Below are 115,343 nucleotides of genomic sequence, written 5' to 3'. Positions count from 1 at the left end.
TGGCCTCGGCTGCCAGCTCGGCCTCCTTGTGCACCAGGAAGCTGGCGTAGTCGCCGTTCCAGTCGATCAGCCCGCCACGGTCCAGCTCGAGGATCCGCGTGGCCAGGTTCTGCAGGAAGGAACGGTCGTGGGTGATGAACAACACCGCGCCGCCGAAACCTTTCAGGGCCTCTTCCAGCCAGGCGATGGCGCCGATGTCCAGGTGGTTGGTCGGTTCGTCCAGCAGCAGCAGGTCGGGCTCGGACACCAGCGCCTGGGCCAGCAGCACGCGCCGGCGCCAGCCGCCGGAGAGCTCGGCCAGGGTCTTGTCGGCCGGCAACTGCAGGCGGCTCAGGGTGCTTTCCACCACCTGCTGCAGGCGCCAGCCGTCACGGGCTTCGAGCTCATGCTGGACGTGCATGAGCTTTTCGAGATCCTCGTCACCGTGGATGTTCTGGCTCAGATGATGGAACTGCGCCAGCAACTCGCCGACGCCGTCAAGGCCAGCGGCTACCACATCGAATACGCTACGCTCGTCGGCCACCGGCAGCTCTTGCGGCAGCTCGCCAATCTTCAGGCCCGGGGCGCGCCAGATATCACCGTCATCGCCCTTCTGCTCGCCCTTGACCAGGCGCAGCATGCTCGACTTGCCCGTGCCGTTGCGGCCGATGATGCACACCCGCTCGCCACGGGCGATCTGCCAGGACACTTTGTCCAACAGCGGCATGGCGCCGAACGCGAGGGACACATCGCTGAATTTGAGCAGGGTCATGATCATCTCCAAAAACCGGGCGCGCATTCTACCTGACTTACCCCTTCAGGGCATCAAAAGCCCGTTGCCGCGACAGGGCGTCGGATAACAACTCGATACAAGCACAGCGCTTTCGCCGGCCACCGGCAAACGGCTAAGCTAAGCAGTAATACTCAACAGTGCTGGCTCCGCCGTCACTTTCCATGGTTCCACTGCCCGGACGTATCATGCGCAGCCGCCTGTTACAAATTGCTTCCTGCCTGTTGCTGACCACCCTCGCCGCGAGCGTCGCACAGGCCGCCGACATCACCCAGCAACGTCAATACTACGACGAGGCCAAGCGCGCCCTGGCCAAGGGCGACAAGGGCCCCTACCTGCGCTATGCGCAGGCGCTGCGCGATTACCCGCTCACGCCTTACCTCACCTACGACGAGCTGACTGCGCGCCTCAAGAGCGCCAGCAACGAAGAGATTGAGGGCTTCCTCAAGGCCCACGGCGACCTGCCCCAGGCCAACTGGATGAAACTGCGCTGGTTGCGCTGGCTGGCCGAGCGCGGTGAATGGAACACCTTCACCCGCTACTACGACCCCAAGCTCAACTTCACCGAACTGGATTGTCTCAACGGCCAGTATCAGCTCTCCCATGGCCTGCGCGCCGAAGGCTTCGCCAGCGCGGAAAAACTGTGGAACGTCGGCAAGTCCCAGCCCACAGCCTGCGACACCCTGTTCGCCATGTGGGCCGCCGAAGGTCAGTTGACCGAGGCCAAGCGCTGGCAGCGCGCCAAGCTTGCGGCACAGGCACGCAATTACGGCCTGGCCAACAACCTGGTAAAAACCCTCACAACGCTCGCCCCCCAGGGCAAACTCCTGCTGGACGTGGCGCAGAAACCTGAGCTACTCAACCAGCCTTCGCGCTTCACACCCGTCAACGAGGCGATGTCCGATGTGGTCAGCCTTGGCCTTCGCCGCCTGGCCCGACAGAACCCGGAGCAAGCCATGGCGCTGCTCGACGACTATGCCCAGCGCATGCACTTCTCCCGTGACGAGAAAGTCGCCATCGCCCGCGAGATTGGCCTGACCCTGGCCCGCCGCTACGACCCGCGCGCCCTGGACCTGATGACCCGCTACGACCCGGAACTGCGCGACAACACCGTCAGCGAATGGCGCCTGCGCCTGCTGCTGCGCCTTGGGCGCTGGGAAGAAGCCTACGAACTGACCAGGCGCCTGCCCCAGGACCTGGCCAGCAGCAACCGCTGGAAGTACTGGCAGGCGCGCAGCCTGGAGCTGGCCCAGCCCAACAATCCCCAGGTCCCGCTGCTGTACAAGAACGTCGCACGCGAGCGCGACTTCTACGGTTTCCTCGCCGCCGACCGGGCACAAACGCCCTATCAGCTGAACAACAAGCCGCTGGCACTGAGCCAGGCGGTGACCAACAAAGTCCGCAACACCCCTGGCATCCGTCGTGCACTGGAGTTCCACGCCCGTGGCCAGATCGTCGAAGGGCGCCGCGAGTGGTATCACGTCAGCCGCCACTTCAACCGTGACGAAATGGTCGCCCAAGCCCGGCTGGCCTACGACATGCGCTGGTACTTCCCAGCCATCCGCACCATCAGCCAGGCCCAGTACTGGGACGACCTGGACATTCGCTTCCCCATGGCCCACCGCGACACCCTGGTACGCGAGGCCAAGGTTCGCGGCCTGCATTCGAGCTGGGTGTTCGCCATCACCCGCCAGGAGAGCGCCTTCATGGAAGACGCCCGCTCCAGTGTCGGTGCCAGCGGCTTGATGCAGTTGATGCCGGGCACCGCCAAGGAAACCGCACGCAAGTTCAGCATCCCGCTGGCTTCGCCGGCGCAGGTGTTCAATCCGGACAAGAACATCCAGCTTGGCGCCGCCTACCTGAGCCAGGTACACAGCCAGTTCAACGGTAACCGCGTGCTCGCCTCGGCCGCCTATAACGCCGGTCCCGGGCGTGTACGCCAATGGCTCAAGGGCGCCAAGCACCTGAGCTTCGATGTGTGGGTCGAATCGATTCCGTTCGACGAGACGCGCCAATACGTGCAGAACGTGCTGTCGTATTCGGTCATCTACGGGCAGAAGCTCAATTCACCGCAGCCGCTGGTGGATTGGCATGAGCGGTATTTCGACGATATGTGATCGGAATGCCATCACCCCGCTCCCACGCTAACGTGGGAGCGGCGGTGCGCCGATGCGACTTGCCCCGCGATGGCGCTACTCGAGGACCTCAACCGCCATCCCCACCTTAAGCTCTCCCTCGCCATCCACCGCCAGGTTCTGGCCAAACAGCACATCGCCTTCCTTCTCGCGGAACGTCTTGAGCGTGGTCAACGGCTCACGGTCCGGGCTGCGTTCGCCTGTGGCAGGATCGAGGGTGGTGAGGATGCAGCGCACGCTCGGCTTGAGCACGCGGAAGGTCATGTCGCCAATACGGATGCGCTTCCAGCAGTCCTCGGCAAAGGCCTCGGCCCCCTCGACCACTAGGTTCGGGCGAAACCGCAGCATGTCCATGGGGCGCCCCACCCGACGGCTCAACTCATCCAGCGAGGCCTGGCCGATCAGCAGCAGTGGAAAACCATCGGGAAAGGCTGCCCGGTCACTGTTGAGGCCGTAGCCGCTGGGCAAGTAGCGGGCCCGCTGCTCGGGGCAGTACACCAGCCTTACCGCCTTGCCCAGAAGCTCGCTGAGCCAGGCCGCGGCGGCATCGCCAGCATCGGGCACGCGCAAGGTGTCGCGCCAGATGGTGATACCGCGCAGGGCCTCGTCGGCGGGCGGTACCGGCACCTCCAAGGGCGTCTGCCCCGGCGTCTGAAGCAGCAGTTGACCCTGCTCGCCGTAACTGGCGCCAACCTGCCCCAGCCGGGGCCAGGCGCGCTGGGTCAGGAAGCGGCCGTTTTCCTGCTCCACCACCAGCCAGCGCCGGTCACCGTCCAGGCCCAAGTTGCCGACAGCGGACGCCTGCAGGCACTGGGCCCGAGCCGATTTTACCGGGTACCGATACAATGCACTGAGAAACATCCCTGCCACCTTGCGCCAGTCGAAACACCAAGCTTATACCGGACCGGTGCCGTCGTTACACCGTGGCTTTGTCCAGGCTCAGGCGTTGACGCACCACATCCACCAGGCGATCGGGTTGGAACTTGGAAAGGAAGTTGTCGCAACCGACCTTCTTGACCATGGACTCGTTGAAGCTACCCGACAGCGATGTGTGCAGCACCACATAGAGACCCCGCAGGCGCGGATCGTTACGGATTTCGGTGGTCAGCCGGTAACCATCCATCTCGGGCATCTCGGCGTCGGTGAAGACCATCAGCAGCTTCTCGCAGACATCCTCCCCGGCATCGGCCCAGCCCTTGAGCAGGCGCAGCGCCTTCAGACCGTCGCTGGCCACGTGCAGCTTCACTCCCAGTTGCGAAAGGGTATCGCGCAATTGCGCCAAGGCCACGGTGGAGTCGTCCACCAGCAGCACCTCGCGACCGCGGGCGCGGGCCAGCACCGGATCTTCGAGTTTGTCGCGGGAGACCTTGGCGTTGTAGGGCACGATTTCGGCCAGCACTTTCTCCACATCGATGACCTCGACCAACTGCTCGTCGACCTTGGTGATTGCCGTGAGGTAGTGCTGGCGGCCAGCACTGGCCGGCGGCGGCATGATGGCTTCCCAGTTCATGTTGACGATACGATCCACACCCCCCACCAGGAACGCCTGCACCGAGCGGTTGTACTCGGTGACGATGATGGTACTGTTCGGCCCCGGCTGCAGCGGGCGCATGCCGATCGCCTGGGACAGGTCAATCACCGGCAGCGTCTGGCCGCGCAGGTTGACCACGCCACAGACGAAGGAATGGCGCTGCGGCATGAGGGTCAGCTTGGGCAGTTGCAGCACCTCCTGGACCTTGAACACGTTGATGGCGAACAACTGCCGGCCAGCCAGCCGGAACATGAGGATTTCCAGGCGGTTCTCACCCACCAGTTGCGTGCGTTGGTCTACCGTGTCGAGAATGCCAGCCATTGGAAGCCCCCAGGCGTGAGTCGGGAAAAAGTGAATGCATCCCCCTGTATCGGCGGACAAGGGCACAGCTTGACCCCTGATGGAAAAAGCCATGCGGGGTGATTGATATCACTTTACCATCATGCTTTACTGCTGCCACATCCTGCCACCTCCGTCGTTCGCAACGAACGATCAGCCTGAAACCTCATCAGGGAAACCCTTAGTGGCAATCGGGTGCAACCTGATGTTCGCAATATCCATTAGCCATTAATGTGACGCCATTCTCACTGCATGAACGGAGTCAGGCTTTTGCGAGCGATCATCTTGGTACGGCAATCCCCGAGGGTGGGGAGCCATGATGGATAGCACTCCACTGCACACCACCGCCGTGGCGGCCTTTCTGCAGGATGCACAGGTCCTGCTGGCCAGGTCCCAGGAATGCCTGCAGCACCTGGAGTTGATCAGCAACGATCCTGATGCCTGCCAGAGCCTCAACGCGGCACTCGACACCCTGGCCCGGCGCGCCGATACCCTTGACCTGCACGAGGTGGCTCACTATGCGTTCACCTTGCAACAGCTGCTCGCGCCCGCATGTGCCCAGCAGCATCTGAGCGGCGACAGCCTGCCAGTGCTCGCCGCTTGCCTGACCCTGCTCGACTGGCAATTGGAGCTGCTCGATCCGCAGACCGGCCAGCTGGACATGGACACCGAGGAACAACAACTGCTATTAAGCGAGCTGGCCACCGCCTTGGGGCAGCCGTCCACGCAGCTGTGCACGGATTGCCGACAGACCGGCGCGCCCTGCGCTCATCCCCATCTGGATCAGGACCTCAGTGCGCCCACCCGAGCGCACTAACCGAGCTTTCGAGCTACAACTAACTCGCCCTGAAATGAACTTGGCAAAGTGCGCACAAGTTTTTTCAAATGTTTTCATCAGCGTGAATCGTTAGTTACTCAATGTACGATGGAAACATAATTTAATAATGGCACTCTGCTAGCCAAGCCCTTGTCCGCCAGGTCCGCCACAGCCCGGAAAATACGAGGTTTCAAGCAGTTATCCCCCGCGACCAAATTCAACCAAAGTGATAACATGCGCGCATTCGAACATGCGCGCCCAGGTTATCGGTGATTGGATCCGCACCTGAACTTGGACGAAGGTGGGCGGTAATACCTCTTTCAGACGTGTGCAACGCCCCTAACCGCTATAACACAGTGGCTTCCGTACCTATGCCTCCACGCTTGAAGTTTCTCCAGCATTGCCGCCCCAGAGCTGCCCTGCTCCGCTGGACGACTGCCCTGCTGTGCGTTACTTCCCTGGGAGCGAACCTGGTGGCGTACCTGCGCACCCTCCCCCTGTCGGCCAGCCTGCTACTGCTCCAGTTACTGGCGATGATCGGCATAGGTTGGCACCTGCGCCACTGGGCGCGCTCGATCAGCCTGCGCCCCGCCGAGCTGGCCACACGCATGCTCAAGGTTCAGGAAAGCGAGCGCCAGAGACTGAGCCGCGAACTGCACGACGACATTGGCCAACTCTTGACCGCAGCCAAGCTCCAGGTTGACTGGTTGCAACGCCGGGTACCGCCCGAACTGCAAGAGCAGTGCACCGCCCTGCGCAGCACGCTGGACCTGACCTTGAGCAACGTGCGCGATGTTTCCACAATCCTCAACCCGCGCCAGTTGGCCAGCCTGGGGCTGGAGGCGAGCCTGCGCGCGCACCTGCTACGGACCCTTGAAAACACCGAGGTGCACTGGAGCCTTGAATGCCACCAACGCCTGGGCGGCATCAGCGAGGAAGTCACCATGGCGGCTTTTCGCATCACTCAGGAAGCGGTCACCAACATGCTCCGCCACGCACATGCTCGCAACCTGGTGGTCCGCCTGCAGCGCACCTCGGCAGGTCTGGCCCTGTCGATCCAAGATGACGGCGGCGGTTTCATACCAGCGCAGGCCCCCGCGCAGAGCGGCCTGCGCGGCATGGCTGGCATGCAGGAACGGGTGACAGCACTGCAGGGCAGTCTCACCATCACCAGCCAACCTGGCCAGGGCACCCGGATCGACGCACTTTTCCCATGGCCACCCCGCAACCAAGAACGCGCCAGGACTCCTGCTACCGATGACCTGTAATCTCTTGCTGGTGGACGACCACTCCCTGATTCGCGCTGGTGTCAGGGCATTGGTATCGGACATTCCCGGCTATACCGTGATCGGCGAAGCCGATGACGGCGGACAACTCCTTGAGCAGGTCTTGCGCCTGGCGCCGGACATTGTCCTGCTGGATATTTCCATGCGCTCGACCAGTGGCCTGGACGCGCTAACGCAGCTACGCGCAAACGGTTGCACCTGCAAAGTCCTGATCCTGTCGATGCACACCGACCCGGAACTGATCATGCGCGCACTGGAAAGCGGCGCCCATGGCTACCTGCTCAAGGACACCACAGCCACCGAACTGGAACAGGCGCTGACTGCCCTGCGCAACGACGAACGCTACCTCAGTCCGGCCATCGCCCACACCGTGATCAACCAGGCGCTGCTGCGCGCCCAGAACGGCCGCCAGCCGAGCAACGACGGCCACAACCTGACCGCGCGTCAGCTGGAGATCCTGCGCTTGATCGTGCGCGGCAAATCGACCCGGGAGATCGCAAGCGGTCTGGGCCTGTCGATAAAGACCGTGGAAACCCACCGTTCGCAGATCATGAAGCGCTTGCAGATCTACGACGTAGCAGGCCTGGTGCTGTTCGCAGTGCGCGAAAAAATCATCAGCCTGGATGACTGAGCAACGGTGAATCCTTGGGCAAGTGCACACGCAACGCCCCTGGCAGCGCTTCAAAACGCAAGCTTGCCGCTTGCAGGGGCTCACCGTCGAGGTTCATGTCCAGCCCTTGGGCGCCCTTGATCTCCACCCACGGCAAACGGGCGCGCACAAACAACCCCTCACCAGCCAGCAGCTCGCGCAGGGCTCCAGCCATTTCCTGCGGCGCCGGCAGGATACCGACGTCCAGCAGGCCATCATCCACACTGGCCTCGGGGCACAATACGTGCCCGCCACCGGCCTGGCGACCGTTGCCGATCCCCAGCGCCAGCAACTCCCCCTGCCACTGGAACCCAGGCCCCTGCAGCTCCACCGAGGCCGCCTGCAGCTCACTGAAACGCGACAGCCCGGTGAACAGGTAGGCCGCAGCACCCAGCACTTTCTTCAGGTCTTCGGAGGTATTGGCGGTGACCTGGGTGCCGAATCCACCGGTCGCCATGTTCAGGAAAAGCTGGTCGCCCACCCGCCCCAAGTCGATCGCACGCGCCGGCACCTCCAGTAGGTCCAGGGCCGCTTGCGGTTCAAGGGGGACTCCCGCCGCCTTGGCGAAGTCGTTGGCCGTACCCAACGGCAACAGCGCCAGGCTGGCCTGGGTGGCCGCCAGCCCCATGGCTTCGGCCACGTCGCGCAATGTGCCATCCCCGCCGCCGGCCACCACGTGAGCATAGCCCTCCGCCAGTGCTTCCCCGACCAGGCGCTGGGCATCACCGCCCTCCCAGGTCAGGCGCACATCCAACTCCCAGCCACGCTCCCGCAGCTGGCCCACCGCGGCCCGCACGTCCTCGTTGGTGGCCTGCTTGCCATGCAGGATCAGCAATGCCTTGCGCTCGCTCATGTTGCCCTCCCGGAAAAATGCACAGAAATGCCCTACTGCAATCTCGACCATGAACGCACACGGATTGCTGCATGCCCCGTCCAAAAACCGCCGTTTCCCGTAATTGCCATTGAAAGCCGCTCGCGACAGGCGCATCATTCGACAAATATTTGGCCTTCATGGAAGATGCCGCCCAAAAAAGTCATTTTATTGACTTTGCGCCGCCAGACGCCTGACAGGTCGTGATTTCCTTGCATTGCGCTGCCCCGCAGCGCCCCGATTCGAGGCTGTGACTATGAGCGTTCTGATCCCTTGCATCATCGCTGGCGGCGCCGGCACCCGATTGTGGCCGGTCTCGCGCGAAGCGATGCCCAAGCCGTTCATGCGTCTTCCCGACGGCATGAGCCTGCTGCAGAAGACCTTCAACCGCGCCAGCAACCTGCCTGGGGTCGAGCGCGTGCTCACGGTGACCAACCGTGAGGTGGTATTCCGCACCCAGGACGAATATCGCCAGGTTGGCACCCAACGCGTAGCCCACGATTTCATTCTCGAGCCAATGGGCCGTAACACCGCCCCCGCCATCGCTGCTGCAGCGCTGCACTGCGCCGAACAGTACGGCGAGGATTGCCTGCTGCTGGTAATGCCTGCCGACCACCTGATCCAGGACCAGGAGGCTTTCCAAGCCGCTGTGTGCCAGGCCATGGCGCTCGCCGGGCAAGGCTGGCTGGCCACCTTCGGCCTGTTGCCGACCCGCGCCGAAACCGGCTTCGGCTATATCGAACAAGGCCAGACGCTGGCAGCCGGCGCTTTTCGGGTCGCCCGCTTCGTTGAAAAGCCTGACGCCGAGACCGCCCAGGGCTACCTCGAAGGTGGCCGACACCTGTGGAATGCCGGCATGTTCTGCCTGCGCGTCGGCACCGTACTGCAGGAACTGCAGACGCATGCCCCCGAAGTCCTGCACAGCGTGACCCGCTGCCTGGAACACAGCCAGGTCAAGGAGGGACCGTCCGGCCTGCAAGTGGAACTCGATCCCGAATGCTTCGCCCTGACACCCGACATCTCCATCGACTACGCCCTGATGGAACAATCCGCCCAGGTGGCGGTGGTGCCATGTGACATCGGCTGGAGCGACATCGGCTGCTGGGAGGCGGTGCGTGAACTGCGCCCGACCGATGACCAGGGCAACCATTGCAACGGTGAAACCGTACTGCATGATGTCAGCAACTGCTACATCGACTCGCCACGACGCCTGGTCGGCGCGGTCGGCTTGGACAATCTGATCGTCATCGATACCCCCGACGCACTGCTGATCGCCGATGCCGCGCGCAGCCAGGAAGTCAAGGTGATTGCCCAGCAGCTCAAGCATCAGGGCCATGACGCCTACCGACTGCACCGCACCGTAACCCGCCCCTGGGGCCTGTACACCGTGCTCGAGGAGGGCCCGCGGTTCAAGATCAAGCGCATCATGGTGCGCCCGGGTGAATCGCTGTCACTGCAGATGCACCATCATCGCAGCGAGCACTGGATCGTCGTCAGCGGCATGGCCTGCGTGACCAATGGCGAGGAGGAGTTCTTGCTCGACACCAACGAATCCACCTTCATCAAGCCTGGGCGCAGCCACCGCCTGACCAACCCCGGTGTCATCGACCTGGTGATGATCGAGGTACAAAGCGGCGAATACCTGGGCGAAGACGACATCGTACGCTTTACTGATATCTATGGACGCGCCCCGGCGGCGGCAGCACCTGCCTGACTGCCAGAGGGCGCGTTTTTGCCATCCAGGGCCGGCAACCGGCCAACCGCGAGGATTCAGGCTCATGCGCATACTCTGGACCCTGCCCTACCTGCCCTGGCCCACCACCAGTGGCAGCAAGACCCGGCAGTACCACCTGCTGCGCACCCTGGCGCAGCATGGCCACCGGATCACCTTGCTGGTGCAGTCCAAGATCCCCTTGAGCGATAGCGCGCGTGAAGCCCTGGAACCCTTGGTGGAACGCCTGATCGTACTGCCCAGGCGAGCACTGAACAGCCCAATGAACCTGTTCGCCTCACCCATAATCGACTACCCCATGCGGGTCATCATCAATGGTTTGGCGCCTTGTCTGCGACACCAGTTCGAACAACTGCTGGACGAACCCTGGGATGTGATCCAGATCGAGCACAGCTACAGCTTCCAGCCGTTCGAGAGGGCCCTGCAGGCCAGGGGCCTGCCGTACATGCTCAGTGAGCATTACCTGGAGTCGGTGATGGGTGCCGCCTGCCATGACCGCCTGCCGTTGTGGTTGCGTCCGCTGAACGCCTTCGACCGCTGGCGCTATCGGCGCTGGGAACAACGGGTACTGCGCCAACCCAGCGAGGTGGTGGCGGTCAGCGCTCACGATGCCGAACTGATCGGCCAGATCAGCGGCCGCCCGGTAAATGTGGTGGTCAATGGCGTGGACTGCGACCACTACCAGGACGTATGTCCTACCCCACATAGCCAACGCCTGCTGTTTGTCGGCAACTTCGAGTACGGCGCCAACCTGGAAGCGATCGAGTGGGCGCTGGAAGAAATCCTGCCCCAGGTATGGATGAGCAACCCGGCGGTACGCCTGGCCATTGCCGGGCACGCATTGCCGGCCAGCTGGAAGCTGCACTGGAACGACCCACGCATCGAGTGGGTAGGTTACCGTCCCGACCTGCGTGAGCTGCAGCGCCGCTCGGCGCTGTTCTTCGCCCCCCTGCGCCATGCTGGAGGCTCCAAGGTGAAGATCCTTGAGGCCCTGGCTGCCGGGCTACCGGTCATCACCACCAGCAAGGGCGCCTCGGGTTTGGCCATGAACAACGGCGAGCACTACCTGGGTAGCGACGACAGCGGCCAACTGGCTCTGTTGATCACCCAACTGCTCAATCAGCCTTGGCGCATGGGCCAGCTAAGCGTCGCCGGGCGTCAGTTTGCCCGTCAACGTCATGACTGGAGCGTCGCCGCCCAGCAGTTGGAGAACGTGCACATGCGCCTGACCCAGTTGGCACCGGCAGGCGCAGGCGCCAACGGCGGTGTGCTAGCCAAGTAGCTCACTGAACGGGATGAACGTTACCGCATCGCCCTGCCTGGGCGTGCTGCCCTCCAGCACCTCCACCACCCCGTCGGCCCAGGCCGCGCTACGCAGCACACCAGAACTCTGGTTCTTGTAGATGCGTACAAGACCGTCCTCGATGCGCGCGCGCAGGTACTCGCGGCGGGATCCGGCCTTGGGCCAGTCGAAGCCCGCCGGCACGCTGAACCGCAAGGGCGCGACGTTGCCCACGCCCAGCCGGCGGAGCAGGTAGGGCCGCGCCAGCAGGCCGAAGGTCACCAACGTCGAGGCTGGGTTGCCCGGCAAGCCGATAACCGGCACCCCTTGGTAATGGCCGAAGGTCAGCGGCTTGCCTGGTTTGATCGCCAGCTTCCACAGCGCCAGCTCGCCCGCTTCGCGCAGGGCCAGGCCAAGAAAATCTGCCTCGCCCACCGACACACCGCCAGTGGAGAGGATCAGGTCGACGCTCCCCAACTCGGCCAGGGACTGACGGGTGCGCGCAAGATCATCGGGCAGGATCCCGGCGTCGACCACCTCGCAGCCGAGGCGTTGCAGCCAGCTGACCAGCAAGCGCCGGTTGCTGTTGTAGATCTGCCCAGGCCCCAGTGGCAAACCCGGCTCGACCAGTTCATCGCCGGTTGAAAGCACCGCGACCCGTGGTTGGCGGCGCACTTCAAGTGTACCGTAGCCCAGGGTCGCGGCCAGCCCGAGCTCGATCGGCCCCAACCGCGTGCCGGCGCTCATGACCTGTTCGCCGACACGGGTTTCCTGGCCCTTGGGGCGAACGTTCTGGGCCAGTGACAGGCTTTCGAGGAAGCGCACTCGCCCATCCGCGAGCACCTCGGTGTTTTCCTGCATCTCGACGCAATCGGCGCCTTCCGGTAGTGGCGCGCCGGTGAAGATTCGCGCGCAGGTGCCCGGCTCCAGCGGCTCCGGCGCATGCCCTGCGAAGATGCGCTGGGTCACCCGCAGCGGCTCGCCCTGCCAGTCGGCCAGGCGCAGGGCGTAGCCGTCCATGGCACTGTTGGGCCACGGCGGAAGGTCGAGGCCGGCCACCAGTTCATGGGCCAGGACCCGCCCTTCGGCTTCGGCCAGCGCGAGGTGTTCGGTCTCGGCGATGGGCGCCTTCTCGGCCAGCGCCAGCAGCCGCTCCAAGGCCTCTTCCACCGGCATCAACGGCCGGGCCACCTCAACCACGGCTGTCACAGGCCGCTGCCTGCTTCAGGTGCGGCACGAAGTTGCACGGCCGGTGACGGGCATCCAGCTGCTCGGCGAGGATGCCGTCCCAACCGGTGCGCACGGCATTGGTCGAGCCCGGCAGGCAGCAGACCAGGGTGCCGTTGGCAAGGCCTGCCAGGGCACGGGACTGCACGGTGGAGGTGCCGATGTCGGCCACCGAGATCTGCCGGAACAGCTCGCCAAAACCCTCGACCTGCTTGTCCAGCAGGCACGCCACGGCCTCCGGGGTGCTGTCGCGCCCGGTAAAGCCAGTGCCGCCGGTGATCAGCACCACCTGCACATTATCATCGGCGATCCAGGTCGCGACCTGGGCGCGGATCTTGTACAGATCGTCCTTGAGCAGCACGCGCTCGGCCAGGTGATGGCCAGCGGCGCCGAGGCGATCGACGAACAGCTGGCCGGAGGTGTCGGTATCGAAGGTACGGGTGTCGCTGACCGTCAGCACGGCGATATTCAGCGCTACGAAAGGGGTATCTGCCTTGGCTTTCATGGGAGTCCGTCGCGGGGGAACAGGGAATGTGCGCTGTTATATCACAGGCCACGGCGCCCAGACCGCGACGTTGTTCTTGGTCAATGCCGGTGCGATGGCGCTATGCTGCACTGTGCAAGGAACTTGCGTGGACGCCCTGCGTCTTAATGACATCTAGCACCATCGCACTGGAGAAACACGATGATCCAACGGACCCTTCCCGCCTTCCTGCTTGCCCTGGGCCTGGGCGCCCTCGCCGGCTGCGCCTCGCCAACCGTCATCACCCTGAACGACGGCCGCGAGATCCAGGCGGTGGACACCCCGTCGTATGACGACGACTCCGGCTTCTACGAATTCGAACAGCTCGACGGCAAGCGCACGCGCATCAACAAAGACCAGATCCGTACCGTCAAGGAGCTGTGATCCAGCCCTGCGTTTTTGGCGCAACTCCTTTTTGCAACAAGGGGTTGCGTTGAAAAAATCGATGCAGTAGGATTTCGGACATCGGAGTGTAGCGCAGCCAGGTAGCGCGTCTCGTTCGGGACGAGAAGGCCGCAGGTTCGAATCCTGTCTCTCCGACCAAAACCTGCAAAAAACCCGCCTTGCGCGGGTTTTTTGTTGCCTGCGAAAAGGCAAATCACCGGTGGGAGCAGGCCAGCCTACTCCCACGCTTGTGCGCTTACTCCGGCAACACCGGCACATGCAGCAGCTGCAAGCGCGCACTGCTCCATTCGCGGGTCTTGTTGGTCAACTCAAGGTCGTTGTTCAGCTTCTGGCCGTAGGTCGGCACGATTTCCTTGAGCTTGGCCTGCCACTCGGCGCTCTTGATCCGATCCTTGAAGGTCTTCTCCAGCACGGTCAGCATGATCGGCGCGGCGGTCGAGGCACCGGGGGACGCACCCAGCAGCGCGGCGATGCTGCCATCCTCGGCGGCCACCACTTCGGTACCGAACTGCAGCACGCCACCGTGCTCGGGATCCTTCTTGATCACCTGCACGCGCTGGCCGGCCTGGAGCAGTTGCCAGTCTTCGTTCTTGGCGTTGGGGAAGTATTCGCGCAGGGCCGCCATGCGGTCGTCGAAGCTGAGCATCAGCTGGCCCATCAGGTAGGTGCTCAGGTCGATGTTGTCGATGCCGGCATGCATCATCGGGCTGATGTTGTGGGTGGTCAGCGAACTGAACATGTCCAGCAACGAGCCGTACTTGAGGTACTTGGTGGAGAAGGTCGCGAACGGGCCGAACAACAGCACCTCCTTGCCATCGATCACCCGGGTGTCCAGATGCGGCACCGACATCGGCGGCGCGCCGACCGAGGCCTTGCCGTACAGCTTGGCCTTGTGGCGGGCGACCAGGTCGGCATTGTCGGTCATCAGGAACTGGCCACCGACCGGGAAGCCGGCATAGCTCTCGGCCTCCGGGATGCCGGACTTCTGCAACAGCTTGAGCGCGCCGCCACCGGCGCCGATGAAGACGAACTTGGCTTTGACCGCAGTCTCCTTGCCACCTTTGGCCAGGTCGGCCACCACCACGTTCCAGCTGCCGTCGTCGTTGCGCACGATATCGCGCACTTCATGGCTCAGGTGCAGTTGCACGTTCGAGTTGCGGGTCATGGCGGCGAACAGCTGGCGGGTGATCTCGCCGAAGTTCACGTCGGTACCGATGCCCATCCGGGTCGCGGCCACCTTCTGCCCGGGGTCACGGCCTTCCATCACCAGCGGCACCCACTGGCGGATCTGCTCGTGGTCCTCGGTGATCTCCATGCCGCGGAACAGTGAGCTGTGTTGCAAGGCCTCGACGCGCTTGTGCAGGAAGGCGACGTTCTCGTCACCCCAGACGAAGCTCATGTGCGCCACGTTGTTGATGAACGAACGCGGGTTGCTCAGCACGCCCTGCTCGACCTGGTAGGCCCAGAACTGCTTGGACACCTCGAACTGTTCGTTGACATTGACCGCCTTGCTGATGTCGATGCTGCCGTCCTTGCCGACGCTGGTGTAATTCAGCTCACAGAACGCCGAGTGGCCGGTACCGGCATTGTTCCAGGCATTGGAACTCTCTTCGGCGACCTGGTCCATGCGCTCGTAGACGTCGACTTTCCAATTCGGTTCCAGTTCGGTGAGGTAGGTGCCGAGGCTTGCACTCATGATGCCGCCGCCGATCAGCAGGACATCGACGGACTTTTGTGGCTCCGCGGGCTTGGAGCAGCCGATGACGCTCAGGCACAGGAGCGTCAGCAGGATTCTTTTCATTAGCTCAATCCAATTGAAGTGAAGGATTGGCAGTCGTTGCCCCCGGTGTGCACGCCCGGTTGTTGTTGTGGTTGGCAGGAGTTTCGCGAAATCGGGGCACGATCGCCTCGGGCCTTGGCCCGGGGCGCCGTAAAGCAGGGAGTGTGCCAGCCCGGGCGGGGCCACGGCTGACGCCGCCCACAGCGTCCTCGGCCAACCAATGGATGGCGACAATCCGCCACAGGTAACTGATGCGACATGCGAATATGGCGGATTTCCCCACCCTCAAAAGCATCGCGGTGCAAGTCGCATCGGCGCACCGCAATGGCGATTCAAGCGGTCAATCGAGAAGTCACTTCGCCCAACTGACCCGACAGTCCATGCAGGCGCTGTCCGGCCTGCTCGGTTTGCTGCACCGCCTCCTGGTTGGCGGTGGCGATGCGGGTGATCTCGACCAGGTTGCGCGAGATATCCTCGGCGACGCTGGTCTGCTCCTCGGCTGCGGTAGCGATCTGCCGGTTCATGTCGCGTATCGCTTCAACTGCCGTGGTGATGCGCTGCAGCATCTGCCCGGCGTGCTGCACCTGCTCGGCGCCCTCCTCGCTGCGCTGCCGGCCACTTTCGATAGCCTTTACCGCCTCCACCGCACCCGACTGCACCGCCTCGATGATCTGGTGGATCTCGGCGATCGATGCCGCGGTGCGCTGGGCCAGGCTGCGTACCTCGTCGGCTACTACCGCGAAACCCCGCCCGGCCTCGCCAGCACGGGCGGCCTCGATGGCGGCGTTAAGCGCCAGCAGGTTGGTCTGTTCGGCGATGCCGCGAATCACTTCAAGCACCTTGCCGATGCGCGTGCTGTCGTTTTCCAGGTGGCGAATCACCGCTGCGGTGCCGGCGATCTCGCGGTTGACCACGGCAATGGTGTCGATGGTGCGCTGCATGACCTGCTCGCCCGCCTGGGCACTGTGGTCGGCCTCGTCCGCCGCGCGGGCGGCATCGGCGGCATGGCGGGCCACTTCCTGGGCGGTGGCGGACATCTCGTGCATGGCCGTGGCGACCTGGTCGGTACGCTGGAACTGATCATGGGTGCCATGGGCCATGTCGCTGGCGATACGGCTGAGCTGGCCGCTGGCGCTCTCCAGCTCCTCGGCGTTGTCCTTGAGCCGACCGACGGTGTCGGCAAGAAAATCACGCAGGGTGTTGGCCGCCAGCGCCAGGCGCCCGAGTTCATCCTCGCGACGGCTGTCGACCCGGGCGGCGAAACGCCCCTGGCTGAGCTGGGCGACGTAGTCGATCAACTGGCGGATTGGCTCGACCAGGCTGCGGTTGACCAACCACAGGCTGAACAGCCCGACCAGCACGGCCGAGGCCAGCATCACCAGAACGCCCAACCACACCGTTCGCTCGGCGCTGGCGCTGATGGCGTCGGCACGCCCGTGGGCATCGGCGCGCAGTTGCTCCACCAGAGCACTCATCTGGTCGCTGGTGGCGCGGTCCACGCCCTTGACCGCCAGGTCGCCGGCCACCGGGTCGCCACCGGCAGCCAGGAATGCCTGGCGCCCTTGCTCGTAGGCCGAACCCAGCTGGCGGTGGCTGGCCTTGAGCTGCTCCAGGCGCGCCTTGAGCGCCGGATCGCTGCTGTCGATCAATTGCCCCAGCAATTGCTGCACCTGCTGCTCGCGGGCCTGGAACTGCTGCCAGTACTTGTCCAGCTCCGCCGGTTGGCGACCACGCAGCAGCACGTTCTTCCATTCCTGCACCTGGATCTTGAACTGCAGGTTGGCTTCGTCGATCAGCTGCGAGGCACGCAACGGTCCGTCCACCAGCTCGGCGTAGCCGCGCACACTGGAGGACAGGAACTGGAAGCACACCAGGGCGATCAACAGGATCGCCACCAGGCTGCCACCGAGCAGGGAGAGAATTTGGACTCTGAGGGATTTACGCAAGATTGCGATCTCGGAACAAGGAAGAGGGAAACGACGCACGCCGGCACCGCCGACAGAGGCCTCCTTGTCCTCGTTCGCTGCCCCATCAACGCCGCCATCGTGGGATGGCAACCAGGGCAAGCACCTGCGCAACAGCCGAGGCAGATAGTCTCAGGCAATTGCTACAGATTTGTTACAGAACAGCGACAGCAAGACACTCAGCCCGAGTTGAATTGCAGTGCTGCCAGGCGGGCGTAGAGTGGGCTTTGCTCGATCAGTTGTCGATGGGTCCCGACGGCCGCCAGTCGGCCTTTGTCGATCACCGCGATACGGTCGGCATGCTGCACCGTCGCCAGGCGGTGGGCGATGACCAGAGTGGTGCGCCCGGCCATCAGTTGTGGCAATGCCTGCTGGATCAGATACTCGCTTTGTGCGTCCAGCGCGCTGGTGGCTTCATCCAGCAGCAGAATCGGCGCATCCACCAGCAGCGCCCGGGCGATCGCCAGGCGCTGGCGCTGACCACCGGACAAGCCCACGCCACCCTCGCCCAAGGGTGTCTGGTAGCCCTGGGGCAGCTGGATGATGAATTCATGGGCATGGGCACCGCGCGCAGCCGCCTCGACCTCGGCCAGGCTGGCCTCGGGCCGACCGTAGCGGATATTGGCCTCGACCGTGCCGCGAAACAGCGCCGGCTGCTGGGCTACCAGGGCAAACTGGCGACGCAGGTCGACAGGTGCCAGCCCGGTGATCGGCTGGCCATCGAGCAAAATCGCGCCACCTTGCGGGTCGTAGAACCGCAGCAGCAGGTCGAACAGGGTCGACTTGCCAGCCCCCGACGGGCCGACCAGCGCCAAAGTCTCGCCGGGGCGGATATGCAGGCTGAGGCCGTCGACGGCCGCCACTGCGGGCCGTGACGGGTAGGCGAAGCGCACCTCGCGCAGTTCGATGTCGCCACTGGTACGCCCGTGCGCCAACCCCACCGGCTGTGACGGCGCCAGGATCGCCGTCTGCGCCGCCAGCAGCTCGGCGATGCGCTCGGCGGCACCGGCGGCCCGTTGCAATTCGCCGATCACCTCGCTCAGGGTGCCGAAGGCGCTGCCGACGATCAGGCTGTAGAACACGAACGCGGCGAGCTCGCCACCCGAGATGCGCCCAGCGATCACATCCGTGCCACCCACCCAGAGCATTACCCCCACTGCGCCAAGCACCAGCACGATCACCAGGGTAATCAGCCAGGCACGCTGAGCGATACGCCGCCGCGCCACGTCGAACGCCGCCTCCACGGTGTCACCGAACAGTGCCTGGTCACGCGCCTGGTGGTTGTAGGCCTGCACCGTCTTGATCTGGCCAAGGGTCTCGGCGACATAGCTGCCCACATCGGCCACCCGGTCCTGGCTCTGCCGCGACAGGCTGCGCACGCGCCGGCCGAACAGGAGGATCGGCGCCAGCACCAGGGGCAGGGCCAGCACCACGATGCTGGTCAGCTTGGGGTTAGTGACGAACAGCAGGATCACCCCGCCGACCACCATCAGCGCATTGCGCAGGAACAGCGACAGCGACGAGCCGATGACGGACTGCAGCAGAGTGGTGTCGGCAGTCAGCCGCGACTGGATCTCCGAACTACGGTTGTCCTCGAAGAACCCCGGATGCAGCCAGACCAGGTGGTCGAACACTGCCCGGCGGATATCGGCCACGCAGCGCTCGCCGATCCACGACACCAGGTAGAAACGGGCGAAGGTCCCCACCGCCAGCGCCACCACCAGCAGCATGAAGAGGCCGATGGTCTGGTTGAGCTGGTGCGCCGAGCCGGTCATGAAGCCCTGGTCGACCAGCAGACGGATGCCCTGCCCCATGGACAAGGTAATGGCGGCGGTGACCACCAGCGCCAGCAAGGCCAGCAGCGCCTGGCGGCGGTAGGGCCGGACGAACTGCCAGCCCAGGTGCAGGGCCCGGCGCTGGCGAGAAGAGATTGGATCAGGCATGGCAAGGCCATTCGGCTGGGGGATAGCACAAGACTACCACTCGTCGGCCTTCTGCAACCCTGGGATTGTGTCGCCGTCCCATCATCGAGCGGGGCAGTAGTGACTATGCCCAATCGTTCTAACCCGGTACTGGAGCTTTGCCGCGCTTTCTGTTGGACTGATTTGGCAAGACGCCTAACAAGCTGTCACAGACCAGTCACGGCGAAGCATTACCTTGAGCTTGAACCTGAAAGAGGAGACAGGACATGAGCTTGCAGCACACCAATACGGCCACTACCCAGACGCGCCCGCAACCTCAGGTTTGCGGCTCGATCATCGATGCCCAAGGCCGCGAAGTCCCGATCACAGAACAGATGATCCAGAAAGCCTGCAAAGACCTGGAAGACAGTCGGGTAGAGAAAGTCCGCAAGGACTGACCCCCCTTGAATTGCGTGCAAACCCGGCGCCTGCGCCGGGTTTTTCTTTGTGTGCCCCAGCCTCAACTGCGGGTAAGGACTTGGCCCACGACCGCCATCACACCAGAACCGCCCCCAACGCGCTGACCACCTGCGCCAGTTGCGGCGCCTCCCCCCGCAGCCGTACGGCCAATCCCTCGATTTCACGGCGCACCGGATAATGCTTGCGCAGCAGGTCGAACGCGGCGCGTTGCTCGGCCGAGTCGTCGCTGAGGCTGCGACGAAAATCCGCATCGTCGCGACGCGGGTCGTACACCGCGCGGCACAGGGTGGCCAATGTCCACCCCGGCTCCGCGCTGGCGTCGAACTCGATCAGCGCCAAGCCCGTCGCCGGCAACAGGTCGGCCAGTCGCACCTGCTCGGGCAAGCCCTGCCAGCGGCAGAACGCCTGGTAGATCTGCGCCGTGCCACGCTGCTTGCCATCCAGGCTGTAACCGGCGATATGCGGCGTGGCCAGGGTGCACAGATCGGCCAGCGCCAGGTCCACCTGCGGCTCGCCCTCCCACACGTCGAGCACCGCATGCACGTCCTCGCGATCCAGCAGCAGTTCGCGCAGGGCCGCGTTGTCCACTACCGGTCCACGGCTGGCGTTGATGAGCCAGGCGCCGGCACGCAGGCGCGCCAGGCCAGGCTGGTCGAGCAGGTGCCAGGTCGGGTGCTCGCCGCCGCGTTGCAGCGGCGTGTGCAGGCTGATCACATCGCATTGTTCGAGGATCGTCTCGAGATCGACAAAGTCGCCGCCCTCGCTGGCCTGGCGCACCGGGTCGCACACCAGCACCTTCCAACCGAGACCGCGCAGCACCCGCACCAGCCGCCCGCCGACCTCACCCGCGCCGACCACGCCGTAGACGCGCTTGCCCAGGTCGGCCCCCTCGAGCTCGGCCAGGGTCAGCAGGCTGCCCAGCACGTAGTCCACCACGCCACGGGCGTTGCAGCCCGGCGCGCTGCTCCAGTTAATACCGGCTTCGGCGAAATGTTCGAGGTCGAGGTGATCGGTGCCGATGGTGCAGGTGCCGACAAAGCGTACCCGACTGCCCTCGAGCAGTTGCCGATCGACGCGAGTCACCGAGCGTACCAGCAGCACGTCGGCGTCCTTGACGCAGGCGGCGTCGATGGCCCGGCCGGGATAACGGCGGATTTCACCGAAACCGGCAAAGAAGGCATCGAGCAGCGGGATATTCTCGTCGGCAACTATCAGCATGGCGCTCTCCTGTCAGGGGAGCGCAGTGTAGCGCGATCGCGGCGGGCTCAGTCGGCCTTCTTGCGGATCCAGTACAGGTAGGTTCCGGCGTCTTCTTCCTGGCCGAGCAGCTCGTGGCCGAGGAAGATGCAGAACTTGGGGATGTCGCGGCGGGTCGACGGGTCGGTGGCGATGACCTTGAGCACGCCGCCGGATACCAGCTCGCGCACATGCTTGTGCAGCATCATCACCGGCTCTGGGCAGTTCAGGCCGGTGGCGTCGAGGATCGCGTCGTGGGTGAAATCGGTCATGAAAGGCTCCGCAAAATGCTCGTCATTGTGGCGTATCGGCCGAGGGGCGCCAAGCCCACCCCCGCAAGAGCCGGGTACGGTGGGAGAGGGCTTGCCCCGCGATCGGCTCAGCGCGGCTTCAGGTCCAGCCGGCGCAGATGGCAAGTGACTTCCTCACGGTCGTGATACAGCTGCTTGCAGGCGATCGACACCTTCACCTTGCGCGCCTTGAACCCAGCCTCGATGCGATCCAGCAGCTTGCGAACCTCGGCATGGCGTTGCTTCATCGGCAGCTTCAGGTTGACCACCGCCTCGCGGCACAAGCCCTCGCCCAGCCAGGTCTCGATCAGCGAAGCGGTGCGCGCCGGCTTCTCGACGATATCGCAGACCATCCAGTCCACCGTCTGCTTCGGCTGCCAGGTAAAGCCGTCGGCCATCAGATGAGTGACCAGGCCGGTATCCATCAGGCTCTCGGCCATCGGCCCGTTGTCGATGGCGGTCACCAGCATGCCGCGCTTGACCAACTGGTAGGTCCAGCCGCCGGGCGAGGCGCCCAGGTCGACACCCGTCATGTCGTCGTTCAGGCGCGCGTCCCATTGCTCGCGCGGGATGAACTGGTGCCAGGCCTCCTCGAGCTTGAGGGTCGAGCGGCTCGGGGCCTCTCGGGGGAACTTCAGGCGTGGGATGCCCATCGGCCACAGCGCCGAGTTGTCGGCTTCGGCCAGGCCGAGGAAGACCCGGCGGCCGCTGATGAAAGTCAGCAGCAGACGCGGACGGCGGGCGTCATCGACCAGGCGGCCGGCCTTCTCCAGGGCCTTGCGCAGCGGCACCTCGAACTTGCGGCAGAAGGTCGACAGCTCCTTGCCCTCGTTGCTGTCGAGCACCTCCAGCCACAGGCTGCCGCACACCGGCAGCGCAGCCAGGTGCTCGAGCAGCACGCTGATACGGTCGGTCTCCGGCAGCTCGACGTACGTGCCGCGGGCCCACTGGCGCGGGAAGATCAGCTGCGAAAAGCGCAGCGCCTGCATCATGCGTTCGGCGCCACCGGGCTCGGTGCAGACGAACTCGGCGCAGGCACTCTGCGGCTTGCCCTTGGCATAGCCGGGCACGCCCAAATGGGCGGCGTGTTCGCTGATTTCGGCGCAGACCTCGCCCTCGAAGCCGGGCCGGCAATGCATGAACAGGGTATTCATTTCTCACTCCACATCACTGGCGCAGACGGCGCCAGGGCGGCGAATGATAAAGGAAGTCGGGAACCAGCGACACGCCCCATCGGTCCAGAAAAGGGTCGGGACCGGCAAACCGGTCTAACCTGACTGTTCAGCCAGGTCCGTGCCGTGCGGACTGGTCCAGAGCGGTGACACCGGCGAGCAACCCGCAGTCGCCGGGCACCGGAGCACAAGGAGTTGTAAATGCCCTCGCTCGATAGCCTGAAAACCCTCAAGACCCTCCAGGTGGCCGACCGCGCCTACCACTATTTCAGCTTGCCCGACGCCGCCCGCCAGCTCGGCGACCTGCAACGCCTGCCCATGTCGCTCAAGGTACTGCTGGAGAACCTGCTGCGCTGGGAAGACGGCAAGACCGTCACCGGCGACGACCTCAAGGCCCTGGCCGCCTGGCTGCAGGAGCGCCGCTCCGACCGCGAGATCCAGTACCGCCCGGCTCGGGTGCTGATGCAAGACTTCACCGGCGTGCCGGCGGTGGTCGACCTGGCCGCCATGCGTGCGGCCATGGCCAAGGCCGGCGGCGACCCGCAGCGGATCAATCCGTTGTCGCCGGTGGACCTGGTGATCGACCACTCGGTGATGGTCGACCGTTATGCCACCCCGGCCGCGTTCGCCCAGAACGTCGACATCGAGATGCAGCGCAACGGTGAGCGCTACGCCTTCCTGCGCTGGGGCCAGAACGCCTTCGACAACTTCCGTGTGGTGCCGCCGGGCACCGGCATCTGCCACCAGGTCAACCTTGAATACCTGGGCCGCACGGTATGGACCCGCGAAGAGGACGGCCACACCTATGCCTTCCCCGACACCCTGGTCGGCACCGATTCGCACACCACCATGATCAATGGCCTGGGCGTGCTCGGCTGGGGCGTGGGCGGAATCGAAGCCGAGGCGGCCATGCTTGGCCAACCGGTATCGATGCTGATCCCCGAAGTCATCGGGTTCAAGCTCACCGGCAAGCTGCGCGAGGGCATCACCGCCACCGACCTGGTGCTGACGGTGACACAGATGCTGCGCAAGAAGGGCGTGGTGGGCAAGTTCGTCGAGTTCTATGGCGACGGCCTGGCCGACCTGCCGCTGGCCGACCGCGCGACCATCGCCAACATGGCCCCCGAGTATGGGGCCACCTGTGGCTTCTTCCCGGTCGACCAGGTGACCCTGGACTATCTGCGCCTGTCCGGCCGCCCCGAGGAAACCGTGCAACTGGTCGAGGCTTACTGCAAGGCCCAGGGTCTGTGGCGCCTGCCCGGCCAGGAGCCGCTGTTCAGCGACACCCTGGCGTTGGACATGAACGAGGTTGAAGCCAGCCTGGCCGGGCCGAAGCGTCCGCAGGACCGCGTTGCCCTGGGCCAGGTACGCCAAGCCTTCGACCACTTCATCGAGTTGCAACCCAAGCCCCTGGCCAAGGAGGTCGGTCGTCTCGAAAGCGAAGGCGGCGGTGGCGTGGCGGTGGGCAATGCCGACCAGGCCGGCGAGATCGACTACACCCACGACAACCAGACCCACACCCTGCGCGACGGCGCGGTGGTGATCGCCGCCATCACCTCCTGCACCAACACCTCCAACCCCAGCGTGATGATGGCCGCCGGGCTGGTGGCGAAGAAAGCCGTGGAGAAAGGCCTGCAACGAAAACCCTGGGTGAAGAGTTCGCTCGCCCCCGGCTCCAAGGTGGTCACCGACTACTACAAGGCCGCAGGCCTGACACCCTACCTCGACCAGCTCGGTTTCGACCTGGTCGGCTATGGCTGCACCACCTGTATCGGCAACTCGGGCCCCCTGGACGAGGCCATCGAGCAAGCCATCGGCAGCGCCGACCTCACCGTCGCCTCGGTGCTGTCGGGCAACCGCAACTTCGAAGGCCGGGTACACCCGCTGGTCAAGACCAACTGGCTGGCTTCGCCGCCGCTGGTGGTGGCCTACGCCCTGGCCGGCAGCGTGCGCGTCGACCTCAGCCAGGACCCGCTCGGCACCGGCAAGGACGGCAAGCCCGTGTACCTGCGCGACATCTGGCCAAGCCAGCAGGAAATCGCCGAGGCGGTCAGCAATGTCGACACCCGCATGTTCCACAAGGAATACGCCGAGGTGTTCGCCGGCGATGCCCAATGGCAGGCGATCGAGGTGCCACAGGCCGCGACCTATGTCTGGCAGGACGACTCCACCTATATCCAGCACCCGCCCTTCTTCGACGACATCGGCGGCCCACTGCCGGAGATCGCTGATGTGCGCAACGCACGCATCCTCGCCTTGCTCGGTGATTCGGTGACCACCGACCACATTTCACCGGCCGGCAACATCAAGGCCGACAGCCCGGCCGGGCGCTACCTGCGCGACAAGGGCGTGGAACCTCGTGACTTCAACTCCTACGGTTCGCGTCGCGGCAACCATGAAGTAATGATGCGCGGTACCTTCGCCAACATCCGCATCCGCAACGAAATGCTCGGCGGCGAGGAAGGTGGCAACACCCTGTACGTGCCCAGCGGTGAAAAGCTGTCGATCTACGATGCCGCCATGCGTTACCAGAAGGATGGCACGCCGCTGGTGGTGATCGCCGGGCAGGAATACGGCACCGGTTCCAGCCGTGACTGGGCGGCCAAGGGCACCAACCTGCTGGGGGTCAAGGCGGTGCTGGCGGAAAGTTTCGAACGCATCCACCGCTCCAACCTGGTGGGCATGGGCGTGCTGCCGCTGCAGTTCAAGGCGGGGGACGATCGCAAGCGCCTGGGGCTGACCGGCAGCGAGCGCATCGATGTGCTTGGGCTGACCGATGCGCAGATCCGCCCGGGCATGAGCCTGCCGCTGCGCATTACCCGCGAGGATGGGCGCCAGGAACAGATCGAGGTGCTGTGCCGGATCGATACGCTCAATGAGGTGGAATACTTCAAATCGGGGGGGATCCTGCATTATGTGCTGCGGCAATTGATCGCAGGGTAGGAACTCACTGCTCGCGCCCGCGCCTTTGGTGCGGGCTGTCGTGGGAGCGGGGTTGCCCCGCTCCCATGCCTGCGCCTTCATATCGTTGTTCCTGCAAAGCATGGTGTCCTGAAGCCGCTTGGCTGAGTCCTACCCTCCATGGACCCACCGGCACAAGGAAACCCAATGCCCCGTCTCCACTGGATCGCCCTGCTCCTGCTCGGCCTCGGCTACACCCTCGCACTGACCCACGGCAGTATCGGCCTGATCGCCCTGCCCGCCTTGCTCGCCCTGTTCTGCAGCGGCCTGCTGGCGCGCCGCCAGGTCCGCTGGCAACAGACCCTCGGCCACCTGCTCTTCGTCGTTCTCGCCATCGCCTTGGCGCTGCACTGGCTGCCCGGCTTCCATGGCGCCCGCGTCATCGACAAGGCCGTCCTCAGCGAAGGCGCGGTGCCCTTCTCCATGTACCTGAACCTCGACAAGCCGCTGATCGGCCTATGGCTGCTGCTGGCCTGCCCCTGGCTGGTAATGCTGCGCGCTCGCGGCCTGGCCATGAGCCTGGCGCTGATCCTGCCCCTTACCCTGTTCGCCTGCCTGGGTGGCGCCTGGACCCTGGGCCTGGTGGCCTGGGCACCGAAGTGGCCTGACCAGGCCTGGCTGTGGCTGGCCAACAACCTGCTGCTGGTGAGCCTGACCGAGGAACTGCTGTTCCGTGGCTATATCCAGGGCGGCCTGCAACGTCTGTTCAAGCATGAGGGGTTGGCCCTGCTGCTCGCCGCACTGTTGTTCGGCCTCGCGCACCTGGCTGGCGGCTGGCAGTGGTTCTATCTGGCCACCCTGGCCGGGGTGGGATATGGTCTGGCCTATCGCCATGGAGGGTTGGCTGCGGCAGTCGCGTGCCATGCCTGCGTCAACCTGGCGCACTTCGCCCTGTTCAGCTACCCGATGCTGGCCCCGAGCTGAACAATCGGTCATGATCAGACTTATTCGTCATAATTTATAAAGAAAACTGCAATATTGAAGGCAATGGCTGCGATCAGGATGGTTGCGATAGCTCAACCACACCGATGGCTCCTTGCCGTAGATCAAGGCAGTCAAATATTCATTCAATAAAACCAGAGGCTTGCCGATACCCGTCGAAAGCCTTGCGGATTGAACAGCCAATGCGTAACAACCAGCCGATTACCCAGAGAGAACGGACTTTCCCTGCCCAGCAGCGGTTGATCTCCACCACCAACGCCAAAGGCGTGATCACTTACTGCAACGATGCCTTCATCGAGATCAGCGGGTTTTCCCGCGAAGAACTGATGGGCGCACCGCATAATCTGGTGCGCCACCCCGACGTCCCGGCCGCCGTGTTCGCCCATATGTGGCAGACCCTCAAGCAGGGCCTGCCGTGGATGGGCATCGTCAAGAACCGCTGCAAGTCGGGCGACCACTATTGGGTCAATGCCTACGTCACGCCAATCTTCGACAGCAACCAGGTGGTCGGCTACGAGTCGGTGCGGGTCAAGCCCACGGCCGAGCAGATCCGCCGCGCCGAGGCGCTGTACCAGCGCATCAACCAGGGCAAGTCGGCCATCCCGAAACGGGACAAATGGCTGCCGGTGCTGCAGGACTGGCTGCCGTTCATCCTGGTCAGCCAGATCGGTTTCCTGATCGGCAACTGGCTTGGCCACTCCTGGGGCTTTGCCCTGGCCGCCGGCTTGTCGGTGCCGCTCGGCCTGCTTGGGTTGAGCTGGCAGCAACGGGGCCTCAAGCGCTTGCTGCGCCTGGCCGAGCAGACCACTTCCGACCCCCTGATCGCGCAGATGTATACCGACAGCCGCGGCGTCCAGGCACGCCTGGAAATGGCCATGCTCAGCCAGGACGCACGCATGAAGACCTGCCTGACCCGGCTGCAGGACAGCGCCGAGCAGCTCAGCGACCAGGCCCGCCAGTCCGACACCCTCGCCCACCAGAGCTCCACGGGCCTGGAGCGTCAGCGCGTGGAGACCGAGCAGGTGGCTGCCGCCGTCAACCAGATGGCAGCCACCACCCAGGAAGTGGCCAACCATGTCCAGCGCACCGCAGACGCGACGCAGGAGGCCAATCGCCTGACTAGCCAGGGCCGCAATATCGCCGGCGAAACCCGTGATGCCATCGAGCGGCTGTCGGCTGCCGTGGGCGAAACCGGGCTGACCGTCACTCAACTGGCCAAGGACAGCGACGAGATTGGCGGCGTGGTCGATGTGATCAAGGGCATCGCCGACCAGACCAACCTGCTGGCGCTCAACGCCGCCATCGAAGCGGCGCGTGCCGGTGAGATGGGCCGCGGCTTCGCCGTGGTGGCCGATGAGGTCCGCCAGCTGGCCCAGCGCACCGCTGAATCCACCGGGCAGATCCACACACTGATCGCCAAGCTGCAACAGACTGCCAACAACGCGGTGCAGACCATGGAGACCGGCCATCGCCAGGCCCAGGAAGGTGTCGAGCGGGTCATGCAGGCCGACGAGGCATTGGTGGGCATCAGTGAGGCCGTGGCCAACATCACCGACATGGCGACCCAGATCGCCGCGGCCACCGAAGAGCAGAGCGCGGTGGCCGAGGAGATCAGCCGCAACATCAGCACCATCGCCGACCTCGCCGACCAGACCGCCGGCCAGGCCCAGCGCTCGGCGCTGCTCAGCGAAGAGCTGACCAGCACGGCGGGTACCCAGTACTCGCTGGTGGAGCGCTTCAACCGCTGATGGCAAAAGGCGCCGCTTAAGCGGCGCATCGCCGGCAAGCCGGCTCCCACACTGACCGCGAAGCCCTCAGGCCAAGCGCCATCTCTGTGGTAGCCGACTTGCCGGCGATGTTTTTACCAGTCGAGCTTCAGCCGGCTCTCGAAGTAACGCACCTCACCCGTCAACGGATCCTCGAAACGCAGGCTTTGGGCCAGCAGCTTGAGTGGTCGTGCGTAATCATCCTGCTCGTTGACCAGTTGCGGATAGAACGGATCGTTGCAGATCCCCGCGCCCAGCGCCGCCATATGAACGCGTAACTGGTGGGTCTTGCCGGTGACCGGTGACAGGCCATAGCGCCACAGATCGCCATTTTTCTCCAGCACACAGGCATGGGTTTCGCTGTTGTCGACTCCTTCCACCTCATGCATGCGGAAGAACGGCTCGCCATGCACCAGACGGCTGCGATGCACCAACGGGTAATCATGCTGCGGCATGGCCGCGGCAATGGCCTGGTAATGCTTGTCGATACGCCGCTCGGGGAACAGACGCTGATAGGCGCCACGGCTCTGCGGATTGGCAGAGAACAGCACCAGCCCGGCAGTGTGCCGGTCGATGCGATGCAGCGGCACCAGGTGCGGGTTGTCCAGGCGCCGGATCAGCCGACGCAGCAGGGTCTGCTCGACGTACTCGCCGGTAGGCGTCACAGGCAGGAAATGCGGCTTGTCTGCCACCACCAGGTGCTCATCCACATGCAGGATTTCTTCCTGCACCGGGATCACCTTTTCATTGGGTACTTCACGAAAATAGTGGAGGCGCATCCCCCTACGATAGCGGGTGTCCGCTGCAATGGGCTGGCCCTCGGCATTCAATACCCGCCCTCGGGCGAAGCGATCGAGCCACTGCTCACGCGCGATGCCCTTGAAATGATCGCACAGGCAGTCGAGCACGTTGGCCCAGGGCCCCGGAGGCAGGCATACGGTACTGGCTTGCTGGCGGGCGGGGTCAAAAGGCGTGGTCATCATCAGGCTCGGTCAAGCAGGGGCAGGCATTATCCCCTACCCGGCGTACCTCAACCAGCCTCGCACGCCGGCTCGCAACGCGCCTTTAGCCAGCGCAGCACCTGAACCGCGTCCCAGCGCCCCGGATCGTAGAGGGCGTAGCTCATTCCCTGGTAGCCCACCACATCCAGCGGGCGGTGAAAACCGGCGCGCTGGAACAGCGCCTCGATCTCGGCGAAACAGGTATTGAAATGGACCTTGCCGAACGGTGTGCGCTCGTCGGTGACGATGCCATCGAGGCGCAGTTCCAGCACCGCCTCGCACACACGCTCGGGGGCCATGTGGTTGATGCTGTACTTGAGTTGCTCGACATTGAGCATGGCTTCACCTTGGATACTGTATTTATATACAGCATACGTAGCCAGCCACCGCGCCGTCAATGCGCCGCCGCTCAACCAAGGAAGGCCACCACCTGCTCGGCATCGAACGGCCAGCCCAGCTCGGCGCCGGTGTCACAGCGGCGCAGTACCGGGATGACCAGGCCGTAGCGTTCGAACAGCACCTCGTCCTCGGCGATATCGACCAGCTCGACCAACAAGCCGTGCTCGACGAATGGCATCAGCATGGCTTCGGCCACTTCGCACAGATGGCACCCGAGGGTGCCGAACAATTGGGTTTCAGGCAGCATGCGTCTATCCGCAAAATCGCAGGAAGGGATGCTCATTCTAGGTCCGCCTGCGCCTGCGTGCACCTGACGTGCCTCAATCCTGGCTGGTGGCGCCGATTCGATGCACAGACAAGTCGGCGCCCTGGAACTCCTGCTCATGGCTCAGACGCAGGCCATGCAACGCCTTGATCAACCCGTACACGGCGAAGCCACCGGCCAGGGCGACCAGTACCCCCGCCAGACTGCCCAACAGCTGGCTGACCAGGCTGACACCACCCAGCCCACCCAGGGCCACCTGCCCGAACAAGCCGCAGGCGATGCCACCCCAAACGCCACACAGCCCGTGCAGCGGCCATACCCCCAGCACGTCGTCGATCTTCCAGCGATTCTGCGCGGCAGTGAAGCACCAGACGAACAACCCGCCGGCCACAAGGCCGGTCACCAGCGCCCCCAGAGGATGCATCAGGTCGGAACCTGCGCACACCGCCACCAGGCCGGCCAACGGGCCGTTGTGCAGGAACCCCGGGTCGTTGCGCCCGGCCAGCAAGGCCGACAGGGTGCCACCGACCATGGCCATCAGCGAGTTGATCGCCACCAACCCGCTCACCCCTTGCAGGGTCTGGGCGCTCATGACGTTGAAGCCGAACCAGCCGATGATCAGGATCCACGACCCCAGCGCCAGGAACGGTATGCTGGAGGGCGCGAACGCCACCAGCCGGCCGTCTCGGTAACGGCCGCGGCGCGCGCCCAGCAGCAGCACCGCGGCCAGCGCCAGCCAGCCCCCCATGGCGTGCACCACCACGGAGCCGGCGAAGTCGTGGAAGGGTGCCCCGAAGCGCATATGCAGCCAGGCCTGCAGGCCGAAGTTGCCGTTCCAAACGATGCCTTCGAAAAACGGATAAATGAACGCCACGATCAACGCCGTCGCGCACAGTTGTGGCGCAAAGCGCGCCCGCTCGGCGATACCACCGGAAATGATGGCCGGGATGGCCGCGGCGAAGGTCAGCAGGAAAAAGCATTTGACCAGGGCGTAGCCATGGTCATCGGCGAGAGCCGCGGCAGGCTGCAGAAAGCTCACCCCATAGGCAATCCAGTAGCCGATGAAAAAGTACACCAGCGCGGATATCGCGAAATCGCTGAGGATCTTCGACAGTGCGTTTACCTGATTCTTGTGCCGCACCGTGCCGACCTCGAGAAAGGCGAACCCCGCGTGCATTGCCAGGACCAGGATCGCGCCCATGAGGATGAACAAGGTGTTGGAGCCGTGGACCAGTGAGTCCATCGCGCTATGGGTATTTTCCATGTAGGGCAGACCTGCAAAAAGCACCAGGACAGTTCAAGAACCGGCATCCATGCACCGCATCGGTGCCAGGCCCCTGCCCTGTTTCGGTGAGTTGGCAGCTGCCTGCGTGGTTTTTTCTTGGGTTTGTCGTGGATTGGGTTAAGGTTTAACGGTGTCCGACTCATGGGCGCATGATTTCGGCGCAGCCTAAGGCAGACACGCACCGCTTTTTAGCAAGCGCTGTACCAACACATCCCGCTGAACCTTCCGCGTCATCGATCACTCGAAATAGCCACACACATCCACAGGGAGAGGCCCACTCATGGCCAGCAAATCGGCAAAGACTGCACAAGACATACTGATGGCTGACTTCCAGGCCCTGGTCCGCGACACCGAAAAACTGCTGGCCGACACGGCCAACCTGGCCGGCGACCAGGCCGATGAACTGCGCGAGCAGATCCACGATCGCCTGGTCCAGGCTCGCGAAACCCTGCAACTGACCCAGGACTCGGTGCGCGCCCGTGGCCAGGCGGCCCTGGGCAGCGCCGAGCAGTACGTGCAGGAGAACCCGTGGCAGGCTATCGGCATCGCCGCCGGCGTCGGCCTGCTGATCGGTCTGCTGGCCAAGCGCTGAGGAACCTTCATGGACAACGAAGCCATCGGCACGGGCGCCTCCGGCAGGCGCCTGGGCGCGGCCGTGCTGGGCTTGCTGCACAGCCATATCGAGCTGTTCGGAATCGAGTTGCAGGAGCAGAAGGCCCGTACCTTGAGTCTGCTGTTGTTCGCCGGCCTGGCGCTGGTGTTCGCCCTGCTGCTGCTTACCGCCCTGTCGGGCCTGGTGCTGGTGCTGCTGTGGGACAGCTATCGCCTGGCAGGCATCATCGGCCTGTGTGCCTTCTACGGGATCGCCGCGCTGTACTGCGGCCTGCGCTTGAAAGCTGCGGTGTTCGACGAGTCCTCGCCCTTCAACGCCACCCTCGAGGAGTTGGCCAAGGATCGGGAGCGCCTGCTGCCATGAGCCTGCCAGAACTCCCCAACACTCGTAACCCGCGAGAACTGCGCAAGGCGCTGTTGCGCCTGCGCATGGAAATGCATCGCCAGCAAATCCGTCAAGAATCCGGGCAGTTGCTTGAACCAGTGCGACGCCTGCGTGGCATGGGTGGCTCGTTCGGTGACGGCCTGGGAGTCAAGCATGGCTCGCTGTGGGGCATTGGCGCCGTGGTTGCCTTGGGCTTTCTGACCGGCAAGGGCGTGCGCAGCGGCAACCTGACGCGTCTGGTACGCCTGGGTGCCAGCCTGGCACCCTTGATTCGCCTGATGCTCAGCCGCCGCCGCTGAAGCCCGAGCGCGCCCAGCCCTTGCGCGGGCGCGCCGGACACAGGAAGCTATCCCGACTCTACGATGGGAGACCACGCCTTGGACTGGCAAACCCTGCTGACCCGCGAACGACTGGGCAAGGCCCTCTACAGCCCCGAGGAGCTCGGACGCAGTCCTTTCCACAAGGATCACGACCGCATCATCTTCTCCGGCGCCTTTCGCCGCCTGGGGCGCAAGACCCAGGTGCACCCGGTGTCCAGCAATGACCACATCCACACCCGCCTCACCCATTCCCTGGAAGTCAGTTGCGTCGGCCGCTCGCTCGGCATGCGTGTCGGCGAAACCCTGCGGGGCCAACTGCCAGACTGGTGCGAGCCCAGCGACCTGGGGATGATCGTGCAGTCGGCGTGCCTGGCCCACGACATCGGCAACCCGCCATTCGGTCATTCGGGGGAGGATGCCATTCGTCACTGGTTCCAGCAGGCCGCGGGGCGGGGCTGGCTGGACGACATGAGCGACGAGCAGCGCGGCGACTTTCTCAATTTCGAAGGCAACGCCCAGGGGTTTCGCGTCCTCACACAGCTCGAATACCACCAATTCGACGGCGGCATGCGCCTGACCTATGCGACCCTGGGCGCCTACCTCAAGTACCCTTGGACTGCGCGCCACGCCGACGCACTGGGCTACAAGAAACACAAGTTCGGCTGCTACCAGAGCGAACTGGGGCTGCTCGAGCAGATCGCCGGCAAGCTCGGTCTGCCTCAGCTCGAACACCAACGCTGGGCGCGCCATCCCTTGGTGTACCTGATGGAGGCCGCGGACGACATCTGCTATGCCTTGATCGACCTCGAGGACGGGCTGGAAATGGAGCTGCTGCAGTACGCCGAGGTCGAAGCGCTGCTGCTGGACCTGGTGGGTGACGACCTGCCGGAAACCTATCGCCTGCTGGGCCCGGGCGAGTCACGTCGGCGCAAACTGGCGATCCTGCGCGGCAAGGCCATCGAGCACCTGACCAATGCCGCCGCCCAGGCTTTCGTCGAACAACAGAAAGCTCTGCTTGCCGGGCGACTGGCCGGTGACCTGGTAGAACACATGCACGGCCCCGCGCAACGCTGCGTGCTCCAGGCCAAGGACATGGCACGCAAGAAGATCTTCCAGGACAAGCGCAAGACGCTGCACGAGATCGGCGCCTACACGACCTTGGAGATCCTGCTCAACACGTTCTGTGGCGCGGCTCTGGAGCAGCACGGTGGGCGCACGCCGTCGTTCAAGAGCCGGCGGGTGCTGGACCTGATCGGCAACAATGCCCCCGACCCTCAAGGTTCGCTGCATGACGCGTTCCTGCGCATGATCGACTTCATCGCCGGCATGACCGATAGCTACGCCAGTGAAATGGCCCAGGAAATGACCGGACGCTCCAGCCCGAAGTAACCTAGACGAGGCGGCAGACGAATGTTTGCCGCCCCACGTTTAATTTGTATGAAATTTCCTAAACCATTTTTTTATAAATAAACTTACCCACCCCACCCCGGGCGAAAGTTATCAACTCCTGATAAAAGCCCGCCAATATCTACAACTGTCGTAGCAAAGTTTCACGGGCGCTGTAAGTTAATTCCTATATCCCGCATTTGGCACTTACCTCCCTGCCCGCCGCCATGCAACTGAGCTAATGTGCCGGCTGCCTTCACCTGCAGCTGGAATGTTGAATATGCACTCAGTCTTTATTGTTGATGACCATCCCGTTATACGCTTGGCGATACGGATGTTGCTGGAGAACCAGGGATACCGGGTGGTCGGTGAATCGGACAATGGCGTTGACGCCATGCAGCTTATCCGTGAGACCCCACCAGACCTGGTCATACTGGACATCAGCATCCCCAAGCTCGATGGCTTGGAAATGCTGTCGCGCCTGCAGGCCATGGCCATTCCGTTGAAGGTTCTGGTGCTGACGGCGCAATCCCCGGCACTGTTCGCGGTGCGCTGCATGCATTCCGGCGCGGCCGGGTATGTGTGCAAACAGGAAGATCTCAGCGAGTTGCTCAGCGCCATCAAGGCCGTGCTGTCCGGCTACAACTACTTTCCCAGCCAGGCACTCAATCCACCGCCAACAGGCAGCAACCAGGAACTGGAACTGTTCCGCCAGGTCAACGACCGGGAGTTGATGGTCCTGCAACTTTTTGCCCAGGGCCGCAGCAACAAGGAAATTGCCAAGGGCATGTTCCTCAGCAACAAGACCGTCAGCACCTACAAAAAACGCCTCATGCACAAATTGCGCGCCAGCACATTGGTAGAGTTGATCGATGTCGCCAAGCGCAACGCACTGGTTTGAAATGATGACGTGGAGGTACATCGCTATCTTGTTGCTCTGCCTGGGCACACCGCTGCAGGGTGGCGGCGTGACCGTCGACCTGGGCCGCACCTACACCTTGCTCAGCCGCTCGGCGCCGACGTCGGTCCGGCCGCCCTTGACAGCGGCCCAGCGCGACTGGCTCGCACAGCGCAAGGAGCTGGTGCTGGGCACCTCGGCGCCTGATTATCCACCCTTTGATATCGCCACGGGTGGACGCGAATACCAAGGGCTGACCGCCGACTACGCCGGCTTGATCGGCAGCGCCCTTGGCCTGCCTGTACGCGTGCAGCGTTTCCCCAGCCGCCCGGCGGCCGTGGCGGCGCTAAAGAGCGGCCATATCGATCTGCTGGGCAGCGCCAACGGTTACGAAGCCGTTACCCAGGGCTTGGCGCTGTCGCGCCCCTATGCCATTGACCAACCCGTGCTGGTGACCCGCGAGGACGAGAGCCGTGCGCTAGACACCGGCCTGGCGGGCATGCGTCTGAGCATGCTGTATCACTACCTGCCGCCAGGGGAAATCCACGCCAATTACCCCAAGGCCGAGCTCCTGACCTTCGAGTCATCCACCCAGGCCCTGAACGCCGTGGCCTTCGAACAGGCCGACGTGTTCATTGGCGACACCATCTCGACTCACTACCTGATCAGCCAGGGCCACCTGCCGCATGTGCGCATGGCCAACTTCGGCAAGCACGAAGCCGTAGGCTTCAGCTTTGCCATGCGCGAGGGCGAGCCTGTCCTCAAGGCCCTGGTGGATGCCGCGCTTGACGCGCAGTCCAGCATTACCCGCAACGATATCTTCAAACGCTGGAGCGCCAGCAGCGGCAGTTTGCTGACCGACCGCAAGCTGCAGTTGTCGACACGCGAAGAGCTGTGGCTGAGCCAACACCCGATCATGCGCGTGGTGGTCAACGACACCGCGGCGCCATTGACGTTCTTCGACAGCAATGATCGCCTGCGCGGGATAGTCGCCGACCTGCTCGAGCTCATTCGCCTGCGCACCGGGCTTCGCTTCGAGATCCGCCGCGCCAGTGGCGACGGCGACATGATCGACCAGCTCGAATCCGGGCGTGCCGATATCATTGCCAGCTTGTCCACCGAGGCACGCCGGGGCAACCCTTTGCAGGTCAGCCGCCCCTATCTGGAGAGCGCCTATGTGCTGGTGACCCCTAGCGGCGCCGACCAACCCAACAGCCTCAAGCAGCTCAAAGGCAAGCGGGTCGCCGTTCCCCGCGACAGCACCGTGGCCGCCCTGCTTGCCGCTCGCCACCCGCGGATCCGCCAGGTTGCCACCGAAAGCACCTATTATTCCATGGTGCTGCTGGGCAGCGGCGCGGTGGACGCGGCAATCGCCACCCTGATCGACGCCAACCACATGCTCGCCACCAGCAACAACCTGGTCATCCGCAGCACGGTCGGCACGGAACCCGCTGCCTTTTCCATGGCCACCGCCCCCGACGCCAGCGAGCTGGGCTCGATCCTCGACAAGGCGTTGCTGAGCATCTCGCCGGAGGAACTGGGGGTGATCAACAGCCGCTGGCGCGACCACGGCCTGCGTGACGACGCCTACTGGCGCAGCTACCTCCGGGTGATCCTGCAGGTGGGCGGGGTGATCGCCGTACTCCTGGTCCTGGCGCTGATATGGAATGCCCGGCTGCGCCGTCAAATCAAGCAGCGTCAACGGGCCGAACGGGCGTTGAACGACCAGCTGGAATTCATGGGCGCCCTGCTCAACGGCACCCCCCACCCCATGTATGTGCGTGATCGCGAGGGCCGCCTGCAAAGCTGTAACGACAGTTATCTGCAAGCGGTCGGCGCCAGCCGCGAACAGGTGCTGGGCAAACGCCTGGAAGACGCCCCCTATGGCGATTGTGACTATACCCAGCAGGTGCAGGACGACTACCAGCGGGTAATGGCACAGGGAACCCCGTTGATTCTCGATCGCCCGTTGCACCTGAAAGACCGCGACCTGACGATCTATCACTGGATCCTGCCCTACCGCGACTCGCTGGGCGAAATGCAAGGAATCATCGGCGGTTGGATCGACATCAGCGAGCGCCGTAACCTGGTCCAGGACCTGCGCCTGGCCAAGCAGCAGGCCGATGACGCCAACCGGGCCAAGAGCACGTTCCTGGCCACCATCAGCCATGAGATCCGTACGCCGATGAATGCCCTCATCGGCATGCTGGAGCTGGCCCTCAAGCGCGCCGAGCAGGGTAAGCTGGATCGCCCCGCGCTAGAAGTCGCGCACCATTCGGCCAACGATCTGCTGGGTTTGATCGGCGACATCCTGGATATTGCCCGGATCGAATCCGGGCAGATGTCCCTGGCGCCCGAACCCGTCGACCTCGCGGCACTGGTCGAATCGGTCGGGCGGGTGTTCGACGGCCTGGCCAGACACAAGGGGCTGGTGCTGGATGTGGTGATTGCCCGCGAGGCCCGTTGCCATGCGCTGCTCGACCCGCTGCGCTTCAAGCAGGTCCTGTCGAACCTGGTCAGCAATGCGATCAAGTTCACCGAGCAGGGGCAGGTACGCATCACCGTCAAGCTGCGCACCGACGGCGAACCGACGTTGCCGGTGCTTGACCTGGAGGTCCGCGACAGCGGTATCGGGATTCACGAGCAGGACCTGCAGCGCCTGTTCTCCCCGTTCGTGCAGGCCAACCCCTACAGCGACGGCGCCCGGGCCGGCACCGGGCTGGGGCTGGTGATCAGCCGCGACCTGTGCGCGATGATGGGGGGCGAACTGACCCTGCAAAGCCTGCAAGGTGTCGGCACCCGCGTGCGCCTGGTGATGCCACTGCAGTGTGTCGAGCCGGTCGCGGACCTGCCGCGCCCCATGGCGCAAATCCTGCCACCGGACGAGCAACTGAACATTCTGGTAATCGACGACCACCCGGCAAACCTGCTGCTGATGGCCCAGCAGTTGAACTACCTGGGCCTGAAGCAGGAAAGCGCCGAAGAGGGCGGCGAAGGGCTGCGCAAATGGCGTGAAGGCTGTTTCGATGTGCTGATCGTGGACTGCAACATGCCACAGATGAATGGCTACGAACTGGCCCGGACCGTACGCACGGAGGAGCGCCTGCATGACCGACCGCGCTGCACCATTCTCGGTTATACCGCCAACGCCCAGCCCGAGGTACGCCAGCAGTGCCTCGACGCCGGCATGGATGATTGCCTGCTCAAACCCATCGGCCTGCAGGTGCTGGGGCAACGCCTGAGGGCCATCACGCCGCTTGCCCGGCAGTGCGTCTACCGCCATGGACCGGCCACAGGCTTTGACCTCAAAGGCCTTTCGACCATCGTCGGCGACAACCTCGCCGACCGCGACCGCATCCTGGAAACCCTGCTGCTGAGCCTGCGTCAGGACCTGAAGATCCTGATGACCATAGATCCTCAGCACAACGGCAACGAGCTGGCCCTGCAGGCACACAAGATCCTCAGCGCGGGACGGATGCTGAATGCGCGGGCGCTGATCGAGGCTTGCCAAGCGCTGGAGGTAACGGACGTACCCCTGGCCGAACTGCGAAGGCGTCGTCAGGTGTTGGCGCGGCATATGCGCCGCGTGGAGAACGCCCTGGCCAGGCAGCTACAGCACCTGGCCAAGGTGGGATGAGTGCGGTACAGGACGTACCGCCGACATCAATCAGGAAGCCGGGTTGATCGGCTTTTCCGGATACCAGGCATCCAGCAGCGGGCTGACTTCAATATTGGTCAGCTCGCTACGGCCCTTGAGCCAGGCTTCGACAGCGGCGCGCTGCTCTTCGCTGACCGAGCCACGCTTGACGGAGCAGACCAGGCCGAAGTCATCACCGCCAACATAGTCCAGGCCGTTGGCATCCATGGCATCAGCCAGGAAAGCATCGAGGAAGGCATCGATGGCTTCATCGGACAGGTCTTCCTTGAAGCCCAGGTTCAGTTCGAAACCCAGCTCCTGGAATTCATCCACGCACAGTTTCTTGCGCAGGCGACGGGAACGGTTGGTAGCCATGAAACAATCCTCTCAATTAATTACGCGCGGCACTTTAACAGTTTCCGGCGCACAACGGCGCTTTTCCGTCGAACGAGGCCCATACAGAGCACGCTTGGGGCATAATGCGCACTATATTCGTCCTGGGGCCATCATTTCATACAGCCCCATTGTCTTTTCCCCTCGCCTGCAGGGTTTGTCCATTTATGATCAAGACGCTCCGCCCACTGTTGTTCGCCGGCCTGTTGCTGCCCTTGTCGCTGTCAGTCCAGGCCGCCACCGTAAACACCAACCTGTCACCGAAGGTGCAACAGGCGCTCAAAACCAACAAGCTGCAGGACTCGGCCCTGTCGCTGGTCATGCTGCCGCTGGACGGACCAGGCGCGGCAACCGTTTTCAACGCCGACGTTTCGGTCAACCCGGCCTCGACCATGAAGCTGGTCACCACCTATGCCGCGCTAGAGCTGCTGGGCCCCACCTTTCAATGGAAAACCGAGTTCTACACCGACGGCACACTGAGCAACGGCGTGCTCAATGGCAACCTGTATCTCAAGGGCGGTGGCGACCCCAAGCTGAACATGGAAAAGCTCTGGTTGCTGATGCGCGACCTGCGCGCCAACGGTGTGCGTACCGTGACCGGCGACCTGATCCTGGATCGCAGCCACTTCGTGCAACCCAACCTGCCGCAGTTCAACGATGACGGCGGCGACGACAACAAACCGTTTCTGGTCAAGCCGGACTCGCTGCTGGTCAACCTGAAGGCTCTGCGTTTCGTGGCCCGTAACGACGGTGGCAAGGTCAACGTGTCGGTCGAACCACCGATCGCCAGCATCCGTATCGACAACCAGGTCAAGGCCGTGGCGGGCAAGCAGTGCAATGGTGAAGTGCGCTACAACCCGGTGGTGCAGCCCGATGGTGTCAGCGTCACGGTCAGTGGCCAGCTCGCCGATGGCTGCAACTCGCAGACCTACCTGGCGCTGCTGGATCACCCGACCTATGCCGCCGGTGCGGTGCGGGCCATCTGGAACGAGCTGGGCGGCAACATCCAGGGCCGCGACCGCATCGAGAACGTGCCCAAGAGCGCACGCCTGCTGGCTCGGGCCTTCTCGCCAGACCTCGTGGAAGTGATCCGCGACATCAACAAATACAGCAACAACACCATGGCCCAGCAGTTGTTCCTCAGCCTTGGCGCGCAGTTCCGCACCGACGCTGACGGCGACGACGCCCGCGCCGCTCAACGTGTGGTGCGTCAGTGGATGGCCAAGAAAGGCATCACCGCGCCGCACCTGGTGATGGAGAACGGCTCGGGCCTGTCCCGTGCCGAGCGGGTCAGCACCCGCGAGATGGCCGCGCTGCTGCAGGCGGCCTGGAAGAGCCCGTACGCGGCCGAGTTCATCAGTTCGATGCCGCTGGTGGGCATGGACGGCACCATGCGCAAGCGGCTCAAGCGCACCGCCATGACGGGCGAAGGGCATATCAAGACCGGGACCCTGAATACCGTGCGGGCAATTGCCGGGTTCAGCCGTGACAGTAACGGGCACACCTGGGCGGTGGCGGCCATTCTCAATGATCCCAAGCCTTGGGGGGCTTCGCAGGTGCTGGATCAGGTGTTGCTGGATCTTTATCGGCAGCCGAAGGTGGGGAATGGGACTGTTGGGGTGATGCCTTGATTTGAATGGGGTGGGCTTTCAGGCTTTCAGGGTGTGGGTTTTGAGGGCTGTAAACACATGCATTGGCGAGGGCGACGCACAGTCACCTTTTCGCCTTTACGGCGACCTTCTTTTGCGCGGGCAAAAGAAGGCAAAAACCGCTGGCTCCATTCATCCGGCCCCTACGCTTCGCTTCGGGGTCCCCTCACTCCGGGCTCGCTCCGGGAGGACGCGCCGACGGGCCATCCATGGCCTGATCGGCGCTTGACGGGCATCCATGCCCGTCACCTCCCTGCGCAAACCCTGCGTTCGGCCTCCTGAAGTCGCAATTGGCGGCGCCTGAACTATTGCGCGCTTAGAAGCAGAGCAAGAGCAAGACGAAAAAGCACAAATGCTTGTCTGGCAGCTGATCATTGACTGGCTGTCGCATCGGTGCGCCGATGCGACTTGCCGTGATCTCGTAGGCGGGGCTCAGCGTGCGGGGGCGAGCTTGCCCTTGTCGTCGGAGAAGACGATCTCCACTCGACGATTCTGCGCCCTGCCCCGCTCCGAGGCATTGGCTTCCACCGGGTACTGGTCACCATAGCCCTCGACCTGGATGCGCTTTTCATCCACGCCCAGGTCAACCAGCATGTCGGCGACCGACTGGGCACGATCACGGGACAGCTTCAGGTTCTCTTCCGCCGCGCCGGTGCTGTCGGTATAGCCCTCGATCCGCACCACTCGACGCGGATTGAGCTGAAGGAACTGCACCAGCTTGAGCACAGTGCGGCTGGCCGAGTTCTTGAGGTCGGCCTGGCCGGTGTCGAACAGCACGTCACCCAGGGTCATCACCAGGCCGCGGTCAGTCTGCTCGGACGCCAGCGCGACAATCTGCGCCTCGACGAACTTGCCTTGCTGCTGCACGCTCGCCAGCTTGGCCTCGCGCAGGGCCAGCTGCAGGCGCTGGCGCTCCAGGTCGAGCTTGGTCAGTCGCTCCTGATTCAGCGCCAGCTTGGCATGCTCACTGGCGATCTCGCTGTAACGTTGGCTGAGGTAGGCGTAATGGCGTACATCGCTGCCGGTGCCGACATAACCGGCCAGGCGCTCCGCGCGCCCCAGCGACTCGCCGGCCCGGATCACATCACGGGGCGCGCTGCGCAGCACGTCGGAATTGTCCTTGACCTTCTGGAACGCGGCGCTCGCGTCGTCCAGCGCCGACTCGCTGCGCTGGCTGGCGCAGCCCTGCAACCCCACCAGGGCCAGCAAGGCCAACGCGGCCATGGGCTTGAAGCGGCTCATGGCTGCACCTCCAGCTGCTTGCGCAGACGCTTGATACGCGATTGCAACACCTGCAACTGCTCCTCGCTTTTCTGGTTCAGCACCCGCGCCTCAGCCAGGCGGGCATCGAGCTCGGCCTGCTCGGCGCGCATGCGTGCGTCGCGATAGCTTTCACCGAGCATGTTGCTCTTGGCGCGGGCCAGTTTGTCTTCGGCCAACTTGAACTCCGGCACCTGCTCGGTGGCACCGACCGCCCTGGCCTGCTCGAGCGCCTGCTCAGACAAGCGCAGCTGTTCATTGGGTGCCGGATCATTGGCACAGCCGGCCAGGCCAAGCACGGCCAGGGCGAGCATCAAGGGTTGGATTCTCACACACGCTTCCTACTGTTTGGGGGCACCCTGCGACGCCTGCATCTGCGCCTTCCAACGCTCGACATTGCGCTGCAGCACAGCCTCGCTCGCCCCGGAGATCGGCAATTCTGTCAGTTTTTTCGCCAGTTGTCCGCGCAACCAGCTGTCGTTGCAGGCCGAGTTGTGCGACACCGTCAGGTACAACCCCGGCCGGTCCACCGGCAAGCCCCGGGCGATGAGGTCGTTACCCACGCCCAGGCTCTGGGCCATGGCCATGCCCGAGTAACGCCCGGCCAGCACATAGTCGACCTGGCCAAGCACCAGTTTCTGGAAAGCCTGCGTCAAGTTCTGCGCCGGTTCCAGCTTTAGCTGGGCCTTGGCGAACGCCTCGAAGGCCGGGGTCAGGCGGGCCTTCTCCGACAGGGCGCCCTGGTAGCGGGCGAGGTCGGCCGGGCCGTCAAATACCAGGGGCGCGTCATGACGGGTCCAGACCAGGTATTCATTGAGCTGCAAGGCCGGATGGATATAGTCCAGGCTGGTCAGCTGGATTACCTGCATCGGCGTGTCAAGCAACAGGTCCATGCGCCCGCTGCGCACTTCCTCCAGCGCGTGTTCGCGCTTGCCGGCGTGCAGCACCTCGACCTTCACCCCAAGCTCGGCGGCGACTTGGCGAAGCAGGTCGACGTTGGCGCCGATCAGGTGCTTGGGGTCCTGCGGATCCTGCCAGGAATACGGTGGCGCATCCGGGCTGCCGGTGGCCACCAGGCGCTCGCATTTACCCACCGCCAAGGCCTGAGTCGACAGCAACGCCAGCACACAGGCCAGCCCTCCCTTGCTCCAGCGAAACGCCATGCACCCTCTCCCGCCCCTGAAAAAAATCATGAAAAAACCCGGACCGCCAGGGGCGGTCCGGGTTCTTTATAAGTGAAGCAGTCGGATCAGACCAGCTTTTCCAGCTCTGGAACCGCTTCGAACAGGTCGGCGACCAGGCCGTAGTCGGCCACCTGGAAGATCGGTGCCTCTTCGTCCTTGTTGATCGCGACGATCACCTTGGAGTCCTTCATGCCGGCCAGGTGCTGGATCGCGCCGGAGATACCGACGGCGATGTACAGCTGTGGCGCAACGATCTTGCCGGTCTGGCCGACCTGCATGTCGTTCGGCACGAAGCCGGCGTCGACCGCGGCGCGCGAGGCGCCCACAGCGGCACCGAGCTTGTCGGCCAGGGCGTACAGGTGCTTGAAGTTGTCACCATTGCCCATGCCACGGCCGCCGGAGACGACGATCTTGGCAGCGGTCAGCTCTGGGCGGTCGGACTTGGCCAGCTCTTCGCCGACGAAGGCCGACTTGCCAGCGTCGTGGGCGGCGGCGACGGCTTCGACGGCAGCCGAACCACCTTCGGCGGCCACGGCGTCAAAGCCGGTGGTACGCACGGTGATGACCTTCACGGCAGCGCTCGACTGCACGGTGGCAATGGCGTTACCCGCGTAGATCGGGCGCTTGAAGGTATCGGCCGATTCCACCGAGATGATCTCGGAGATCTGGTCGACGTCCAGCAGCGCGGCGACGCGTGGCAGGATGTTCTTGCCGTTGGTGGTGGCCGGGGCCAACACATGGCTGTAACCCTTGGCCAGCTCGACTACCAGCGGCGCGACGTTTTCCGGCAGGGCATGGGCGTAGGCGGCGTTATCCGCGACCAGCACCTTGGCGACGCCTGCGATCTTGGCGGCGGACTCGGCGACGCCACCGACGTTCTGGCCTGCGACCAGTACGTGGATATCACCACCGATCTTGGCGGCGGCAGCGACAGTGTTCAGGGTGGCCGGAGCTACGGCACCGTTTTCGTGTTCAGCGACAACCAGGATAGTCATTTAGATTACCTTCGCTTCGTTCTTCAGCTTCTCGACCAGTTCGGCCACCGACTTGACCTTGATACCCGCGCTGCGGGCGGCAGGTGCTTCGACCTTGAGGGTCTTGTTGGTGGAGGCGAGGGAAACGCCCAGCGCGTCTGGAGTAACGGTCTCCAGCGGCTTCTTCTTGGCCTTCATGATGTTCGGCAGCGACGCGTAGCGCGGCTCGTTCAGACGCAGGTCGGTGGTGACGATGGCGGGCAGGTTCAGCGCAACGGTCTGCAGGCCGCCGTCGATTTCACGGGTGACATTGACCTTGTCGCCTGCAACCTCGACCTTGGAGGCGAAGGTGCCCTGGGCAAAGCCGGTCAGCGCCGCCAGCATCTGGCCGGTCTGATTGTTGTCGCTGTCGATCGCCTGCTTGCCGAGGATGACCAGCTGTGGCTGCTCTTTGTCGACAACGGCTTTCAAGGCCTTGGCCACAGCCAGGGAGTTAAGTTCGTCGGCAGTTTCGACCAGGATGGCGCGGTCAGCACCCAGGGCCAGGGCGGTACGCAGTTGCTCCTGGGCTGTGGCCGGGCCAACGGAAACGACGACGATCTCGCTCGCAACGCCCTTTTCTTTCAGGCGTACGGCTTCTTCCACAGCGATTTCGCAGAAGGGGTTCATGGACATCTTGACGTTTGCAAGGTCGACGCCGGAGTTGTCCGCCTTGACGCGAACCTTGACGTTGTAGTCGACCACTCGTTTGACAGCTACAAGAACCTTCATGGATTCCTCGTTACTCTCCGGTGAAAAGAATGTCGCCTGGGGGCTGCCCGGCGAATGCGCGTGGGTACAAGGGCACCTCTAAAAACGTGTCGACACCGGCAACGTTCAAGTGACCGATCAGTCCTGTTACGACCATTGCAGGGTAAAACCTGCGGGTCATTTCCTGTGGTGCCGTGTAGACTCCACTACAAAGACTGATTCGGCCCGTAAACCCTGCTCTACGCCCGGTCTTTAGGGGTGCACCTGCGCCCGACGGTCAGCCTACGGCGAACGCGAAAGCGCTCGTATCTTGACCGTAACACCCAATCCGGTCAATACGGCAAATTGGCCAGGCTCCAGCCGCCTACCTGTGATTTTACGGGCCTCCGACAAATTCAAACAAACGTTTGTATTGGACCCGCCAAGTGGTGTAGATATAATGCGCGGCCAAGACAAAACGGTGTAGTCCATCACCTGCGAAGCTACAGCACCTGAACGCCGCACGTGACCGTGAACACCCATAAAAGACAAGCAACGCGATGAGCCTTGAGTAGGAGAGAACCTGTGGAACGCGAATACATGGAATTCGACGTGGTCATCGTCGGCGCTGGCCCGGCGGGCCTGTCCGCCGCCTGCCGCCTGAAGCAGAAGGCCGCCGAAGCCGGTAGCGAGATTAGCGTCTGCGTGGTCGAGAAAGGCTCCGAAGTCGGCGCCCATATCCTCTCCGGCGCGGTGTTCGAACCACGTGCCCTGAACGAACTGTTCCCCGACTGGAAAGAACTGGGCGCGCCGCTGAACACCGAAGTCAAACGCGACGACATCTATGTACTCAAGGATGCCGGCAGCTCGACAAAAGTGCCTGACCTGTTCGTGCCCAAGACCATGCACAACCAGGGCAACTACATCATCTCGCTGGGCAACCTGTGCCGCTGGCTGGCCCAGCAGGCCGAGAACCTCGGCGTTGAGATCTACCCGGGCTTCGCCGCCCAGGAAGCGCTGTTCGACGAAAACGGCGTGGTCCGCGGCATCATTACCGGTGACCTCGGTGTCGACCGCGAAGGCAACCCGAAGGACGGCCTGTACACCCCGGGCATGGAGCTGCGCGCCAAGTACACCCTGTTCGCCGAAGGCTGCCGTGGCCACATCGGCAAACAACTGATCAAGCGCTTCGACCTGGACAACGAGTCCGACGTCCAGCACTACGGCATCGGCCTCAAGGAAATCTGGGAGATCGACCCGGCCAAGCACGAACAGGGCCTGGTGGTGCACACCGCCGGCTGGCCGCTGGACGTGATGGCCAAGGACAATACCGGTGGTTCTTTCCTCTATCACCTGGAGAACAACCAGGTGGTGGTCGGCCTGATCGTCGACCTTTCCTACGCCAACCCGTACCTGTCGCCGTTCGACGAATTCCAGCGCCTCAAGCACCACCCGGTGATCAGCCAGTACCTCGAAGGCGGCAAGCGCATCAGCTACGGCGCCCGCGCCATCTGCAAGGGCGGCTTCAACTCGCTGCCGAAGATGGTGTTCAACGGCGGCGCGCTGATCGGCTGCGACCTCGGCACCCTGAACTTCGCCAAGATCAAGGGCAGCCACACCGCGATGAAGTCCGGCATGCTCGCCGCCGAAGCGGTGGCCGACGCACTGATCGCCGGCAGCGAGGGCGGTGACCAGCTCAACAGCTACGTCAGCGCGTTCAAGGCCAGTTGGCTGCATGAAGAGCTGTTCGCCAGCCGCAACTTCGGCCCGGCCATGCACAAGTTCGGCCCGATCCTCGGCGCTGCGTTCAACTACGTCGACCAGAACTGGTTCGGCGGCAAGCTGCCGTTCACCCTGCACGACACCAAGCCGGATTACGCCTGCCTCAAGCTCGCGGCGGATTCGCAAAAGATCGACTATCCGAAACCCGACGGCAAGCTCAGCTTCGACAAGCTCAGCTCGGTATTCCTCTCCAGCACCAACCACGAAGAGGAACAACCCTGCCACCTGAAGCTGGCCGACCCGAGCATCCCGATCGCCAGCAACCTGCCGCTGTACGACGAACCGGCGCAGCGCTACTGCCCGGCGGGCGTTTATGAAGTGATCACCCAGGAAGACGGCAACAAGCGCTTCCAGATCAACGCGCAGAACTGCGTGCACTGCAAGACCTGCGACATCAAGGACCCGGCCCAGAACATCACCTGGGTCACCCCTGAAGGCGCCGGCGGGCCGACCTACCCGAACATGTAGGCCCTGTCCCGCATCAAAAAGCCCCCAAGCCGTTTGGCCCGGGGGCTTTTTCGTATCAGGCGGTACCGACTTCCTTAAAAAGCCCTTGGCGTCGGTCGAACAGTTTGACCAGCGCGGCGTTTAGTCTTGCGCTCTACAGCTCAGCACTCACTGGCTCAATTGTCACCACACATGAGCGGCACTGGCTCGGCATCGAATGTCAGTAGCTCGCGACGCCCAAAATAGAGCGCCGTCAGCAACCCGACCATGCCCATGAACAGGCAGAAACCGACACACACCCACGGGCTCCACGGCATCAGCGCGATCAGCGCCAGCGGTGTGGTGCTGGCCCACAGGGCATAGGCGATGTTGTAGGTGAAGGAGATACCCGACACGCGGATATCGGCCGGGAACAGCCCGACCATCACCGACGGCACCACCCCGACCACGCCACAACACAGACCGGCCAGGGCATAGGCCAGCCAAGTCATGCCCCACTCCCCCACCAGGCTGGCGTACAGCGCCCCGATGCCCAGCGGCAGCAGCAGGCTATAGATCATCAATGCCCGCCAAGCCCCCATACGGTCCACCAGCAGCCCAGCCAGCACACAGCCAATATTGAGGAAGACGATGCCCACGCTGCTCAGCGCGAACGTATGCCCGGCGCTCATGCCAAAGCGCTGTTGCATGACGGTCGGGGTGATCACCACCAGCACCACCACCGCCGAGGTCAACACGCAGGTCAGCAGCGCCGCCGGAATCAATGCCCGACGGTGACGGCTCAGCACGCTGCGCAGCGGAAATGACAGCGGCTGCTCACGCTGGTCGCGCAACGCCAGGAACACGGGCGTCTCACTCAACCAGCGGCGCAGCCAGACACCAATCACGCCGAACACCCCACCCAACAGGAAGGGATAGCGCCATGCATAGTCGAGAATTTCCTGGGGTGTGAACACTTGCGCCAGCAAGGTCGCAGTCAGGGCCCCGAGCAGGTAGCCGAAGGTCAGCCCCGCCTGGAGAAAGCCCAGCGCATAGCCACGACGCCCCGCTGGCGCATGCTCGGCAACGAAGGTCCAGGCACTGGGCACCTCGCCGCCCACCGCCGCCCCTTGCAGGATACGCAGCGCCAGCAGGATCAACGGCGCGGCGTAGCCGATGTCGGCGTAGGTCGGCATCACGCCGATCAGCAGGCACGGCAGTGCCATCATCAGGATGCTCAAGCTGAACACCCGCTTGCGGCCCAGGTGATCGGCGAAATGGGCCATCAGGATGCCACCCAGCGGCCTGGCCAGGTAACCGGTGACGAATATCCCGAAGCTCTGCAGCAGACGCAGCCATTCCGGCATCTCGGGCGGGAAAAACAGCTGGCTGAGGACCAGGGCAAAGAACACGAAAATGATGAAATCGTAGATCTCCAAAGCGCCACCCAACGCGGCCAGCCCCAGGGTCCGGTGGTCGCTACGGCTGAACCGTGGCGGGCGTGTGGTATCGAGCGCAGTCATGGCAGCTTCCGCAACGTGGCAAAAGGCCAAGAGAATAGCAAAAGCCTTGGGCCTGTGGCCGTCCGCGCTTCAGGAGTTGCGGCAGAACACCGTCTGCGCGAGGTTGGTGCGCCGCCGCGAGGCGTTCGAAACCCCTGCCAAACCCGGCGGCAGGGGCAACTGCCCAACCAGTACCGGCAAATCGATGATCGCCATGAAGGACTCCAGCGCCTCGCTGTCAGGCGCGTGTGGCAGGCTGATGCTGACCGCATGCCGGTCACTCGGCGGCACCGCCGGTACCTTCAGGTGAGGCGAGTGATACAGCAGCGCGTGCTGGATCTGCGAACTGACCCGGCAGAAGCGCGCCAGGTCGACCCCTGCATGGCTGGCCAACTCGATGTTGCCCACCAGAAGGTTGAAAGGCTCCAGGGCGCTGTGCACCAGGCGCTGCAGGTCTTCGAACGTCTCCACCGGAGCGATCCGGTAGTAACCCAGGCCGTTGAGCATCCTCTCCAGTTGCAGGCGCTGGCCGGGATGCTCGTCGGCAATGAGGATGCGCATGGATTTGTTAGGCATCGTCCGGACCTGGGCAGTTGGATGGTGACGGTGGCTCCATGACCATACTGCGCCGGCAACGGCAACGTCAGGCGGAGCGCCTGGACGGGGGTCTTTATTGATAGTTGTCGTGAACCCGGGAGAAATCAAGTCACCCGCTTACGGAATTTTCACATCCGCCTGCAGGCGCTCAGGACTCCCACTGGCGCATGCGCACGCGACAGTGCTTCATCGCGTTGACGATGTGCTTTTCCACCACGCTACGGGAAATATCCAGGCGCTCGGCGATCTGCTGGTGCGACAGGCCCTCAAGCTTGCGCAGCAGGAAACTGTCACGACAAGGCGCGCTCAGCTCGCCCAAGGCCTGCTGCATCAGCGCCAGGCGCTGGTCGAGCTGCATGCTGTGCGTCGGTGCCGGGCTGTGCCAGCGCTCGTCGCTGTCGAGTACCTCGAGTGGCTCGGCCTGACGTACCAGGTGCCGCCGATGATGATCGACCACCAGGTTCATTGCCGTGCGGTAAAGAAACGCACGCGGATGTTCGATCCGTTCGCCTTCCGTGCGCTCCAGCACTCGGATGTAGGCGTCATGGGCGACATCTTCGGCCGCCTGGCGATTGCCAAGCCGGGCGGACAGAAAACTCACCAACTCGCGATAGTAGTGTTCCACGACGGCACCTGTCGTCTCCGCTCAAGCGCTGACAGGCAGCGGCAGCAGGGCTGGATGATATCAGCGTGCGATCTTACAAATTATAATTATTCGCAGCAACACGCAGCCCCCAGCCCCGAGTTAAATCGTCATCAGTCACATTCGTTTAACTGGGATCCCCGAGCGCGTGCCGTGTTGCAGCACTCGGCCATTACCTCCGGCTGGAAGCCCGCATGACACGCACACCCAATACCCGCCGCCGAGTACTGATCGGCGCCCTGGGCCTGGCCAGCCTTTGCAGCCTGGTGGCCTGGCAGGTCCTGCCGCTGGGCGGCGCACCGGTCAGCACCGTGCCGGTGCTGCGCGCCGACATCGAAAGCAGCGTCACCGCGCTAGGCACCCTGCAACCACGACGCTACGTCGACGTCGGCGCCCAAGCCTCGGGGCAGATTCGCAAGCTGCATGTGGAGGCCGGTGACGAGGTGCGCCAAGGCCAGTTACTGGTGGAGATCGACCCGTCCACGCAACAGGCCAAGCTCGATGCCGCACGGTACTCGATCGACAACCTCAAGGCCCAGCTGGCCGAACAGCGTGCGCAGTACCAGCTAGCCCAGCAGCAATACCAGCGCCAGCAAGGCTTGGCCGCCGCCGGCGCCACCCGCCAGGAAGACCTGCAGACGGCGCAGGCGCAACTGAAGGTGACCCAGGCCCGCATCGACATGTACCTGGCGCAGATCCGCCAGGCCCAGGCCAGCCTGCGCAGCGACGAGGCCGAGCTGGGCTACACGCGCATCTACGCCCCCATGAGCGGCACGGTGGTGGCGGTGGATGCCCGCGAAGGCCAGACCCTCAATGCCCAGCAGCAGACCCCGCTGATCCTGCGGATCGCCAAGCTCTCGCCGATGACCGTCTGGGCCCAGGTGTCCGAAGCCGACATCGGCAAGGTCAAACCGGGCATGACCGCCTATTTCAACACCCTGGCCGGCGGCAAGCGCCGCTGGACCAGCACCGTGCGCCAGATCCTGCCGGTACCGCCCAAGCCGCTGGACCAGACCAGCCAGGGCGGTGGCAGCCCGGCCAGCGCCACCGCCGGCACCACCGGCAGCAAGGTGGTGCAATACACTGTGCTGCTGGACGTGGACAATCCCGACGGCGCCCTGATGGCGGAGATGACCACCCAGGTGTTCTTCGTCGCCGGGCAAGCCAGCCAGGTGCTCAGCGTGCCCCTGGCCGCACTGGACGACACTCCCGGCGACGGCGTGCGCCTGGCCCAGGTGCTGAACAGCAAGGGTCAGGTCGAGGCGCGCCAGGTGCGCACCGGTTTGAGCGACCGCCTGCGGGTGCAGGTGCTCGAAGGCCTGAACGAAGGCGAGCGCCTGGTCATCGGCCTGCCTGCCGCCAGTGGGGGTTGAGATGGCCACGCCCCTGATCGAGCTGTGCGACATCCGCAAGGTCTACGGCGGTGTCGATTCGCCCAGGGTCGAGGTGTTGCGCGGTATCAGCCTGAGCATCCACCCCGGCGAGTTCGTCGCCATCGTCGGCGCCTCGGGCTCCGGCAAGTCGACCTTGATGAACATCCTCGGCTGCCTCGACCGCCCCACCTCGGGCAACTACCGTTTCGCCGGCCGGGACGTCGCCGAACTGGACAGCGACGAGCTGGCCTGGCTGCGTCGCGAAGCGTTCGGCTTCGTGTTCCAGGGCTATCACCTGATCCCTTCGGGCTCGGCCCAGGAGAACGTCGAGATGCCGGCCATCTATGCCGGCACCCCGCCCGCCGAGCGCCATGCCCGCGCCCGTGCCCTGCTCGAGCGCCTGGGTCTGGCCAGCCGCACCGGCAATCGCCCGCACCAGTTGTCTGGCGGGCAGCAGCAACGGGTGTCGATCGCCCGGGCGCTGATGAACGGCGGGCACATCATCCTCGCCGACGAACCCACTGGGGCCCTCGACAGCCACAGCGGCGCCGAGGTGATGACCCTGCTAGACGAGCTGGCCAGCCAGGGCCATGTGATCATCCTCATTACCCACGACCGTGAAGTTGCGGCCCGTGCCCAGCGGATCATCGAAGTGCGCGACGGCGAAGTGGTCAGCGACTCCCCCAGCCAGCCGTCGGCCGACATTCCTCGGCAGCTGCAGGCCGACGACCTGCGCCAGCGCCTGGACCGCGGCGCCACCCAGCGCGGCGCCTGGAAAGGCGAACTGGTCGAGTCCCTGCAGGCCGCCTGGCGAGTAATGTGGATCAACCGCTTCCGCACCGCGCTGACCCTGCTCGGCATCATCATCGGGGTCGCCTCGGTGGTAGTCATGCTCGCGGTCGGCGAAGGCAGCAAGCGCCAGGTCATGGCACAGATGGCCGCATTCGGCTCGAACATCCTCTATCTCAACGGCAAGCACTCCTCCGAGGAACTGATGGGCATCGTCACCCTCGACGATGTCGACGCCATCGGCGAACTGCCCCAGGTCAAACGGGTCATGCCGGTGATCGGCGACAAGCTCATGGTGCGCCACGGCAACAAGGGCGAGCAGTTCTACGTTGGCGGCAACAACACCTGGTTCCCCGAGATCTTCAACTGGCCCGTGGTCGAGGGCAGCTTCTACAGCGAGGCCGACGAAGCCAACGGCGCCGCCGTGGCCGTGATCGGGCAGAAGGTGCGTGACAAGATGTTCGGCCCGGGCAGCAATCCGCTCGGGCAGTACCTGCTGATCGGCAACGTGCCGTTCCAGGTGATCGGCGTGCTCCAGGGCAAAGGCGCCAGCTCCGGCAGCGAGGACAGCGACGAACGCGTGGTGGTGCCCTACTCCGCCGCCTCCATCCGCCTGTTCGGCAGCCGCGACCCGGAATACGTCACCATCGCCGCCCAGGACTCCAGCCGGGTGAAGGAGACCGAGCAGGCGATCGAGCGCCTGATGCTGCAGCGCCACCAGGGCAAGAATGACTTCGTCCTGACCAACGACGCCGCACTGATCCAGGCCGAGGCCCGCACGCAGAACAGCCTGTCGCTGATGCTCGGCGCGATTGCCGCGATCTCCCTGCTGGTGGGTGGCATCGGCGTGATGAACATCATGCTCATGACCGTGCGCGAACGCACCCGCGAGATCGGCATCCGCATGGCCACCGGCGCGCGCCAGCGCGACATCCTGCGCCAGTTCCTCACCGAGGCGGTGATGCTGTCGATGGTCGGCGGCGTGACCGGCATCGTCCTGGCCCTGGCCATCGGCGCCAGCCTGTTGCTGGCCGACATCGCCGTGGCCTTCGCCCTGCCCGCCATCCTCGGCGCCTTTGCCTGCGCCGTGATCACCGGCGTGGTGTTCGGTTTCATGCCGGCCCGCAAGGCCGCCCGCCTCGACCCGGTCAAGGCCCTTACCAGCGAATAACCCATGACGATCCCCTGCCGTATCAGCTTGCTGGCCCTGAGCCTTGGCCTGGCCGCCTGCAGCACCCCACCGCCGCCTGCGGCGAACATCGACGCCCCAGCGGCCTGGCAAGGGCCGACCAGCCCCAACCAGGCGCTGCCGGACAACCAGTGGTGGCGCGCCTTTGCCAGCCTGGAACTGGACCGGCTGGTCGAGCGCGCGCGCTCGAACAGCCACGACCTGGCGGCGGCCGCGGCGCGGGTGCGCAAGGCCCAGGCCATCGCAGTGATCGCCGGCGCGCCATTACTGCCAGAAGTACAGCTCGGCCTGGATGGCAGCCGACAGCGCCTGTTGCGCGGTGAAGGCAACAGGCAGCTCGACGCCAGCAGCAGCGAGCGCACCAGCACCTCGTTCGGCACCCGCCTGAGCGCCAGCTACGAGATCGATTTCTGGGGCGGCCTGCGCGCCACCCGCGACAGCGCGCTGCGCGGCCTGGATGCCAGCCGTTTCGATCGCCAGACCATCGAGCTGACCCTGGTCAGCGCCGTGGCCGACAGCTACCTGCAAAGCCTGGCACTCGACGAGCAACTGCGCATCGCCCAGCTCAACCTGGACAATGCCCGCGACGTGCTGGGCCTGGTCGAAGCCCGCGAACGTTCAGGCTCGGCCACCCGCCTGGAACTGGCCCAGCAGCGCAGCCTGGTGGCGGCCCAGGAACGCCAGCTGCCGCTGCTCGAACAGCGTCGCCAGGACAACCGCATCGTCCTCGCCACCCTGCTGGGCGACCCGGTTCAGGCCCTGCCCGACAATCGCGAAATGATCAGCAACTTACAATGGCCCAGCATCGGCAGCGGCGTGCCCAGCGAACTGCTCGGCCGGCGGCCGGACATCGCCGCCGCCGAGGCGCGCCTGGCGGCGGCCAGCGCCAACATCCAGGTAGCACGGGCGGCCATGCTGCCTCGCCTGATACTCGGCGCGAACCTGGGCAGCGGTGCACGCACCCTGCCCAATGTCCTCGACAGCCCCTACTACACCCTGACGGCCGGCCTCGCCGCGCCGATCTTCAACAACGGCCGACTCAGTGCCGCGCGGGACCAGGCCAGCGCCGAACAGGAGGAATTGCTGGAGCTGTACCGCGGCAGCATCCTGGCAGGTTTCGCGGATGTGGAGAAAGCCTTGAACGCCGTCGCCGGTGTCGAACGCCAGCGCCGCTGGCAGGACCAGGAGGTGGAGCAGGCACGCGTCGCCTTCGAACTGGCCCAGCAACGTTACGCCGCCGGCGCCGAGACCCTGCTGACGGTGCTCGAAACCCAGCGCACGCTGTACCTGGCCCAGGACCAGCAGGCACAGCTGCGCCTTGAGCAGCTGCAGGGCAGCGTGGCGCTGTACAAGGCATTGGGTGGGGGCTGGCAGACGCCGGTCAAGCTGTAGGTTACGCGAGTCCCTGCAAGCGTGGGTTTGCCCCCGCTTGCAGGGACATGGGGTGCATCAGGGCACGATGTTCTTCAGTGACAGGTGGCGCGCGTACCAAGGGCGTTGCGGCACCTTGCGCAGCAGGCCATCGAGCTTTTCCTCGTTACCGAACGTAATACGCAGGGCCAGCTTCATGGTCTCCACATCCATCTCCACCGACTTACCCAGGCGCATGCCTGGCTGGGTGCTGCAGCCATGGGTGTCCGGGCCCAGCCACGGGTCGCCGGCTTCGACCCAGCGACCTGGGGCGAACCAGGGCACGCCATTGACCTCCAGCCGCCGTACCTGGCCGGGGTGGTAGCGTTCATGGGCACGGAACCAGTCGTCGATGCGGTCGTCGATCCAGCCATGGAAACCCCAGAACACCGGATTGACATGGGACGAGAACGGGTCGCCGAGAAAGTCGTTTTCGGGCTCGAACCAGCGCGCGGCAAAGTCGGCCTGGTCACGGGCGAAAGGCACCGGCGCGCCATTGTTCGGATCACGCGGCACCGACGCCCAGCACATGTGCAGCCAGTCGTGCAGGTTCATCTCCAGTTCCGAACCGAAGGCGCCCAGGGTCAGCTTCGACAGGTACAACGGGTCCTGGTACTGCGACTCCCACACCTGGAAGTTGCTGCAATAGGTTTCGCCGGCCTTGATCGCCCCGACCCACTGACCATAGGCCTCGTCACCCGGCGCCTGCCAGGTCGGCGGCACACAGTAGCCGTCATGGTTGTCGAAATAGCGGGCAAAGCCTGCGCGATCGAACTCGACGCTCGGCTGCGGCAGCGGGAAGCGCTGCCAGGAGGGCAAGTCTTGCAAGGTGCGTGCATACATCAGCATGTGCCGGTGCATGAACAGGAAATCGATACCCGAGCCATTGCGGTGCTTGCGCGGGCCCCGGGCATCGCGCTCATGGTCTCTGGGCCCCGGCTGCCAGCCCAGGCCACGCAGAGCGTCCTGCTTGTTCCGCGGCAGCTTGTGCCACTGGTCACGGGTGGCATGCCAGAGCTGATGGAACAAGCGGTGTTCGGCACCGACCACCCAGGCCAGCATCTCGGGGGTATACGGCAGGCGCTCACGGGCCTCGGGGAACAACCGCTTGACCGCGACGAAGCGGCTGTCGGGCACAGGCAGGGTCAGCGGCCGATCCAGACGCTGCACGCGCCCGCTCAGCGTGCCGCTGCCGGCATTGGCGAACTCGGCCCAGACTTCGTCAAGGCTGGCCACGCACTCGTAGCCCGGCCCACCGTGCTGATTGACCAGGCGCCAGCGCACCTGGGCGCTGCTGGCGCCGACCAGGTCGCCCAGCACGCGGTAGGTCGGCTCGCCAGCCCCACGCAAACGCTCGCCGGTATCGACGAAACCGCGCAGGCCGCGCCCCTTGGTGGCGACGTCGAGGAACATCTCGACACCTTGCTGGGGTAGCCCATCCAGGCCGCGCTCGGCACCCTCGAAGCGGATATCCCAGACGCCGCGCAGTTGGTCCGCCAGCACCTGGCCTGCGTAGTCGGCCAGCTCGACACTGGCCTCGCCTGGCGTGACGATGTCGTCCTCGGGGTCGTGGGTCAGTTGCTTGTGCGCGTAATAGGCCGCCGTGCCTGTGGCGCCCGCCACAGCCAGGCCGGCGATGAATCCTCGTCGGGAAATTGTCATTGCGCCTCAATCCGTCTTCGCGTGCCGCGACTGCTATCCAAGCTAGAACGTAGGTGGGCCAGGGAAATTTAGGCGCGGTACACACCGGCTAATTAACCGCGCATTGCGCTCGTCTGATGGGTATCTCCCGCTGACAGAGGCATGCCCATGACCTCCCCGCTTGCCCGCCTGGCACCTGCTGCCCAGGCAACGCCCTACCGGCTCTTCGACCTCGACCTCAAGGCCATCGAACCCCTGAGCCCCTCACTGACGCGCTTCGTCTTCACCGGCGAGGACGTCGCGCTGATGACCACCCTGGCCCCCGACCAGCGTGTGAAGTTGCTGTTTCCGACCCCTGCCGGCGCGCCATCCAACCTGCCCAAGCACGCGCAATGGCAGCAGGCGCGGCGCGAACTGCCGGCGCAAGACATGCCGCCCATGCGCACCTACACCATCCGCGCCCTGCGCCGCGAGGCGCTGGAGGTGGATGTGGACTTTGTCCTGCACGGCGTCAATGGCCCGGCATCGGCCTGGGCCACCCACGCCCGCGTCGGCGACCGCCTGCAGATGGTCGCCCCCAACCTGGCATATGCCGACGACCCCGGCGGCTATGAATGGAAACCGCCACGCAGCGCCCGGCGCATTCTGCTGATCGGCGACGAAACCGCCCTGCCGGCGATTGCCGGCATCCTCGAACAGCTGGTCACGACCGCGCCGGAGCTGGCAGTCGAAGCCTTCATCGAAGTCCCGTTGGAAGCCGACTGTCTCGACCTGCGCCAGAGCCCGGCCACCCGCCTGCACTGGCTGCCACGCGACCTGCTGCGCAGCGAGCACGGCCAAGGCATGCAGCACGCCGTGCGCGAGCTGGCCAGCCTGCCGGCGCTGCGTGGCGCGTCGACGGTCGAGCTGGAAGACGTGGATATCGACGAAAGCATCCTGTGGGAACAGGCCTGCGGCGAACACGGCGACTTCCATGCCTGGATCGCCGGGGAGTCGGGGACTGTCATGGATATCCGCCGCTACCTGATCAAGGAGCGCGGACTGCCGCGAGAAAGCCTGACGCTGATGGGCTACTGGCGCGCCGGGCGCGTGTTCGACTGAGCATGAGCAGGGGCGCCTTGCGCCCCATCGCAGGCTTGCCGGCGATGGGGCCCTGACCAGCAATAGACCAAGGGGCCGAACACAGCCCCCGAATATCAACCGGCCTTGACCGCCGCCGCTACGGCTTCGGCAAATCTGGCGGCCACTTCATCGATCTGCTCGGCACTGATGATCAACGGCGGCAGGAAGCGCACCACAGCACCATGGCGGCCGCCCAGCTCGAGGATCAGGCCGCGGCGCAGGCACTCGCGCTGCAGCTTCGGCGCCAGGCTGCGGCATGCCGGCGGATGCCCCTGCGCGTCGCGCTTGCCCGCCGGGTCCACCAGCTCCACGCCCAGCATCAAGCCACGGCCACGAATGTCGCCCAGCTGCGGATAGTCCTGCTGCAACCGTTGCAGATGCCCACGCAAGCGTTGGCCCATGGCCTCGGCATGCTCGCACAGGCGATGCTCTACCAGGTACTTCATCACCGCAGAGCCCGCCGCCATGGCCATCTGATTACCACGGAAAGTGCCGGCATGGGCGCCCGGCGACCACTGGTCAAGCCAGTCGCGATAGACCATCACCGCCAGTGGCAGGCTGCCGCCGATGGCCTTGGACAGGGTAACCACGTCAGGCACGATGCCGGCGTGCTCGAAGGCGAACATCTTGCCGGTGCGGGCGAAGCCGCTCTGGATCTCGTCGACGATCAGCGCCACCCCGGCCTGCTCGGTGATCCGACGCAGCCCGCGCAACCACTCGATATCGGCAGGGATCACACCGCCCTCGCCCTGCACCACCTCGACGATCACTGCAGCCGGCAGCGCCACCCCGGCTTCGGGGTCGTTCAGCAGGTTCTCCAGGTAGTGCAGGTTGGCGCGCACGCCCGCCTCGCCACCCAGGCCGAACGGGCAACGGTAGTCATAGGGGTAAGGCAGGAACTGCACGCCATTGTTCAGCAGCGCGCCAAGGGGCTTTTTCGGCCCAAGGCTGCCCATCAGGCTCAGGGCGCCCTGGGTCATGCCATGGTAGGCGCCCTGGAATGCCAGCACGGTGCTGCGCCCGGTCACGGTACGCACCAGCTTGAGCGCGGCCTCCACCGCATCGGTGCCGGTCGGGCCGCAGAACTGGATCTTGGCTTCACCGCGCAGGCCCTCGGGCAACAGGCCGAACAGGTCCTGGACGAACTGGTCCTTGACCGGCGTGGTCAGGTCCAGGGTATGCAGTGGCAGCTCGTCGGCCAGCACGCGCTGGATGGCATCGATCACCACCGGATGGTTGTGGCCCAGGGCCAGCGTGCCGGCACCGGCCAGGCAGTCGATGAACTGGCGGCCCTCGACGTCCTCGACGTACAGGCCACGGGCGCGCTTGAGCGCCAGCGGAATGCGCCGCGGATAGCTACGGGCGTTGGACTCCTGCTGTTGCTGGCGCAGCAGCAGCGGTGAGTCCTCGAATTCATACAGCGGGCGCGGCGCGGTGGCCGGCAGCACCTGGGCAAGGCTGGAAGCGGTCGACATCGGAAAATCCCTCGCAAGCAAGCGAATGTGCCCGCCACGCGCCCTGTAACCGGATGTGTGTCGGGTTCTTATCGCTTGAAAAACGCTTCAGCGAGGTGCGGATTTAGCGGTTGCCGTCGGATTTGTTGCGGATCAACCCCCTGAGCGTGCCGGCACCTGCAGGCGCACCCGCAAGCCATCGGCCTGGCTGTCGAAACGCAGGCTGCCGGCACAGCGCTGGACGATGGCCTGGACGATCGCCAGCCCCAGGCCGCAGCCGCCGCTCTGGCCGTTGCGCCAGAAACGCTCGGTCAAGTGTTCGAGATCGCCCTGCGCGATGCCCGGGCCATGGTCGCGGACGAGGAAGTCCACCTGGCCGTCCTGCGCCTGCACATCCAGCTCCACGGCGGCATCGCCGCCATGGCGCAAGGCGTTGTCCAACAGGTTGCGCAGTGCCGCCACCGCCAGCGGCGCCGGCATGCTCAGGTAGACCTTGGCCGCCTCCTCGGGCAGATGCAGGTGAATGCGCCGGTTGTCGCCGCCACCGGCATCCTCGATGGCCTGTTGGGCAACCTGGGCGGCACTGCACTGCACGCCGTCATCGAACGACAGGCTGCCCTCGACCCGCGCCAGCATCAGCAATTGCTCCAGCGTGCGGTGCATGCGGTCGGTACCCTGCTCGGCGTGTTCCAGGGCCTGTTCGCGCACCGCGCCGTCAGTCATGCGCGCCACCTGCAGGTGGGTCTTGATCGCGGTCAACGGGCTGCGCAGTTCGTGGGCGGCGTCGTCGGTCAGGCGGCGTTCACGCTCGAGGGTCTGGGCGATGCGCAGGAACAGCTGGTTCTGGGTGTCGAGCAACGGTTGCAGCTCGCTGGGCAAGCCGGCCACCTGCAGGGGTTCGACACTGTCTGCGCGGCGCCTGCGCAAGGCATCGCGCATCCGATTGAGCGGTTCCAGGCCTTTGCCAAGGCCGATCCACAACAACCCCAGGCTACCCAGCAGAGCCATCAGCACCGGTGCCGAGGCCGCCAGCAGGATCGACTGGTTCAGCGCCTCGCGCTCCTGGTGACGGTCGGCGGTGGTGATGCGCACATCGCCATGGTTATAGGTGAAGGTACGCCATGAGGCGCCATCGATGGTCTGGTCACGGAACCCGCTGCGCTCGTCGTCCATGGCGCCATCGTGCTTGTGATTGCTGGCGAGGATTTCGCCGCGCAACGAGCTGACCTGGCAAGCCATGCCATCCGGCACGCTGAACTGGTCGGCGGAGAAATGCGCATCCTGGCCCTTGGCGGTCAGCGGCTGCGGCAACTGGTCGATCAGCCCCGCGACCATGCGTGCCGAGGCCACCAGCCGCTGGTCGAGGGAGAACATCATCTGTTGGCGCAGGTCACGCAGCATCCACGCTGCCGCCAGCACCCAGATGACGATGAACACGCTGCCAAGGATCAGCGACAGGCGTACCCGCAGGCTCATGTTGCGGCCTCCTCCGGCGCCTGGGCCGGGCCCAGGCGGTAACCCAGGCCGCGCACGGTCTCGACGATGCTGTTGCCCAGCTTGCGCCGCAGGTGGTGGATATGCACGTTCAGCGCATTGCTCTCGACTTCGTCGCCGAAACCATAGACGCAGTCCTTGAGCTGCTCGCTGGAGAGCACGCGCCCCGGGTTCTGCAGCAACGCCTGGAGCAGCGCCTGTTCGCGCCGCGACAGGTCCAGTGGCCGCCCAGCCAGGCTCGCCTCGCAACTGCTGGGGTCGTAGCGCAGCGGACCATGCTCAATCACGTTCACCGCCCGCCCGGCCACCCGGCGCAGCAGGGTGTGCAAGCGGGCGGCCAGTTCGCGCAGGTCGAAGGGTTTGAGCAGGTAATCGTCGGCGCCGGCCTGCAGGCCATCGACCCGGTCGGTGACCGCGTCACGAGCGGTGAGCACCAGCACCGGCAGGATCTCGCCCTGCTGGCGCAGGCGGCGCAGCAGCTTAAGGCCGTCTTCGTCGGGCAGGCCCAGGTCGAGGATCATCACGTCGAACTTGGCGGTCTGCAGCATCTGCCGGGCCTGCGAGGCGCTGGCCACCCGGTCCACGGTCAGGCCTTGGGCCGAGAGGCCGGCGCAGATGCCGCTGGCAATCAGGTCGTCGTCCTCGCAGAGCAGAACGTGCATGGGGAGCTCCTGGGTGGGGAAGATGGCATTGCACAGGTTCATCATTAAGGGGGGATTATGAACCGGTTTGGCGACGTTCGTCGGGCTGATAGCATCGAGCGCTGTAACTCTCCCACCAATGGTCCTAGGACCAGCTTAACCTTCAGTTAATACCCCAAGGCCAGCATGGCCTCCTTCAAAGTTCTGCCAAGGCGTCGACATGCGTGTTCTCCTGCTTTTCCTGACATTCCTGCTCGCCGGCCCTCTACAGGCCAACCCGTTCGCGGTCAAACCGGACTTCCTGCCGGTGAACGAAGCCTTCGTGCTGACCCACGACCGCCTGGAAAACGGCCAGATGCGCCTGCATTTCCAGATCAAGGACGGCTACTACCTTTACCAGAAACGCCTGAAGTTCGACGGCCTGCCCCCCGAGCAGCACCCGCCCCTGCCCCAGGCCGAGAACCACCACGACGAGTTCTTCGGCGACAGCGCGGTCTACCGCACCGAACTCGAGCTGCTGCTGCCGGCCAACGCCAGCGGTGAACTGCGCCTGGGCTGGCAAGGCTGCGCGGACGCAGGGCTATGCTATCCGCCACAGACCACCCCGATCGCCCTTGGCGGGGCGGCTGCGGCAACGCCGGCTGCCGACCAGGCCAGCGACCAAGCCCTGGCCGGCACCCTGCAACACGACAGCCTGGCCTGGAGCCTGCTGGCCTTCTTCGGCCTGGGCCTGCTGCTGGCCTTCACCCCCTGCTCGCTGCCGATGCTGCCGATCCTCGCCGGGCTGGTCCTGGGCAATGGCGCCAGCGCTCGCCGTGGCTGGTGGCTGGCCGGCGTCTATGTGTTGAGCATGGCCCTGGTGTACGCCGCACTCGGCGTGATTGCCGCGCTGCTGGGCGCCAGCCTGCAGGCCTGGCTGCAACAACCCTGGCTGCTGGGTAGCCTGGCCGGGCTGTTCGTGCTGCTCGCCCTGCCGATGTTCGGTGCCTTCGAACTGCAACTGCCCGCCGCCCTGCGTGACCGCCTGGACCGCGCCGGCCAAGGCACCCGTGGCGGCAACCTGTACGGCGCGGCGTTACTGGGCGCCCTGTCGGGCTTGCTGCTGGGCCCCTGCATGACCGCGCCACTAGCCGGCGCGCTGCTGTTCATTGCCCAGAGCGGCGACGTGCTGCAAGGGGCACTGGTGCTGTTCGCCCTCGGCCTGGGCATGGGTGTCCCGCTGTTGCTGCTGGTCACCCTGGGCAATCGCTACCTGCCACGCCCGGGCGCCTGGATGAACCTGGTCAAGGGCTTGTTCGGCTTCGTGTTCCTGGCCATGGCCCTGTACACCGTGCGCGGCCTGCTGCCGGAAACGCTGGTACTGGCCCTGGCTGGCGCCTGGTTGATCGCCCTGGGCTGGGCCGCCTGGCCTGCCCTGCAGCGTTTGCCCGCCTTGCGTGCGATCCCCCTGCTGGGCGCGCTGTGGGGTGGCCTGCTGCTGGTGGGCGCCGCAGCCGGTGGCAACGATGTGTGGCAGCCTTTGCAGCCTTTTGCCGGCAAGAGCACGGCCACGGCCCCCGCCAGCGGCCACGACGCCTTTGTCACCGTCAGCGCACCGGCCGAGCTGCAACGTGAACTCGATGCCGCCAAAGCCCGTGGCCAATGGGTGCTGGTGGACTATTACGCCGACTGGTGCGTGTCATGCAAAGTCATGGAGAAGCAGGTGTTCGCCCGTGCCGATGTCCAGGCCAGCCTTGACGATGTGCACCTGCTGCGCCTGGATGTGACCGCCGACTCCCCAGCCAGCCGCGAGCTGCTGCAACGCTACCAGGTCCCGGGCCCGCCCAGCCTGATCTGGGTCGGCCCGGAGGGCGAGGAACGTCGCGCCCGCCGCATCACCGGTGAAATCGACGCCGCCGGGTTCCTCCAGCACTGGGCCCAGACCAGGAGCCAAGGCTGATGCTCACCATCACCCTCGGGCCGCTGACCATGGCCCTCAACCACCTGCTGCTGCTTGCCGCACTGGGCATCGCCAGCCTGGTCGGCTGGCGGGTCGCAAGGCGCGGCGGCGAAAACCCCGAGTCGGCGCTGTTCAACCTGTTCCTGCTGGGCTTGCTGTTCGCCCGCCTGGGTTTTGTCCTCGCCTACTGGCCGATGTACCGTGACGACCCGCTGCAGATCATCGATATCCGCGACGGCGGCTTCCTGCTCTGGGGCGGGCTGCTGGGCATCGTCCTCGGCACCTTGTGGCAAGGCTGGCGCCGCCCGGGCCTGCGCCGCCCGCTGGGCTGGGCGCTGTTCAGCGGCGCCCTGTTCTGGGGGTTGGCCAGCCTGGCCAGCCACCTCTACAGCAAAGGCACCGAGCTGCCCGACATGAGCCTGCGCGACAGCCGCGGCCAGGCGGTGGCCCTGCACGACTACCGCGGCCGCCCGCTGGTGATCAACATCTGGGCCACCTGGTGCCCACCCTGCCGCCGCGAGATGCCGGTGCTGCAACAGGCCGAGGACGACTATCCCCACGTGACCTTCCTGTTCGTCAACCAGGGGGAGACCCCCGAGAACGTTAGCACCTTCATGGCCACCACCGGCCTGACCCTCTCCAACGTGCTGTTCGACGGCACCGGCGAGCTGGCCCGCAAGGTCGGCTCCATGGCCCTGCCCACCACCCTGTTCTACAACGCCGAAGGGCGGCTGGTCGGCAGCCACCTGGGCGAACTGTCGCGCGCCAGCTTGCGCCACGCCCTGGAACCCTTCGAACGCGCCAACGCGCCCGCCCCACAAGGAAACTGACATGCGATTGAATGCGCTGCTGCCCCTGACCCTCGCCCTGCTCGCCGCCCCCTCGCTGCAAGCAGAGGAACTGCCCAAGGCGATCCAGCAACTGCAAGCCAAGGGCGCCGTGATCAAGGGCAGCTTCGACGCCCCCAATGGGCTGCGCGGCTATGCCGCCGAGTACCACAACAACGGCATCGCCCTGTACCTCACCCCCGACGGCAAGCACGTGCTGGTCGGCAGCCTGTTCGACGAGCAAGGCAAGGACCTCAGCGCCGAGCCACTGGAAAAACTGGTGTACGCACCGATGAGCAAGGCCGTGTGGGCGAAGATGGAAAAGACCGCCTGGATCCAGGACGGCAAGGTCGACGCGCCGCGTACCGTCTACCTGTTTAGCGACCCCAACTGCCCCTACTGCAACATGTTCTGGCAACAGGCCCGTCCTTGGGTCGAGTCAGGCAAGGTGCAGCTGCGCCACATCATGGTCGGCATCATCCGCGAGGACAGCCCGGGCAAGTCCGCCGCGCTGCTCGCCGCCAAGGACCCGGCCAAGGCCTTGCAGGAACACGAGAAGGCCGGCAAGGCCAGCACGCTCAAGGCACTGGACAAGGTGCCGGAGGCGGTACAGAAGAAGCTCGAGGCGAACCTGGCGCTGATGGAGGAACTGGGCCTGGCGGCAACCCCGGCGATCTTCTATCAGGACGAGCAGGGGCAGCTGCAGAGCCAACAAGGCGCCCCGCGGCCGGAGATGCTCGGGAAGATCCTCGGCAAACGCTGAAAACCATCGCGGGGCAAGCGGCACAGAGTCGATGCGACTTGCCCCGCGATGACCGTTACAACGCCTCCAGCTCCGCCATCAGGTCGCTCAACCTATCGACCTTGGCGTCATCCAGCGCGCTGTCCTGCAGCCCGCGCACATAGTCCGCCAGCTCTTGCACCGTACTGCACTCGAACATCGCCCGCAGCGGCACGTTCAACTGCAGGGCCTTCTGCACCCGCGATGCGATCTGCGTTGCCAGCAGCGAATGCCCGCCCAGCTCGAAGAAGTTGTCGCGCACACCCACCCGCTCGGCCTTGAGCACATCGGCCCAGATCCCGGCGAGGGTCTCTTCAAGCTCGTTGCGCGGCGCCAGGTAGGCCTGGCTGTGCTGGCCACCGATATCGATGGCCGGCAGCGCCTTGCGGTCAAGCTTGCCGTTGGCGTTGTGCGGCAGGCTGTCGAACCAGCCCCAGTGCAGCGGCACCATGTACTCCGGCAACTCGGCGCGCAGGCGCTGCTTGAGCTGGTCGAGCAGCGCGGCGTCGGCACTGACGCCCTGGTGCGCCACCAGGTAGCCAACCAGATGCTTGCCGTTGACGCCTTCCTGCACGCCCACCGCGGCATCGCGCAGCTCCGGCTGTTCGTGCAGGCGCGCCTCGATCTCGCCCAGCTCGATGCGGTAGCCACGGATCTTCACCTGATGGTCGATACGCCCGACGTACTCCAGCACGCCATCCGGACGGCGCCGCGCCAGGTCGCCGGTGCGGTACAGGCGCTCACCAGGCGCACCGTACGGGTGCGGGATGAACGCCTGCGCCGTGCGCAGCGGGTCGCCGACATAGCCACGGCCCACACCGGTACCAGCGACGCACAGCTCGCCCACTGCGCCCAGCGGCACCAGGGTCTGGTCCTCGCCGAGCAGGTACAGGCGGTTGTTGTCGGTCGGCGTGCCTATCGGCAGGTAGCTGCCCTGGGTCGAGGCGGCATCGACGCGGAAGAACGCCACGTCGTCCGAGCACTCCGCCGGGCCGTAGGCGTTGACCAGGCCGATGGCCGGGTAGCGTTGCAGCCACTGCGCGGCCAGCTCGGGCGGCATGGCCTCGCCGGTCGGCAGCATCCAGCGCAGGCCATCGAGCGCCTGGTGATCGTTGGCCAGCATGCCCTGGATCAGCGACGGCACACTCTCCAGCACGGTGATGCCGGTGGCCTGCACATGGCTCAGCAGGCCTTGCGGATCATGGGCGATGGCGTTCGGCACGATCTCCACGCGGGCCCCGAACAGCGGCGCGGCGAGGAACTGCCACACCGAGATGTCGAAGCTCTGCGAGGCGGTCTGGGCAATTACGTCCTGCTCGTCCAGGGCCAGGTACGGCACCTTGCTCAGCTGATTGTTGAGCATGCCGCGCTGCTCGACCATCACGCCCTTGGGCAGGCCGGTGGAGCCGGAGGTGTAGATCACGTAGGCAAGGTTGTCCGGAGCGCTGTGGATGCCAAGGTTGTGGCTGGCCACGTTGCTTGCCTGCACGTCTTCCCAGACCAGCAGCTTCGGCCGCGCCGCGCCTGCCACTTCATCGAGCAGCTGGCGCGCCTGCTCGGCGCAGGCCGCGCTGCACACCAGCACCGGCGTGCGGCTCAGCTCGACGATGCGTTGCAGGCGCGCCGCCGGCAGGCCCGGATCCAGCGGCAGGTAGCCGGCGCCGGCCTTGAAGCTGCCGACGATCATGCCCAGCAGCGCCAGGCCGCGCTCGGCCAGCAGCGCCACCGGTTGGTCGATGGCCACGCCAGCCGCAACCAAGGCATGACCCAGCCGGTTGGCCGCCACGTTCAGGCCCGCATAGTCGTAAGCGGCCGTCTCGCAACGGGCGACGGTGCGCTGCGGATGCGCGGCCACCCGTGCCTCGAACAGCTCGACGTAGCTCTGCTCCAGCGCATAGTCATGCTCGGTACGGTTGCAGTCCTCGAGCAGGAAACGTTGTTCGTCGGCCCCCAGCAGCGGCAGCTCGCCGACCTCGCCCTCGAAGCCCTCGACCAGCGCCAGCAGCAGGCGCTTGAATTCGGCGAGCAGGCGCTCGACGGTCGGGTAGTCGAAGTAGCGCTGGTCGAACGACAGGTGCAGGCCCAGGTCATCGCCCGGGTAGCACACCGCGGTCAGCGGGAAGTTGGTGTGGGTCCGGCCCGAGTCGGAGCTGGCGTCCAGATGCTGGGCGTGGTCGAGCACCGCAGTTTCCACCGGGGCGTTCTCGAACACGAACAGGCTGTCGAACAGCGGCTGGCCCTTGGGCAGTTCGCTGCATTCCTGGATCGCCACCAGCGGCAGGTACTCGTATTCACGCAACTGCATGTTGCGATCGAGCAAGCCCTGCAGCCACTGACGCACGCTGCTGCGCTCGCCCGGCTGCGGCAACTGCACGCGCAGGGCGATGCTGTTGATGAACAAGCCGACCGTGCGCTGCATCTGCGGCAGGCTCACCGGGCGCCCGGCCACGGTGACGCCGAACACCACGTCGCGATCGCCGCTGTAGCGCGCCAGGGTCAAGGCCCAGGCCGCCTGGGCGAAGGTGTTGACCGTCAGTTGGTGGGCCTGGGCCAGTTCACGCAGGCGGGCGCCCTCGCTCACTTGCAGGCGGGTGTAGCAGTCACCCACGACCATGCCGTCACCGGCGTGGTCATGGCGCAGCGGACGGTCGCTGGGAATCGCCGTGGCGCGCTCGAAGCCGGCCAGGTTGGCCTGCCACCACTGGCGCGCCTGGTCGAGATCCTGGCGCTGCAGCCAGCCGATATAGTCGCGGTAGCGCGGCGGTACCGGCAACTGGGCCTGGCGCCCTTCGCCCAGGGCCTGGTAGATCTCGAAGAAGTCGTTCATCAGCAGCGAGCGGCACCAGGCATCGATGAGGATGTGGTGGTTGCTCATCATGAACCAGTAACGCGCATCGTCCACGCGCACCAGGCGCAGGTGGAACGGTGCTTCGCGCAGCAGCTCGAAGCCGGCCTCGCGCTCCTCCTTGTGCAGCGCTTGCAGGCGCGCTTCCTGGGCGTGCTCGTCAAGGCCGCGCCAGTCCTGGTAGTCCACCGCGGTCTTGCCGGGTTTGTGGATGATCTGCAGCATCGCTTCGCCGGCGTTCCAGCTGAACGAGGCACGCAACGCCTCGTGGCGCGCCACCACCGCCTGCCAGGCCTGGGCGAAGCGCTCGGGGTCGAGGGCGCTGTTGATGCGGTAGCGGTCCTGCATGTAGTAGATGCCGGTGCCCGGCTCGAGCAGGGTGTGCAGCAGCAGGCCTTCCTGCATCGGCGTCAGCGGGTAGACGTCCTCGATCTCGGCGGCCGGGATCGGCAGCGTGTCGATCTGCTCCTGGGTCAGTTGCGCCAGGGGGAAGTCCGAGGGGGTGAAGCTGCCGTTGCCGTCCGCCAGGCAATGGGCGACCAACGCCAGCAGCTCCTGGCGATAGGCCTCGGCCAGACGGGCGATGGTCGCCTCGTCATAGCGCTCGGCACTGTAGCTCCAGCGCAGTTGCAGTGCGCCGCCGTAGACCTGGCCATCGACGCTCAGCCAGTTCGGCAGCGGCGCATCCAGGTCATGGGCCAGGCCCACCGGGGCGTCCAGCGGCTGGAACAGTGCCGCCTGGTCGAACTGTTGGTCGAACTGACCGAGGTAGTTGAAGGTGATCCGGGCCTGGGGCAAGGCGGCCATGCGCTCACGCCCTAGCTCGTCGGCCAGGTAGCGCAGCACACCGTAGCCCTGGCCTTTGTGCGGCACGTGGCGCAGTTGTTCCTTGATGCGCTTGATCGACGTGGCGCGACCAACTTCGCCATCAGCCATTACGGGGCTCAGGCTCAGTGGGTAGGCGTTGGTGAACCAGCCGACGCTGCGGGTCAGGTCCATGTCCTCGAACAGACCATCGCGACCATGGCCTTCCAACTGCACCAGCACCTGCTCGTCGCCGCTCCAGTGGCACAGTGTGCGCGCCAGGGCAGTCAGCAGCAGATCGTTGACCTGGGTGTGGTAGGCCGCCGGCGCCTGTTGCAGCAGTTGGCGGGTCTGTTCCACGTTCAGGTCGATGGCAAGGCTGCGGGCATGGCGGTGCAGGTTGCCGCCTTGAGGGTGGTCGCAGGGCAGTTCGCGACGGGCGCTGCCCAGTTGCGCTTCCCACCAGCCCAGCTCGTCGCGCAGCGAATCGCTGCCGGCATAGCTGGCCAGGCGCGCCGCCCAGTCGCCCATGGCATGGGTCTTGGCGGCCAGGGTTTCACCGCGGTACAGCGCCTGCAGGTCTTCCAGCAAGACGCGCCAGGACACGCCATCGACCACCAGGTGGTGGATCGCCAGCAGCAGGCGCTGGACGCCCTGGTCATCACTGACCAACAAGGCGCGCAGCAGCGGCCCCTCGGCCAGGTCCAAGCTGCGCTGCACATCGGTATACAGTGCCTGGCAGTCGTCGAAATCGCTCACCGTCGCGGTCCACAGCAACGGCTGTGTGCTCGGCTGGGCGTACTCGGCCTGCCAGCGGCCGTTGGCCTGGCCAAAGCGCAGGCGCAGGCTGTCGTGGTGTTGCACCAGCGCGGCCAAAGCCCGCTCCAGCGCCTCGGCCTGCAATGGCTGGCGCACACAGAGCAGCACCGCCTGGTTCCAGTGCTGCGGTTGCGGCACTTCGCTGTCGAAGAACCAGTGCTGGATCGGCGTCAGGCCGGCGCTGCCCTGACGTGCGCCCTGCTCGATAGCGCTCGGCGCCTCGCTGCGGGTCACCACTGCCGCCAGGGTCTGGATGGTCTGGTGCTGGAACAGGTCACGTGGGGTGAACTGCAACCCCAGCTGGCGGGCACGGCTGACCACCTGGATCGACAGGATCGAGTCGCCGCCCAGTTCGAAGAAGTTGTTTTGCACGCCGATGCGCGGCAAGTTGAGCACCTCGCGCCAGATCTGCGCCAGCTGGCTTTCCAGCTCGTTGGCCGGGGCCTGGTAGTGCTGACGCGCCTGCTCCAGGTCCGGGGCCGGCAACGCTCGGCGGTCGAGCTTGCCGTTGCCCATCAGCGGCAGGCTGTCGAGCAGCACCAGGTGCGCCGGCACCATGTAGTCGGGCAGGTGCCGGCGGGCATCGGCCTTTACCGCCTCGCGCAGCAGGGCCTGGGCCTCGCCGTCGGCGCTCGCCTGTGGGCACACCAGGTAACCCACCAGTTGCCTGCCGCCCGGCAGGTCGAGGGCCAGGACCACTGCCTCCTCGACGTCGGCGTGCTCCTGCAGGCGGCTCTCGATCTCGCCCAGCTCGATACGGAAGCCACGGATCTTCACCTGCTGGTCGGCCCGCCCGACATACTCCACCAGGCCATCGGCGCGCAGGCGCACCAGATCGCCGGTACGGTACAGGCGACCGCCGGCATGGCTGAACGGGTCGGCGACGAAACGCTCGGCACTCAGGCCCGGACGGTCGTGGTAGCCCTGGGCCAGGCCGGCACCGCCGACGTACAGTTCTCCGATGCCGCCTTGCGGCAGCAGCGCCAGGTCCTCGTCAAGGATATAGGCGGTGCGGGCACCGATAACCCGGCCGATCGGCACACTGCCGGCGTCGACCGGTATCTGCTCCGGTGCCAGGCAGGCCAGCGGCATCACCACCGTTTCGGTCGGGCCGTAGGCGTTGAAGAACTGTTGCGGCGCAAAGGCCTGGCGGATGCGTTGCAGGTGCTCGCCGGTCAAGGCCTCGCCACCGGTGATCACCAGGCGCACCGGTAATTGCTCGCCCTGCCCGGCCAGGTACTGGGCCAACTGGCTGCCGTAGCTCGGGGTGAAACCGAGCACACTGACTTGCTGCTCGCGCACCAGCTGGCAGATTTCCTCGGCGCCCCACTGGCCCTGGGCACGCAACACCACGCGGGCACCGCACAGCAGCGGCACCAGCAGGCGCTCGCTGGCGGCGTCGAAGTTGATCGAATAGAAGTGCAGCTCGCAGTCGTCGCTGCGCATGCCGAACTCGGCGATCACCGCCTTGCAGTGCATGGCAATTTCACCGTGGCTGACCACCACGCCCTTGGGCTTGCCAGTGGAACCGGAGGTGTAGATCAGGTAGGCCTGGTGCTGCGGCAGGTTGAGGTTGTCCAGGGCGGCGTCGCTGTAGGCGGAAAGGCTCGCGGCATCGTCCTCCAGGCTCCAGCGGGCAACGCCTGGCGGCAGTTCGCCCAGGGTGTCGAGCAACGCCCGCTGGCCGATCAGCAGGCCCAAGCGGCTGTCCTCGATCATGTAGCGCAGGCGGTCGAGCGGGTATTCCGGGTCCAGCGGCACGTAGGCGCCACCGGCCTTGAGGATGGCCAGCAGGCCGACCACCATCTCCAGCGATCGCTCCAGCGCCAGGCCTACCCGCACCTGCGGGCCGACGCCGCGCTCGCGCAGGGCGCGGGCCAGGCGGTTGGCCTGCTGGTCGAGCTCGGCGTAGCTCAGGTGCTGGCCGGCGAAGGTCAGGGCCAGGGCCTGCGGGGTCCGCTCAGCCTGGGCGGCGAACAGCCCGTGCAGCGTCTGGTCCAGTGCGAAGTCCTGCTCGCCCTGCAGCTGGCCGATCAGCACCTGCTGCTCGGCTTCAGCCAGCATCGGCAGTTCGCACAGGCGCTGCTGCGGATCGTCGATCAGCGCCACCAGCAACTGCTGCCAGTGCTCGGCCATGCGCGCGATGCGCGGCTCATCGAACAGGTCGCGGCTGTAGGTGAAGCAGCAGCCCAGGCGGCCATCGAGGTCGGTGACCTCAAGGTACAGGTCGAATTTGGTGGCGCTGGCGTCGTTGACCAGGTAATCCACCTGCATGCCCACCAGTTCACGGCTCTGCTGGAAGGCCCAGCGCTGCACGTTGCACATCACCTGGAACAGCGGGTTGTAAGCGCTCGAGCGCGGCGGCTGCAAGGCCTCGACCAGTTGCTCGAATGGCAGGTCCTGATGCGACTGGCCATCGATGATGGTCTGGCGCACTTGGTCGAGCAACGCGCCGGCGCTCATCTGCCCGTCCAGTTCGCAACGCAGCACCTGGGTGTTGAGGAAGGCGCCGATCAACCCCTCGCTTTCCGGGCGAATACGGTTGGCCACCGGCGCGCCGATGCGCAGGTCGCGCTGGCCGCTGTAGCGGTGCAGCAACGCGGCCAGGGTAGCGGTCATGGTCATGAACAGGGTCAGGCCGCGCTGGCTGTTGAAGGCGTGCACGCGCTTGACCAGCGCCGGATCCAGGTCGAAGCGGTACAGCTCGCCGCGGTGGCTCTGCACTGCCGGGCGTGGACGATCGGCGGGCAGCGCCAGCACCGGATGCTCATCGCCCAGGCGGTCCTTCCAGTAGGCCAGCTGGCGATCGCCCTCGCCGCTTTCCAGCCACTGGCGCTGCCATACGCTGTAGTCGAGGTACTGCACCGGCAGCGGCGCCAGCGGCGACTCGCGCTCGTCGACGAAGGCCTCGTACAGCTCGCCCAGTTCGCGGGCGAAGATGTCCATGGCCCAGCCTTCGGTGACGATATGGTGCAGGGTCAGGACGAAGTAGTGCTCGCGCTCGCCGGCCTTGACCAGGCAGGAGCGCAACAGCGGACCGCGCTCCAGGTCGAACGGCTGGTGCGCCTGGTCGTCGGCCAGTTGCTGCAGGCGTTGCTGGCGGGCCTCGCCGGCCAGGGCGCTGAAGTCATGCCAGTGCAGTTGCACGTGGCTGTGATCGGCCACGCACTGGTAAGGCTTGCCGTCGATGCTGGGGAAAGTGGTGCGCAGGGTTTCGTGACGCACGATCAACGCCTGCAGGGCGCGCTCGAAGGCATCCACATGCAGCAGGCCCTGGAAGCGAGCCATGCCGCCGACGTTGTAGGCGGGGCTATGCGGATCCATCTGCCAGAGGAACCACATGCGCTGCTGCGAGTACGACAGCGGCACCGCCTGGCGGCGGTCGACACGGGCGATGGCACCTTGCAGGTTGTGTGCGCCGCAACCCTGCAGACGGGAAATTTCGGCGCAGAACGCGCCCAGCTCGCTGGCCTCGAACAAGGCCTTGAGCGGCAACTCGACATCCAGCGCCTGGCGAGTGCGCGAGACGATCTGGGTGGCCAGCAGCGAGTGGCCGCCGAGGGCGAAGAAGTCATCCTGCAAGCCGACCTGCGGCCGGCCCAAGACCTCGCGCCAGATCGCCGCGACCTGTTGTTGCAATGCACTTTGCGGCTCGACATGTTCATGTTGCTGCCAGACCGGTGCCGGCAGCGCCTTGCGATCGACCTTGCCGTTCGGCCCCAGGGGCATCTGCGCAAGATGGATGAGTTGTGCCGGCACCATGTAGGCCGGCAGGCGCTCGGCCAATGCGGCCAGCAGCGCCTCGGTCTGCTCGACACCGCTGTAATAGCCCACCAGCTGGGCACCGACGGCATCCTTGTGGATCAGTACCAGTGCCTGGGCGACACCCAGCTCGGCCAGCAGCACAGCCTGCACCTCCTCCGGCTCGACGCGGAAGCCGCGCACCTTCACCTGCTGGTCGAGGCGCCCCAGGTACTCCAGGGCCTGGCTCTGCACATGCCAGCGGGCGCGGTCGCCGCTGCGGTACAGCCGTGCGCCGTCGCCATCGGGCTGCGGCACGAAGCGCTCGGCGGTCAGCCCAGGGCGGCCGAGGTAGCCGCGGGCCAGGCCCGCGCCACCCAGGCACAGCTCGCCGGGCACGCCCGGCGCGGTCAACTCGAACTCATCGTCCAGCACCCGGCACAGCACGTTGCCCAGCGGGCGGCCGATAGGCGAGCGCTCGCCGTCATGCGCCTGGCAGTGCCAGTGGGTGACGTTGATCGCGGTTTCAGTCGGACCATAGCGGTTGTGCAGTTGCACCTGTGGCAGCAGTTGCAGCACGCGGTCACGCAACGCGGCGGACAACGCCTCGCCACCGGAGAACAACCGGCGCAGGCTGGTGCAGCCGGCGGCCAACGGCTCCTGGACGAACACCTGCAGCAACGGCGGGACGAAGTGCAGCGTGGTCACCGCGTGTTGCTGGATCAGTTGGGCGATGCGCTGCGGATCGCGATGTTCGCCGGGGCCAGCCAGGACCAGCTTGCAACCGGTGACCAGCGGCCAGAAGCACTCCCACACCGACACGTCGAAGCTGATCGGCGCCTTCTGCATCAGCACGTCGCTGTCAACCAGCGCATAGCTGGCCTGCATCCACTGCAGGCGCTCGGCCAGCGCCGCATGGGTGTTGCCCACGCCCTTGGGCTGGCCGGTGGAGCCGGAGGTGTAGATCACATAGGCGAGGTTGTCGCCGTGCAGGTGCAGGCCGGGGGCCTGGCTTGGCCAGCTGTCCAGGTGCAACTGGTCGAGGGCGATGGCGCTCACGCCTTCGACCTGCGGCAGTTTGTCGAGCAGGCTGCTGTGGCTGAGCAGCAGGCCGGCCTGGCAATCACCGAGCATGTAGGCCAGGCGCTCGGCCGGGTAGTCGGTGTCCAGCGGCACGTAGGCGCCACCGGCCTTGAGAATGGCCAGCAGGCCGACCAGCAGCTGCGGCGAACGCTCCAGGGCAATCGCCACGCAAGTGTCCGGACCGACGCCCTTGTCGCGCAGGTAGTGCGCCAGGCGGTTGGCCTGCTGGTGCAGTTCGGCATAGCCCAGTTGACCGCCCTCCCACACCAGCGCGGTGCGCTCGGGGCTCAGGCGCGCCTGTTCGTTGAGTTGCTCGACCAGCAGGCGCGGCGCGCTCACCATGGGCGCCTGGCCCCACTCGAGCAGTTGCGTCTGGCTGTGTTCGTCGAGCAGGCGCACCTCGCCAATGGCCAGCTGCTGCTCGGCGCAGACCTGTTCGAGCAAGGCCAGCAGATGGCTGGCCAGGCGCTTGACGGTGGCCGCCTCGAACAACCCGGCGGCGTAGTCGAAGGCCAGCGTCAGGCGGCCCTGGTGGTCTTCCTCGCTGTGCAACTGCAGGTCGAACTTGGCTTCGCGGCTGTGCCACGGCAGCTCTTCGGCGAGCAGGCCGGGCAGGCGACGCAAGGCCGACAGGTCGCGTTGCTGGTGGTTGAACATGACCTGGAACAGGCCTTGTTCACGGGCCTGCGGCAGCGCCTCGAGCAGTTGCTCGAAGGGCAGGTCCTGATGGGCCTGGGCCTCCAGGGTGGCTTGGCGCGCCTGGGCCAGCAGCCCGGCGAACGGCAAGCGGCCGTCGAGTTCGGCGCGGAGCACCTGGGTGTTGATGAAGAAGCCGACCATGCCCTGGGTTTCCAGGCGCGGACGGTTGGCGTTGGGCACGCCGACGCGGATGTCGCCCTGGCCGCTGTAGCGGTGCAGCACAGCCTGCCAGCCGGCTAGCAGGACCATGAAAAGGCTGGCCTGCTGCTCGCGGGCCAGGTCCTTGAGGGCGCTGGTCAGTGCCGCAGGTACCTTGAGGCTGTGGCGCGCGGCGCGGCTGTGCTGCTGGCTGGCGCGGGGCTGGTCGGTGCACAGGTCGAGCACCGGCAGTTCGTCACCCAGCTTGTTCTTCCAGTAGTCGAGCTGGCGGGCGCTTTCGCCCTCGGCCAGCCACTGGCGCTGCCACTGGCCGTAGTCGGCGTAGCCCAGCGTCAGTTCGGGCAGTTGCACGGCCTGGCCCTGTGCGGCGTACAGGCGAGCGAACTCATCCAGCAGGATGTTCAGCGACCAGCCGTCGGCGACGATGTGGTGCAGGGTCACCCACAGCTGGTGCTCTTCGTCGTCCAGGCGCGCCAGGGTCACCCGCAGGAGCGGGCCCTGGCGCAGATCGAACGGCTGCTGCGCCTCATCCTCGCGGCGCGCGGCCACCTCGGCGGGAGACTGCCCTTCGAGGTCCAGATGACGCAGGGTGAACGCCTGGCTCGGCAGGATGCGTTGCACGGCCTGGCCATCGACTTCGTCGAACAACGTGCGCAGGGATTCATGGCGTGCCACCAGGGCCTGGAAGCTGGCCTGCAGCGCCGCGACATCCAGCTCGCCGCGCAGGTGCAGCCCGGCGGGGATGTTGTAGGCGGCGGACTGCGGCTCCAGCTGCCACAACAGCCACAAGCGGTTCTGTGCCAGTGACTGCGGCAGGGCCTGGTCGCGGGCCTGGGTTTCGATGGTGCCGGCGGCGCTGCCACCTTCGGCGAGGACGGCCGCCACGGCGGCGCTGTATTCGGCCAGGGTCGGTGCTTCGAACAGGGTGCGCAGGCTGAGCTGGATGCCCAGTTCGTCGCCCAGGCGCGCGGTCACCTGGGTGGCCGCGATGGAGTTGCCGCCCAGCAGCAGGAAGTGATCGTGCGCCGCCACCGCCTCGACCTTGAGCAGCTCACGCCAGATTCCCGCGATCCGTACCTGCAGGTCGTCACCGGCCACGCCATTGCCCTGCTCCGTCTGCGCCATCGGGAAACGCGCATAGATATCCAGGCTGCCGTCGTTCATGCGCAGGCGGCAGGCCGAGCGCTGCAGCTTGCCGCTGGAGGTCTTGGGCAAGGCGCCCGGGTTGAGCAGCAACACCACGGCCGGCGCCTGGCGACAGGCATCGGCAGTGACCCGGCGCAGGGTATTGATCAGCGCCTCGGGCGTGTGCGCCTTCTGCACATTGCGGCTGATCTCCACCGCCACGCCGATGCCCTCCTCGCCCTGATCGTCGACGGCGAACACCGCCACCCGGCCCTTGCGCAGCACATCGACTTCACGCTCGAGGGTCTTTTCCAGGTCCTGCGGGTAGATGTTCTGGCCACGGACGATAAGCATGTCCTTCAAGCGCCCGGTGACGAACACTTCGCCATCGCGCATGAAGCCGAGATCGCCGGTGCGCAGCCAGGTCTGGCCGTCACGCTCGACAAAGGTCCGGGCGCTGGCCTCGGGGTTGCGCCAGTAGCCTAGGGCGATGCTCGGGCCGCCGGCCCAGATCTCGCCGACCCGGTTGTCCTCCAGCACCTCCAGGCGCTGCGGGTCGACAATGCACACCGCATGGCCCGGCTGCGGGTAGCCGCAGCTCATCAGCACGCTGCCCTGGCCGGGCTCGGCGCGGTTGGCGGCGAAGGCCTCGGCATCCAGCTCCAGCGCGCCGATACCCTGGCCACGGCGGCTGCCGCTGACGAACAGGGTGGCCTCGGCCAGGCCATAGCTGGCGAAGAAGCTGCTGGCGGTGAAGCCGCAGGCGGCAAACTTTTCAGCGAAGGTATCGAGACTGTCCTGGCGGATCGGCTCGGACCCCGAATAGGCCACGCGCCAGCGGCTCAGGTCCAGGCCGGCGAGCGCGGCCTCGCTGACCCGCTCGCTGCACAGCCGGTAGGCGAAATCCGGACCGCCACTGATGGTGCCGCCGTACTCGCTGATCGCCTGCAGCCAGCGCAATGGCCGGGCGAGGAAATAGCCCGGCGACATCAGCACGCAGGGCACGCCACTGAAGATCGGCTGCAGCAGGCCACCGATCAGGCCCATGTCGTGGTACAGCGGCAACCAGCTGACGATCACGTCGTCCGGATTCAGATCGATGCCGAAACCGTGGCGAATCAGCTGTTCGTTGGCCACAAGGTTGCCATGACTGACCTGCACGCCCTTGGGCAGCGCGGTGGAGCCGGAGGTGTATTGCAGAAAAGCGATGTCGCTGCCTTCCAGCACCGGCTCGTGCCATTGCGCGGCCAACTGCGGATCCAGGCTGTCCACGGCCAGCAGGCCCGGAGCCTTGGCGCCAGCCAAGGCGTCGAGACCCTGCAAGCTGTCTTCCAGCGCCTTTACCGTCAGCAGCAAGCGCGGTTCGGCGTCGTCGATGATCGACAGCAGGCGTTCCTGATGGTGCTGACGCGACGACTCCGGCGGGTAGGCCGGCACGGCGATCACCCCGGCATACAGGCAGCCGAAGAACGCCGCGACGTAGTCCGGCCCACTGGGAAACAGCAGTACGGCACGCTCGCCGAACCCGGCCTGCGACTGCAACGCCGCCGCGATGGTCCGTGCGCGCTGGTCGAGGTCCCGATAGCTGAGCACTGCCTGCTCGCCGGGCGCATCGGCCAGGAAGCGCAAGGCAATGCGCTCCGGGGTCTGGGCGGCGCGTTGCGCCAAGGCCTGGACCAGCGAGTGCGGGAGTTCGAAGGCGTCCGTCATGGAATGTTCCTGCCAGTGTCTGGGTGAGTCGCGCCTGACTGGTCCGCGCGACTGGCGGGCAGTGTTGGGCAGCCGAGATGTACACAGGGGAACGGATGGGCGGGAAAAGAAATTAGGCCCATCGGAAGGCCGCAAAGGGCGAACGCAGAGGCAAAAGTTGAAGCGTTTCACACAGCGAAGCTTAGAACTGAAATGTATGAAAACTCATTAACTTTCGTATTTGACAATCATTATCATTACGAATAGCTTGTCGCACGTCGTAGGAAGCCTCCTTAAGAGGTGCGCTCCCTCTCCTCTCTGAGACAAGGTGATTTCCATGGCGGAACAACTATCCACAGGTAAGTGCGATTCACCGTTACTCCAGGCATTCGTCGACAACCGCAGCATCCTGGTCAAGATCGCAGCCCGCATTACCGGCTGCCGCTCGCGCGCCGAGGATGTGGTGCAGGATGCCTTCTTCAGGCTCAGCGCCGCCCCGCAGATCACCTCATCGTTCAAGGCCCAGCTCAGCTACCTGTTCCAGATCGTGCGCAACCTCGCTATCGATCACTACCGCAAACAGGCCATGGAACTGAGGTACTCCGGCAGCGAAGAGGAAGGGATGAACGTGGTCATCCAGAACGCTTCACCTGAAGCCACCCACATCAACCTCGCCACCCTGGAACACATCGCCGACGCCCTCGAGGAATTGCCCAAGCGCACCCGCTACGCCTTCGAGATGTACCGCCTGCATGGCGTGCCGCAGAAAGATATCGCCAAGGAGCTGGGCGTCTCGCCGACACTGGTCAACTTCATGATCCGCGATGCGCTGATCCATTGCCGCAAGAGCAGCCGCCTGGGGTGAGGCCGTTGGAGTTGGGTAAACCCGCTCTTGCAGGGCCGCGTTTACCTCAGCGACCGTGCCACCACTCCTTACTGAATACGCGAGGGTCTTGCCAGAATTTAGTCGTGGGGCGCTTCGACGGTGATCTGGTACGGTCGGAAGATGCGCAGCAGTTCGCCATTTTCCCGCAACTGGCGCAGCAGGCTGGCGAACGCCTCGGGGCTGATGGACGCCCCAGGACGCAGCAGCGCGTAGTGGTGGTAGACCTGGTCGACCCGCTGCGATGCCAGCAACTGGCTGGAACTGTCCGGGTTGCGCTTGAGGAAATCGCTGAGATAGGAACGGGTGACCAGAGCGATGTCCGCACGCCCACGCTCGACCATGTTCAGGTTGCTGTCGTGGGAATAGGTCAGGGTCGCCCTGTAGCGCTTCTTCAACCACGCCGGGTCCGGATTGAAATCGGCGAAGGCGTAGTGGTAGCCATTGAACAACGCCAGGCGCTTGCCTTCGAGGTCGTCGAAGTAGTGCTGGTCACGCCCGGCCTGCTGGCGGCTGACGAAGATCTCGGCATCCTCCAGCCCCATGTCCACGGTATTGTGGGCAATTTCCTGCCAGCCCCACTGCGGGTTCTCGAAAATCGCCATGTCGGTGCGGCCTTGCTGGAAATCGCCAAAGCGCCGGGGGATCGAGGTGGGCACCAGGACGAAACGGTGCCGGGACTGCAAACGGTTCAACGCCTCGACCAATTGCGGCAGCAAACCGGTGTCGGCGCCCTGCTCGGGGCGCACGGTATAGGGTGGGAAGTGCGCCGCCCCGATCTTCACTTCCAGCACCTCGTCGGCCCGCGCCGCACTGCCCAGCGATACCGCGGCCAACAATAACAGGGAGGACGATACCTTGACGCTGGACAGTGGAATCAAGTCGGGACACTCATCACGGGTGGGGGCCTTAATGCGCCTAAGCTAGGCGTTTTCCCACACGGGCACAACCGCCGAATATGCCAAAGTGCCAGGGGATGCCGTGGCCCTCGACTTTGGCTACGCTCTACGGGCCGGCAGGCTCTAAAGAGTCCGTCGGCCTTCATGCATTGAAAGGGAGCCTGGCATGGGCCACTGGTTGGTGATCGACCTGGAAGCCACCACCGACGACGGTGGCTGGCCGGTCACGGAAATGGAAATCATTGAAATCGGCGCGAGCCTGGTCACCCGCGAAGGGCGCGAGGTCGATCACTTCCAGCGTTTCGTACGCCCCAGGCGGCGCCCGCAGTTGACGCCATTCTGCTGCCAACTGACCCACATCGCCCAGGCCGACGTCGATGGCGCAGAAAAATTCGACCTGGTCTGGCGCCAGTTCGAACAATGGCTGCAACCGCACCAGGCGCAGTTGCACGCATGGGTCAGCTGGGGCGACTACGACCGCAAGCAGTTGCTGCAGGAGTGGCAACTGCATCATGTGCGCAGCGTGCTGGAGCAGCTGCCGCATATCAACCTCAAGCAACGTTTCGCCAAGGCCCGCCATCTGCAGCGCCCGGCTGGCCTGAACAGTGCCCTGCAACTGGCCGGCCTGCAGTTTTCCGGGCAGCAGCACCGAGCCTTGGAAGACGCGCGCAACACCGCCCGCCTGCTGCCCTCGAGCCTGCCGCCGGGCACCGCCTGAAACAGATGACGCTGGGGCGGGCCTTGGGCATACTGGCCAGCCTTTTTTCATCCCTTTTCAGGAGTCGCCCGATGTTCAAGGTCAATGAGTACTTCGATGGCACCGTCAAGTCGATCGCCTTCGAAGGCAAGGAAGGTCCGGCCACCGTAGGCGTGATGGCCCCAGGCGAGTACGAGTTCGGCACCGCCAAGCGCGAGATCATGCATGTGGTTTCCGGCGCCCTGAGCGTGAAGCTGCCGGGTAGCGACAACTGGGAAACCTTCAACGCTGGCGACAAGTTCAACGTGGCCGCCGACAGCAAGTTCCAACTGAAGGTAGCCGTGGACACTGCCTACCTGTGCGAGTACCGCGACTAAGCACCAACCTGTAACGCCCTCATCGCCGGCAAGCCGGCTCCCACAGGGACGGCGCTTGGCTTTAGGGCAGCGTGGCCGGGGTGGGAGCCGGCTTGTCGTGGCGACGAACCGCAGCGATGGGCTGCAAAGCAGCCCCAAGCGGTCTAGACCTTGAGAAACGCCGCCACCCGCTCCGCCGCCGCCTGCATATGCTGCTCGTGGCTGAACCCCGAGGCCTTCAGCGGCTTCAGATCATGGTCCGCCGCCGCCAGCCAGCTCACCTCGATCGCCGGCGATAGCGCATACCCCTCGACCGCCTCGCGATTGCCCAGGGCATCCCGCTCGCCCTGCACGATCAGCGTGCGTGTGCGCAGGCCCGCAAGATGCTCCACGCGGGGTTTCTCCGGCTTGCCAACGGCATAGAACGGATACCCCAGACACACCAGCGCATCGGCGCCCAGTTCATCAGCCAACAGGCTGGCCATGCGCCCCCCCATGGACTTGCCACCTATGGCCAACGGCCCTGCGACTAAACGCCGCACCTGTTCGTATACAGTCCGCCAGGACTCCAGCAACACCTTCTGCGGATTGGGCGGCCGCTTGCCGCCATTCATCCGCCGTTCGGCCATGTAGGGAAACTCGAAGCGCACCACCCCTACCCCTTGCCCCGCCAGCCTTTGCGCCATGTCCTCCATGAACCCGCTGTCCATCGGCGCACCGGCGCCGTGGGCCAGGATCAGGCAGCCGCAAACGCCGCGATCCGCCGGAATTTGCGGAGGATCGCAGCGCAAGCCTGGGACATTTCCGATCTTCGCCCATTGATCCCCGTCAATACCGGCACTTTGCCCATTAATCATGCTTGCCTCGCTGTCTAGCCTGCCTATAACCGTGGATGGGAACCCATACATGAACACAACCAGCAGTACCGCCTACAACTACCAGGTGGTCCGCCAATTCGCCATCATGACGGTGGTGTGGGGCATCGTCGGGATGGGGCTCGGCGTCTTCATTGCCGCCCAGCTCGCCTGGCCCGCCTTCAACCTTGACCTGCCGTGGACCAGCTTCGGCCGCCTGCGACCCTTGCACACCAACGCGGTGATCTTCGCCTTCGGCGGCTGTGCCCTGTTCGCCACCTCGTATTATTCGGTGCAACGCACCTGCCAGACCACCCTGTTCGCGCCACGCCTGGCCGCGTTCACCTTCTGGGGCTGGCAACTGGTGATCCTGCTGGCGGCCATCAGCCTGCCGCTCGGCTACACCAGCACCAAGGAATACGCCGAACTGGAGTGGCCGATCGACATCCTGATCACCATCGTCTGGGTCGCCTATGCCGTGGTGTTCTTCGGTACGCTGATGAAGCGCAACACCAAGCACATCTATGTCGGTAACTGGTTCTTCGGCGCCTTCATCCTGACCGTGGCGATCCTGCATATCGTCAACAACCTGGAAGTGCCGGTCAGCCTGACCAAGTCCTATTCGCTGTACGCCGGCGCCACCGATGCCATGGTGCAGTGGTGGTACGGCCACAACGCCGTGGGCTTCTTCCTGACCGCCGGCTTCCTGGGGATGATGTACTACTACGTGCCCAAGCAGGCTGAACGCCCGGTGTATTCGTATCGCCTGTCGATCGTGCACTTCTGGGCGCTGATCACCCTGTACATCTGGGCCGGCCCGCACCACCTGCACTACACCGCCCTGCCCGACTGGGCGCAGTCGCTGGGCATGATCATGTCGCTGATCCTCCTGGCCCCGAGCTGGGGCGGCATGATCAACGGCATGATGACCCTCTCGGGCGCCTGGCATAAGCTGCGCAGCGACCCGATCCTGCGCTTCCTGGTCGTCTCCCTGGCGTTCTACGGCATGTCCACCTTCGAAGGCCCGATGATGGCCATCAAGACGGTCAACGCCCTGTCCCACTACACCGACTGGACCATCGGCCACGTTCATGCCGGCGCGCTCGGCTGGGTAGCGATGATCTCCATCGGCGCGCTGTACCACACCATTCCAAAAGTGTTCGGCAAGGAGCGCATGTACAGCCTCGGGCTGATCAACGCGCACTTCTGGCTGGCAACCATCGGCACCGTGCTCTACATCGCCTCGATGTGGGTCAACGGCATCGCCCAGGGCCTGATGTGGCGCGCGGTCAACAGCGACGGCACGCTGACCTATTCGTTCGTCGAAACCCTGGTGGCCAGCCACCCAGGCTTCGTCGTGCGCTTCGTCGGCGGCGTGATCTTCCTCAGCGGCATGTTCCTGATGGCCTGGAACACCTGGCGCACCGTGCGTGCCCCGGCTGACGAGCAAGCCACCGCCAATGCCCAGCTGGCTTGAGGAGTAGAGCCTGATGAAACACGAAGTCGTTGAGAAAAACATAGGCCTGATGGCCCTGCTGATGGTGTTCGCCGTCAGCATCGGCGGCCTGACCCAGATCGTCCCGCTGTTCTTCCAGGACGTCACCAACAAGCCGGTCGAAGGCATGAAGCCCTACACCGCCCTGCAGCTCGAAGGCCGCGACATCTACATCCGCGAAGGCTGCGTTGGCTGCCACTCGCAGATGGTGCGGCCATTCCGCGCCGAAACCGAGCGCTACGGGCACTACTCGGTGGCCGGCGAGAGCGTCTGGGACCACCCGTTCCTGTGGGGCTCCAAGCGTACCGGCCCGGACCTGGCCCGGGTCGGCGGCCGCTACTCGGACGACTGGCACCGCGCGCACCTGTACAACCCGCGCAACGTGGTGCCTGAGTCGAAGATGCCGTCCTACCCGTGGCTGGTGTCCTCGCAGGTCGACAACAGCCACACCGACGTCAAGATGCGCGTGCTGCGCAGCCTGGGCGTGCCGTACACCGACGACGACATCGCCGGGGCCAAGGACGCGGTCAAGGGCAAGACCGAGATGGACGCGCTGGTCGCCTACCTGCAGGTGCTCGGCACCGCGATCAAGAACAAGAGGTGAGTGCGATGGAAATGGACATCGGCATGATCCGCGGCCTGGGCACCCTGGTGGTGATGATCGCCTTCATCGGCCTGTCGCTCTGGGTGTTCAACCGCCGCCGCGACCGTGATTTCGCCGAAGCGCGCCTGCTGCCCTTCGTCGACGACCGCCTGCCCCCCGCCGGGCAGGAACCTGCTGCAATGAGGAGTACCCGGCAATGACCACCTTCTGGAGTACGTACATCAGCGTACTGACCATCGGCAGCCTGATCGGCCTGACCTGGCTGCTGCTCGGCACCCGCAAGGGCCAGAGCAGCGACACCACCGACCAGACCATGGGCCACAGCTTCGATGGCATCGAGGAGTACGACAACCCGCTGCCGAAATGGTGGTTCTGGCTGTTCGTCGGCACCCTGGTGTTCTCGGTCGGTTACCTGATCCTCTACCCGGGCCTTGGCAACTGGAAAGGCATCCTGCCCGGCTACGAGAACGGCTGGACCCAGGTGGATGAATGGCAGAAAGAAATGGACAAGGCTGACGCCAAGTTCGGCCCGATCTTCGCCAAATACGCCGCCATGCCCGTGGAGGAAGTGGCCAAGGATCCGCAGGCGCTGAAGATGGGCAGCCGGCTGTTCGCCTCCAACTGCTCGGTGTGCCACGGCTCCGACGCCAAGGGCTCGTACGGCTTCCCCAACCTGACCGACAAGGACTGGCGCTGGGGCGGCGAGCCGGAGACCATCAAGGCCTCGATCATGAACGGCCGCCACGGCGTGATGCCGGGCTGGGCCACGGTGATCGGCGAGCAGGGCGTGGCGGATGTCGCTGCGTTCGTGCTGACCAACCTCGATGGCCGCAGCCTGCCGGAAGGCGTCAAGGCCGACCCGGCCAAGGGCCAGGAGATCTTCGCCAGCAACTGCGTGGCCTGCCACGGCCCCACCGGCAAGGGTACCCCAGCCATGGGCGCACCCGACCTGACCCACCCGCAGGCGTTCATCTACGGCTCGAGCTTCGCCCAGCTACAGCAGACCATCCGTTACGGCCGCCAGGGCCAGATGCCGGCGCAGCAGGATATCCAGGGCAATGACAAGGTCCACCTGCTGGCGGCCTATGTCTACAGCCTGTCGCAGGATGAAGTGCCGGAAACCGTAACCGCCAAGTAAACAAGCGCAACACCCCTGTGGGAGCCAGACCGCTCCCACAGGCCCGCTCCACCCTCCCCGCCTTGCACCCCCTCCGAACACAACTAAGCTTGTTGCCACAGTGGCTCCGCTCGCAGCGACCGGAACAGACGTGGTGCACAGCCTGACATCACGCACCGATCCTGGACGCTCGAGCCTGCGGCTTTGGGATGTGCCTTGCGTGCCCGTCCCAGAAACAAAAGCTTGACCGATCGATCAGAAAAACCTGGAAAACGGTACACATTACAAATATTTATTTGTGTACAATCGTTCAGCCCCCAACGCCACGGGACGGTGGCGAAAAGGGTCCGGACACGGGTCGGCGTACATGACTTGCGTTGCCATAACCCTGGTGGTTATCAATACTGGCGCCGATTTACCAACCAACAAGAACACCCAAACCGTGGAACCTTAGAATGAGCACTGCAATCAGTCCGACTGCTTATAACTATAAGGTCGTCCGCCAGTTCGCCATCATGACGGTGGTCTGGGGGATCCTTGGCATGGGGCTCGGCGTCTTCATCGCCTCGCAACTGGTATGGCCCCAGCTCAACCTGGACCTGCCATGGACGAGCTTCGGCCGCCTGCGCCCGCTGCACACCAACCTGGTGATCTTCGCCTTCGGTGGCTGTGCCCTGTTCGGCACCAGCTACTACGTGGTGCAGCGCACCTGCCAGACCCGCCTGATCTCCGACAGCATGGCCGCCTTCACCTTCTGGGGCTGGCAGGCGGTGATCGTCGGCGCGCTGATCACCCTGCCGATGGGCTTCACCACCACCAAGGAGTACGCCGAGCTCGAATGGCCGCTGGCGATCCTGCTGGCCATCGTCTGGGTCACCTACGCCCTGGTGTTCTTCGGCACCATCGTCAAGCGCAAGACCAAGCACATCTACGTCGGCAACTGGTTCTACGGCGCCTTCATCGTGGTCACCGCGATGCTGCACATCGTCAACCACATCTCGCTGCCGGTGAGCCTGTTCAAGTCCTACTCGGCCTACGCCGGGGCCACCGACGCGATGATCCAGTGGTGGTACGGCCACAACGCCGTGGGCTTCTTCCTCACCACCGGCTTCCTGGGGATGATGTACTACTTCGTGCCCAAGCAGGCCGAACGCCCGATCTACTCCTATCGCCTGTCGATCGTGCACTTCTGGGCGCTGATCACCCTGTACATCTGGGCCGGCCCCCACCACCTGCACTACACCGCGCTGCCGGACTGGGCGCAGTCGCTGGGCATGGTGATGTCGATCATCCTCCTGGCGCCGAGCTGGGGTGGCATGATCAACGGCATGATGACCCTGTCCGGCGCCTGGCATAAGCTGCGCACCGACCCGATCCTGCGCTTCCTCGTGGTGTCGCTGGCCTTCTATGGCATGTCCACCTTCGAAGGCCCGATGATGGCCATCAAGACGGTCAACTCGCTGTCGCACTACACCGACTGGACCATCGGCCACGTCCACGCCGGCGCCCTTGGCTGGGTGGCGATGATCTCGATCGGCGCGGTCTACCACATGATCCCGAAACTCTACGGCCGCCAGCAGATGCATAGCATCGGGCTGATCAACGCACACTTCTGGCTGGCAACCATCGGCACCGTGCTGTACATCGCCTCGATGTGGGTCAACGGCATCACCCAGGGCCTGATGTGGCGCGCCATCAACGACGACGGCACCCTCACCTACTCCTTCGTCGAAGCCCTGCAGGCCAGCCACCCGGGCTTCATCGTTCGCGCCCTGGGCGGTGCGTTCTTCGCCTCCGGCATGCTGCTGATGGCCTACAACGTGTACCGCACCGTACGCGCCGCCAACCCGGTGGAGGCTGAGGAAGCCACCAAGATCGTCGTTGTGGGAGCCCACTGATGAAGCATGAAGCAGTCGAGAAGAACATTGGCCTGATGGCCTTCTTCATGGTCATCGCCGTCAGCGTCGGCGGCCTGACCCAGATCGTCCCGCTGTTCTTCCAGGACGTCACCAACAAGCCGGTCGAGGGCATGAAGCCACGCACCGCGCTGGAGCTCGAAGGCCGCGACATCTACATCCGCGAAGGCTGCGTCGGTTGCCACTCGCAGATGATCCGCCCGTTCCGCGCCGAGACCGAGCGCTACGGCCACTACTCGGTGGCCGGCGAAAGCGTGTGGGACCACCCGTTCCTGTGGGGCTCCAAGCGCACCGGCCCGGACCTGGCCCGCGTCGGCGGGCGCTACTCGGACGACTGGCACCGCGCGCACCTGTACAACCCGCGCAACGTGGTGCCTGAGTCGAAAATGCCGTCGTACCCGTGGCTGGTCGAGCACAAGCTCGACGGCAAGGACACCGCCAAGAAGATGGAAGTGCTGCGCACCCTGGGTACCCCCTACACCGATGAAGACATCGCCGGCGCCGCCGACGCGGTCAAGGGCAAGACCGAGATGGACGCGCTCGTCGCGTACCTGCAAGGCCTTGGCACCCTCATCAAGAGCAAACGGTGACCGTGATGGATATCGGGATGATTCGCGGCCTGGGCACCGTCGTGGTGCTGGTGGCCTTCGTGGGCCTGGCGCTGTGGGTGTTCAGCCCACGGCGCAAGCGGGAATTCGACGAGGCAACGCAATTGCCGTTCGCGGACGACCCCGAAGCCACCCGTCACGTCGAGCAAGCACAAGCTTCTAGGAGCAAAAAACAATGACAACCTTCTGGAGTCTGTACGTCACCGTCCTGACCCTGGGCACCATCTTCGCCTTGACCTGGCTGCTGCTGTCGACCCGCCGGGGCCAGCGCGAAGAGATTACCGACGAAGTCGTCGGCCACGCATTCGACGGCATCGAGGAGTACGACAACCCCCTGCCGAAGTGGTGGTTCTGGCTGTTTGTCGGCACCGTCGTCTTCGCCCTCGGCTACCTGGTGCTCTACCCGGGCCTGGGCAACTGGAAAGGCATCCTGCCGGGCTACGCATACGTCGACAACGAAAAGAAGACCGAGTTTTCCAACGGCCAGGCCGGCTGGACCGGCGTGCACGAATGGGAAAAGGAAATGGCCAAGGCCGACGCCCGCTTCGGGCCGATCTTCGCCAAGTTCGCGGCCATGCCGCTGGAGGAAGTGGCCAAGGATCCGCAAGCCCTGAAGATGGGCGCGCGCCTGTTTGCCTCCAACTGCTCGGTATGCCACGGCTCCGATGCCCGCGGCGCCTACGGCTTCCCCAACCTGACCGACAACGACTGGCGCTGGGGCGGTGAACCAGAGACCATCAAGACCACCATCATGAACGGTCGCCATGGCGTGATGCCAGGCTGGGCCACGGTGATCGGCGAACAGGGGGTGGCCGATGTGGCGGCCTTCGTGCTGACCAACCTTGACGGCCGCAAGCTGCCCGAGGACGCCAAGGCCGACCCGGCCAAAGGCAAGGAAATCTTCGCCACCAACTGCGTGGCCTGCCACGGCCCCGAAGGCAAGGGCACCCCGGCGATGGGCGCGCCCAACCTGACCCACCCGCAGGCGTTCATCTACGGTTCGAGCTTCGCCCAGTTGCAACAGACCATCCGCTATGGTCGCCAGGGCCAGATGCCGGCCCAGGCGCAGATGCAGGGCAACGACAAGGTGCACCTGCTGGCGGCGTACGTGTACAGCCTGTCGCATCAGGAGCAACAGCAGGCAGCAAAGGCCGAGTAACCCATGGGAGCGGCGGTGCACCGCTGCGACTTGCCCCGCGATGGTCGCGAAGCTGGCGACGCCATCGCGGGGCAAGCCCGCTCCCACGCCCACTTACAGGGCAAAAAGCTCAGACGACTGACCTGAATCAATTGACACCCGCCATAACACGATTCACACCACGAACCCAACGCGACTAAGTGTCGCAGTGCGCCCCGCATGCGCCATCACAGGCGTATCATGGGCCGCAGAGCGCTAGCAGAACGCGCGAGACTGCGGCCGGCACGCACTGGCCGCGGCATTTCTCCACTGCCGTGGGACTTGATGATGAGCAAGCAAATTCCGGTACATGATGTCACCCCGCCTGCCAGCAAAGGGAAGGATTCCGTCGACCTCTACGCCTCGCGCGAAAAAATCTACACCCGCGCCTTCACCGGACTCTTTCGCAGGTTGCGGATGGTCGGCGGCGCTGCTCTGTTCCTGCTGTATTTCGGCACCGTCTGGCTGAACTGGGGCGGTCACCAGGCCGTGTGGTGGAACCTGCCCGAGCGCAAGTTCTACATCTTCGGCGCCACCATATGGCCACAGGACTTCATCCTGCTCTCGGGCATCCTCATCGTCGCCGCCTTCGGCCTGTTCTTCATCACCGTGTACGCCGGTCGGGTCTGGTGCGGCTACACCTGCCCGCAGAGCGTGTGGACCTGGGTGTTCATGTGGTGCGAGAAAGTCACCGAGGGCGACCGCAACCAGCGCATGAAGCTCGACAAGGCGCCCATGAGCGCCAACAAGTTCCTGCGCAAGCTGGCCAAGCACAGCCTGTGGCTGTTGATCGGCTTCGTCACCGGCATGACCTTCGTCGGCTATTTCTCGCCGATCCGCGAGCTGGCCATCGAGTTCTTTACCGGCCAGGCCGATGGCTGGGCCTACTTCTGGGTCGGTTTCTTCACCCTGGCCACCTATGGCAACGCCGGTTGGCTGCGCGAGCAGGTGTGCATCTACATGTGCCCGTACGCGCGCTTCCAGAGCGTGATGTTCGACAAGGACACCCTGATCGTTTCCTATGACCCGCGCCGCGGCGAGACCCGCGGCCCGCGCAAGAAGGACATCGACTACAAGGCCAAGGGTTTGGGCGACTGCATCGACTGCACCATGTGCGTACAGGTCTGCCCCACCGGCATCGACATCCGTGACGGCCTGCAGATCGAGTGCATCGGCTGCGCCGCCTGCATCGACGCCTGCGACAGCATCATGGACAAGATGAACTACCCCAAGGGCCTTATCAGCTACACCACCGAGCACAACCTGTCCGGGCAGAAGACCCACATGCTGCGCCCGCGCCTGATCGGCTATGCCTTGGTGCTGTTGGTGATGATAGGCGCCCTGGTGACCGCCTTCGCCACCCGTTCGCTGGTGGGCTTCGACGTGGCCAAGGACCGCGTGCTCTATCGCGAGAACGCACAAGGACGGATAGAGAACGTCTACAGCCTCAAGGTGATGAACAAGGATCAGCGCGACCACATTTACGTGCTCGACGCCGCCGGCCTGCCCGACCTCAAACTCGAGGGCCAGCGTGAGATCCGTGTGGCCGCCGGCGATATCGTCAACCTGCCAGTGCAGTTGTCGGTCGCACCGGAACAGCTGCCCTCGACCACCAACGAAATCACCTTCATCCTCAAGGACGCCGACGACGGCGCCAGCCAGGTTGAAGCCAAGAGCCGCTTCATCGGCCCACAGATCCGCTGAGAGAGAACCTAGACAATGCCTGCCGCCACCGCCGCCAGCCCCTGGTACAAGCACCTCTGGCCCTGGATCATCATCGGCATCCTGGCCACCTCGGTATGCCTGAGCCTGACCATGGTCAGCATCGCCGTGCGCAACCCGGACAACCTGGTCAACGACAACTACTATGAGGCCGGCAAAGGCATCAACCGCTCGCTGGACCGTGAACTGCTGGCCCAGACCCTCAACCTCAAGGCCAGCGTGCACCTGGACGAGCTGACCGGCGAAGTCGAAGTGCGCCTGACCGGCAACAGCGACCCGCAGGTGCTGGAGCTGAACCTGATCTCGCCGACCCAGCCGGCCAAGGACCGCAAGGTGCAGCTGGCACGCACCGAGCCAGGCCGCTATGTCGGCCAGCTGGACGACAAGGTCGACGGCCGGCGCTTCGTCGAACTGCTCGGCAGCCAGGACGACCATGTGTGGCGGTTGTTCGAGGAGGAGAAGGTCGAGCATGGGGTAACCTTGCAACTGGGCGATGAAGCCATTCAAGGGGCCGAGCACCAGTAACAACGACACACCACACCTCGTGGGGGCGGGCCTGAAAACCAGCATTCCAGGCCCATCGCGGGGCAAGCCCGCTCCCACGAACCCGCTGTAGCACGAAGAGATGTCGATGAGCCAACCCACCCCCTGCTACCACTGCGCCCTGCCCGTTCCCGCCGGCAGCCGCTTCACCGCTGTGGTGCTAGGTGAGGCCAGGGCATTCTGCTGCCCAGGCTGCCAGGCAGTGGCAGAGTCCATCGTCGCCGGGGGCCTGGAGCACTACTACCAGCACCGCAGCGACACCAGCGCCAACCCCGAGGCCCTGCCCCGTCAACTCCAGGACGAGCTGGCCCTGTACGACCGCAGCGACGTGCAGCAAACCTTCGTGCGCCATGACGGCCAAATGGCCGAGGCCACCCTGCTGGTCGAGGGCATCAGTTGCGCTGCCTGCGGCTGGTTGATCGAAAAGCACCTGCGCACCCTGCCCGGCGTCGCCGATGCCCGCCTGAACCTGTCCAACCATCGCCTGCTGGTCAACTGGGACGACCAGCAACTGCCACTGTCGCAGTTGCTGGCTGGGCTGCGCCGCATCGGCTACGCCGCCCACCCCTACCAGCCCGACCAGGCTGCCGAACAGCTGGCCCGGGAAAATCGCAGCGCCCTGCGTCGCCTGGGCGTGGCCGGGCTGCTGTGGTTCCAGGCGATGATGGCGACCATGGCCACCTGGCCGGAATTCAACATCGACCTGTCGCCCGAGCTGCACACCATCCTGCGCTGGGTCGCGCTGTTCCTCACCACACCCATCGTGTTCTACAGCTGCGCACCATTCTTCAAGGGCGCGGCCCGCGACCTGCGCACCCGTCACCTGACCATGGACCTGTCGGTGTCGCTGGCCATCGCCCTGGCCTACTGCGCCGGGATCTGGACCGCCATCACCGGCCACGGCGAGCTGTATTTCGACACCGTGGGCATGTTCGCCCTGTTCCTGCTCACCGGCCGCTACCTGGAGCGCCGTGCCCGCGAACGCACCGCCGCGGCCACCGCGCAGCTGGTCAACCTGCTGCCGGCGTCGTGCCTGCGCCTGGACGCCAACGGCCAGGGCGAGCGCATCCTGCTCGGCGAACTGCAGTGCGGCGACCGCGTGCAGGTGCTACCTGGGGCCGTCATCCCGGCCGACGGGCTCATCGTCGACGGCCGCTCCAGCGTCGACGAATCACTGCTGACCGGTGAGTACCTGCCCCTGCCGCGCCGCGTCGGCGACCGGGTGACCGGTGGCACCCTCAACGTCGAAAGCACGCTGACGGTCGAGGTCCAGGCCCTGGGCCAGGATTCGCGCCTGTCGGCCATCGTCCGCCTGCTGGAGCGCGCCCAATCGGAAAAACCGCGCCTGGCGGAAATCGCCGACCGCGCCTCGCAATGGTTCCTGCTGTTCACCCTGGTCGCCGCCGCGGTGATCGGTGTCGTCTGGTGGCAGCTCGATGCGCCCCGGGCGTTCTGGATCGTCCTGGCCATGCTGGTCGCCACCTGCCCCTGCGCCCTGTCGCTGGCCACCCCTACCGCCCTCACCGCCGCCACCGGCAGCCTGCACAAGCTCGGCCTGCTGGTGACCCGCGGGCATGTGCTCGAAGGCCTCAACCAGATCGACACGGTGATCTTCGACAAGACCGGCACCCTCACCGAAGGCCGGCTGGCCCTGCGCAGCATCCGCCCGCTGGGCCGACTGGACGCTGACCAATGCCTGGCGCTGGCGGCGGCGTTGGAGAACCGCTCCGAACACCCCATCGCCCGTGCCTTCGGTCGCGCAGCGCAAGCGGCTGAAACCGTCACCGCCGTGCCTGGGCTGGGCCTGGAAGGCATGCTGGCAAGCCAGCGCCTGCGTATCGGCCAGGCGACCTTCGTCTGCGCACTCAGCGGCGCCGAGGTACCCACCGTGCCGGAGCCACACGGGCAATGGCTGCTGCTCGGGGACCGGCAAGGGCCACTGGCCTGGTTCGGCCTGGATGACCACCTGCGCGACGACGCCCAGGACCTGGTGACGGCCTGCAAGGCACGCGGCTGGAGCACGCTGCTGCTGTCCGGCGACAGTTCGCCGATGGTCGCGCAGGTGGCCGCGCAACTGGGCATCGACCAGGCCGTCGGCGGCCTGCGTCCGGATGACAAGCTCGCCCGCCTGAAAACGCTGCAAGGCGAAGGGCGCAAGGTGCTGATGCTTGGCGACGGCGTCAACGATGTACCGGTGCTGGCCGCCGCCGACATCAGCATCGCCATGGGCAGCGCCACGGACCTGGCCAAGACCAGCGCCGACGCGGTGCTGCTGTCCAACCGCCTGCAGGCGCTGGTGCAGGCCTTCGACCTGGCCCGCCGGACCCGCCGCAACATTATCGAGAACCTGCTTTGGGCGACGCTGTACAATGGCCTCATGCTGCCGTTCGCCGCGCTCGGCTGGATCACACCGGTGTGGGCGGCAATCGGCATGTCGGTCAGTTCGCTGATCGTGGTGCTCAACGCCTTGCGCCTGACCCGGCTGCCCTTCGCAGCAGCCTCCGTCGTGCGTGAGCCGGTGTCGCTCGAAAGGAAACCGCTATGCCCGCCCTCTACGTGATGATCCCCGCCGCCCTGCTGCTGGTCGGCATCGCTGTGTACATCTTCTTCTGGGCAGTGGACAGCGGCCAGTACGACGACCTGGAAGGCCCGGCCCACAGCATCCTGTTCGATGACCAGGACCCCTGCCACCAGGCGGCCGTGAAGCCTGAGGGCGAAAAGCCCAAAGACCAGGACACGATCCCGCGTGCCTGAACTGATCCCCCTGCTGGGCTCGGCGCTGGTCCTGGGCCTGCTCGGTGGCGGCCATTGCCTGGGCATGTGCGGCGGCCTGATGGGCGCGCTGACCCTGGCCATCCCCCCCGAGCAGCGCAGCCGGCGCCTGCGCCTGCTGCTGGCCTACAACCTCGGGCGTATCCTCAGCTATGCCGCCGCCGGCTTGCTGCTGGGCCTGGCTGGCGTGGCCCTGGCCAGCAGCCCGCTGGCGACCGGTTTGCGGGTCGCGGCCGCGTTGCTGCTGATCGCCATGGGCCTGTACCTGGCCGGCTGGTGGAGCGGCCTGACCCGTATCGAGGCACTCGGGCGCGGGCTTTGGCGGCACGTGCAGCCGCTGGCCACCCGTTTGCTGCCAGTGTCCAGCCTGCCCCGAGCCTTGCTGCTCGGCGCCCTGTGGGGCTGGTTGCCGTGCGGCCTGGTGTACAGCACCCTGCTGTGGGCGGCGAGCCAGGGCGACGCACTGCACAGCGCTGCGCTGATGCTGGCGTTCGGCCTGGGCACCTGGCCGGTGCTGCTGGCCACGGGGCTCGCCGCAGAGCGCTTCGGCGCTCTGTTGCGCAATCGCGGGGTACGCATGGCCGGTGGCATGCTGGTTATCCTGTTTGGTTTGTGGACGCTGCCTGGCCCGCATCAGCACTGGTTGATGGGACACTGATCGCGGGGCAAGCCCGCTCCCACGCCAGGCTTGCAACAGGGTCGCCAACTCACCTTGATACAAATCAACACGACTTCTTACATCCGCCCCTAGACTCCGGACACTGCAGCTCTATCCGGGGATTACCCACATGCTCGACGACCTACGCTGGGACGCCGACCTGATTCGTCGCTACGATCTGGCCGGGCCACGCTACACCTCCTATCCAACCGCCGTGCAACTGCACGGCGAAGTGGGCTCGTTCGACCTGCTCCACGCCTTGCGCGAGAGCCGCCGCGCCACACGCCCCCTGTCGCTGTACGTGCACGTGCCGTTCTGCGCCAACATCTGCTACTACTGCGCCTGCAACAAGGTCATCACCAAGGACCGTGGCCGCGCCGCGCCCTACCTGCAACGCCTGGAGCAGGAAATCCAGCTGATCGCCTGCCACCTCGACCCTAAACAAGTTGTTGAGCAACTGCACTTCGGTGGCGGTACGCCGACCTTCCTGAGTCATGTGGAACTGCGCCAGCTGATGGCCACCCTGCGCCAGCACTTCCACCTGCTGGACGATGATTCCGGCGACTACGGTATCGAAATCGACCCACGCGAGGCCGATTGGTCGACCATGGGCCTGCTGCGCGAGCTGGGCTTCAACCGCGTCAGCCTCGGCGTGCAGGATCTGGACCCCGCCGTGCAGCGCGCGGTCAACCGCCTGCAAAGCCTGGAGCAGACCCGCACCCTGATCGAAGCGGCGCGCACCCTGCAGTTCCGCTCGATCAACCTGGACCTGATCTACGGCCTGCCCAAGCAGACACCGGAAGGTTTCGCCCGCACCGTCGAAGAAGTGATCCGCCTGCAGCCCGACCGTTTGTCGGTGTTCAACTACGCGCACCTGCCCGAACGCTTCATGCCCCAGAGACGCATCGACAGCAGCGACCTGCCAGCTCCGGCGGCCAAACTGGAAATGTTGCACGCCACCATCGACCAACTGACCGCCGCTGGCTACCGCTACATCGGCATGGACCATTTCGCCCTGCCCGACGACGAGCTGGCCATCGCCCAGGAAGAAGGCACACTGCAACGCAACTTCCAGGGCTACACCACCCACGGCCACTGCGACCTGATCGGCCTGGGCGTGTCGGCGATCAGCCAGATCGGCGACCTCTACTGCCAGAACAGCAGCGACCTCAACACCTACCAGGACACCCTCTCCACCGCGCAACTGGCGACCCAGCGCGGCCTGATGTGCAACCAGGACGATCGCCTGCGCCGGGCGGTAATCCAGCAATTGATCTGCCACTTCGAACTGGATTTCGAAGCGATCGAACAGGCCTTCACCATCGATTTTCGCGGCTACTTCAAGGAGCAGTGGCCGCAACTGCAGGCCATGCAACGCGACGGCCTGATCAGCCTGGACGCCAAGGGCATCCGCATCCTGCCGGCCGGCCGCCTGCTGGCGCGCTCGGTGTGCATGGTATTCGACGCTTACCTCGCGCAGCAGAATCGCCAGCGTTTCTCGCGGGTGATCTGAGGCGATTGAGGCGTTTCACCGCATGGACAGACCGCCTTTCGAGGCACACTATGGACAGTTGAACGGTGTCGGGACACACCTTCCACACCGCTGCTAGCGTGCACCAAAAATGCGCACACTGGCCTACAGCCCATGCCGCGGGTTATCCTTACGGCTTATGTGTGCTTTCCCACAAGGATCGAAAGAAATGTCCGAGCCAGTAAAACTGCGCCCACACAACCAGGCCCACTGCAAGGATTGCAGCCTGGCCCCCCTGTGCCTGCCCCTGTCCCTGAACCTGGAAGACATGGACGCACTGGATGAAATCGTCAAACGCGGCCGCCCGCTGAAGAAAGGCGAGTTCCTGTTCCGCCAGGGTGACAATTTCGGCTCGGTCTACGCAGTACGTTCCGGTGCCCTCAAGACCTTCAGCCTCAGCGACAGCGGCGAGGAGCAGATCACTGGCTTCCACCTGCCCAGCGAGCTGGTCGGCCTGTCCGGCATGGACACCGAGGCCTACCCGGTGTCGGCCCAGGCCCAGGAAACCACCTCGGTGTGCGAGATCCCCTTCGAGCGCCTGGATGAACTCTCGGTACAGCTGCCGCAGCTGCGCCGCCAGCTGATGCGGGTGATGAGCCGCGAGATCCGCGACGACCAGCAGATGATGCTGCTGTTGTCGAAGAAGACCGCCGACGAGCGCATCGCCACCTTCCTGGTCAACCTGTCGGCGCGCTTCCGCGCCCGTGGTTACTCGGCCAACCAGTTCCGCCTGAGCATGTCGCGCAACGAGATCGGCAACTACCTGGGCCTGGCGGTGGAAACCGTGTCGCGGGTGTTCACCCGCTTCCAGCAGAACGGCCTGCTCAAGGCCGAGGGCAAGGAAGTGCACATTCTCGATCCGATCCAGCTGTGCGCGCTGGCCGGTGGTGCACTCGAGGTCTGACCGCCGCGCTAAAAGGGTATACTGACGCGGAGTTTTTCCAGGATACCCGCCCCATGCACAGCGACACCTTCGACCTCAAAGCCCTGATCCGCCCGGTAGTGGACTTCCCCAAGCCGGGCGTGATCTTCCGCGACATCACCCCGCTGTTCCAGTCGCCGCGCGGGCTGCGCTATGTCGCCGACCAGTTCATCGAGCGCTATGTCGAGGCCGAGTTCAGCCATATCGGCGCCATGGACGCGCGAGGCTTCCTGATCGGCTCGATCATCGCCCACCAGCTGAACAAGCCGCTGATCCTGTTCCGCAAGCAGGGCAAGCTGCCGGCCGACGTGCTGTCCGAGGGCTATCAGACCGAATACGGCGAGGCCTTCCTGGAAGTGCATGCCGACAGCCTCTGCGACGGCGACTCGGTATTGATCTTCGATGACTTGATTGCCACCGGCGGCACCCTGCTGGCCGCGGCCAACCTGGTGCGCCGCACCGGCGCCCAGGTCTTCGAGGCGGCGGCGATCATCGACCTGCCGGAGCTGGAAGGCTCGCGTCGCCTGCAGGCGGCCGGCGTGCCGACCTTCTGCCTGACCGAGTTTTCCCTGAGCGAATACTGAGTTCGCTTTCAAAACGATCGCGGTGCGCCGATGCGACTGGCCCCGCGATGCGTTTACAGGTTTACAACGTGATTGGCCTGCGCCCGGCAAATGCATGGGCCAGCGTCCCGCCATCTACCAATTCCAGCTCGCCACCCAACGGCACACCATGGGCGATGCGCGTGGCAGTCAGGCCCTTCTCGGCCAGCAGCTGGGCAATGTAGTGCGCCGTCGCCTCCCCTTCCACCGTGGGGTTGGTGGCCAGGATCACCTCACTGAAGGTGCCCTGCTCCTCGATCCGCGCCATCAGCTGTGGAATGCCGATGGCATCCGGCCCCAGCCCGTCCAACGGCGAGAGGTGCCCCTTGAGCACGAAGTAGCGACCGCGATAGCCGGTCTGCTCCACCGCGTACACATCCACCGGCCCCTCGACCACGCACAGTTGCGTGTCATCACGGCGCGGGTCGGCGCATTGCGGGCACAGTTCCTGCTCGGTCAAGGTCCGGCACTGGCGGCAATGACCGACGCCTTCCATGGCCTGGCTCAGGGCCTGAGCCAGGCGCGTGCCGCCACTGCGGTCGCGCTCCAGCAGTTGCAGGGCCATGCGTTGGGCGGTTTTCTGACCGACGCCGGGCAGGATGCGCAGGGCGTCGATCAGTTGGCGGATCAGGGGGCTGAAGCTCATGTGTGCAGGCCTGCCAATTCAGGAAACAGAATGAACAAGGGAGCAACGACCGTCGGGCCGTTGCTCCCCATTTGAAGCCAGAAACCGATCAGAACGGCATCTTGAAACCAGGCGGCAGCTGCATGCCTGCGGTCATGCCACCCATCTTTTCCTGGCTGCTCTGCTCGATCTTGCGCACGGCGTCGTTCAGCGCGGCGGCGATCAGGTCCTCGAGCACTTCCTTGTCGTCAGCGTCGGTCGACATCAGGCTCTGGTCGATGCTGACGCGCTTGACGTCGTGGCGACCGGTCATCACCACACTGACCAGGCCGCCACCGGACTGGCCAGTGACTTCCGCATTGGCCAGCTCTTCCTGCATCTTCTGCATCTTTTCCTGCATCTGCTGGGCCTGCTTCATCAGGCCGGCCATGCCACCTTTCATCATGGGGTATACCTCGATTGGGTCATGTGATGCGGCCCGGCACAGGGCCGGCCGCATGGTTATCCGTTCATTGGCCCTGGCTGGCCAGGGCGTCTACAGGCTCAATAGTATCCTCCCTGACCGTCGCACCGAACTGCCGGATCATCTGCTGGATGAGCGGATCCTGTTCGATCGACACCACGGCGTCATGCTGGCGCTCGGCGCGCTTGCGCGAGGCGGCCTGGGCCGGGGTTTCCTGCTCGGGGCGGATCAGCTCGATCTTCAGGCGGATCTCGCGGCCCAGTTGCTGGTTCAGTGCGTCGTTCAGCCTGCGCTGCTGCGTCGAGTTGAACAGCGCGCCCTGCCCCGGGTCCAGGTGCAACAGCCAGTCATCACCCTCGGCGGCGATCAGCGTACAGTTTGCGGCGATGTTGCCTGTCATACCGGAGACAGGCAACTGTGGGAATAATTCCAGCCATTGCAGGGCCAGGCCGGTCGCGGGCATGGCCGCCGGCAGTGGCTCCGGCGCCTGGGCAGGCGCCTCTTCCTGGACGTGCTCGGCCAGCTCGTCCAGGTAGCTGAAGCCGACCGGGTCGCTGTCGGGTGCGTAGTAGTCCTCGTCCGCCGGCGGCTCGTCGTCACGCTCCATGCCCGCCGGGCTGTAGGCCGACGGGTCGAACGGCGGTTCGTCATCGTACGGCTGCTGGGTGGCGGCCTCGACCGCGGGTGCCGGCTCGGGCAACTGCTCGGGCGCAACCGGCGCCGGAGTGGCAACCGGCTCCTCCCACGGCAGATCGATGACCTCCTCGACGGGCTGCGGCTCGGGCTCGGGCTGCGCTGGCGCTTGCGGCGCCTCGACAACCTCGGCAACGGGCGGCACCTCGACGACTGGCGGCTCAGCCTGTATGGATGGCTCAGCCACGGGCAGCGGCGCGGCCACTTCAGCGACAGGACTGGCGGCAACGGACGGCGCCACGGCCACAGCCGCTGCCGCCACTGGTTGGGTCGGATCAGCTGTGGCCTGGCTGATCCCCGTCGGCTTTAGTACCGGCCTCGGTGCGTCGTCGCTATCGGCCGGGCGGAACGCCAGCATCCGCAGCAGGACCATCTCGAAACCGCCGCGCGGGTCCGGCGCCAATGGCAGGTCACGGCGGCCGATCAACCCCATCTGGTAGTAGAACTGCACGTCTTCGGCCGGCAGGGCCTGGGCCAACGCCAGCACGCGGTCACGGTCGCCCTGGCCGTTGTCCACCGCCTCCGGCAGGGCCTGGGCGATGGCCACACGGTGCAGCACATTGAGCATTTCCGACAGCACGCCGTTCCAGTCCGGGCCTTGCTCGGCCAGGTCACGCACCGCGGCCAGCAGCGCCCGGGCATCGCCTTCGAGCAGGGCCTGGAGCACGCCATACACCTGGCCGTGATCGAGGGTACCGAGCATCGCCCGCACGTCGGCGGCCAGCACCCGCCCCTCGCCAAAGGCGATGGCCTGGTCGGTCAGGCTCATGGCGTCGCGCATGGAGCCGTCGGCGGCGCGGCCGAGCAACCACAGGGCATCCTCCTCGAACGGCACGTTCTCGGCGCCCAGCACGTGGGTCAGGTGCTCGACCACGCGCTCCGGGCTCATGTTCTTCAGCGAGAACTGCAGGCAGCGCGACAGGATGGTCGCCGGCAGTTTCTGCGGGTCGGTGGTGGCGAGGATGAACTTGACGTAGGGCGGCGGCTCTTCCAGCGTCTTCAACAGGGCGTTGAACGAGTGGGTGGAGAGCATGTGCACTTCGTCGATCAGGTAGACCTTGAAGCGCCCGCGGCTCGGCGCGTACTGCACGTTGTCGAGCAGCTCGCGGGTGTCCTCGACCTTGGTGCGGCTGGCAGCGTCGATCTCGATCAGATCGACGAAACGGCCCTCATCGATCTCCCGGCATACCGAGCAGGTGCCGCACGGCGTCGAGGTGATGCCGGTCTCGCAGTTCAGGCACTTGGCGATGATCCGCGCAATGGTGGTCTTGCCCACGCCCCGGGTCCCGGTGAACAGGTAGGCATGGTGCAGGCGCTGGTTGTCCAGGGCGTTGATCAAAGCCTTGAGCACATGGGTCTGGCCGACCATTTCGCGGAACGAGCGCGGACGCCATTTACGTGCAAGAACCTGATAACTCATCAAAAAACCATCGTGACCGGAGCGGGCGGAAAGAGCGCTAATGCTAGCGGAGCGGGGCCAAAATTGCACCCTGCCGATCTCGTCTAAGCTCAGTGACGGGCACACGGACGACGGATCAGGGAGGATGAGGCGTGCGGCGAGTCCTGGCCACCCTGTCATTTTGGATATCGTTGTGGGCTACCCACGGCGTGGCGCAACCGCCGGTGTTGCGCTTCTCCATCGCCGAAAGCTGGAGCATGCCGCTGATGCGCATCGAGGACCAGCAGCCGGCGGAAGGCATCCTGCTGGAGCTGATGCAGGCCATCGCCCGGGAGGTCGATGCCCGCCCCCAATACCATGTGCTGGCCCGCCTGCGCCTGCAGGAGGCGATGCAGGCCGGCGAAATCGACGTACGCTGCTACGTTTCCACGCGATGGCTGACCGATCGGCCCGGCGACTATCTCTGGAGCATCCCGCTCATCGAGCAGCGCGACCTGCTGGTCGGCCGCCCCGGCGACAGCGGCCCCGTCAGCCCGGACGCACTGCCACCCCAGGCCATCGGCACCGTGCTCGGCTACACCTACCCCACGCTCGAGCCGCTGTTCAGCCAGGCCCGCCTGCAGCGCGAAGATAGCCGCAATCAATTGCTGGTCCTGCAGAAACTCCAGGTCGGGCGCTTGCGCCATGCCGTGAGCAACCAGCTGTCGCTGCAATGGTACAACCGCTCCCTACCGCCGGCTCGACACCTGCAGCCCCTGGCCGTGCTTGAAGAACAGGCGCTGGGCTGCATGGTGCGCAACGACCCCCAACTGCCGACCCAAGGCGTGCTCAGGGCGCTGGTGCGGATCAGGGAGTCCGGGGAGATGCAGCGGATCGTCGAGCGTTATACCGAGCCCCATCCGTTCGCAGGTGATGACAGCCCTCAGTTACCCGCAGCCGCGACACCCAATGCCGCCAGGTAGAGGCCCAAACCGAACACGCAGTGCGTCGCCAGGGTGCGCAGGCAGCTCTTCAGGGGCGCGGGTGTGTTCGTCGCGAAATACCCGGCTCCCAACGCAGGTTGCACCACGCACAACGGCACGAGCACCGAGACCACCCCGAACAGCAAGGCTGGCCACAGTGTCGGCCCGCGCAACCACCCCTCCCCTGCAATAGCCGCCAGCAGCGCCGCGAACACCAGCCCAGTGGCGTAGTGAAGCAACCAGCCCCACGCCAGCTCCCCCCTGACCGGCGCAGCCTTGCCGATCGCCGCATGCCGCCAGCGCCCTTCGCGCAGGTGCCCCGCCCAGCGCCCGACCATGGCGTAGTTCAGGGTGGTGACGCCCAGATACCTGAGCAACACGGTCCACAGGTCCATGACCAGGGTGGCGCCGATGCCGATGAACAGGATGGAAAGCACAAGCGAGGAGATGGTCATGATGAGAGCCCTTGGCAGATTGACGGAAAGGTCGATGCCAAGCAGCATGCAAGTTGAAGTCAACTTCAAGTCAAGAGGGGTTGCAATGGACATTGCCGATGTCGCCAGGCGCACCGGAGTGCCGGCGTCGACATTGCGTTACTACGCGAACAAGGGCTTGCTCAGATCACTGGCCAGCCATGGGCAACGCCGCCAGTTCCCGCCAGACACCCCCGAGCGCCTGGCGTTGATCGCGCTGGGACAGGCGGCTGGCTTTTCGCTGGACGAAGTAGCCGCCATGCTTGACGAGCAAATGGTCGACCGCGAGTTGCTGCTGGCCAAGGCCGACGAGATCGACCGCCGGATCAAACGGCTGCAGGCGATGAGCAAGGGGTTGCGCCATGCGGCGCAGTGCCCCGAGGAGAGCCATCTGCAATGCCCGACCTTTCAGCGGCTGATGCAGGTGTCGGCCAGCCAGGGCAGGCGTGGAGGCCTCAGTAGCCGTGCAACTCGCGGAACGGCTGGCCCTTGTGGTAGTTGATCCACTCTTCCACGTCATACGGCAGGTACAGCTGCCGACGCGCCCGCGACAGGGCGATATACACTGCGCAGATCCGCGCATCGAAGGCGTAGGCGTCCTTGAAGCGGTCGGTGGTCATCAGTTCCGGTGTCAGCAGCACCTGATCGAACTCCAGGCCGCCAGCCTCCTCGGCCATCAACAGTATCAGGCTGTCGGGCCTTGCAGCGATGCGCGCGTCCAGCAGAGTCAGGTCCGCAAGCTTGAAACCCGCCTCAAGGCGCTCCTCGACCCAGAGGAACGCGGCATCGAACCGCTCGGACTCACGCACCTGCTGCCAGTCGAGCAGGTGCGCGAAGTACGGATGCGGCCCTTCGGCATCCTGCCCCGGCGCATAGAACGCAGCCCTGAACAGGCCGATCGCGGTGGCCATGAAGCGGCGCATCTGCGGCCAATCGGGGAAATTCAACAAGCAGTTGGACTTGGCCAACTCCATGGCCCAGCGCATCGTGTCCCAGCGCGAGGCGGTCAGCACCACGCAGCCCTCTGGCGGGACGAACCCTTCGGGGAAGTGCTCGATGCCGACATCGACATGGCGCGCAGCTTCGAAGGCAACCTTGGACTTCTTCGAATGCACGCCGATCAACGGGTTGATCAGGCGTTCCACCTTGGGCCCGCAACGCACGGCAAAGGCCATGTCCTTCTGGCGCACCTGACGCTCGCGCCTGACCACCTCGCCGGAGGCCTTCTGGTACTCGTCGCCCAGGGTGATCAGCACCTGGCGACCCCGCTCGATAACCTGCAGCAGCGAGGCCGGCACGTCCTGGCTCTCGTCGATGATCACGTGGCTGAAACGCCCCGGCACGCTGCAACCAGCCAGGCTCGCTCGCTTGAGCAGCAGCAACGCCTCGAACCCGGTCTGCGCGCCCCAGGCCGGTTGCGCCTCCAGGTAGCGCCATAGCCGGCTGGCGTACTCGAGCAGGACCTGAGCATCGACGCCGGACAGTGCTTGGCGAAAATACGGCAGATGACGATTCGACAGGCTGTAATCCCGTGAATCGCAGTAGTTGCGCAGCACTTCCAGGCAGATATTCAGGGCATGCTCGGCGTCGTACTGGCGCAAGCCGACGATCCCCAGTTCCTCGGCCAGCCTGCGCTTGCCAGGGCCGCGCTGCGCCGTCCGGGCGGAAACTGACCGGGTATCCTTGAGCAGGGCCCGGGCGAACTGGCCGAAGGTCATGCCGACTTTGGCCTGCTCATCCAGCCCCATGCGCCGACGCAAGGTGCCGAGCTTCGCCGGCGTGCGTGCCAGGGCCAGCACCCGGCCACGGGGCAGGCAGTCCATCAGCGCGCCAAGCAGGTAGCTCTTGCCGATCCCGGCATAGCCCTGCACGTGGATGTCTTCGTCGAGGTTGGCCTGGATGACCTTGAGCAGCTTGTCCTGCTCGACGGTTAGCCAGCGCTCGCTGTCGAAACCGGTGGTCACCCGCTGGCTGAACGGGTTGTCCCTGTGATGCAGGCGTATGCGGTAGTCGAAATCCCACTTGCCATCGGCCAGCAGGTATTCCCGCGCCTGAACCTGCTCCACGTCGAGCAGACGCAGCTTCGAACCCTTGATCACCTCAAGGCCGAAATAGAGCTTGCGCGCATCGAACAGCCTACGGGCCTCGGACAACAACCCCACGCCAGGCGAATGCGCGCCATCGACCGCCCATGCCAACAGCTTGCCCAGCACCTTCTCCGCCGCCCGCGCATCGACCTGGCCTTGTGCCTGCGCCAGGTTCTGTATTACCAGCACCGCCGCCAGCTCCGGCTCGCTCAGAGCGCCGAGCGCAGACGCGCCGTCGGCCAGCAAGGCCTGGCACACCTCTGCGGTGACCGGCAAGTACACGGGATGGGAAAAGTCGAAGTGCTCGGGCTGCATGTCGCTACGTGTCCGCAGATCACTCAAGGTTTGTCGGATTCAGCGGTCTGCCCCACCACCAGCTCGAAACGGTAGGCACCCAAGGACCCAGCCATGTCGCCGGGATAACTGCCACCCGCCTGCGGTGCGTCAAGCATGTCATCTAGCTCATGCAGGGCGAGCTCCAGCAGCTTGCGCAAGTCCCGCACCGAGCGCGCCGACACCTGCAGCTCCAAGGCCACCGCATCAGCCTTCACCGCCGCTGGCGGAGCCGCATCCTCGAGGATGCGCTCGTGCTCTTCTTCCATCTGGTCGAGCACCTGCGACAGCTCCAGCACACGCTCGGGGCTGGCGGCCATCTGATCCTTGATTTCCAGGCGGCGCATTTGCCACTCGCGAATCTTCTGACGGGTGAGGTCGTCGACATGTTCCACGGTCGCTATCTCCTGGCTGAATGGGTCGACACGATGGGATGCATGATAAGGCGCTGCGCGGGATCGTGCAGGCGGAAAACAGTGCGAGGGTGTAAAGAAACGCGTCTGATATGCGACGCCTGACAGGTACGCCGGAAAAAACCCTGCGCCCAAAATGGAGGCGGCCCCACCAGCCACACCCCGGCACTCGATGTTCCCGCTATGGCTGCTCCCTTCCGGGCCTGACCAGGTTAACGGGTAATCAATGCGGGGGGACCGATGGGGCCACCACGACGGCTCGCCAGCTGACGAGCCGCGCCATTGTACAACGCCAGGGCGAAGTTACAACCTTTGATCGTGAAAAAACCATCATTTCTCAAGGACTTGTGGCAAATCCATCGTAGGGAGAACCCGACCCTAGGTGCAATCACCCGTGGGAGCGGGCTTGTCCCGCGACAAGGCCACCGGCCTCAGACGTCGATTCCACGCTCCGCAAGGAACGCCACGAACGCCTCCTCGTCCATTACCGCCACGCCCAGCTCGCTGGCCTTGGCCAGCTTGGAACCCGCGCCGGGCCCGGCCACCACGCAATGGGTCTTGCCGGATACTGAACCCGCCACCTTGGCTCCCAGGCTTTCCAGCTTTTCCTTGGCGATATCGCGGCTCATGCGCTCCAAGGTACCGGTTAGCACCCAGGTCTGGCCAGCCAGGGGCAAACCCTCGGCGGATTTCTTCTCGCACGACCAGTGCATGCCGAAGTCCAGCAACTGGGCTTCGATGGCACGGGCCAACTGCTGGTTGGCCTCGACCTTGAAGAACTCGCGCACCCCGTCGGCGGCTTTGGTGTTCAGGGCCTGGCGCAAGTCGATGCCATCGGCGGCGATGATCTTGTCCAGGGTGCCCAGCTTGTCTACCAGCTTCTCGGCGCCGGTCGGGCCGACCGACGGGATATCGAGCTTGGCGAGCATCCCGGCCAGGGTGGTGCTGGCGGCGAACTCGGCGCCCAGCCCACCTTCATCCTGCAGTTGCATACCGCTGTCCAGCAGTTGCTTGATCACCGCACGGTTGTGCTCGTCCTCGAAGAAGTTATGGATCTCGTAGGCGACTTCCAGGCCGATGTCCGGCAGGTAGGTCAGCACCTGGGGCAGCGCCACCTGCACCCGCGCCAGGCTGCCCAGGGAGCGGGCCAGGACCTTGGCGGTCTCCTCGCCGACATCGGGGATGCCCAGGGCGTAGATGAAACGCGCCAGGCTCGGGCGCTTGCTGGCCTCGATGGCTTCGAGCAGCTTGCGACTGGAGACCTCGGCAAAGCCTTCAAGGGCGACCACTTGCTCGAACTCCAACTTGTAGAGGTCGGCCGGCGAGCGGATCAGGTTCTCATCGACCAGTTGCTCGACACTCTTTTCGCCCAGGCCATCAATGTCCATGGCCCGGCGCGACACATAATGGATGATCGCCTGCTTGAGCTGGGCGGCGCAGCTCAGGCGCCCCACGCAGCGGTACACTGCGCCTTCGCTGGTGGTTTCCTTGCCCTTGCTGCGCTTGACCAGCTGGGTGCGCTCGACCTGCGAGCCGCACACCGGGCATTGGCTCGGCACCTGCACCGCGCGAGCGCCTTGCGGACGGCGCTCGAGCACCACCTGCATGACCTGCGGGATCACGTCGCCGGCACGGCGGATGATCACCGTATCGCCAATACGCAGGCCCAGGCGCGCGATCTCGTCCATGTTGTGCAGGGTGGCATTGGAGACGGTCACACCGGCCACCTTGACCGGTTTGAGACGGGCCACTGGAGTCACCGCGCCAGTACGCCCGACCTGGAACTCGACATCAAGCACCTCGGTGAGCTCTTCCATGGCCGGGAACTTGTGGGCGATCGCCCAGCGCGGTTCACGGGCACGGAAACCCAGCTCACGCTGGGAGGCCAGGGCATTGACCTTGAACACCACCCCATCGATCTCGTAGGGCAGGCTGTTGCGGCGCGCTCCGATGTCCCGGTAATAGGCCAGGCACTCGTCGATACCGGCGGCGTGCCTGAGCTCGCGGCTGATCGGCAGCCCCCAGGTCTTGAGTTTCTCCAGGATACCGATATGGCTGTCGCCAAACGGCTCGGACACCTGGCCGACGCCATAGCAGCAGAATTCCAGCGGGCGGCTGGCGGTGATCTTCGAGTCCAGCTGGCGCAGGCTGCCGGCGGCGGCGTTGCGCGGGTTGGCGAAGGTCTTGCCGCCGGCCTCGGCCTGGGCCGCATTGAGCCGGTCGAATCCGGCCTTGCTCATGTACACCTCGCCGCGCACTTCCAGCACCGCCGGCCAGCCCTCGCCCTGCAGCTTGAGCGGGATGTTGCGCACGGTGCGCACGTTGGCGCTGATGTCCTCACCGGTAGTGCCGTCGCCACGGGTGGCGCCCTGCACCAGCTGGCCGTCGCGGTACAGCAGGCTTACCGCCAGGCCGTCGAGCTTGGGCTCGCAGCTGTAGTCCACGGCCGCCTGATCGCCGCCCGGCAGGTCCAGGCCTTCGACCACGCGGCGACCGAAGTCGCGCAGGTCGTCTTCCTCGAAGGCGTTGCCCAGGCTGAGCATCGGTATTTCGTGACGCACCTGGCTGAAGGCCGCCAACGCCGCGCCGCCGACGCGCTGGGTCGGCGAATCCGGTGTCACCAGGTGCGGGTGCTCGGTTTCCAGAGCCTTGAGCTCATTGAACAGGCGGTCGTATTCGGCATCGGGCACGCTGGGTTCATCGAGCACGTAGTAGCGGTAGTTGTGCTGGTCGAGTTCGGCGCGCAGTTCGTGGATTCGGGATTCGGCGTTCATTTCTGGTCTTCTCTTGCAAAGCAAAAGAGCAGCCCCTGGCTGCTCTTTCGTTTCAATCATTGCGGCGCGGACCGAGGCAGGGTCCGCCCGCTCGGGTGTATCAGCGTTTCTGCGTCAGGGCGCGGCGCTCGAACTCGACGATGCGCTGGCGGTAGTGCTCGATGGTCTGGGCGGTCAGCACGCTGCGCTGGTCATCCTTGAGTTCGCCATTGAGCTCGTGGGCCAGTTTGCGGGCGGCGGCGACCATCACGTCGAAGGCCTGCTTGGGGTGACGCGGGCCTGGCAGGCCGAGGAAGAAGCTCACCGCACGGGTGCTGAAATGGTCGATGTCGTCCAGATCGAACACGCCGGGCTTGACCGCATTGGCCATGGAGAACAGCACTTCGCCGTGGCCGGCCATGCTCTCGTGGCGGTGGAAGATGTCCATCTCGCCGAAGCGCAGGCCGCTTTCCAGGATGTTCTGCAGCAGCGCCGGCCCCTTGAAACCGCCTTCGTCGCGGGAGATGACACTGATCACCAGCACTTCCTCGGCCGGCGGCAGCTCCTTGGCCGGCGTGGAAGCGGCAGTGAAACCGCTGTTGCGGGTGTTGTCGGCGGCGAAGTCGTCGTCGCCAGTATCGAACAGGTCCGGCTCACGCGGCTCGGCGGCCAGCTTCAGGTCGCCCTGTTGCTGCTCGCTGTTGTTGCGCTTGCCGCGCTTGGCCTTGGCCGGTTTGGCTTCGCGTTCGCGCTCCCGCAGCGGGGCGCTGACCGATGGCAGGTCGCTCTCATCCAGCTCGGGCTCTTTATGGGTTTCCAGCACACGCGAAGGGCCGAGCACCTCGGCGCCGCCGCTGTCGTCGTCCGGGGCGTTGGCGTAGCTACGGTCCAGACGGAACTTCAACTTGCCCTTGCCGCCGCGCATGCGGCGCCAGCCGTCGAAAAGAATACCGGCGATGACAATGATGCCGATGACGATCAGCCACTCGCGCAGACCGATTTCCATGTAATCCCGTGCCTCTATAAAAAATATGCTTGAAAACAAAGGCTTCAAAGGCCTTTAACACGTGGCGCCAACTCTATGTTCTGACAGGCGTTTTACCCACGCAAAAAACAAGTGACATTAAGCTAGCACGACCAAAGGCAACTTTACACCGTCTGTCGCGTCTGCTGAGGCTTTTGCCTACATGTTCACACCCTTTCTTTACCCCTTATGCGTCAACCATGGCCATCGCTTCTTCCACATCAACTGCAACAAGGCGTGAACAGCCCGGCTCGTGCATGGTCACCCCCATCAGCTGGTCGGCCATTTCCATGGCGATCTTGTTGTGGGTGATGTAGATGAACTGCACGGTTTCGCTCATTTCCTTGACCAGGCGCGCATAGCGCCCGACGTTGGCATCGTCCAAAGGCGCGTCGACCTCGTCGAGCATGCAGAACGGCGCCGGGTTCAGCTTGAAGATGGCGAACACCAGGGCCAGGGCCGTCAGTGCCTTCTCGCCGCCGGACAGCAGATGGATGGTGCTGTTCTTCTTGCCCGGCGGGCGCGCCATGATCGTCACCCCTGTATCGAGTAGATCTTCGCCCGTCAGTTCCAGATAAGCGCTGCCACCACCGAAAACTTTTGGGAAAAGTGCCTGTAATCCGGCATTTATCTGATCAAAGGTATCCTTGAAGCGGTTGCGGGTTTCCTTGTCGATCTTGCGGATGACGTTTTCCAGGGTCTGCAGTGCCTCGACCAGGTCGGCGTCCTGGGCATCCAGGTAGCGCTTGCGCTCGGACTGCTGCTCGTACTCTTCGATGGCCGCCAGGTTGATCGCGCCCAGGCGCTGGATACGCGCCTCGACCTGCTCCAGTGCCTGTTCGGTCCCCTGCTCGCTGGCCTCGGCCTCGAGCGTGGCGAGCACGCCCTGCAGATCGTAGCCGTCGGCGAGCAGTTGCTCCTGCAAGGTCTTGCGCCGCACGTCCAGCCCCTGGGACTCCAGGCGCTGCTGCTCCAGCTGGCCGCGCAGTAGCTGAGCCTGCTGCTCGGCCTGGGTGCGGCGGCGCTCGGCATCGCGCAGTTCGCGGTCTGCCTCGTCCATGTGCAGCCGCGCTTGGCGCATCTCTTCATCGACGCCCATGCGTCTCTCAAGCAACTCTTCGAGTTTCAGGCGCAACTCTTCGAGCGGCGCCTCGCCCTCCTCGAGATTCAGGTTCAGTTGCTCCTGACGCTCGTTCAGGCGCGCGGCCTGCTGCTCCAGGCGCTCGAGCGCCTGGCGGGTGGAATCGTGCTGGGCGCGCAACGAGCCCAAGCGCACGGCCAGTTGATGGGCATGGTCCTTGTGCTGGCGGGCCTCCTGGCGGACCCGGTCGAGTACTTCGCGCAGGGTGTCGCGGCGCGCCATGAGTTGCTCGCGCTGCTCGGTGTCCTGGGCCATCAGGTCGAGGGATTCCTGCAACAGCAGGCGTGCCTCGCCCAGCTGCTCATGCTCCAGGGCGCGCTGCTCCTGGAGCTCGGCCAGTTCTTCGTGCAAGCGTCGGCGGCGCAGTTCGAGCTGTTCGGCGCGGGCCCGGCCAGCGGACAGGCGCGCCTTGAGCTCACCGTGCTGGCGGCTCTCGTCCTGGCTGCGACGGCGCAATTGCTCGCGCTGCTCCTCCAGGTCGAGCTGTTGTTCACGCAGGCGCTGCAGTTGCTCGTCAAGCTGTTCGAGCGCCGCCTCCTGCTCCAGTTGCTCCTGGGCCAGGCGTTCGATTTCCTGGCCCCTGGCCAGCACGCCGCCCTGGGCCTCACCACCACGGCTGACCCGCAGGAAATGCCGCCCGACCCAATATCCGTCGCGGCTGACCAGGCTTTGCCCAGCAGCCAGCGACGCTCGCTGCGCCAACGCCTGCTCCAGCGTTTCAACCGGCCTGACCTGCCCCAGCCAGGCCGACAGGTCGGCCCGCCCCTCGACCTTGTCGAGCAGGCTGCCGGGAACACGCGGGCCCTCGCCCCCGTCCAGCAGCAGGCGCAGATCGCCCTGCTCCAGCGCGGCGAAGTCCAGGCCGGCGAAGTCGTCCAGCAGCACTGCCTGCAGGTCGGCGCCAAGCACTGTTTCCACCGCCAGCTCCCAGCCGGGCTCGACCCGCAGCCCCTCGGCCAGGCGCGGGCGCTGCTCCAGACCCTGGGCGCGCAGCCAGTCGGCGGCACCCACACCGGGCTCCAGCGCAGCCTGCTGCAAGGCCTCCAGCGAGGCCAGGCGCCCGCCCAGGCGCTGCAGATCACCCTGCTGTTGCTGTTGCGCCTGGCTGGTCTGCTGCAATTGTTCGCGCAACCCTTCAAGGCGCTCGATCACCTGCTGCTCTTGCAGGTGCAGCTCTTCGAGCAGCAACTCGCTGCTGGCCACTTGCTCGCCCAGATCGGACGTCTCGGTGTCCTGGGTATCACCACCGAGCTGCTCGCCCTCCTCGCCCAGCTTGCGCTGGCGCTCGGCCAGGCGCTCCAGGCTGGATTCGAGCTGCGCCAGGCGCGCCTGCTGCACCTCGGCCTGACGGCGCGGCTCGGCGGAGCGGGTGTTGAAGCCGTCCCACTGCTCCTGCCAGCCATGCATGCCAAGCTCAGCTTCCTCCAGGGTCGCGGCGGCTTCCTCGGCTGCGGCCAGGGTCAGCTCCTGCTCCGGTTCGAGCATCGCCAGTTCTTCGCCGAGGGTCGCCAGCAAGGTGCGGTCGTGCCCCAGGTGCGATTCGGTTTCCAGGCGGCTGCGTTCGGCTTCCTTGAGGTCGTCCTGCAATTGGCGCAAGCGCTGCTGGCCATGCTGGATGCTCTGCTCGACGCGAGCGATATCACCGGCCACCGAATAGAAGCGGCCCTGCACCTGGTTGAAGCGCTCGGACAACTCATGGTGACCGTCGCGCAGTCGCTCGATGCTGGCGTCGGCGTTGCGCTGTTCGGCCACCAGCGCCTCGAAGGCGACCTCCTGGTCGCCGATCACCGTCTCGCGCTGGCGCACCCGATCATCCAGGTCGCGCCAGCGCAGGGCTGCCAGGCGTGCCTTGAGCTGACGCTCCTCGGCCTTGTACTCGCGGTATTTCTCGGCAGCCTGGGCCTGGCGGTGCAGGCGCTCGATCTGGCGTTCCAGCTCTTCGCGCAGGTCGGTCAGGCGCGCGAGGTTTTCCTGCGTGCGGCGGATGCGGCTCTCGGTCTCGCGGCGACGCTCCTTGTACTTGGAGATGCCCGCCGCTTCCTCGATGAAGTTGCGCAGCTCCTCGGGCTTGGCCTCGATCAGCTTGCTGATCATGCCCTGCTCGATGATCGAATAGCTGCGCGGCCCCAGGCCGGTGCCGAGGAAGATATCGGTGATGTCACGACGCCGGCACTTGGTGCCGTTCAGGTAATAGGTGTTCTGCCCGTCGCGGGTGACCTTGCGGCGGATCGAGATCTCGGCGTAGGCGGCGTACTCGCCCACCAGGCTGTTGTCGCTGTTGTCGAACACCAGCTCGATGCTGGCCTGGCTGACAGGCTTGCGGCTGGTGGAGCCGTTGAAGATGACATCGGTCATCGACTCGCCACGCAGGTTCTTCGCCGAACTCTCGCCCATCACCCAGCGCACCGCGTCGATGATGTTGGATTTACCGCAGCCGTTGGGGCCGACCACGGCGGCCATGTTGCTGGGGAAGTTGACCGTGGTCGGGTCGACGAACGACTTGAACCCGGCCAGGCGGATGCACTTCAGGCGCACCGGTCAGACTCGCGCCAGCGCCGCCAGCACCAGTTCGCAACTGCGCTGGCAATAGGCGGTGAGCACCTCGCGGATGCGCGGCAGGTCGCGGGCGACCACGGCTTCGAGCAGGCGGGCGAACAGCTCCAGGTAATCGACCATGTTGGCCTGGCGCTGGTCCAGGGCCAGGTAGTAGGCGCGGCTCATGGCTGGTTGCAGGTTCTCGACGGTTTCCTGCAGGTACGGGTTGTTGGCGAATGGATAGGCGGCGCGCATCACTGCGAAGCTGTCGCCGACGAAGGCCTTGATGTCCTTGCCGGCATGGGCCTGCTTGAGGCGCTGCTGGATGTCCAGGAACGGGCGCAGGTCGCCCTCGGTGCGCCAATGCTGGGCAACGGCATTGCCCAGCAGGATGTAGAACTCGCCCATCAGGGCGCACAGGCTGCGCACGCTGTTCTCGTCGAGTTCGGTCACATGGGCGCCGCGGCGCGGCAGGATGGCCACCAGGTGCCGACGCTCGAGGATGAGCAGCGCCTCGCGTACCGAACCGCGGCTGACGTTGAGGGCCTGGGTGACCTTCTGCTCCTGGATGCGCTCGCCGGGTGCGAGTTCGCCGCGGATGATCCGCTCGGCCAGGTAGTGGGCAATTTGCTCGGAGAGGCTGTCCGGCGCCTTGAACGTCATGGTTTTCCTTCGCAATCTGGGTAGCTGTGCACAAGGGCGCGATTGTAGCGCACTTGCCAGGCGCTCGCGCAGCGGGACTGCGTGCTTTGTGCGACTGGCGGGTCAACTTTCCTGCACGGCGCGAACTATGCTTTGGAAAAGGCTCGATGATGCGGTCCGGAAGGCCTTCGTGCAAATTCTTGACCTTTGGGTCAGAAAATTATTGACCCAGAGGTCAGCCGTTGCTTAGAGTCCGCCGGAACAACAATAAAACCATTGCGAGGCCCTCCCCCGTGATCCAGTTTCTCGTCAACCAGGAGCTGCGCAGCGAGCACGCCCTGGACCCGAACATGACGGTGCTGCAATACCTGCGCGAGCACCTGGGCAAACCCGGCACCAAGGAAGGCTGCGCCAGTGGCGACTGCGGTGCCTGCACCGTGGCTGTCGGAGAACTTGTGCAGGACGACAAGGGCGGCGACAGCATCCGCTACCGCAGCCTCAACTCGTGCCTGACCTTTGTCTCTTCCCTGCACGGCAAGCAACTGATCAGCGTAGAGGGCCTCAAGCACCAGGGCGAACTGCACAGCGTGCAAAAGGCCATGGCCGACTGCCATGGTTCGCAATGCGGCTTCTGCACGCCCGGTTTCGTCATGTCGCTGTTCGCCCTGCAGAAGAACAGCCAAGGCCACGACCTGCACCAGGCCCAGGAGGCCCTGGCCGGCAACCTGTGCCGCTGCACCGGCTACCGGCCGATCCTCGAGGCCGCCGAGCAGAGCTGCGCACGCCCCTGCCGCGACCAGTTCGACGCCCAGCAGGCACAGACCATCGCCCGCCTCAAGGCCATCGCCCCGCAACAGACCGGCGAGCTCAACAGTGGCGACAAGCGCTGCCTGGTGCCACTGACCGTGGCCGATCTGGCCGACCTGTACAGTTCGCACCCCGAGGCACGCCTGCTGGCCGGCGGGACCGACCTGGCGCTGGAAGTCACCCAGTTCCACCGCACCCTGCCGGTGATGATCTACGTCGGCCATGTCGCCGAGCTCAAGCGCATCGACAAGACCGCCAGCCACCTGGAGATCGGCGCCGCGACCCCGCTGACCGACTGCTACACCGCACTCAACGAGGAATACCCCGACTTCGGCGACCTGCTGCACCGCTTCGCCTCGCTGCAGATCCGCAACCAGGGCACCTTGGGTGGCAATATCGGCAACGCCTCGCCGATCGGTGACTCGCCACCTCTGTTGATCGCCCTCGACGCACAGATCGTCCTGCGCCAGGGCGAGCGCCAGCGCACCCTGGCGCTGGAAGACTACTTCATCGACTACCGCATCACTGCACGCCAGGACAGCGAGTTCATCGAGAAGATCATCGTGCCGCGCGCAAGCAACGACTGGGCCTTCCGCGCCTACAAGGTGTCCAAGCGCCTGGACGACGATATTTCCGCGGTGTGCGCGGCGTTCAACCTGAGCATCGAGAACGGTGTGGTCAGCGGCGTGCGCATCGCCTTTGGCGGCATGGCGGCAATCCCGAAACGCGCCCGCGCCTGCGAAGCCGCGCTGCGCGGCAAGCCCTGGAACCAGGCCAGCGTCGAACGCGCCTGCCAGGCCCTGGCCGAGGACTTCACCCCGCTCAGCGACTTCCGCGCCAGCCGCGAGTACCGCCTGCTGACCGCGCAGAACCTGCTGCGCAAGTACTTCATCGAACTGCAAACGCCGCATATCGAAACCCGGGTGACCGCCTATGTCTAACCATCACGCCGTCAAGAGCCAGGCCGAGATGGCCGCACTGTTCAGCCAGGACCTGACCACCGGGGTCGGCCGCAGCCTCAAGCACGACAGCGCCGACAAGCACGTGGCCGGCGAGGCGGTGTACATCGACGACCGCCTGGAATTCCCCAACCAGCTTCACGTCTATGCACGCACCGCCGACCGCGCCCATGCGCGCATCCTGCGCATCGACACCACGCCCTGCTACCAGTTCGAAGGCGTGCGCATCGCCATCACCCATGAGGACATCCCGGGGCTCAAGGATATCGGCCCAGTGGTGGCTGGCGACCCGTTGCTGGCCATCGACAAGGTCGAGTTCTTCGGCCAGCCGGTGCTCGCGGTTGCCGCCTGCGACCTTGAGACCGCCAGGCGCGCCGCCATGGCCGCCATCATCGAGTACGAAGACCTGGAGCCGGTGCTCGACGTGGTCGAGGCCCTGCGCAAGAAGCACTTCGTGCTCGACAGCCACACCCACCAGCGCGGCGACTCGGCTGCTGCATTGGCCACTGCCCCGCACCGTATCCAGGGCACCCTGCACATCGGCGGCCAGGAACACTTCTACCTGGAGACCCAGATCAGCTCGGTGATGCCCGGCGAAGATGGCGGCATGATCGTCTACTGCTCGACGCAGAACCCCACCGAGGTGCAGAAGCTGGTGGCCGAGGTGCTCGACGTGCCGATGCACAAGATCGTCGTCGACATGCGCCGCATGGGTGGCGGTTTCGGCGGCAAGGAAACCCAGGCCGCCAGCCCCGCGTGCCTGTGCGCGGTGATCGCGCGCCTGACCGGCCAGCCAACCAAGATGCGCCTGCCGCGGGTCGAAGACATGACAATGACCGGCAAGCGTCACCCGTTCTACGTGGAATACGACGTCGGCTTCGACGACAGCGGCCGCCTGCACGGGATCAATTTCGACCTGGCCGGCAACTGCGGCTACTCGCCGGACCTGTCCGGCTCGATCGTCGACCGCGCCATGTTCCACTCCGACAACGCCTACTACCTGGGCGATGCCACGGTGCACGGCCACCGCTGCAAGACCAACACGGCCTCCAACACTGCCTACCGCGGCTTCGGCGGCCCGCAGGGGATGGTCGCCATCGAGCAGGTGATGGACCATATCGCCCGTCACCTGGCCCTCGACCCGCTGGCGGTGCGCAAGGCCAACTACTACGGCAAGACCGAACGTAACGTCACCCACTACTACCAGACCGTCGAGCACAACATGCTCGAGGAGATGACCGCAGAGCTCGAGGCCAGCAGCGACTACCATGAGCGCCGCGAGTCGATCCGCCGTTTCAACGCCAACAGCCCGGTGCTGAAAAAAGGCCTGGCGCTGACCCCGGTGAAGTTCGGCATCTCGTTCACCGCCACCTTCCTCAACCAGGCAGGTGCCTTGATCCACATCTACACCGACGGCAGCATCCACCTCAACCACGGCGGCACCGAGATGGGCCAAGGCCTGAACACCAAGGTCGCGCAGGTGGTGGCGCAGGTGTTCCAGGTCGACTTCAATCGTATCCAGATCACCGCGACCAATACCGACAAGGTGCCCAACACCTCACCGACAGCCGCGTCCAGCGGCGCCGACCTGAACGGCAAGGCAGCGCAGAACGCCGCCGAGATCCTCAAGAAGCGCCTGACAGAGTTCGCCGCCCGGCACTACAACGTC

The 115,343-nt window shown here is 65.1% G+C and carries 90 protein-coding genes, 1 tRNA gene, 1 other RNA gene and 2 pseudogenes (2 of these 94 running past the window's edge); 50 read left to right on the top strand and 44 right to left on the bottom strand.

Annotated elements, in window-relative coordinates; translation table 11 throughout:
- Positions 1-751 carry the 5' portion of an ATP-binding cassette domain-containing protein gene (locus LU688_RS09725; RefSeq protein ID WP_038707471.1) on the bottom strand. The gene continues 1,181 nt to the left of window position 1, outside the view, so only the first 751 of its 1,932 coding nucleotides appear in the window; its start codon is at positions 749-751; its stop codon lies off the left edge, out of view.
- Positions 752-957: 206 nt separating this feature from the next.
- Here LU688_RS09725 and LU688_RS09720 point away from each other — a divergent pair, with 206 nt between their 5' ends.
- Positions 958-2,886: a transglycosylase SLT domain-containing protein gene (locus tag LU688_RS09720; RefSeq protein WP_038705742.1), complete on the top strand. Its 1,929-nt coding sequence runs from the start codon at positions 958-960 to the stop codon at positions 2,884-2,886.
- Positions 2,887-2,961: 75 nt separating this feature from the next.
- On the opposite strand, the gene LU688_RS09715 is transcribed toward LU688_RS09720, so the two are convergent.
- Entirely contained in the window at positions 2,962-3,765 is an 804-nt protein-coding gene (locus LU688_RS09715; protein ID WP_038705741.1) for an MOSC domain-containing protein, read from the bottom strand.
- A 55-nt stretch (positions 3,766-3,820) separates the two neighbouring features.
- Positions 3,821-4,756, bottom strand: coding sequence for a chemotaxis protein CheV (locus LU688_RS09710; protein ID WP_104444212.1), 936 nt, complete (start codon positions 4,754-4,756; stop codon positions 3,821-3,823).
- Positions 4,757-5,093: 337 nt separating this feature from the next.
- On the opposite strand from LU688_RS09710, the gene LU688_RS09705 reads away from it, so the two are divergent.
- From LU688_RS09705 to LU688_RS09695, 3 genes are all read left to right on the top strand, one after another.
- Positions 5,094-5,591: a hypothetical protein gene (locus LU688_RS09705; RefSeq protein ID WP_031314870.1), complete on the top strand. Its 498-nt coding sequence runs from the start codon at positions 5,094-5,096 to the stop codon at positions 5,589-5,591.
- A gap of 371 nt (positions 5,592-5,962) precedes the next feature.
- A complete protein-coding gene (locus LU688_RS09700; protein WP_023629955.1) occupies positions 5,963-6,859 on the top strand; it encodes a sensor histidine kinase in 897 nt (298 codons plus the stop codon).
- Positions 6,849-7,508 carry a response regulator gene (locus tag LU688_RS09695; protein WP_023629954.1) on the top strand — a complete coding sequence of 220 codons (660 nt, stop codon included), beginning with the start codon at positions 6,849-6,851 and terminating at the stop codon, positions 7,506-7,508. The genes LU688_RS09700 and LU688_RS09695 overlap by 11 nt, the downstream gene beginning before the upstream one ends.
- Here LU688_RS09695 and yegS read toward each other — a convergent pair.
- A complete protein-coding gene (gene yegS / locus LU688_RS09690; protein WP_104444213.1) occupies positions 7,492-8,379 on the bottom strand; it encodes a lipid kinase YegS in 888 nt (295 codons plus the stop codon). The two genes, LU688_RS09695 and yegS, sit on opposite strands and share 17 nt — an antisense overlap.
- Positions 8,380-8,653: 274 nt before the next feature.
- Between yegS and LU688_RS09685 the strand changes: the two genes are divergently transcribed.
- Positions 8,654-10,111 (top strand): mannose-1-phosphate guanylyltransferase/mannose-6-phosphate isomerase, encoded by a 1,458-nt coding sequence (locus LU688_RS09685; protein WP_160291363.1) that lies wholly within the window; start codon positions 8,654-8,656, stop codon positions 10,109-10,111.
- Positions 10,112-10,175: 64 nt separating this feature from the next.
- A complete protein-coding gene (locus LU688_RS09680) occupies positions 10,176-11,411 on the top strand; it encodes a glycosyltransferase family 4 protein (RefSeq protein WP_104444214.1) in 1,236 nt (411 codons plus the stop codon).
- Here LU688_RS09680 and LU688_RS09675 read toward each other — a convergent pair.
- Together LU688_RS09675 and moaB are read right to left on the bottom strand one after the other, a co-directional pair.
- The gene (locus tag LU688_RS09675) at positions 11,400-12,587 is read right to left on the bottom strand and encodes a molybdopterin molybdotransferase MoeA (RefSeq protein ID WP_094010752.1); all 1,188 of its coding nucleotides are present in this window, start codon (positions 12,585-12,587) and stop codon (positions 11,400-11,402) included. The genes LU688_RS09680 and LU688_RS09675 overlap by 12 nt on opposite strands.
- A 16-nt stretch (positions 12,588-12,603) precedes the next feature.
- The gene (moaB, locus tag LU688_RS09670; protein WP_038705737.1) at positions 12,604-13,143 is read right to left on the bottom strand and encodes a molybdenum cofactor biosynthesis protein B; all 540 of its coding nucleotides are present in this window, start codon (positions 13,141-13,143) and stop codon (positions 12,604-12,606) included.
- A 180-nt stretch (positions 13,144-13,323) separates the two neighbouring features.
- On the opposite strand from moaB, the gene LU688_RS09665 reads away from it, so the two are divergent.
- Positions 13,324-13,545 carry a YgdI/YgdR family lipoprotein gene (locus LU688_RS09665; RefSeq protein ID WP_023632528.1) on the top strand — a complete coding sequence of 74 codons (222 nt, stop codon included), beginning with the start codon at positions 13,324-13,326 and terminating at the stop codon, positions 13,543-13,545.
- Positions 13,546-13,627: 82 nt separating this feature from the next.
- Positions 13,628-13,704: transfer RNA gene (locus LU688_RS09660), tRNA-Pro, on the top strand.
- A 97-nt stretch (positions 13,705-13,801) separates the two neighbouring features.
- Here LU688_RS09660 and mqo read toward each other — a convergent pair.
- The 4 genes and pseudogenes from mqo to LU688_RS09645 form a co-directional block, all read right to left on the bottom strand.
- A complete protein-coding gene (mqo, locus tag LU688_RS09655) occupies positions 13,802-15,367 on the bottom strand; it encodes a malate dehydrogenase (quinone) (protein WP_160291364.1) in 1,566 nt (521 codons plus the stop codon).
- A gap of 311 nt (positions 15,368-15,678) precedes the next feature.
- Positions 15,679-16,383, bottom strand: a complete 705-nt coding sequence (locus LU688_RS27935) for a methyl-accepting chemotaxis protein (RefSeq protein ID WP_434784947.1) — start codon at positions 16,381-16,383, stop codon at positions 15,679-15,681.
- A 228-nt stretch (positions 16,384-16,611) separates the two neighbouring features.
- A pseudogene (locus LU688_RS27930) lies at positions 16,612-16,722 on the bottom strand (hypothetical protein); the annotation flags it as partial.
- A 767-nt stretch (positions 16,723-17,489) separates the two neighbouring features.
- The gene (locus LU688_RS09645) at positions 17,490-19,253 is read right to left on the bottom strand and encodes an ABC transporter transmembrane domain-containing protein (protein WP_094010562.1); all 1,764 of its coding nucleotides are present in this window, start codon (positions 19,251-19,253) and stop codon (positions 17,490-17,492) included.
- Between the two features lie 245 nt (positions 19,254-19,498).
- Between LU688_RS09645 and LU688_RS09640 the strand changes: the two genes are divergently transcribed.
- A complete protein-coding gene (locus tag LU688_RS09640) occupies positions 19,499-19,669 on the top strand; it encodes a PA1571 family protein (protein WP_023631968.1) in 171 nt (56 codons plus the stop codon).
- A gap of 97 nt (positions 19,670-19,766) precedes the next feature.
- Here the strand turns inward: LU688_RS09640 and pdxB are convergent, their stop codons facing one another.
- The 3 genes from pdxB to rlmM form a co-directional block, all read right to left on the bottom strand.
- Positions 19,767-20,909: a 4-phosphoerythronate dehydrogenase PdxB gene (gene pdxB, locus LU688_RS09635; protein ID WP_094010563.1), complete on the bottom strand. Its 1,143-nt coding sequence runs from the start codon at positions 20,907-20,909 to the stop codon at positions 19,767-19,769.
- Positions 20,910-20,956: 47 nt separating this feature from the next.
- Entirely contained in the window at positions 20,957-21,199 is a 243-nt protein-coding gene (tusA, locus tag LU688_RS09630) for a sulfurtransferase TusA (protein ID WP_023632607.1), read from the bottom strand.
- 107 nt (positions 21,200-21,306) lie between these two features.
- On the bottom strand, positions 21,307-22,371 hold the full coding sequence (rlmM, locus tag LU688_RS09625; protein ID WP_038705734.1) for a 23S rRNA (cytidine(2498)-2'-O)-methyltransferase RlmM: 1,065 nt from the start codon (positions 22,369-22,371) through the stop codon (positions 21,307-21,309).
- A 219-nt stretch (positions 22,372-22,590) separates the two neighbouring features.
- Here rlmM and acnA point away from each other — a divergent pair, with 219 nt between their 5' ends.
- The 3 genes from acnA to LU688_RS09610 all read left to right on the top strand — a co-directional run bounded on the left by acnA (position 22,591) and on the right by LU688_RS09610 (position 28,040).
- On the top strand, positions 22,591-25,332 hold the full coding sequence (gene acnA / locus LU688_RS09620; RefSeq protein WP_104444215.1) for an aconitate hydratase AcnA: 2,742 nt from the start codon (positions 22,591-22,593) through the stop codon (positions 25,330-25,332).
- 165 nt (positions 25,333-25,497) lie between these two features.
- Positions 25,498-26,274, top strand: a complete 777-nt coding sequence (locus LU688_RS09615) for a CPBP family glutamic-type intramembrane protease (RefSeq protein WP_023630970.1) — start codon at positions 25,498-25,500, stop codon at positions 26,272-26,274.
- Between the two features lie 200 nt (positions 26,275-26,474).
- Positions 26,475-28,040: a methyl-accepting chemotaxis protein gene (locus LU688_RS09610; protein WP_023630969.1), complete on the top strand. Its 1,566-nt coding sequence runs from the start codon at positions 26,475-26,477 to the stop codon at positions 28,038-28,040.
- 113 nt (positions 28,041-28,153) lie between these two features.
- On the opposite strand, the gene LU688_RS09605 is transcribed toward LU688_RS09610, so the two are convergent.
- From LU688_RS09605 to LU688_RS09590, 4 genes are all read right to left on the bottom strand, one after another.
- Positions 28,154-29,038, bottom strand: coding sequence for a pseudouridine synthase (locus tag LU688_RS09605; RefSeq protein WP_094010566.1), 885 nt, complete (start codon positions 29,036-29,038; stop codon positions 28,154-28,156).
- Between the two features lie 50 nt (positions 29,039-29,088).
- Complete coding sequence (locus LU688_RS09600) at positions 29,089-29,397, bottom strand: hypothetical protein (protein ID WP_023630967.1); 309 nt, start codon at positions 29,395-29,397, stop codon at positions 29,089-29,091.
- A gap of 71 nt (positions 29,398-29,468) precedes the next feature.
- Complete coding sequence (locus tag LU688_RS09595) at positions 29,469-29,705, bottom strand: glutaredoxin family protein (RefSeq protein WP_023630966.1); 237 nt, start codon at positions 29,703-29,705, stop codon at positions 29,469-29,471.
- Between the two features lie 73 nt (positions 29,706-29,778).
- A complete protein-coding gene (locus LU688_RS09590) occupies positions 29,779-30,987 on the bottom strand; it encodes an ammonium transporter (protein ID WP_104444216.1) in 1,209 nt (402 codons plus the stop codon).
- Between the two features lie 301 nt (positions 30,988-31,288).
- Here LU688_RS09590 and LU688_RS09585 point away from each other — a divergent pair, with 301 nt between their 5' ends.
- The 6 genes from LU688_RS09585 (at position 31,289) to LU688_RS09560 (ending at position 38,246) form a co-directional block, all read left to right on the top strand.
- On the top strand, positions 31,289-31,600 hold the full coding sequence (locus LU688_RS09585; protein ID WP_023631678.1) for an ElaB/YgaM/YqjD family protein: 312 nt from the start codon (positions 31,289-31,291) through the stop codon (positions 31,598-31,600).
- A gap of 9 nt (positions 31,601-31,609) precedes the next feature.
- A complete protein-coding gene (locus LU688_RS09580) occupies positions 31,610-31,984 on the top strand; it encodes a phage holin family protein (RefSeq protein ID WP_023631677.1) in 375 nt (124 codons plus the stop codon).
- The gene (locus LU688_RS09575) at positions 31,981-32,304 is read left to right on the top strand and encodes a hypothetical protein (RefSeq protein ID WP_038705731.1); all 324 of its coding nucleotides are present in this window, start codon (positions 31,981-31,983) and stop codon (positions 32,302-32,304) included. Before LU688_RS09580 ends, LU688_RS09575 begins: the two co-directional genes overlap by 4 nt.
- Before the next feature lie 78 nt (positions 32,305-32,382).
- Positions 32,383-33,714 carry a deoxyguanosinetriphosphate triphosphohydrolase gene (locus tag LU688_RS09570; protein WP_031315750.1) on the top strand — a complete coding sequence of 444 codons (1,332 nt, stop codon included), beginning with the start codon at positions 32,383-32,385 and terminating at the stop codon, positions 33,712-33,714.
- A 277-nt stretch (positions 33,715-33,991) separates the two neighbouring features.
- On the top strand, positions 33,992-34,612 hold the full coding sequence (locus LU688_RS09565) for a response regulator transcription factor (RefSeq protein ID WP_031315749.1): 621 nt from the start codon (positions 33,992-33,994) through the stop codon (positions 34,610-34,612).
- Between the two features lies 1 nt (position 34,613).
- A complete protein-coding gene (locus LU688_RS09560; protein WP_094010568.1) occupies positions 34,614-38,246 on the top strand; it encodes a transporter substrate-binding domain-containing protein in 3,633 nt (1,210 codons plus the stop codon).
- Between the two features lie 30 nt (positions 38,247-38,276).
- Here LU688_RS09560 and LU688_RS09555 read toward each other — a convergent pair whose 3' ends face one another.
- Positions 38,277-38,621 carry a YggL family protein gene (locus LU688_RS09555; RefSeq protein ID WP_094010569.1) on the bottom strand — a complete coding sequence of 115 codons (345 nt, stop codon included), beginning with the start codon at positions 38,619-38,621 and terminating at the stop codon, positions 38,277-38,279.
- Positions 38,622-38,806: 185 nt separating this feature from the next.
- On the opposite strand from LU688_RS09555, the gene dacB reads away from it, so the two are divergent.
- Positions 38,807-40,270, top strand: a complete 1,464-nt coding sequence (gene dacB / locus LU688_RS09550; RefSeq protein WP_094010570.1) for a D-alanyl-D-alanine carboxypeptidase/D-alanyl-D-alanine endopeptidase — start codon at positions 38,807-38,809, stop codon at positions 40,268-40,270.
- A 450-nt stretch (positions 40,271-40,720) separates the two neighbouring features.
- Here dacB and LU688_RS09545 read toward each other — a convergent pair whose 3' ends face one another.
- The 5 genes from LU688_RS09545 to LU688_RS09525 all read right to left on the bottom strand — a co-directional run bounded on the left by LU688_RS09545 (position 40,721) and on the right by LU688_RS09525 (position 44,477).
- A complete protein-coding gene (locus LU688_RS09545; protein WP_046856439.1) occupies positions 40,721-41,530 on the bottom strand; it encodes an OmpA family protein in 810 nt (269 codons plus the stop codon).
- Positions 41,527-41,880 carry a DUF4398 domain-containing protein gene (locus LU688_RS09540; RefSeq protein ID WP_023631441.1) on the bottom strand — a complete coding sequence of 118 codons (354 nt, stop codon included), beginning with the start codon at positions 41,878-41,880 and terminating at the stop codon, positions 41,527-41,529. The genes LU688_RS09545 and LU688_RS09540 overlap by 4 nt, the downstream gene beginning before the upstream one ends.
- Positions 41,881-41,889: 9 nt before the next feature.
- Complete coding sequence (locus tag LU688_RS09535; protein ID WP_094010572.1) at positions 41,890-42,711, bottom strand: substrate-binding periplasmic protein; 822 nt, start codon at positions 42,709-42,711, stop codon at positions 41,890-41,892.
- Positions 42,712-42,797: 86 nt separating this feature from the next.
- Positions 42,798-43,727: an electron transfer flavoprotein subunit alpha/FixB family protein gene (locus tag LU688_RS09530; protein ID WP_038705728.1), complete on the bottom strand. Its 930-nt coding sequence runs from the start codon at positions 43,725-43,727 to the stop codon at positions 42,798-42,800.
- On the bottom strand, positions 43,728-44,477 hold the full coding sequence (locus tag LU688_RS09525) for an electron transfer flavoprotein subunit beta/FixA family protein (protein ID WP_094010573.1): 750 nt from the start codon (positions 44,475-44,477) through the stop codon (positions 43,728-43,730).
- Between the two features lie 543 nt (positions 44,478-45,020).
- Here LU688_RS09525 and LU688_RS09520 point away from each other — a divergent pair.
- On the top strand, positions 45,021-46,685 hold the full coding sequence (locus LU688_RS09520) for an electron transfer flavoprotein-ubiquinone oxidoreductase (protein ID WP_094010574.1): 1,665 nt from the start codon (positions 45,021-45,023) through the stop codon (positions 46,683-46,685).
- 155 nt (positions 46,686-46,840) lie between these two features.
- Here the strand turns inward: LU688_RS09520 and LU688_RS09515 are convergent, their stop codons facing one another.
- The 3 genes and pseudogenes from LU688_RS09515 to LU688_RS09505 all read right to left on the bottom strand — a co-directional run.
- Positions 46,841-48,166 carry an MFS transporter gene (locus LU688_RS09515; protein ID WP_094010575.1) on the bottom strand — a complete coding sequence of 442 codons (1,326 nt, stop codon included), beginning with the start codon at positions 48,164-48,166 and terminating at the stop codon, positions 46,841-46,843.
- A gap of 69 nt (positions 48,167-48,235) precedes the next feature.
- Entirely contained in the window at positions 48,236-48,721 is a 486-nt protein-coding gene (locus LU688_RS09510; RefSeq protein WP_094010576.1) for a histidine kinase, read from the bottom strand.
- 169 nt (positions 48,722-48,890) lie between these two features.
- Positions 48,891-49,376: pseudogene (locus LU688_RS09505) on the bottom strand (sigma-70 family RNA polymerase sigma factor); the annotation flags it as partial.
- A 203-nt stretch (positions 49,377-49,579) separates the two neighbouring features.
- Between LU688_RS09505 and LU688_RS09500 the strand changes: the two are divergent.
- Genes LU688_RS09500 through LU688_RS09490 form a run of 3 tightly spaced genes read left to right on the top strand, consistent with a single transcriptional unit; the run spans position 49,580 to position 54,128 of the window.
- Positions 49,580-50,758, top strand: a complete 1,179-nt coding sequence (locus LU688_RS09500; RefSeq protein WP_094010577.1) for an efflux RND transporter periplasmic adaptor subunit — start codon at positions 49,580-49,582, stop codon at positions 50,756-50,758.
- A gap of 1 nt (position 50,759) precedes the next feature.
- A complete protein-coding gene (locus tag LU688_RS09495) occupies positions 50,760-52,718 on the top strand; it encodes a MacB family efflux pump subunit (RefSeq protein WP_038705726.1) in 1,959 nt (652 codons plus the stop codon).
- Between the two features lie 3 nt (positions 52,719-52,721).
- Entirely contained in the window at positions 52,722-54,128 is a 1,407-nt protein-coding gene (locus tag LU688_RS09490) for an efflux transporter outer membrane subunit (protein WP_160291086.1), read from the top strand.
- Positions 54,129-54,185: 57 nt separating this feature from the next.
- On the opposite strand, the gene pvdP is transcribed toward LU688_RS09490, so the two are convergent.
- On the bottom strand, positions 54,186-55,808 hold the full coding sequence (gene pvdP / locus LU688_RS09485) for a pyoverdine maturation tyrosinase PvdP (RefSeq protein WP_038705724.1): 1,623 nt from the start codon (positions 55,806-55,808) through the stop codon (positions 54,186-54,188).
- Between the two features lie 147 nt (positions 55,809-55,955).
- Here pvdP and LU688_RS09480 point away from each other — a divergent pair, with 147 nt between their 5' ends.
- Positions 55,956-56,888: a siderophore-interacting protein gene (locus LU688_RS09480; protein ID WP_094010579.1), complete on the top strand. Its 933-nt coding sequence runs from the start codon at positions 55,956-55,958 to the stop codon at positions 56,886-56,888.
- Positions 56,889-56,983: 95 nt separating this feature from the next.
- On the opposite strand, the gene LU688_RS09475 is transcribed toward LU688_RS09480, so the two are convergent.
- From LU688_RS09475 to LU688_RS09465, 3 genes are all read right to left on the bottom strand, one after another.
- Positions 56,984-58,384, bottom strand: a complete 1,401-nt coding sequence (locus LU688_RS09475; RefSeq protein WP_094010580.1) for an aspartate aminotransferase family protein — start codon at positions 58,382-58,384, stop codon at positions 56,984-56,986.
- A 132-nt stretch (positions 58,385-58,516) separates the two neighbouring features.
- A complete protein-coding gene (locus LU688_RS09470; protein ID WP_094010581.1) occupies positions 58,517-59,839 on the bottom strand; it encodes an ATP-binding protein in 1,323 nt (440 codons plus the stop codon).
- Positions 59,836-60,519 (bottom strand): response regulator, encoded by a 684-nt coding sequence (locus LU688_RS09465; protein WP_038705721.1) that lies wholly within the window; start codon positions 60,517-60,519, stop codon positions 59,836-59,838. Before LU688_RS09465 ends, LU688_RS09470 begins: the two co-directional genes overlap by 4 nt.
- Positions 60,520-60,718: 199 nt before the next feature.
- On the opposite strand from LU688_RS09465, the gene dsbD reads away from it, so the two are divergent.
- The 3 genes from dsbD to dsbG are packed head-to-tail and all read left to right on the top strand — an operon-like array spanning position 60,719 to position 64,027.
- The gene (gene dsbD, locus LU688_RS09460; RefSeq protein ID WP_038705720.1) at positions 60,719-62,437 is read left to right on the top strand and encodes a protein-disulfide reductase DsbD; all 1,719 of its coding nucleotides are present in this window, start codon (positions 60,719-60,721) and stop codon (positions 62,435-62,437) included.
- On the top strand, positions 62,437-63,267 hold the full coding sequence (locus tag LU688_RS09455; protein WP_094010582.1) for a TlpA family protein disulfide reductase: 831 nt from the start codon (positions 62,437-62,439) through the stop codon (positions 63,265-63,267). The genes dsbD and LU688_RS09455 overlap by 1 nt, the downstream gene beginning before the upstream one ends.
- Before the next feature lies 1 nt (position 63,268).
- Complete coding sequence (gene dsbG, locus LU688_RS09450; protein WP_094010583.1) at positions 63,269-64,027, top strand: thiol:disulfide interchange protein DsbG; 759 nt, start codon at positions 63,269-63,271, stop codon at positions 64,025-64,027.
- 55 nt (positions 64,028-64,082) lie between these two features.
- On the opposite strand, the gene LU688_RS09445 is transcribed toward dsbG, so the two are convergent.
- Positions 64,083-77,030: a non-ribosomal peptide synthetase gene (locus tag LU688_RS09445; protein ID WP_160291085.1), complete on the bottom strand. Its 12,948-nt coding sequence runs from the start codon at positions 77,028-77,030 to the stop codon at positions 64,083-64,085.
- Between the two features lie 316 nt (positions 77,031-77,346).
- Here LU688_RS09445 and LU688_RS09440 point away from each other — a divergent pair, with 316 nt between their 5' ends.
- A complete protein-coding gene (locus LU688_RS09440; RefSeq protein ID WP_023632290.1) occupies positions 77,347-77,874 on the top strand; it encodes an RNA polymerase factor sigma-70 in 528 nt (175 codons plus the stop codon).
- Between the two features lie 98 nt (positions 77,875-77,972).
- Here the strand turns inward: LU688_RS09440 and LU688_RS09435 are convergent, their stop codons facing one another.
- Entirely contained in the window at positions 77,973-78,773 is an 801-nt protein-coding gene (locus tag LU688_RS09435) for a substrate-binding periplasmic protein (RefSeq protein ID WP_094010585.1), read from the bottom strand.
- 184 nt (positions 78,774-78,957) lie between these two features.
- On the opposite strand from LU688_RS09435, the gene LU688_RS09430 reads away from it, so the two are divergent.
- Both LU688_RS09430 and ppnP read left to right on the top strand, forming a co-directional pair.
- Positions 78,958-79,509, top strand: coding sequence for a 3'-5' exonuclease (locus LU688_RS09430; RefSeq protein WP_094010586.1), 552 nt, complete (start codon positions 78,958-78,960; stop codon positions 79,507-79,509).
- A gap of 71 nt (positions 79,510-79,580) precedes the next feature.
- Entirely contained in the window at positions 79,581-79,865 is a 285-nt protein-coding gene (gene ppnP / locus LU688_RS09425) for a pyrimidine/purine nucleoside phosphorylase (RefSeq protein ID WP_038705716.1), read from the top strand.
- A 143-nt stretch (positions 79,866-80,008) separates the two neighbouring features.
- Here ppnP and LU688_RS09420 read toward each other — a convergent pair whose 3' ends face one another.
- Entirely contained in the window at positions 80,009-80,701 is a 693-nt protein-coding gene (locus tag LU688_RS09420; RefSeq protein ID WP_094010754.1) for an alpha/beta family hydrolase, read from the bottom strand.
- Positions 80,702-80,750: 49 nt separating this feature from the next.
- On the opposite strand from LU688_RS09420, the gene ccoN (LU688_RS09415) reads away from it, so the two are divergent.
- From ccoN (LU688_RS09415) to LU688_RS09340, 16 genes are all read left to right on the top strand, one after another.
- The gene (gene ccoN, locus LU688_RS09415) at positions 80,751-82,175 is read left to right on the top strand and encodes a cytochrome-c oxidase, cbb3-type subunit I (protein WP_038705715.1); all 1,425 of its coding nucleotides are present in this window, start codon (positions 80,751-80,753) and stop codon (positions 82,173-82,175) included.
- A 13-nt stretch (positions 82,176-82,188) separates the two neighbouring features.
- Positions 82,189-82,797 carry a cytochrome-c oxidase, cbb3-type subunit II gene (ccoO, locus tag LU688_RS09410; protein ID WP_038705714.1) on the top strand — a complete coding sequence of 203 codons (609 nt, stop codon included), beginning with the start codon at positions 82,189-82,191 and terminating at the stop codon, positions 82,795-82,797.
- A gap of 5 nt (positions 82,798-82,802) precedes the next feature.
- The gene (locus tag LU688_RS09405; protein WP_023632287.1) at positions 82,803-82,997 is read left to right on the top strand and encodes a cbb3-type cytochrome oxidase subunit 3; all 195 of its coding nucleotides are present in this window, start codon (positions 82,803-82,805) and stop codon (positions 82,995-82,997) included.
- A complete protein-coding gene (ccoP, locus tag LU688_RS09400) occupies positions 82,994-83,935 on the top strand; it encodes a cytochrome-c oxidase, cbb3-type subunit III (protein ID WP_038705713.1) in 942 nt (313 codons plus the stop codon). Before LU688_RS09405 ends, ccoP (LU688_RS09400) begins: the two co-directional genes overlap by 4 nt.
- A gap of 434 nt (positions 83,936-84,369) precedes the next feature.
- Positions 84,370-85,812: a cytochrome-c oxidase, cbb3-type subunit I gene (gene ccoN, locus LU688_RS09395; RefSeq protein ID WP_023631368.1), complete on the top strand. Its 1,443-nt coding sequence runs from the start codon at positions 84,370-84,372 to the stop codon at positions 85,810-85,812.
- Positions 85,812-86,420, top strand: a complete 609-nt coding sequence (gene ccoO / locus LU688_RS09390; protein WP_023631369.1) for a cytochrome-c oxidase, cbb3-type subunit II — start codon at positions 85,812-85,814, stop codon at positions 86,418-86,420. The genes ccoN (LU688_RS09395) and ccoO (LU688_RS09390) overlap by 1 nt, the downstream gene beginning before the upstream one ends.
- A 5-nt stretch (positions 86,421-86,425) precedes the next feature.
- Complete coding sequence (locus LU688_RS09385) at positions 86,426-86,617, top strand: CcoQ/FixQ family Cbb3-type cytochrome c oxidase assembly chaperone (RefSeq protein ID WP_031315534.1); 192 nt, start codon at positions 86,426-86,428, stop codon at positions 86,615-86,617.
- Positions 86,614-87,597, top strand: coding sequence for a cytochrome-c oxidase, cbb3-type subunit III (ccoP, locus tag LU688_RS09380; protein ID WP_038705712.1), 984 nt, complete (start codon positions 86,614-86,616; stop codon positions 87,595-87,597). Before LU688_RS09385 ends, ccoP (LU688_RS09380) begins: the two co-directional genes overlap by 4 nt.
- 306 nt (positions 87,598-87,903) lie before the next feature.
- Complete coding sequence (gene ccoG / locus LU688_RS09375; protein ID WP_023631365.1) at positions 87,904-89,319, top strand: cytochrome c oxidase accessory protein CcoG; 1,416 nt, start codon at positions 87,904-87,906, stop codon at positions 89,317-89,319.
- 15 nt (positions 89,320-89,334) lie between these two features.
- A complete protein-coding gene (locus tag LU688_RS09370) occupies positions 89,335-89,862 on the top strand; it encodes a FixH family protein (RefSeq protein ID WP_094010587.1) in 528 nt (175 codons plus the stop codon).
- A 106-nt stretch (positions 89,863-89,968) separates the two neighbouring features.
- Positions 89,969-92,440, top strand: a complete 2,472-nt coding sequence (locus LU688_RS09365) for a heavy metal translocating P-type ATPase (protein ID WP_160291084.1) — start codon at positions 89,969-89,971, stop codon at positions 92,438-92,440.
- A complete protein-coding gene (gene ccoS, locus LU688_RS09360; RefSeq protein WP_023633108.1) occupies positions 92,422-92,634 on the top strand; it encodes a cbb3-type cytochrome oxidase assembly protein CcoS in 213 nt (70 codons plus the stop codon). The genes LU688_RS09365 and ccoS overlap by 19 nt, the downstream gene beginning before the upstream one ends.
- Positions 92,627-93,310 (top strand): sulfite exporter TauE/SafE family protein, encoded by a 684-nt coding sequence (locus LU688_RS09355; protein ID WP_038705710.1) that lies wholly within the window; start codon positions 92,627-92,629, stop codon positions 93,308-93,310. The genes ccoS and LU688_RS09355 overlap by 8 nt, the downstream gene beginning before the upstream one ends.
- A 130-nt stretch (positions 93,311-93,440) precedes the next feature.
- Entirely contained in the window at positions 93,441-94,823 is a 1,383-nt protein-coding gene (gene hemN / locus LU688_RS09350; RefSeq protein WP_038705709.1) for an oxygen-independent coproporphyrinogen III oxidase, read from the top strand.
- A gap of 187 nt (positions 94,824-95,010) precedes the next feature.
- Complete coding sequence (gene fnrA, locus LU688_RS09345; RefSeq protein ID WP_023630845.1) at positions 95,011-95,745, top strand: Crp/Fnr family transcriptional regulator FnrA; 735 nt, start codon at positions 95,011-95,013, stop codon at positions 95,743-95,745.
- Between the two features lie 53 nt (positions 95,746-95,798).
- Positions 95,799-96,347, top strand: a complete 549-nt coding sequence (locus LU688_RS09340; RefSeq protein ID WP_038705708.1) for an adenine phosphoribosyltransferase — start codon at positions 95,799-95,801, stop codon at positions 96,345-96,347.
- Between the two features lie 61 nt (positions 96,348-96,408).
- On the opposite strand, the gene recR is transcribed toward LU688_RS09340, so the two are convergent.
- The 3 genes from recR to dnaX all read right to left on the bottom strand — a co-directional run bounded on the left by recR (position 96,409) and on the right by dnaX (position 99,566).
- On the bottom strand, positions 96,409-97,011 hold the full coding sequence (recR, locus tag LU688_RS09335) for a recombination mediator RecR (protein ID WP_023632784.1): 603 nt from the start codon (positions 97,009-97,011) through the stop codon (positions 96,409-96,411).
- 88 nt (positions 97,012-97,099) lie between these two features.
- Positions 97,100-97,435, bottom strand: coding sequence for a YbaB/EbfC family nucleoid-associated protein (locus LU688_RS09330; protein WP_023632783.1), 336 nt, complete (start codon positions 97,433-97,435; stop codon positions 97,100-97,102).
- 64 nt (positions 97,436-97,499) lie between these two features.
- Positions 97,500-99,566 carry a DNA polymerase III subunit gamma/tau gene (gene dnaX, locus LU688_RS09325; protein ID WP_160291083.1) on the bottom strand — a complete coding sequence of 689 codons (2,067 nt, stop codon included), beginning with the start codon at positions 99,564-99,566 and terminating at the stop codon, positions 97,500-97,502.
- Positions 99,567-99,697: 131 nt separating this feature from the next.
- Here dnaX and LU688_RS09320 point away from each other — a divergent pair, with 131 nt between their 5' ends.
- Complete coding sequence (locus LU688_RS09320) at positions 99,698-100,507, top strand: substrate-binding periplasmic protein (RefSeq protein WP_094010592.1); 810 nt, start codon at positions 99,698-99,700, stop codon at positions 100,505-100,507.
- Here the strand turns inward: LU688_RS09320 and LU688_RS09315 are convergent.
- Positions 100,468-100,962 carry a DUF2938 domain-containing protein gene (locus tag LU688_RS09315; RefSeq protein WP_160291082.1) on the bottom strand — a complete coding sequence of 165 codons (495 nt, stop codon included), beginning with the start codon at positions 100,960-100,962 and terminating at the stop codon, positions 100,468-100,470. The two genes, LU688_RS09320 and LU688_RS09315, sit on opposite strands and share 40 nt — an antisense overlap.
- An 85-nt stretch (positions 100,963-101,047) precedes the next feature.
- On the opposite strand from LU688_RS09315, the gene LU688_RS09310 reads away from it, so the two are divergent.
- Complete coding sequence (locus LU688_RS09310) at positions 101,048-101,482, top strand: helix-turn-helix domain-containing protein (protein ID WP_081941325.1); 435 nt, start codon at positions 101,048-101,050, stop codon at positions 101,480-101,482.
- Here LU688_RS09310 and LU688_RS09305 read toward each other — a convergent pair.
- The 7 genes from LU688_RS09305 to LU688_RS09275 all read right to left on the bottom strand — a co-directional run bounded on the left by LU688_RS09305 (position 101,436) and on the right by LU688_RS09275 (position 111,929).
- Complete coding sequence (locus tag LU688_RS09305) at positions 101,436-103,382, bottom strand: hypothetical protein (protein WP_160291081.1); 1,947 nt, start codon at positions 103,380-103,382, stop codon at positions 101,436-101,438. The two genes, LU688_RS09310 and LU688_RS09305, sit on opposite strands and share 47 nt — an antisense overlap.
- A gap of 23 nt (positions 103,383-103,405) precedes the next feature.
- Positions 103,406-103,795 (bottom strand): hypothetical protein, encoded by a 390-nt coding sequence (locus LU688_RS09300; RefSeq protein WP_023632645.1) that lies wholly within the window; start codon positions 103,793-103,795, stop codon positions 103,406-103,408.
- Positions 103,796-103,959: 164 nt separating this feature from the next.
- Positions 103,960-104,056, bottom strand: an RNA gene (gene ffs / locus LU688_RS09295) — signal recognition particle sRNA small type.
- Positions 104,057-104,244: 188 nt separating this feature from the next.
- Complete coding sequence (ligA, locus tag LU688_RS09290; protein ID WP_094010606.1) at positions 104,245-106,587, bottom strand: NAD-dependent DNA ligase LigA; 2,343 nt, start codon at positions 106,585-106,587, stop codon at positions 104,245-104,247.
- 100 nt (positions 106,588-106,687) lie between these two features.
- Positions 106,688-107,572 (bottom strand): cell division protein ZipA, encoded by an 885-nt coding sequence (zipA, locus tag LU688_RS09285; protein WP_094010607.1) that lies wholly within the window; start codon positions 107,570-107,572, stop codon positions 106,688-106,690.
- Positions 107,573-107,777: 205 nt separating this feature from the next.
- Positions 107,778-111,266: a chromosome segregation protein SMC gene (gene smc / locus LU688_RS09280; RefSeq protein WP_160291080.1), complete on the bottom strand. Its 3,489-nt coding sequence runs from the start codon at positions 111,264-111,266 to the stop codon at positions 107,778-107,780.
- A gap of 3 nt (positions 111,267-111,269) precedes the next feature.
- Positions 111,270-111,929, bottom strand: coding sequence for a GntR family transcriptional regulator (locus LU688_RS09275; RefSeq protein WP_023631392.1), 660 nt, complete (start codon positions 111,927-111,929; stop codon positions 111,270-111,272).
- Between the two features lie 272 nt (positions 111,930-112,201).
- Between LU688_RS09275 and xdhA the strand changes: the two genes are divergently transcribed.
- Both xdhA and xdhB read left to right on the top strand, forming a co-directional pair.
- Entirely contained in the window at positions 112,202-113,656 is a 1,455-nt protein-coding gene (gene xdhA, locus LU688_RS09270) for a xanthine dehydrogenase small subunit (protein WP_023631391.1), read from the top strand.
- Positions 113,649-115,343, top strand: partial view of a xanthine dehydrogenase molybdopterin binding subunit gene (gene xdhB, locus LU688_RS09265; RefSeq protein ID WP_094010610.1) — the 5' portion only. Its footprint extends 705 nt past the window's final position; only the first 1,695 of its 2,400 coding nucleotides appear in the window; its start codon is at positions 113,649-113,651; its stop codon lies beyond the right edge, outside the window. Before xdhA ends, xdhB begins: the two co-directional genes overlap by 8 nt.

The organism is Pseudomonas soli, from assembly GCF_021283165.2.
GTDB lineage: Bacteria > Pseudomonadota > Gammaproteobacteria > Pseudomonadales > Pseudomonadaceae > Aquipseudomonas > Aquipseudomonas soli.
The sequence above is the reverse complement of the archived record's forward strand: the minus strand, read 5'-3'. Positions and strand labels throughout refer to the sequence as shown.

Excerpts from the sequence above, each read along its gene's own strand:
- LU688_RS09720 (WP_038705742.1), top strand. The coding sequence starts at position 958 with ATGCGCAGCCGCCTGTTACAAATTGCTTCCTGCCTGTTGCTGACCACC.
- LU688_RS09715 (WP_038705741.1), bottom strand. The coding sequence starts at position 3,765 with ATGTTTCTCAGTGCATTGTATCGGTACCCGGTAAAATCGGCTCGGGCC.
- LU688_RS09710 (WP_104444212.1), bottom strand. The coding sequence starts at position 4,756 with ATGGCTGGCATTCTCGACACGGTAGACCAACGCACGCAACTGGTGGGT.
- LU688_RS09705 (WP_031314870.1), top strand. The coding sequence starts at position 5,094 with ATGGATAGCACTCCACTGCACACCACCGCCGTGGCGGCCTTTCTGCAG.
- LU688_RS09700 (WP_023629955.1), top strand. The coding sequence starts at position 5,963 with ATGCCTCCACGCTTGAAGTTTCTCCAGCATTGCCGCCCCAGAGCTGCC.
- LU688_RS09695 (WP_023629954.1), top strand. The coding sequence starts at position 6,849 with ATGACCTGTAATCTCTTGCTGGTGGACGACCACTCCCTGATTCGCGCT.
- yegS (WP_104444213.1), bottom strand. The coding sequence starts at position 8,379 with ATGAGCGAGCGCAAGGCATTGCTGATCCTGCATGGCAAGCAGGCCACC.
- LU688_RS09685 (WP_160291363.1), top strand. The coding sequence starts at position 8,654 with ATGAGCGTTCTGATCCCTTGCATCATCGCTGGCGGCGCCGGCACCCGA.
- LU688_RS09680 (WP_104444214.1), top strand. The coding sequence starts at position 10,176 with ATGCGCATACTCTGGACCCTGCCCTACCTGCCCTGGCCCACCACCAGT.
- LU688_RS09675 (WP_094010752.1), bottom strand. The coding sequence starts at position 12,587 with ATGCCGGTGGAAGAGGCCTTGGAGCGGCTGCTGGCGCTGGCCGAGAAG.
- moaB (WP_038705737.1), bottom strand. The coding sequence starts at position 13,143 with ATGAAAGCCAAGGCAGATACCCCTTTCGTAGCGCTGAATATCGCCGTG.
- LU688_RS09665 (WP_023632528.1), top strand. The coding sequence starts at position 13,324 with ATGATCCAACGGACCCTTCCCGCCTTCCTGCTTGCCCTGGGCCTGGGC.
- mqo (WP_160291364.1), bottom strand. The coding sequence starts at position 15,367 with ATGAAAAGAATCCTGCTGACGCTCCTGTGCCTGAGCGTCATCGGCTGC.
- LU688_RS27935 (WP_434784947.1), bottom strand. The coding sequence starts at position 16,383 with ATGTCCGCCACCGCCCAGGAAGTGGCCCGCCATGCCGCCGATGCCGCC.
- LU688_RS09645 (WP_094010562.1), bottom strand. The coding sequence starts at position 19,253 with ATGCCTGATCCAATCTCTTCTCGCCAGCGCCGGGCCCTGCACCTGGGC.
- LU688_RS09640 (WP_023631968.1), top strand. The coding sequence starts at position 19,499 with ATGAGCTTGCAGCACACCAATACGGCCACTACCCAGACGCGCCCGCAA.
- pdxB (WP_094010563.1), bottom strand. The coding sequence starts at position 20,909 with ATGCTGATAGTTGCCGACGAGAATATCCCGCTGCTCGATGCCTTCTTT.
- tusA (WP_023632607.1), bottom strand. The coding sequence starts at position 21,199 with ATGACCGATTTCACCCACGACGCGATCCTCGACGCCACCGGCCTGAAC.
- rlmM (WP_038705734.1), bottom strand. The coding sequence starts at position 22,371 with ATGAATACCCTGTTCATGCATTGCCGGCCCGGCTTCGAGGGCGAGGTC.
- acnA (WP_104444215.1), top strand. The coding sequence starts at position 22,591 with ATGCCCTCGCTCGATAGCCTGAAAACCCTCAAGACCCTCCAGGTGGCC.
- LU688_RS09615 (WP_023630970.1), top strand. The coding sequence starts at position 25,498 with ATGCCCCGTCTCCACTGGATCGCCCTGCTCCTGCTCGGCCTCGGCTAC.
- LU688_RS09610 (WP_023630969.1), top strand. The coding sequence starts at position 26,475 with ATGCGTAACAACCAGCCGATTACCCAGAGAGAACGGACTTTCCCTGCC.
- LU688_RS09605 (WP_094010566.1), bottom strand. The coding sequence starts at position 29,038 with ATGACCACGCCTTTTGACCCCGCCCGCCAGCAAGCCAGTACCGTATGC.
- LU688_RS09600 (WP_023630967.1), bottom strand. The coding sequence starts at position 29,397 with ATGCTCAATGTCGAGCAACTCAAGTACAGCATCAACCACATGGCCCCC.
- LU688_RS09595 (WP_023630966.1), bottom strand. The coding sequence starts at position 29,705 with ATGCTGCCTGAAACCCAATTGTTCGGCACCCTCGGGTGCCATCTGTGC.
- LU688_RS09590 (WP_104444216.1), bottom strand. The coding sequence starts at position 30,987 with ATGGAAAATACCCATAGCGCGATGGACTCACTGGTCCACGGCTCCAAC.
- LU688_RS09585 (WP_023631678.1), top strand. The coding sequence starts at position 31,289 with ATGGCCAGCAAATCGGCAAAGACTGCACAAGACATACTGATGGCTGAC.
- LU688_RS09580 (WP_023631677.1), top strand. The coding sequence starts at position 31,610 with ATGGACAACGAAGCCATCGGCACGGGCGCCTCCGGCAGGCGCCTGGGC.
- LU688_RS09575 (WP_038705731.1), top strand. The coding sequence starts at position 31,981 with ATGAGCCTGCCAGAACTCCCCAACACTCGTAACCCGCGAGAACTGCGC.
- LU688_RS09565 (WP_031315749.1), top strand. The coding sequence starts at position 33,992 with ATGCACTCAGTCTTTATTGTTGATGACCATCCCGTTATACGCTTGGCG.
- LU688_RS09560 (WP_094010568.1), top strand. The coding sequence starts at position 34,614 with ATGATGACGTGGAGGTACATCGCTATCTTGTTGCTCTGCCTGGGCACA.
- LU688_RS09555 (WP_094010569.1), bottom strand. The coding sequence starts at position 38,621 with ATGGCTACCAACCGTTCCCGTCGCCTGCGCAAGAAACTGTGCGTGGAT.
- dacB (WP_094010570.1), top strand. The coding sequence starts at position 38,807 with ATGATCAAGACGCTCCGCCCACTGTTGTTCGCCGGCCTGTTGCTGCCC.
- LU688_RS09545 (WP_046856439.1), bottom strand. The coding sequence starts at position 41,530 with ATGAGCCGCTTCAAGCCCATGGCCGCGTTGGCCTTGCTGGCCCTGGTG.
- LU688_RS09535 (WP_094010572.1), bottom strand. The coding sequence starts at position 42,711 with ATGGCGTTTCGCTGGAGCAAGGGAGGGCTGGCCTGTGTGCTGGCGTTG.
- LU688_RS09530 (WP_038705728.1), bottom strand. The coding sequence starts at position 43,727 with ATGACTATCCTGGTTGTCGCTGAACACGAAAACGGTGCCGTAGCTCCG.
- LU688_RS09525 (WP_094010573.1), bottom strand. The coding sequence starts at position 44,477 with ATGAAGGTTCTTGTAGCTGTCAAACGAGTGGTCGACTACAACGTCAAG.
- LU688_RS09515 (WP_094010575.1), bottom strand. The coding sequence starts at position 48,166 with ATGACTGCGCTCGATACCACACGCCCGCCACGGTTCAGCCGTAGCGAC.
- LU688_RS09510 (WP_094010576.1), bottom strand. The coding sequence starts at position 48,721 with ATGCCTAACAAATCCATGCGCATCCTCATTGCCGACGAGCATCCCGGC.
- LU688_RS09500 (WP_094010577.1), top strand. The coding sequence starts at position 49,580 with ATGACACGCACACCCAATACCCGCCGCCGAGTACTGATCGGCGCCCTG.
- LU688_RS09495 (WP_038705726.1), top strand. The coding sequence starts at position 50,760 with ATGGCCACGCCCCTGATCGAGCTGTGCGACATCCGCAAGGTCTACGGC.
- LU688_RS09490 (WP_160291086.1), top strand. The coding sequence starts at position 52,722 with ATGACGATCCCCTGCCGTATCAGCTTGCTGGCCCTGAGCCTTGGCCTG.
- pvdP (WP_038705724.1), bottom strand. The coding sequence starts at position 55,808 with ATGACAATTTCCCGACGAGGATTCATCGCCGGCCTGGCTGTGGCGGGC.
- LU688_RS09480 (WP_094010579.1), top strand. The coding sequence starts at position 55,956 with ATGACCTCCCCGCTTGCCCGCCTGGCACCTGCTGCCCAGGCAACGCCC.
- LU688_RS09475 (WP_094010580.1), bottom strand. The coding sequence starts at position 58,384 with ATGTCGACCGCTTCCAGCCTTGCCCAGGTGCTGCCGGCCACCGCGCCG.
- LU688_RS09470 (WP_094010581.1), bottom strand. The coding sequence starts at position 59,839 with ATGAGCCTGCGGGTACGCCTGTCGCTGATCCTTGGCAGCGTGTTCATC.
- LU688_RS09465 (WP_038705721.1), bottom strand. The coding sequence starts at position 60,519 with ATGCACGTTCTGCTCTGCGAGGACGACGACCTGATTGCCAGCGGCATC.
- dsbD (WP_038705720.1), top strand. The coding sequence starts at position 60,719 with ATGCGTGTTCTCCTGCTTTTCCTGACATTCCTGCTCGCCGGCCCTCTA.
- LU688_RS09455 (WP_094010582.1), top strand. The coding sequence starts at position 62,437 with ATGCTCACCATCACCCTCGGGCCGCTGACCATGGCCCTCAACCACCTG.
- dsbG (WP_094010583.1), top strand. The coding sequence starts at position 63,269 with ATGCGATTGAATGCGCTGCTGCCCCTGACCCTCGCCCTGCTCGCCGCC.
- LU688_RS09445 (WP_160291085.1), bottom strand. The coding sequence starts at position 77,030 with ATGACGGACGCCTTCGAACTCCCGCACTCGCTGGTCCAGGCCTTGGCG.
- LU688_RS09440 (WP_023632290.1), top strand. The coding sequence starts at position 77,347 with ATGGCGGAACAACTATCCACAGGTAAGTGCGATTCACCGTTACTCCAG.
- LU688_RS09430 (WP_094010586.1), top strand. The coding sequence starts at position 78,958 with ATGGGCCACTGGTTGGTGATCGACCTGGAAGCCACCACCGACGACGGT.
- ppnP (WP_038705716.1), top strand. The coding sequence starts at position 79,581 with ATGTTCAAGGTCAATGAGTACTTCGATGGCACCGTCAAGTCGATCGCC.
- LU688_RS09420 (WP_094010754.1), bottom strand. The coding sequence starts at position 80,701 with ATGATTAATGGGCAAAGTGCCGGTATTGACGGGGATCAATGGGCGAAG.
- ccoN (WP_038705715.1), top strand. The coding sequence starts at position 80,751 with ATGAACACAACCAGCAGTACCGCCTACAACTACCAGGTGGTCCGCCAA.
- ccoO (WP_038705714.1), top strand. The coding sequence starts at position 82,189 with ATGAAACACGAAGTCGTTGAGAAAAACATAGGCCTGATGGCCCTGCTG.
- LU688_RS09405 (WP_023632287.1), top strand. The coding sequence starts at position 82,803 with ATGGAAATGGACATCGGCATGATCCGCGGCCTGGGCACCCTGGTGGTG.
- ccoP (WP_038705713.1), top strand. The coding sequence starts at position 82,994 with ATGACCACCTTCTGGAGTACGTACATCAGCGTACTGACCATCGGCAGC.
- ccoN (WP_023631368.1), top strand. The coding sequence starts at position 84,370 with ATGAGCACTGCAATCAGTCCGACTGCTTATAACTATAAGGTCGTCCGC.
- ccoO (WP_023631369.1), top strand. The coding sequence starts at position 85,812 with ATGAAGCATGAAGCAGTCGAGAAGAACATTGGCCTGATGGCCTTCTTC.
- LU688_RS09385 (WP_031315534.1), top strand. The coding sequence starts at position 86,426 with ATGGATATCGGGATGATTCGCGGCCTGGGCACCGTCGTGGTGCTGGTG.
- ccoP (WP_038705712.1), top strand. The coding sequence starts at position 86,614 with ATGACAACCTTCTGGAGTCTGTACGTCACCGTCCTGACCCTGGGCACC.
- ccoG (WP_023631365.1), top strand. The coding sequence starts at position 87,904 with ATGAGCAAGCAAATTCCGGTACATGATGTCACCCCGCCTGCCAGCAAA.
- LU688_RS09370 (WP_094010587.1), top strand. The coding sequence starts at position 89,335 with ATGCCTGCCGCCACCGCCGCCAGCCCCTGGTACAAGCACCTCTGGCCC.
- LU688_RS09365 (WP_160291084.1), top strand. The coding sequence starts at position 89,969 with ATGAGCCAACCCACCCCCTGCTACCACTGCGCCCTGCCCGTTCCCGCC.
- ccoS (WP_023633108.1), top strand. The coding sequence starts at position 92,422 with ATGCCCGCCCTCTACGTGATGATCCCCGCCGCCCTGCTGCTGGTCGGC.
- hemN (WP_038705709.1), top strand. The coding sequence starts at position 93,441 with ATGCTCGACGACCTACGCTGGGACGCCGACCTGATTCGTCGCTACGAT.
- fnrA (WP_023630845.1), top strand. The coding sequence starts at position 95,011 with ATGTCCGAGCCAGTAAAACTGCGCCCACACAACCAGGCCCACTGCAAG.
- LU688_RS09340 (WP_038705708.1), top strand. The coding sequence starts at position 95,799 with ATGCACAGCGACACCTTCGACCTCAAAGCCCTGATCCGCCCGGTAGTG.
- recR (WP_023632784.1), bottom strand. The coding sequence starts at position 97,011 with ATGAGCTTCAGCCCCCTGATCCGCCAACTGATCGACGCCCTGCGCATC.
- LU688_RS09330 (WP_023632783.1), bottom strand. The coding sequence starts at position 97,435 with ATGATGAAAGGTGGCATGGCCGGCCTGATGAAGCAGGCCCAGCAGATG.
- dnaX (WP_160291083.1), bottom strand. The coding sequence starts at position 99,566 with ATGAGTTATCAGGTTCTTGCACGTAAATGGCGTCCGCGCTCGTTCCGC.
- LU688_RS09315 (WP_160291082.1), bottom strand. The coding sequence starts at position 100,962 with ATGACCATCTCCTCGCTTGTGCTTTCCATCCTGTTCATCGGCATCGGC.
- LU688_RS09310 (WP_081941325.1), top strand. The coding sequence starts at position 101,048 with ATGGACATTGCCGATGTCGCCAGGCGCACCGGAGTGCCGGCGTCGACA.
- LU688_RS09305 (WP_160291081.1), bottom strand. The coding sequence starts at position 103,382 with ATGCAGCCCGAGCACTTCGACTTTTCCCATCCCGTGTACTTGCCGGTC.
- ligA (WP_094010606.1), bottom strand. The coding sequence starts at position 106,587 with ATGAACGCCGAATCCCGAATCCACGAACTGCGCGCCGAACTCGACCAG.
- zipA (WP_094010607.1), bottom strand. The coding sequence starts at position 107,572 with ATGGAAATCGGTCTGCGCGAGTGGCTGATCGTCATCGGCATCATTGTC.
- LU688_RS09275 (WP_023631392.1), bottom strand. The coding sequence starts at position 111,929 with ATGACGTTCAAGGCGCCGGACAGCCTCTCCGAGCAAATTGCCCACTAC.